The organism is Granulosicoccus antarcticus IMCC3135, from assembly GCF_002215215.1.
GTDB lineage: Bacteria > Pseudomonadota > Gammaproteobacteria > Granulosicoccales > Granulosicoccaceae > Granulosicoccus > Granulosicoccus antarcticus.
Map to the genome: position 1 here is coordinate 7,532,903 of NZ_CP018632.1, position 115,343 is coordinate 7,648,245.

Below are 115,343 nucleotides of genomic sequence, written 5' to 3' on the forward strand. Positions count from 1 at the left end.
TTCGGGCACCTCATGGACACCAAAGGTGTCATCTGGATGCCGCTCGGTAGGCCGCTTGGCCGGCGTTGAACGAACATTTGCTGCGGGTTGTGACTGTTTCACATTCACGCTCGGGACATCGACAGGCGTGGCGCCACTGGACGTCGACCTCAGGTTTACAGGTGGAATGGGTTGTTTCGCCGGGATATTCGCCGGACGTTGTTCGTGCTCAGCACTGATGCTGGAGGCTGACCCGTTCATCGGGTGATTGAAATGACCATCTGGCTGATCGTTCGATGCACTGCTTGTGTCAGCAGAGAGGGAGGGATCAAAGCCTGGGGGGTCACCAATAGTCATCAGTTACAACAATGACAATCTGTTGTAACTGGAAATACCCGCCGCTCTTGTCTAAGCAGCGGGGGTAGACAACCTGTCGATATCCAGAGTGAATCTGGAATCCGGTTAGAAATCTTCGCGCAGGTCTTTATCATAAATGACCGGTTCTACAGGCGTCGGAGCAGGCGAAGATTCATTGAGGATCTCTTCACCAACCAGACCTTCCGCGATTTCCCGTAGTGCAATAACAGTGGGCTTGTCGTTGTCATCAGGCACCATGGGTTCTGCTCCCATGGAGATATTACGGGCGCGCTTGGAGGCGATCAGAACAAGATCAAAACGGTTCCTGACTCGTGCCAAGCTGTCTTCTACGGTAACTCTGGCCATGAATGGCTATTCCTGCAGTTCGCTGAACATTCTAGTCTAGAGCTTTATGTACGCAAACGCCAGACCATGGATCAATGGAATGTGCAACTCTTGGGGTTTCAGGTAATAAAATGCCCTGTTTTTCCCAAAACCACAAGTCTTGTGCCTGTAATGCAACTGTAAAATACTGTCACTCGTGCGTCAAACTGGTAATCAGACCTGCATGTAGATGGGCTTGTCGTGATTTGAGCACACGATGACTGGTGACAACCGACTTGAGTTCCATCAGTGCTTCGTCGAAATCATCGTTGATGATCAGGTAGTCGGCGTGGTGGTATTGCTGCATCTCCAGCACCGCCTCAGCGGTTCGTCGTTCAATCACATCATCAGAATCCTGACCTCTACCACGTAACCGTTCTATCAGCGTTGCGCGCGAAGGTGGCAGGATGAAAATGGAGATCACTTCGGAAAATTTCTGCCGCACCTGGGCCGCCCCCTGCCAGTCGATCTCCAGAATGACATCCTGTCCTGCCGTCAGGGCATCGTTTACGGCCCCCATGCTAGTGCCGTAATAGTTACCGAACACCTCGGCATACTCGAGGAAATGATCCGAGTCGATCATCTCTTCGAAGGTTTCGCGACTGACAAAGTGATAATCCTCACCATCCACTTCCGCAGGGCGCTGTGCCCGAGTCGTGTGGGATACCGCGACAGTCAGATCTTTCAACTCGCCAATGGCACGCCTGACCAGGCTGGTCTTGCCGGCACCAGAAGGCGCGGAGACGATGAACATTTCTGTCTGATTCGTTTTCATGAGGGTCTTGTCCGAGAGCTATCACGCTTACTATAGCGGTAGAACAACCGATGAGGACACTCCGATGGTAATGACTGAATCCACCCTGTGGAACTCCTGAGCCCGCTCATCTCAGTTCTGCTGCCAGTTCGGCAATGGCATGAGTCAACTCTGAGCGCCATTCAGAGCATTCTGGAGCAAACTCATACCGCTTTCGAATTACTGCTGATCGGCCACGATGACGTGGCTCAACTGGCCGACAAACTACCAGCCGATCCTCGTATTCGACTGCTGGCGCGCCAGCAACCCGGCATCGTCGGGGCTCTGAATACCGGTTTGAAACTGGCACAAGGCCAGTACTTTGCCCGCATGGATGATGATGATATTTCCCATCCGACACGCCTGGCCACGCAACTGGCCTATCTGCAGGGCGAGTCCGGCACTCAACTGTGCGGAGCCGGGATACGCTTCATTGATTCAAATGCCCGAAGCGAGACCATCGCCTCTGGCAATCAACGTTATGCCCAGTGGCTGAACTCTTTGCAGCATGATCAGGAAATTCGCGCATCCTGCTATATAGAGTGTCCGCTGCCACACCCCACCTTCATGGCACACCGGGATGTCTGGCAGCAGCTTGGTGGTTATCGTGATTTCGATGGACCCGAAGACTACGATCTGATTCTGCGCGCCATGCTGCTGGGCATCAGACTCGGCAAGCCCCCCGGCATTTTGCTTGATTGGCGAGAGCACCCTGATCGACTCACCCACAATGATCAACGCTACCGACGGGAAGCCTTCACTCATTGCCGCGCCTGGGCGGCCACTCAACCGCAAAGCGGACTCGGCCTGGCTGAAGGACGATCGGTTTGGCTGTGTGGCTCAGGCCGCAATGCCCGTCACTGGTACGATGCCTTGACGCAATACGGCACGACAGTCAATGGATTTGTCGACATCAGTCGGCACGGCCCGCACCGTTCAAAACGTGGCAAACCGGTGATCAGCTATGAGCAACTGCCTGAACAACGAGGTGAAGCACTGGTGATCTGCGCCCTATCCCAACCAGGCGCTCGTACCGCCTTTGTCCAGTACTGTCATGATCAGCAATGGCAAGACTTGCACGACTACATACTTGGCGCCTGATCATCCAGGCACCGACTCTCAGAACAGATTGGTCAACGCCACACCCAGACCTAGCCGCTGTTGGTAGTGGTTGTAGTCGATCAGAGAGTCACCGTAACCATTGAAATACTGAACAAAGCCGCGGAATTTGGCAAACAGGGGAAAGGTCCAGCCGATTTTAACGGCGCCTTTGCCGGTGTCGGTATTGCCACGCACGTTGATAGCATATTCATTCTTGCTGTCGCGCCAGGACAAACCTATCTCGCCATGACCCATGAAATCGAGAATATCCGGATTATCATCGCCCTCGGCATCTTCCGGGTTCTCTTTGGCATCTTCAGGTATTCGGTACCAGGGACGAATACTGGCAACAAAGCGGCCGCGCTCGTAAATCAGAGTTGTGTACACACGGTTCCAACTGCGCGACAGGCCTTGTACCTGACCATTGGATTGATGCTCCAGCCCCAGCACCAACGCTGTATTGCCACCAAAGGGGCCCCATAGCAGGGGCACCATATAAAAGATTTCTGGTGCGTAATTGGTTTCGCGAAAAGGGCTCGACAGATCACTGGAGTACAACTGCCACCAGGCTTCCAGTGTGATAGCCAGTGACAAGGCATCATCCTTGAGCAGCATATCTTTCTCATTCAGCTGGCTCTTCAGACTGATCTGAAACTTCACCTCTACCGGCAGCAGACCTTCACGCAGCGGTACATCGTTCTGACTGTATACCTGCTCGTTGATGTTGCTGGAATAACTCATCGGCAGAATGAAATTATGCTTGTGAGCTGTCAATACGTAAGGGTTGAAGGCTGAAGCGCGCTCTTCCTTGACCCGCTCGGTTACCGCACCGATTCCTTGCCCGGTTTTCGGCACCGGCTCTGCGGTGTCACTGTCTTCTGCCTGTCTTTCGGCAATGCTCATGCTGTCGCGAATGGACTTGCGCTCACTGAGGCTTAACGCCTTGGATTCACCGGCATCTGGCAGGTCCCGGCGCTGGTCCTGCACATCTGGAATGCTCGCGCAGCCACCCAGCAACAAAGTGAGCAGGGCAATAACGAGGAGATGGCGATGGACTGGGGGCATGTGGTGGTTCACTGAAAACTTCTGGTAAAAACAAGGACGCAGCAGGTTACCGTGAATTGCCTGTTATATGCACACCTGACAAAAACGAATGGTTGCCTCGTTTACAATGCAGCGCACCTCACACCTTTCAAATGCGAGCTGACTCTTCATCATATTCATGCCTTTTCCCTCTGCATATAATCAGCCAGCCACCGCCCTCATTCGGCATATCATCGGTATCGCGCTGGCGCTCAGTCTGTTCCTGATACTGCTGTTGCTTGTCACGCAGGTTCCGGCCATATCAGAATGGGACAGCAGGCTCAGCCAGTGGTCACAGCAATTGCGCGGCCCTGCCATCGACCGGATCATGCTCTCAGTGACTCTGATGGGCGACACCTTGCCGGCAACCTTGCTTGTCGGCGTGGTCGTCATCAGCCTGCTCTGGGTTCGACGCTGGTGGCTCGGCGTACACCTTGCCTGCGTCGGACTCAGCACGGCACTGAGCGTGTCGATCATCAAGACATTGATCGGGCGAGTTCGCCCTGTTATCGTTGATGGTGGCCTGCATTCATTCAGCTTCCCCAGTGGTCACGCGACCACAGCGGCATTGGTTACCGGCCTGTTGGCTTTATTGCTGGCCTACCGTCAGACTGCTACCACCCGGTATGTCATCTATGCGGTAGCGACACTGATGGCCTGTCTGATTGCCTATTCCAGAGTTCATCTACTCGCCCACTGGCCCACTGATGTGATTGCAGGTCTGGCGCTCGGCTACGCGCTGGTCATGGCATTTGGCTGGCAGCTGCATGTCGGCCCCGAACTGAACTATCGTTATCAGTGGCCGTTGCTCGGAACAAGTGCGCTACTCATGCTGATCTACGTTGCACTGAATTTCAGCGCCCAGGCGCAGCGTTATGGCCTTGGTTGAAGTCTTCGTCCTGCGACACTAGCTCAGCGCCTGAGCAGAATGACGTCGAGTCAGCGTCCACATCGAGACAATGCCAACAAACGGCCCGATCGATAGCAGACAGAACAGAGCGGGCCATCCCAACCAGGCAGCCACCAGCGGCGTAAGCTGCACGGTCACAATCGTCAATGCAAAGCCCAGGGCCGTCTGCAAAGACATCAGACTGCCAGTCAGCTCGGGCAGGGAATAGTCAGCAATCAATGCCGAGAACTGGGCCGAGTCCGGAATGATGCTCAACCCCCAGATCAGAAATACCGCAGCGACCAGCAAAGGAGGGCCACCGAACACGGCTGCGGCCAATAAGGCCGATGCGCCACTGGCGGCCATGGCGAGTATCGTCAACTCTGCCTTGCCCAGTCGATCGGCGACGCGACCTGCGAACGGACATAAAAGTGCACCGACGCCGATAGCGAGAAAGGCGGTCAGTTTTGACCATTCCATCGCCTGTTCAGGATCCATCTGCATGGCATAGGATGCCGCAGCCGCAGGAGCCACCCACGCCCAGAAGGCATATAGCTCCCACACATGACCAAGGTAGCCCAGAAAAGCCCGACGCATGCGGATATCGGTCCAGGCGATGCTGAACACACCGGGGTTTATACGCCCCTGAACCGCATGATAGGGACCCAGCTTCGTCTGCATGACCAGGACGGCGGCCAGCAATGACATACCTGAGGCCACCAGCGTGGTCTGTTGCCAGTCAGAACCGCCCAGCCAGGACAGTAGATGCGGTGTTGCGGAACCCAGCGTCAAACCGCCGACCAGCAGCCCGACCAACCAGCCTCGATCCTGCTTGCCCCAACCCACCATGATCTTCATGCCAACCGGATAAACACCGGCCAGACAGAAGCCAATGAAAACCCTGAGGGCAACACTGAGGTAACTTCCCGGTGGGATCAGTACAACCAGGGCATTGGCCACGGCGGCCATCACCGCAGCACAGGCAAAGACTCGGCGCGGATCATAACGATCGGCAATACCGAGCATGGCAACAAACAGCGCGCCAAAAACAAATCCTGCCGACACGCCAGATACCAGCATGGCCGATCTGAAGGCACTGACTACTACATCGCCCTGCTGATCTGCCAGTGTGGCCGATGAAATGAACCACAGAGTCATCGCGGCAATCTCTGCCAGCACCAGCAAAGTAATCGAACGTGCTTTCATGTAAGCGTTACGCCTTTAAACAACTCCACCAAGGAGCCAAAAAGCGCCTCCTCACCACCCAATCCCCGCAAATACAAACACTTACCGGGGTCAGACCCTCTGCGTCATGCAGCCCCTTAAACGGCCCTTTCTACGTATGAAAAGACCTGTTTAAGAGGCTATATGCCTTCTTTTGATGGCGTAATTTCTATAAGTTCAATCACTTACAGGGGTCCGACCCGGGGGTTCCGGGGGTTACTTGCGCTTGCGGTTGGCGATGTGGATTGCACGGCCATCGGCGCTGAGGGCTGCTTCGTGCATGGCCTCGGACAACGTTGGATGTGCATGGATGGTATGAGCAATATCTTCCACCGTGGCTTCGAATTCCATCGCCAGTACTGATTGGGCCAGCAGCTCTGATGCGCTAGGTCCGATCAGGTGGGCACCCAGAATGCGGTCATTGCTTACATCACGAATGATCTTGACCAATCCGGTGGTATCGCCTTTGGCTTTCGCCCGGCCACTGGCTGCAAATGGAAAGCTGCCGACCTGGTAGTCAATACCTTCGCTTTTCACCTGCTCTTCTGTCTTGCCAACCCAAGCCACTTCCGGGTGGGTGTAGATAACGTTTGGCATGACGTCGTAGTTCACTGATGACTGCTCGCCAGCGATACGCTCTGCAACCATGACACCTTCTTCCGAGCCTTTGTGCGCCAGCATTGGCCCACGTACCACGTCACCGATGGCGTAGACGTGCGGCACATTGGTTTCGCAATACTCATTGACATGGAACAGGCCACGCTCGTCTTGCTGCACGTCGGCCTCTGAGGCACAAACGTTGTCAGTGAAGGCACGTCGTCCAACTGCCACGATCAACTTGTCGAAAGTCTTTTCGTGCTCGCCTTCAGCGTCCTGGTAGCTAACGACAACCTTGCCTTTCTTGACCTTGCTGCCCATAACCCGAGTGCTGAGCAAAATTTCCAGGCCCTGCTTTTCGAAAGCACGTTTGGCTTCGCGAGCTACAGCACTATCAACCATCGGCAGGAATGTATCTTGCGCTTCGAGCAGTACCACTTCGGTACCCATACGACGCCAGACACTACCCAGCTCAAGGCCAATGACGCCAGCACCAATGACACAGACGCTACCCGGAACAGATTCCCAGTCCAGCGCACCGGCTGAATCGACAACGATATCGCCTTCCAGCGGTGTGGCAGACAATGCAATGGGAACAGAACCGGTCGCAATGATCACGTTACCGGCGTCCACAACGGATTCTGATCCGTCCTGGGCTGTTATCTTGACTTTTCTGTCAGCCAGTAACTGACCTTCGCCTTGCAACCAATCAATGCCATTCGATTTGAATAGCATGGCAATACCGCCAGTCAGCTCAGAAACGATCTTGTCCTTGCGGCTGATCATCTTGGGAACGTCAACGGATACCTTGCCGACATTAATGCCGAGGTCCGCAAAATTGTTGCACGCGTTTTCGTAAAGTTCGGTGCTTTCCAGCAATGCTTTCGATGGAATGCAACCAACATTCAGACAGGTTCCACCCAAAGCCGGCTTATCCTGCTTGTTGATCCATTTTTCGACGCACGCCGTCTTCAGCCCCAATTGTGCTGCGCGGATGGCAGCTACATAACCGGCGGGGCCACCACCAATTACAACTACGTCATAGACATCGGCCATGGTGAATCCTGTTGTTGCTTGAAGAAACAGACTGCTTAGTATATCGCGGACAGTCCATCTCTGACTTTAATACGAGAACTTGTGTTGGTTCGAATAAAGACGAACACTTTTACTCCGTCAAGCAGAGAAACTAGTAGTGATAAGCCCCGAGTTCGCTCCAAATGCCCTTGATAGTGGAGTAATACCGTCGCCCCTGTTCACGTAACGCATCCGCACCGAAATGCACACAGGAGACCTGGCCACAAGGATATTGGGGCGGAGTCAGATCATCATTATTGATGATTCCGGAATAACTGATGTAACTCCTGACAGAACGATGCGCCGCATCCACCTTTTGCTTGCTCGAGCTGAACACCGAGAACCGGCCTCGCTCATCATCACCCTTGCTCTGTGTTGCCACCATGAATGGAATAGCGGCACTGTCACCGCGAGCAGAACTACCACGCGAATCCTGCCGAGCTTCCCGGCGTAATCGCTTGCTCAGCTTCAGCAGATTATCTGCATAGGTACGCGCACAATCCGGGTTGTTGGAATCTGCACCACCCTGGTGCCAGAGAATGCCGCGCAACACACCGCCGGTCTCGCGCAGTGTCATGTTAAGACGTGTCAGCGCCCGATCAGCAAGCAAGGTCCCGCCCAGGAACTTGTCACTGGACTTCGACGCATTCCAGGCAAGATTGCCATTGGCATTGGCACAGAAGCCCGTCGCCCCCCACGCTGCAGGCACCAGATAGATTTCTGCGGTTGTCATGCGCAGCGCCTGCTTGGCGAAGGTCAAACCCAGCCCGACAAAGGTAGCCCCCTTGCCGTTCACCTCGATGTAACGCGGCTCATGCAAGGCGTCTTCTGCAATGACAAGCTTTGGCTCGCGCACATTGGTGCTTTCATTCGTGAACGAACTATCACTGGAGAAGATGTTGTCATTGTTCGGCTGTACGTTCAGCTGGCGTATTCGTTCCACCCTCTCATCCCTGCCACCCTGGTAACTCTCGCGACTATCAACTTCGCTATAGCCCTCCATATTGCTCTGACCAATCAGCAGATAAACGTCAGGGGCAGGAGTCGGGGTTATATCGATGGTTAATGGCGTGGTGGTTTTTGACACACCATCGTCAGCAACGATCTGAAAATAACGCTCATGAATCAGCAACGGCGCAACCGTTACATCCAGAGTCAGGGATAACACAGAACCGGATTCACTGGGTGCCAGCGTCTCCTTGGAGAACGTGTGGTGCATGCCGAGCATGTCCCTGTTGGATGACACCAGCGACAGTGTTACTGCACGCTTTTGAGTGCCTCGACTCAGAGTGATGCCGACCGACACGCCCTTTGCATCACCTTCAATGAGTGTCACTCTATTGCGGTTTGAATAAAGCGTCAATTTCCCATCGTCAGTGCCACCACCCGTCGTGCCACCACCCGTCGTGCCACCACCCGTCGTGCCACCACCCGTCGTGCCACCACCCGTCGTGCCACCACCCGTCGTATCACCACCGCTTACAGGCTCGCCCTGGCTGGTGGTGCCGTTCTTACCGGACAGAACAACCATCATGGCGGGACCTTCATTGCCAGAACGATCAAGGGCGCTGACACGGTAGGTGTAGCTTTGTCCCGGCGCCAGGGAAGGCTCGTAAAGACTACGGGCATCTTTTATTCCCAGAAATTCGCCATCACGAAATACCCGATAACCGACCACGATGACGTTATCAGTTGCTTTGTTCCAGAGCACCTCTCCAGCAGTTGGGGAGTAACGGACGGCGCGAAGACTACCGGGTGAGCTGGGTGGCTCATCATCTGCCACTGCAATCCCCGGCAAACAGAACCAGGAGACTAGTGAGACGAGTAATAACAGTGTCTTGAACATGATCTACCTAACTCCATCGCGCGGCTTTGGACATCGCGACATACGCAGGCAGGCCTGTGGCGCACAAATTCACCCATTGGTGGATGGCGTTTGCTCCTTCAGACAACACCCAGCATACGACTCTGACTCGAGTAACCAGCAAACTAGCCGGTCTCAGATGACGAATGATTCGCGCGCTGCCTATTTGTGACGGTCTGATTGGAAATCGGCAACGCTAACGTTTTGGTAAGCAAAAAATTAGCCTAACGCACATCACATTGCAAGCACCCAAATAGCTAGTGGGTATTCACAGAGAGGCAGAGCAAGGGGGAGTCGAGGCTACAGCTTGTAGCCGACGGTACTTCGCATTCACAACGCTCCAGGCCTTGAAGCCTGGAGCGTTGGAGCAGTACAAGTAATGTATATCTGTACAGTCTTACAGATCGAAAACGATGCGGGCAGGATCTTCAACCAATTCCTTGATGGTCTTGAGAAAGCCAACAGCGCCCTTGCCATCCACGATGCGATGATCGTAGCTCAGAGCCACATACATCATCGGACGGATAACAACTTCACCGTTGATGGCAACAGGTCGATCCTGTGTTGCATGCATACCCAGAATCGCACTCTGTGGTGGGTTGAGGATAGGCGTGGACAGCAATGAGCCAAATACACCACCGTTGGAAACCGTGAAAGTACCACCGGTCATTTCATCCAGAGACAGCTTTCCATCACGGGCTTTTTCAGCATACAGACCAATGGTCTTCTCAACATCAGCCAATGACATGTGCTCGGTATTGCGCAATACCGGTACCACCAGACCACGCTCAGACGAAACAGCTACACCGATATCGCAATAACCGTGATAAACCACTTCATCACCATCGATCGAAGCATTGATATCCGGATAGCGCTTCAGAGCTTCTGTTGAGGCTTTCAGGAAGATTGACATGAAACCCAGCTTGACGCCATGCGACTTCTCGAACCGATCCTTGTACTGATTACGCAACGCAATAAACGCACTCATGTCTATTTCGTTGAACGTTGTCAGCATCGCTGTGTTCTGACTGGCAGACAACAGACGCTCGGCGATTCTTGCTCGCAGTCGAGACATAGGCACACGCTTTTCAACGCGTTCGCCATCAGCCACGATAGGCAGAGCCGTTGTCGAAGCTGCTGCAGGTTTGGCCGCCGGTGCAGCTGCTGCAGGCTTGGCCTTGGCCAACTCTGCTACATGTTGCTCGACATCGCCTTTTGTCAGGCGACCGTTCTTGCCAGAACCTTTGACATCAGAAGCTTGCAAGCCAGCAGCCGTCAGCGCCTTGCGTACAGCAGGACTGGTTTGACCAGCGCCGCCAGCCTCACTTTCAGTTGCTGGCGCTTCAGCCGCTTCATCAGGCTTTGAGGCCGCCGGAGCAGCGCCTCCGGCCGGAGCCGCTTCAATGGAGCCGATTAACTGATGCGCTGACACGGTTGTGCCCTCGCCTTCGATAATCTTGCCAAGCACACCATCTTCGGAGGCAGGCACTTCCATGACGACCTTGTCGGTTTCGATATCGACAAGTACTTCGTCGCGGCGAACCGGATCGCCCTCCTTCTTATGCCACGTCACGATCAACGCGTCTGCGATTGACTCAGGCAATGTTGGCACTTTGATTTCGGAAGTCATGGGCGACGGTCCTTTCTCATCGGGTTGTATTAGGTTAAGTGTAGATTAATGGGACTGACTGTTGGGGATCAACCCCAAACCTTCTTCAACCAGTCGCTTCTGTTCGATCAGATGCTGACTCATATAACCACTGGCTGGAGAGGCTGATGGTGCTCGACCGGCAAATTCGACTTCACTGACGGACTTGGGCAAGACCCGTTCTATACGATGTCGATTCGAACGCCAGGCACCCTGGTTGCGTGGCTCTTCCTGACACCAGACAAAGGATTTGGCCTTCGGGTACTGCTTGATGACGCTTTTCATTTCGTCATACGGGAAAGGATATAGCTGTTCCAGTCGGACCAGAGCAACATTTGACATCTCATTCTCGCGACGCTTTTCCAATAGATCGTAGTACACCTTGCCGCTGCAGAAGACCAGACGATCCACGGCCTTCGCATCCAACTCATCGATTTCTGGAATAACAGGCTGAAAACTTCCTTCTGCCAGATCTTCCAGTGTCGATGTCGCCAGACGATGACGCAGAAGACTCTTTGGTGTCATGACGATCAGCGGACGACGCATATCGCGGATCATCTGACGACGCAGCATGTGATAAGCCTGCGCTGGTGTGCTCGGAACAACGACCTGCATATTATCTTCAGCACACATCTGCAGAAAACGTTCCAGACGAGCTGAAGAATGCTCAGGTCCTTGCCCTTCGTAACCATGTGGCAACAGCAGCGTCAGTCCGCACAACCGTCCCCACTTGGTTTCACCAGAGCTGATGAACTGATCGATAAGCACCTGAGCACCGTTGGCGAAATCACCAAACTGCGCCTCCCAGATGACCAGTGTGTTTGGATCGGCAGTGGCATAACCGTATTCAAAGCCCAGTACGGCCTCTTCCGAGAGCACTGAGTCGATGACCAGGAAGTTGGCCTTGTCAGTTATTTCACGTAGCGGTACATAAGCACCCAGAGTGGCCTGGTTGTGTAACACCGCATGTCGATGCGCAAACGTGCCACGTCCGCAATCCTGTCCGGAGAGACGTACGGAGTAACCTTCATCGAGCAAGGTTGCATAGGCCATGGTCTCGCCGTAGCCCCAATCCAGTGGCAGTGCACCGGCTGTCATCTTGCGACGATCTTCAACGATCTTCTTGACCCGTGAGTGCAGTACAAGACCGTCAGGCAGTGTTGTCAAGCTGGTCGCCAGGGCCTGCAATTTAGCCAATGGCACTTTGGATTCGTAATCCATCTTCCAGTCCGTACCACCGAACCTTGACCAGTCAACTGCCGTCTCCGGAGCTTCATCGAGACCTTCCATTACGCCCGGAGCTACATTCTTGCCATCGTCAAGCGCCTGTCGATAATCCTCGACCATGCGATCGGCATCAGAAGAAGTAACGACACCGGCTTCTGCCAGATGTTCTGCGTACAGAGCACGTGTTGTGGCAAGAGCTTTGATGGATTTGTACATGATGGGCTGAGTCACCGAAGGCTCATCCGTCTCATTGTGGCCATGCCTGCGGTAACAGACCATATCGATAACCACATCCTTGCTGAACGCCATACGGAAATCAAATGCCAGCTGAGTGACGAAGAAAACCGCTTCCGGATCATCACCGTTGACATGGAAAATTGGCGCATTGATCATCTTCGCCACATCGGTGGCATACAAAGTAGAGCGCGCATCAGCAACGTTACTGGTAGTAAAGCCGATCTGGTTGTTGATGATGATATGCACGGTGCCCTTGGTCGAGAAGCCGCGCGAATCCGCCATGTTGAAAGTTTCCATCACCACGCCCTGTCCAGCGAAGGCGGCATCACCATGGATCGCAATAGGAATGACCTGCTCGCCATTCTTGTCGCCGTAGCGATCCTGACGTGAGCGTACCGAACCTTCCACAACCGGAGAGACGATTTCCAGGTGCGATGGATTGAATGCCAGCGACAAGTGCATATGGCCATGCGGTGTCTTGATATCAGAGCTGAAGCCCTGATGATATTTCACATCACCCGATGACAGACTTTCCTTGCGCTTGCCTTCAAATTCCTGAAACAGATCAGCCGGGTTCTTACCCAGAATATTGACCAGAACGTTCAGACGGCCACGATGCGCCATGCCGATGACCATGTCCTTGACGCCAGCAGAGCCTGCCCGTCGCAACAACTCACTCATCACCACTATCAGGCTTTCACCGCCTTCCAGTGAGAAACGTTTCTGCCCGACATAGCGCGAACCCAGATGCCGCTCCATGCTCTCGGCAGCCGTGACACGTTGCAGGATCCATTCTCTGGTTTCCGGGTTCAGTGCCGGCGAGGAGGCGACGCTTTCGATCCGATGCGTCAGCCAGTCTTTCTGAGGGGTGTAATCGATGTACATGAACTCATAACCGATCGCACCGCAATAACACTTTTCCAGGTGGGCAATGATGTCGCGCAGTGGCGCCTGATCGATACCTTCCAGCGATGGAGTCTTGAAGACCGTATCAAGATCAGACTCGGACAGACCGTTCTCGTGCAAGCGTACTTCGCGCACCTTGGCCGGCACAAATTGCTTCAGTGGATCCGTCTTGGCAAGCTGGTGGCCCCGCACACGGTAGGCATTGATGAGCTGCGTGACATAAATCTGTTTGAGCTCTGCCGCACCACCAGCAGCATTGGCGGTACCACTGGCACTGCCACGCGCTGCCGAGTTACCCGTCAACTGCCTGAATTGCTCACGCACTTCTGAGTGCGCTACTTCCCGAGCATTTTCCGCCACCATGGGTAACTTGGCGAAGAAATCACGCCAGGTTTCATCCACCGAGTTGGGATCGCTAAGATATTGTTCGTACTGATGCTCTAACCAGGGGGAGTTAGCTCCGCCGAGCATGGAATTATCCCACTGCTCCTGCATGGAAAGACTGGCTTCGAGAGATTTGGATGGTGCGCTCATGAAATGCGTCCTGACCGTGACGTGACAGGTTTGTCCGTCAACATAAGTGTTGGCAGTGTGGTCGAATGGCGAGCGGAACGCCAACCCTGGGGGCGTGTTAGCGTATTTATCCGCATGAACTGATGTAATAAATTTCCTGTTCGGATGTCATTAACAGCATCGGCTAGGCGGGCAAATGAGCCGCAATGTTATCAATAACAATTTTTGTAAATTCATCGGTGTTGAGTTTACCGCCCAAATCACGTGTGCTGTGGCCATTTTCGATACATCCCAGCAGACTTAATCGTAGGGCGTGCCCCAGATCGTATCGATTGACGTGATCCAGGAGCATCCCGAACGCCAACAATACAGCGGCAGGGTTTGCCAGATTTTTACCCGCAATGTCCGGAGCCGTTCCCCCGGCAGGATCAAACATGGCGATATCAACGTCGTTATTGTCGTCAAACGAATAGTTGCCACTGGCGCCGGTACCCAGGCTACCGACCAGACCTGATGCCATATCCGAGAGGAAATCCCCGTACTCGTTGAGTACCAGCACGACTTCGTAAGAGGAAGGATCAAGAATGATCTTGGCCAGTAACGCATCAAACAGCTCGACGTTATGTTGTACATCCTCATACTGCTCGTGGACTTTCGTCACCACCGATTCGAACAGGCCATCTGTAACCCTTTGAATCGTGTGTTTCGATGAGCTGGTCACCGAGTAGTGGCTGTCGCCGTAAGTCATTCCCTTGCTACGAGCCAGTTCGAAGGCAAACTTGGCCGCCTGCTCACAGGGTTTGCGTTCCACCATGCGCAGTGAGACGGCTGCATCCTTGCCAATCAGCTGGCCCGGATCATCATAGGTACCGCCGGTAGCGATACGCACGATGTGAAGATTGACGTCTTCCTTGAAATTGGTATGAATGCCCTTGATGGAAATGGCAGGGCGGTAGATGACACTGAAATCACAACGACGCCGAATCAAGGCATTCGGGCTGACCTTGTTGGTAACTGTCGGATATTTGACGGCCAACTTCGTCCGCCGCATCGACTCTTCAGCCTCATCGATGACTGCATCTCCGCGAGCTTCACGATTGGCCAACGACCAGTCAATCTGCTGAAATTGGAAATCAACGGGTAAAGCATCAGCAACAGCGTGTATCGACTCCGCCAACTCAGGACCGATTCCATCGCCAAGCAGCTCTGTTATCTGGATGGGGCCCGTGTCAGTCTTCTTCATCATCTTCACTACCATCCTCTACATAGATATCCGGGTCTTCATCAGCGTTGAATCTGGCCGGATTCGCCCAGTATTGGGAATTGAGCCAATCTGGCGACTGCTTGTATTCGCTCAGACAATACTCAAATAAACGTACCGATCGCTGATCGGCCAAGTGCAACTTGCGGAATCCGAAAGCGAAAAACGCTGTGTCTGCAGGTTCCTCTGATTCGATGCTAACCACAAGTCTTGCAGGAAAACGGCGTACGGCCTTGCCCAACTCGACCGCCAGCTCATCTTCCTTGAGTTGAGTGCCGTTATCATCCAACTGCAGAAGAGCGACCGCAGCACCTTCCAATGTGGCCTCTTCGGCGGCGTCCAGAGCTGCATGACAGTCTGTCAATGTTTCAAAATGAATGACCGGCGGGGCATCTTCCGATAAAGTTTTCAGCACCTGCCCTACTTGCCCAGTGCCACCAATGATGGTGACAGAGGCGGGTCCCGAGGACAGCAGGTGTTGCACGAGTTGATGTTGAAAATTACTCGTCGATCCTTCAATGGCACTCACGGCATACTCCGAAAACGGTTGTTCATCGGTGAGAGATCAGACATATATCAATCGTGCGTGGCTGCAAAGGCCGCTGCTTGCTCAACAGTTGCTTCTGTCTGATGTTGTGCTTTCCACTCACTATAAGACATGCCGTAAACACGTTCGCGTGCATCCTCGTATTCAAGGGTAATGTCCTGCTCTGCTGCGGCCGCTACATAATATTTGGATAGGCAATTACGGCAAAAACCAGCCAGATTCATGAGATCGATATTCTGGACATCGGTGCGTTGCTGTAAATGCGCAACCAGAGTCCGAAAAGCAGCAGCTTCCAGCTCAACCTGCTTCTGCTCATCCAGTGATTTAATGGTCGTCATTCGTAATGCATCCTCTTGAGTCCGAGTCTAGTATAAAGGTGATAGTGATGACTGCAATCAAAGCATTGAAACCATGACGGGAAATCCCCTACTCGATCTGCTCGTTCTGGCCCTGCCTGCGGCTCTGGCTGCACTGTGGTGGACCGGATCTGGCGCGCACGAACGAGCCGTCGAGCACGCTCGACAAGCTTGCCAGAACCGGCAGCTGCAATTTCTTGATCAAACGGTGGCGCTGGTGCGCATGCGTCCGGCCAGATCCCCGACCGGTAGCAGCTGTCTGAAACGGGAATTTCGCTTCGAATTCACCGGTGAAGGCGAGTTCCGTGACGAGGGAAACATCACCATGCTCGGCCACAATCTGAGCAATGTCTACTTCCCCTATATGAGAGATGAGGCCGGCAACCGCATCTACACGCATTGAACGCTCTCGATTACGCTAAAATGAAGAATAATTTCACCCAACCCAGGTAACCGAATGTCTGACTGTCCTTGCGGCTCCACCCGCGCATTCTCAGAGTGCTGTGAGCCCATCATCAACGGCGATGTAAAAGCTGATCGCGCCGAAGCCCTGATCCGTGCCCGCTATACGGCTCACACCACTGGCGCCATGGATTTCATCCTGGCTACCCATCACCCCTCTACGCGCTCTGATATCGACGAAACTGCCACCGCCCGATGGGCACGTGAATCGCAGTGGCTCGGACTCGAGATTTTGTCAGTCGAAGGCGGCGAAGCCACCGACACCAGTGCCCGAATCGAATTCATTGCTCGCTACAGAGATGCAGCGCGCCGCCGCCACACACATCATGAACGCGGTGTTTTTGAAAAATATCACGGTCAATGGTACTTTCGAGATGCCGAAGTACCCGATGTGAACCAATTCAGGCGTAATGCCCCTAAACAGGGCAGGAATGAAGTTTGCGCTTGCGGCAGCGGTAAAAAATACAAGAAGTGCTGCTCAACAGCATAAAACACCAATAACACTGAGGGTCCAGCATGGAAAAGCCGTGGTTACAATCATATCCACCAGGCGTACCGGAAGATATCGATACCCATGCTTACGCCTCAGTGGTGGATATATTTACTGAGTCAACCCAGCGATTCGCCGAACGACCGGCGTTTCAGAATATGGGCAAGAGCATCACCTACCAGGAGCTGGATCAGCTGACACAGCAGTTCGCCTCCTGGTGCCAGCACGAGGCCGGATTGCAGAAGGGCGACCGCATCGCCATCATGATGCCCAATCTTCTGCAATACCCGGTCATCGTGTTTGGTGCATTGCGTGCCGGACTCGTGGTCGTCAATACCAACCCTTTGTATACCGAGCGCGAGCTGGAGCACCAGTTGAAGGACTCCGGCGCCAAGGCCATTGTGGTGGTTGAAGCGTTTGCTCACACTCTGGCTGAGGTCATTGACAAGACGGAGGTAAAAACCGTCGTCCTCACCCGTTTTGGAGACATGCTGGGCTTTCCCAAGTCGTTATTGGTGAATTTCGTCATCAAGTATGTCAAGAAGATGGTGCCGCCCTTCTCCCTGCCCGGCGCCCACCATATGAAGGACGTTCTGGCCAAAGGCGCCAGCCTGCCGCCGGCTGTTGCCGAGCTAGAGCAGGATGACCTGGCCTTTCTGCAGTACACCGGTGGTACCACAGGCGTTGCCAAGGGTGCCATGCTGACGCACCGGAACATGGTGTGCAACATTCAGCAAGCCTGGACCTGGATCAATGCCATCAAACAGAAGGAAGGTCACGAGGTCATTATCACAGCCTTGCCGCTGTACCATATCTTCGCACTGACAGCCAATTGCCTCACTTACATGAAGATGGGCGCCCTGAACTTGCTCATCACCAATCCACGCGATATGCCTGGCTTTGTCAAAGAGCTTGGCAAACATCCATTCACGGCCATTACGGGTGTCAATACGCTCTTCAATGCCCTGATGAATACTCCGGGCTTTGACAAGATCGACTTCTCGCATCTCAAACTCACCCTCGGTGGCGGCATGGCCGTACAGAAGTCCGTTGCCGATCGCTGGAAGGAAATAACCGGCATCACACTGATTGAGGCCTATGGCCTGACTGAAACCAGTCCGGCTGCCTGCATCAACCCGATGGACCTGGAAGAATACAACGACTCCATCGGCCTGCCCTTGTCATCCACCGAAGCCTCGATTCGCGACACTGACAACAAGGAAGTACCCATGGGAGAAACCGGGGAGCTGTGCATTCGTGGCCCGCAGGTCATGAAAGGCTACTGGCAGAGACCTAAAGAAACCGCCGAGGCAGTTGATAGCGAAGGTTGGCTACATACCGGTGATGTTGCGATCATGAATGAAAAAGGTTTTTTCAAGATCGTCGACCGACTGAAAGACATGATTCTGGTCTCCGGCTTCAACGTCTATCCCAACGAGATCGAAGCGGTACTTTCCGCACATCCCGGCATTCTGGAAGTGGGCGCTATCGGCATCCCGGACGAACACTCCGGCGAAATAGTCAAAGTCGTTATCGTCAGAAAGGATCCTGCCCTTACAGAAGCTGACATCAAGGCTTACTGCAAAGAAGAGCTGACTGGCTACAAACGTCCCAAAGTCATCCAGTTCGTTGATGATCTGCCCAAGACCAATGTGGGCAAGATTCTACGGCGAGAACTGCGAGAGCTGTAAACCGGCACTGACACACTGAGGGTTCAGCGAAGCCCTCAGTGCTTGGATTCTGGAGTTAATTGTTTCACGAACCCTTAGTCAGGGTGGCGCACAACGTCCATTGCCGCCCCTGGCTTGCTCAGAATGTCAGCCGAATAGACACGTCTATCGCGCTGATCACGCATCTCGTAAAAACGCGTCAGTGTTTCGGTGACCACCGGAAAAGCCAGCTCGTCCCAGGGAATTTCTGACTCATCGAAAAGGCCCACTTCGAGGGTCTCTTCATTGGCCTCCGCAAATCCATCACGCAGACGCCCGTAGAACATCAGATACACCTGGCTGATGCGCGGCAGATTGTAGACAGCAAACAGGCGCAGATCATCGCATTGTGCCGTGGCCTCTTCATAAGCTTCACGCGCCGCCCCTTCCAGGGTGCTCTCCTCGTTTTCCATAAAACCTGCCGGCAGAGTCCAGTAGCCCAGCTGCGGCTCGATCGCCCGTTTGCACAACAGCACTTTGCCACGCCATTCCAGCAAGCAACCGACGACATTTTTCGGATTCTCGTAATGGATATGATCGCAGCCCGTGCAAACCTTGCGCTGACGGTTATCACCTTCGGGTATCTGTAGTACTACCGGTTGCCCGCAGAGCATGCAAAATCCATCACTCATGGGAATCACTGTCCGATGCGAACATCTCCCGGGCAGCCTCTGGCATGGGGGTCGACTTACCGGCCTTGATGTCCACCCACACTACTTTGGAGCTTGCGCGCGTGTACAGCACATCCCCCACAGCCAGCGTGTAGGTGCTGATAAAAGAGCTTCGGCCTGGCGAATGAGCCCCCATTCGAATCGTCACATGCGCGGGGTAGACAACCGGCTTGAGGTATTCGGCATGGTTGTCGACAATCAGAATGCTCTTGTCCTTACTACTCAGCGAGCCAAAGCCGCTCTGTTCGTACCACTCAAGCCGCGTCTGTTCGAAGTAGCGAAAGTAGACAGTATTGTTGACATGACCCAGGGCATCCATATCACCCCAGCGTATCGGGAAATCACACTGGTAAAGCAGCTTGCCTTCAGGCAATACAGAGGGACGTTCAGAAGCGCTGACAGACATGAAAGACCCGATTGATCTGATGGTCGTGCAGTTTACTGGAAATAAGACGTCCGAATCAGTGCTGAGCGCCACCCAACAGTGGGAAGTGGCCATCGAGCGTGGATATCTGCTGCTCACTGCCTGTCACATCCGGCACATTGCATAAGGCCAGAGCATATTCGAACGGCATCGGCCTACCCAGCAAGAATCCCTGCGCCTCATCGCAACCTTCAAGGTGCAGATAGTCAAATTGCTCGGCAGATTCCACTCCTTCTGCCGAGGCCACCATACCCATGCTGTGACCCAGGGCAAGAATGGCTTTCACGGTGACTCCATCTTCATTATCGGCCAACAACTGACTGACGAAGGCGCGTCCAATCTTGATCTTGTCAAACGGAAATCGCTTCAGGCTACTGAGACTGGAAAAACCGGTTCCAAAATCATCCATGGAAATACGCACACCCAGTGCTCTGATCTCCACCAGCATGCCCATAACAGCATCGGTATCCTCGATCAGCACCCCTGCATTGACTTCAAGCTCCAACCGATCCGCCGGCAGGCCTGAACGTTTGATGATGGCCCCAATTGTTGCGGGCAAATTCGGATCACGGAATTGTATGGAAGACAGATTGACGGCAATCTTGCGCCCGCCGCCCCACGCAAGCGCATCGGCGCAGGCCTGTTCCAATACCCACTCTCCCAGTCCGAAAATCATACCGGTCTCCTCGGCCAGCGGTATGAATTCGGTCGGCGATATATAGCCTCGCTCGGCATGCCGCCAGCGCAGTAATGCCTCAAAACCCAGGATTTTCTGATCCTGAATAGTGAACAAGGGCTGATAATGCAGCGCCAGTGCCCTTGTCTTGATCGCCGTACGTAAATCTTGCTCCATCAACAGGAAATCCTGCAAACCGGATGCATTTGCCAGACCCAAGTCTATTGTCGAGACTTCTGATCCTGCAACGGGACTTGCACTGAAAGGATTTATTGATCGCATGCAGAAGTTGTCGCCAGATGCCTGCCACGCCTTGACCGCAATCCAGAACAAAGTCCTTGCAGATTTCCGGAATTCTTCACTGGCACGCAGATTCTGCAAGCAACAGCTTCAGCCGGACCAAGCCTCACCTCCCAGCCTCACGTCCCGGTGTCATACCCCAGCTTCAAAGCCAATCACCACGCAACTCCCGCAAGCGCACTTCCAGAGCATCCAGCGTCACACTGTCTGCCGGCATCGGCTTACCGACTATCAGGCCGATACGGGCAAATATTCTACGTGGCAGTTTGAAGAAGGCAGGGCCGCCCTTGCGACTGAACAGACTGCCCCATAAACCCTGCAGCGCGATGGGCACAACGGGCACCGGCTGCGCCTCAAGCACACGCAGAATGCCGGGCCGCAGCGGACTCATCTGCCCGTTCTGGGTAATCTGCCCTTCCGGAAAAATGCACAGCAGCTCGCCTTGCTCCAGAGCCGCTTTCATACGCTCGAAGGCCTGCTCATAGAGCGCCTCGTCCTCACTTCGCCCGGCAATCGGTATTGCCTTGGCGGTGCGAAAGATGAAATTCAGAACCGGAATATTATAAATTTTGTAATACATCACGAAGCGCACCGGACGCTTTATACACCCACCCAGTAGCAGCGCATCCACGAAACTCACATGATTGGCCACCACGATAGCCGCACCGCTTTGCGGTATGAGATGCATGTCCTGCTTGCGTACCCGGTACAAGGTGTGGATCAACAGCCAGATCAGAAAGCGCATGAAAAACTCAGGCACCTGCCGGAATATATACAGCGCCACCACCGCATTCAGAACAGCCACCAGCAGAAACAGCTGAGCGATGGACGCCCCCATGGCCAGCACGGCCAACGCCAGCAAAGCCGACAGGACCATGAACAAGGCATTCAGGATGTTATTGCAGGCAATGGCTCTGGACAGACGATCAGGGGCGCTGGTTTTTTGAATCAAGGCATACAGAGGCACGATATAGAAGCCGCCAAACAGGCCGATCAGAAAGATATCCAGCAACACTCGCCAGGCTCCTGCGGCACCGATAAAACCCATCACGGCGAGTCCCGATCCCAAAGGCGCTGCGGGTGTGGCCCACACCAGGTCCAGACCAAACAGCGTAAGACCCATTGCGCCAAAAGGCACCAGACCGATCTCGACGCGCTCACTCGACATGCGCTCACATAGAATCGAGCCCATGGCAATACCAACGGAAAAAGTCCCCAGCAGCAGAGTAAAGACATCCACGCTACCACCCAGCACATCACGGGCATAGACCGGAAACTGGGCCAGATAGACAGCGCCCAGGAACCAGAACCAGGAAATGGCCAGAATCGACTGGAAAATGATTCTATGCTCGCTGGTGCTTCTAACCAGATTAACCGTCTCGGTCAATGGGTTGAAGCGAATGCGCAATGAGGGCGCACTAGCTGGTGCCGATGGAATTTTTCGACTGACAAAGTAGCCTGCAATGGCCACCAGCATCAAGACAATAGAGACGGGCACCACGCTACCTGTCGCTGATTTGGCAATCAACTGGGTACCGGCGATGGTGCCGAACAGAATCGCAAGAAAAGTACCCAGCTCAACCAGACCGTTGCCGCCGGTAAGCTCCGACTCGGATAGATGCTGAGGCAGGATGCCATACTTGACGGGCCCGAAAAAGGCGGACTGGGTCCCCATCAGAAACAGCACGGCCAGAAGCAGTGGCATACTGTTCAGAGTCAGCGCCACCACGCCGCAGGACATGATGCCGATTTCAGACAGTTTCGCGTAGCGGATCAATGTCGACTTTTCATACTTGTCGGCAACCTGACCAAACAGAGCCGAAAATAGAAAAAACGGCAGAATGAACAAACCTGCCGCCAGGTTGATCAGCAGACTGTCATCGCCGGAACTCGAATTGATCGAGGCAAACGCTATCAGCGCAACCAGTGCATTCTTGTAGACATTGTCATTGAAGGCGCCCAGTAGCTGGGTGACGAAATAGGGCGCAAACCGTCGTTGCCTCAGCAGCCTGAACTGACTAACCGGCGGTGTCGGTTCGGGGGTGTCCTGACTCATGTGTGCTCACGCTACAGACAGCTCGACATGAGCCATGACAGCCTACCGCAGAGTCAAGAAGCATGCCATCACCCGGGCAGCAAGTACCCGGGCTCCGTACTATTTGTGGTGCTATCTGTTATGCGGTTTCTGCCGGTGCAACTTCGGAGGCCTGCCAACCCTTTTCACCTTCGGAGGCAACGAATGCAACCAGCTGCCCTTCACTCAATGAACGATAACCTTCACCTTCGATAACTCGATAGTGAACGAAAATATCTTCACCTGACGGGCCAATGATAAATCCATAGCCTTTGGCGTTGTCAAACCACTTGACCGTTCCCGTTTGTCGTTCAGACATAACAACTCTCCTGATAGTTACAACGGCCCTGCAAGCCTTGCAGGGCGCTCTGTCAGGATTAAATTAGCATGCACACAGAGGCACATAGGGTAGCGGACAAGCCTTGCTACCCTTGTTCACATTCCTGCACTACAAAAGTTCACTGCAATGCCTTGCTGACAAGCTCAAAAACGTCTGGAGACAGGGGGCCACTATCCCTTATCCGAACCAGCTCCTGACGCATCAGGTCCCGTGCCGGACCGGCAAGCCTTTTCCAGTGCCCCAGTGGCGATACCAGCCGCGCGGCAACCTGCGGATTACGTGAATCCAGCGCAATAACCTGATCGGCCAGAAATCGATAGCCCTGACCATTGGCCGCATGAAAACCACCCGGGTTATTCAGGGCAAAACTTGCTACAAGCGAGCGCAGACGATTGGGATTTCCTGCTTCAAAGTCGGCATGTTGCAGCAACGCAGCCACATCTTCCACGATACTGGATCGACGCGATGTCGCCTGCACGGCAAACCACTTATCCATCACCAGGCGATTACCGATAGCTTTTGCATGAAAGTCATCCAGACAATCCTGACGAGCGGCACTGTCCCCATGACACAGTGCCGCCAATGCAGCAATGCGATCAGTCATGTTGTCAGCCGCCGCATACTGAGCTGCAGCCAGCGGCCCCCAGAGAGACTCCGGCAACCATGTCAATAATGCAAGTGCGGTGTTCGCAAGTTTTCTACCACTCATGGCGGCCGGATCAAGCAAGGCAACACCCGCCTGACGAGTCTCGGTGACCAACACGCAAAGCGCTTCGGCATGCTTCTCAGCCAGAGCCGTGGACACCATGGCATGGGCGGCAATCAATGCCTGATAATCCACTTGCTCAAGCGAACCTTCCAGCGTATCAATAGTGGGCAGGCTCAGCGCTTCGGCCTTGAAGGCCATGTCCAGTGAGTCATCTGCCAGAATCAGACCCCAGGCCTGCCCCAGAGACGCCAGCGTGTCAGCATTAATCCGACCCTCTTGCAGCACGCCCAGTATCAGACGCGTTGCCAATCGCTGACCCGCCTCCCAGCGGTTGAAAGTATCCGGATCGTTCGCCATCAGAAAGGCCAGCGTCTCGTCAGTCACATCGTGGACCAGCTTCACCGGTGCGCTGAAGCCACGCAGCAGCGAGACAACCGGTGCGGCATCAACGCCTTCGAAGGTGAACGTCTGGCTCGCCTCGGTCAGATCCAGCAATACCCCTCTTTGCGCATCGGTTTGCGAACTGTCCACCGCCGCTGCCAGCGCTCTGCCATTGCTCAGGGACAAGCTGTTCCCTTGTTGATCCAGCAACCCCATGACCACCGGAATGTGCAGCGGCAGCTTGTCACTCTGACCGGGTGTGTCCGGACAGGATTGCGACAAGGTCAGATGAAAACGGGCGTTCTGTGAATCGTATTCTTCACTGACACGCACCTCGGGAGTTCCGGCCGTACTGTACCAGCGACGAAACTGCGTCAGATCGACATCGGCAACCGTCTGCATGGCATCGACGAAAGCATCGCAGGTGGTCGCCGTACCATCATGGCGCTCAACGTAGACATCCATTGCCTGTCGCCATTTGACCGGTCCCAGCAAGGTATGCAGCATGCGAATCACTTCCGCGCCTTTCTCATACACCGTCAAGGTATAGAAGTTGTTGATCTCGATATAGCTGTCCGGTCTGATCGGATGCGCCATGGGTCCGCTGTCTTCAGCAAACTGACGTGCTCGTAGCAAGCGCACATCCTCAATGCGCTTGACGGTGGCGGAGTGCCGGTCACTGGAAAAGCTCTGATCACGAAAAACAGTCAGACCTTCCTTGAGACTCAGCTGGAACCAGTCGCGACAGGTAATGCGGTTGCCGGTCCAGTTATGAAAATACTCATGAGCAATAACCGCCTCAACGCCCATGTAATCGGTATCCGTAGCGCTTTGCGCATCGGCCAGCACGAAGCGGGAGTTGAATACATTCAATCCCTTGTTCTCCATGGCTCCCATGTTGAAGTCATCCACGGCCACGATCATGAAGCAATCAAGATCATACTCAAGACCATAAACCTCTTCATCCCAGCGCATGGAGGCCTTCAGCGAGCTCATGGCAAAATCACAACGATCGATGTTATGCGCCTCTACATAGATCTGCAGCAGCACCTTGCGTCCCGAGGCGGTGGTGAAGTGATCTTCGATATGAGCCAGATCGCCGGCCACCAGTGCAAACAGATAACTGGGCTTGGGATGCGGATCATGCCATTGCACCCGGTGCCGTCCACCCTCAAGCACCTCGTGCGATACCCGGTTGCCATTGGCCAGCATGACGGGACAGGTAGCCACATCAGCAGTAATGGTTACGTCAAAAACCGACAGGACATCTGGGCGATCCAGATAGTAGGTAATCTTGCGAAAACCTTCAGCTTCACACTGCGTACAGAAGTTACCACTGGAACGGTAGAGACCTTCCAGAGCCGTATTGGATTCCGGGTTGATGCAGGTGACAATGACCAGCACACAATGCTCAGGTAACTGGGCGATATGCAACTCGGTTGCGCTCAGCTGATAGTCCTCCGGAGCCAGCTTCACGCCATCCAGGCTTACCGAACGTAACTCGCAATCAGAGCCCTGCAAGGTCAGCCCGGGACCCGGCCCGTTCGATTCTTGTCCGGCCGCCGGATTGCGCGAGAGCGTCAGCTCACTGGTCACCAGTGTGGCGGTGGGGTCCAGCTCGAACTGCAAGCTCACATGATCAATCAGCCAATCGGTCGGTTGATAGTCAAGGCGATTGATGGTTACCGGGTTACGAGTGTCCACTGGGATTCCTGTCTATTGATATCGTCAGATTGTGAATCAGTCGCAACTTGTCCAGATCACAGCGAGACGGATTACTCCCTCGCTGCAAGCCGGGCTCAAGACTGCCCTGAACTTTTCCGCAAACTACAGGAAGCCTACACCAACCTTGTGACACATGACGCAGTCCGATGTACCTGGCAGGGACCTTCTGCTTCTTCCTGCAAACCTTCATCGGTGACTCAGCCGCGTTTTGCAACCATCCGGCTGCTCGTACTGCTGGCCTGTCTGGTGGTGGTTGGCTTTACCGCTCTGCACCAGCGAGTCTATAGTCGCAACTGGAATCAGACGCTGGAAGCCGTGGTCTACCCCATCAACGGTGATGATCATCTGGCCACCAACAGTTATATCCAGAATCTGAATTCGGATGACTTCGCCATCATCAACCGCTGGGGCGAGCGTGAAGCCGAGCGCTATGCACTCGCCTTACCGACCCCGTTCAAAGTAACTCTCGGCGAACAGATTTCCAACTTGCCACCCACCTTTCCCGACAAGGCCAACGCGGTGAAAGTGCTGATATGGGGTCTGCGGTTTCGTTTATGGGCATGGCGTAATACGCCCGACGATGGCGGTCTGACTCGTGTGCGCATGTTTGTGGTCTATCAAACCGGGGAGGACAACAAGGCCTTGCAGCATTCGCTGGGTATGCAGAAAGGTCTGATGGGGCTGGTCTTTGCCTACAGCCTGCACAAGCAGACAGCGCAGAACAACATCATCATTGCCCATGAGCTGCTACACACCGTGGGGGCTACGGACAAATACAACGCCTATGGTGGTCCGCTCATGGGCATCGGTTACGCCAACTCGAATCGAATCCCTTTGTACCCCCAGCGTAATGCTGAAATCATGGCAGGCAGAATTCCGACATCCTCCAGCAGCTCCTACATGGCAGAGAGTTTGCGCAGTGTCGTCATCAATACTTACACTGCCAGCGAGATTAACTGGATAGACTAAGCCGGCCTGTCTCTGAGCCGAACGCCGCCGCACCCATCATGAACGAGATACTCAGCTGGCTATCCGAGCACTCGCTATTATTGAGTGTGATCGCGACGGCTTCAGTCATCATGATGGCCGTCTCCCTGATAGCGGCCCCCTGGATCGTGTCCCGCCTGCCCAGTAATTACCTGCAGGCACGGCTCGACAGACGCCCAGAGCGTAACCTCTGGCACACGCTGAAAATGCTCAGCAGAGCCCTATTGGGGTTCGTCATCGTGTTACTCGGTCTGATCATGCTGATCACCCCGGGACCGGGCTTTATCATGCTGCTACTGGGAGTGTCGATTGCCGAGTTTCCCGGCAAGAACCGCCTGCTTGTATACCTCGCAACACGCCCCAACGTTCTTTCATCCCTGAACTGGATGCGCAAGAGACACGACAAGCCACCGTTCATTCATCCGCACGATTTTGACTGACTCCCCATTCAATCCAACTGGGTAGTGGTCACCAGCCTCATCGCCGACTACAATTTGCCTCATGTTGTGTAACTCTTGTTTATATCGTGATGAGCGTGCGCGCGCAGGCAGCTTTCTGCCAGCGCTGCTTAGCTGTGCTTTATTGCTTCTGCCGGCCTCATTGCTACCCGGTGTCGCCCATGCCGAGTCATCACGCACGCTGGAAGACGTAGAACAGCAGATACACGATACAACGGCCCGCCTGAAAGCACTGAGCGATGAAATAGCCAGTAGCAAGGCACTCAAATCCGAGCTGCAAAAAGCACTGGAAGCGGCCCAGTCCCAAGTGGGCGAACGTGAAGAACGATTGCAGGGACTGGACAAGGAGATCGCGCGCTTTGACGATAAGCTGAACTCCCTGAACACCATGATCGGGGAGGCCCGAGAAGGTGTACAGGCACGCCAGCTACAACTGTCACAGGCACTTCGCAATGCCCAGCTAATCGGCCAACAGACAGCATTGAAGATCGTTCTGCAAAATGATGACCCGGCGCTGGCCGATCGATTATCGATCTACACCGAACATGTTCTTTCGGCACAAAACGCAGCCATTCGTGAGCAGGTCAGCGTGCTGAATACCATCAGCGATGCACATGCGAACGCCTTGAAAGACCGTAACTGGCTGAATTATATAAAGAAAAAAGCATCACAACAACGCGAAAACTACGCCAGCACAGCGACCTCGAAACAAACCACGCTGGGTGAGGTGGAAGCGGGCCTGGACCAGAAAACACGTAGCGTGGCTCAGCTCAAAGCGGATCAGGCACGCCTGCAAGGCCTTATGGATGAGCTGGAAACGCTGCAAAGCACACAATCAGGCTACTTCATAGACGGTAAGGGTAAATACCCAGCACCAGTTGCCGGCGAGTTGTTCGCCCGCTTTGGCGACATCAAGTCTGTCGGCAAGCTGCGCTGGAGCGGACTGTTCATCAAGGCCAGCCAGGGTAAAGCTGTGCATGCCGTGGCCGATGGAGAGGTCATCTACAGCGATTTCCTGCAAGGCTTCGGCATGCTCGTCATCATCGATCATGGTGATGGGTACACCAGTCTGTATGGCGGTAACAGGAAAGTGGCAGCCACTATCGGACAATGGGTAGAGTCAGGTGCAACTATTGCAACTGTTGGTGATTCAGGTGGTCAGAACGTCAGCGGCGTGTATTTTGAAATTCGCCACAACGCCAAGGCAGTTAACCCTGAAGAGTGGTTGAGTGCTGATTTTCAGGTGGCAATAAGCCAGTAAGTGATCGATTCCGGCCCAGAACCCGTTAAACTCGAAGCCGGCACGATGAAGATTCAGAACGTGCACATCCTGAGATGTGTCTATGTCGGACAGCAAATCGACTCGGTTTCGTCAGGCGCAAGAAATGTAAATCCGGAGTAGAACTTCAATGAAGGCAAAAAAAAGCTCGATTTCACTGGTACTGCTAGGAGCAGTCATCGGTGGGTCATTGACGCTCGGCCAGCATGTCATGGGGGCTCGAAGCGCCAATGAATTGCCACTCGAGCAAATGCGCACTTTTACCGATGTCTTCACTCGCATCAAGAACGATTACGTCGAGGAAGTCTCCGACGAAGAGCTGCTTGAATATGCCATTCGCGGCATGCTCAACGGACTCGACCCTCATTCAGCCTACCTGAACACCGAAGAATTCAACGAACTACGCATCGGCACAACGGGCGAATTCGGTGGATTGGGCATAGAAGTCGGAATGGAAGATGGCTTTGTCAAAGTCGTCTCACCCATCGATGACACACCCGCTGCACGAGCCGGCATTCTCTCCGGCGATCTCATCATTCGACTCGACGAAACGCCGGTCAAAGGCTTGTCACTCAATGATGCAGTGAAGCTTATGCGCGGCAAGCCGGGCAGCACACTCACCCTGACGATCATTCGCGAAGGCGCTGACAAGCCCCTGAGCATCGATGTTGAACGAGACATCATCAAGGTAACCAGCGTGCGCAATCGCATCCTGGATCCATCCTATGGCTACCTGCGAATTTCCAACTTCCAGACCAAGACTACCGCTGACCTGCTCAAAGCCGTCAAGGCAATGAAAGAGGAATCCGGTGGTTCACTCAAGGGCCTGGTACTGGATCTTCGCAACAACCCGGGCGGTGTATTGTCAGGCGCGGTCGGTGTGTCTGATGCGTTCCTCAATGAAGGCATGATTGTCTACACTGATGGTCGTGAAGACGATTCCAAACTACGTTACGACGCCACTGAAGGTGACGTGCTGGACGGCGCCCCTCTGGTTGTTCTGGTCAACGGCGGTTCCGCATCAGCTTCCGAAATCGTCGCCGGTGCCATGCAGGATCATGGACGAGCCATCATTCTGGGCAGCAAGACGTTCGGCAAGGGATCGGTTCAGACCATTCAGGACTTGCCTGCCGGTGGTGCCGTCAAGCTGACAACATCACGTTACTACACGCCTAATGGTCGTTCCATTCAATCACTGGGTATCGAACCGGACATCGCCACCAGGCCAGGTTCCTGGACACGTCCGGAAGGTTCAGGCTTTGATCCTCTGACAGAATCCAGCCTGCCAGGTGCTCTGAGCAACACCACAATCATTAAAGCTGAAGAGGCCGACGAGGCCGCCAAGGTCGATGACCCGGTTGTGGAAGGCGAAGGTGAAGAGGAAAAAGAAGACAACCTGGTCTATGATGACTATCAGCTGTTCGAAGCACTGAACCTGCTGAAAGGCCTGACTATCCTGAGCAAGAAATCCAGCTGATTTCTGATACGGGAGCTACCTGGAATCATTGACTCCAGGTAACTCCCGTTAGTCACAAGCTGCCACACAGTCGCTGTGACATGGCAATACTGACGACCCCGATTACTAGCCCCATCCAATCAAAGATGCATCGACCTGGCGGTCTCTGCATCTTTTTGCGTTTCTGATGGTACGAATGTACTGTCAGGGCAGCAACATCAAATCCACAACCGGAGTAACGCATGGGCTGTCAGTACTCTACCCACACCGAACATGGCGCTGATTCGTTCACAGTCGCCATGCCACGTCTGACCGTTGGTCGAGGCACCCTGACGGAAGTCGGCGAACGAGCAATCGCTCTGGGCATGTCTCGAGTGGCTTTGTTTACTGATCCCGGCCTGGAGCAGGGAGTGCTGGTGGCAACCGTCAGCGACTCACTCAAACAGGCAGGTATTGATGTTGGTCTCTTCTCTGACATCCGGGTAGAGCCCGATGATGCCTCAGTCGAACGCGGCGTCGCCTTCTTGAAGAACAGCCAGTTTGACGGTGTCATCTCCGTTGGCGGCGGCTCGGTGATCGACACCGCCAAGGCTGCCATGGTCGTACACTGCCACGGTGGCCAGGTGCTGGACTACTTTGCACCACCCGTCGGTCAGGGCAAAGCCATCCTCGGCCCGCTCTTGCCCCATATTGCCTGCCCCACCACCTCCGGCACCGGCTCGGAATGCACCTCGATTTCAGTGCTGCGCATCAATGCACTGAATTGCAAGTTTGTTTTCGCCAGCCCCTGGATGCTGCCACAAGTGGCCATCGTGGACCCGCAATGCTGCGATAGCCTGCCTGCCAATGTGATTGCCTCCACCGGTTTTGATCTGTGCTGTCATGCACTCGAATGCTTTACCGCTCGCGCCTATACCGAGCACACCAAAGTCGCCTCGCCCCAAGCCCGCCAATACATACAAGGGGCCAACCCTTTCAGCGACATGGCAGCGCGTGAAGCACTGAACATCGTCGGTAAATACCTGGAACGAGGCGTCAATGATGCCAGCGATCAGGAGGCCCGTGACCAACTGATGTGGGGAGCAACGCTGGCAGGTATCGCCTTCGGAAATGCCGGCACCCATTTGCCGCATGCCATGTCCTACGGCGTCACGCAACTGATGGACGACATAACCACTGAGGGCTACAACGTGGCCTCACCGTTTGTACCGCACGGCATCAGCGTCATCGTCAATGCACCTTCGATCTTCCTCTACACGGCAGCCGCCACGCCTCTGCGCCACCTGGAAGGAGCCGCCTGCCTGCTGGCAGATGCCCGTGGGGCAACACCTGATGAGGCCGGCGAGGTACTTTCCAAGCGACTCATCTCCCTGATGAACGCCACTCATATGCCCAACGGTCTGCGCGGTATCGGCTTCGATGAGTCTCATATCACCGCATTAGCTGGCTCCTCGATACGCCAGGGTCGCGCCATTGCCAATGCACCGCGCGAATCCAATCTTGTCGACATGGAGAATATGTACCGCAACGCACTGAGCTACTGGTAGCCAACATGCGAGCCTCACTTTCAACCATGCATCACCTTTCCATCTGCAAGGGTCTGGCCTTGAACTTCAAGGCTGTCTTTATTGCGGCTCGCAAACCTGTCAGGTAAACCTCTCTAATGCTGGCCTTTATTGCGCGTAGAATTCTGCAGTCCATTTTCGTGATGCTGGCTGTCAGTCTGATCGCCTTCTCCCTGTTCCGCTTTGTGGGCGACCCGGTTGCCCAGATGGTGGGACAGGAAACCTCACTGGAAGATCAGGCCCGTATCCGCACCTCGCTGGGGCTGGATGATCCGATCACCACACAGTTTGCAAGCTTTGCCAAAAAACTGGTGACCGGTGATTTCGGCTTTTCCTATCGCACGCGCCAACCTATCAGCGAAATGATACTCGAACGCCTGCCTGCCACACTGGAGCTGGGTATCGTCTCCTTACTCATCTCTCTGGTGGTCGGCATACCGGCGGGCATCTATACCGCCTTGCATCGAGGTGGGCTCCTTGCCAATTCCATCCTGATCACCACTCTGATCGGAGTCTCGATACCCACCTTTGTCATTGGCATCTTTCTGATATTCATCTTCGGTGTCCAGTTAGGCTGGCTACCTACTTTCGGGCGAGGCGATGTGGTGGCACTGGGTTGGTGGAAGACAAATTTTCTGACCCTCGATGGTCTGCGCTCCTTGTTATTGCCGGCGATTACGCTGGGTGTCTATCAACTCACTCTGACCATGCGACTAGTACGTTCAGAGATGCAGGATGTCATGCAAAGCGATTTCATCAAATTTGCCACCGCTCGCGGCATCAACCGACGCTCCATACATTTCAATCATGCCTTGCGTAATACCATGGTGCCGGTCATCACCATTATCGGCCTGCAGTTTGGTGGCATCATTGCCTTTTCCATCGTGACCGAATCCGTCTTCCAATGGCCGGGGCTCGGCTTGCTGTTTCTGGACTCCATCCGCTACGTCGACATACCCGTCATGTCGGTCTATCTTGTTCTGATTGCACTGATGTTCGTGATCATCAATCTCATTGTCGACCTGCTCTACGTCCTCATTGATCCACGCGTGCGTAGCCGGAGTGCCGCAACATGATCGCCAGGCTACGTCGTTACGCCATCGAAAACGAGCTGCTGTATCTGTTTCTGCACAGCCGCCTTGCCCAGCTAGCGGCCCTCATGGCCATCCTCATGATCGGTGGGGCCATACTTGCCAATTTCATTGCACCGACCGACCCCTACGATCTGACCAGCTATGATTTACTGGATTCCCTGCTTCCACCCAGCTGGTCCGAAGGTGGCGATTCACGTTTTATCATCGGCACTGATGATCAGGGTCGTGACCTGCTATCAGCCATCCTCTACGGCACTCGCCTGTCACTGATCGTCGGCTTGCTATCCATCAGCTTTGCCTGTGTTCTGGGTGTCTCGGTCGGTCTTATGGCCGGTTATCTGGGTGGACGCTTTGATGCCATCGTCATGCGAATTGCCGATGTGCAGCTCAGTCTGCCAGCCATTCTCACCGCCCTGCTGATCGATGGTATTGCCCGCGGAATTCTGCCCCAGCAACGCCATGACGATCTGATGATCGTGGTGCTGACCCTGGCAATCGGTCTGTCCTTGTGGGTCAACTTTGCACGCACCGCTCGAGCCTCTACCTTTGTCGAAAAAAACAAGGAATACGTGCAGGCTACCGAGATCATGGGTATGCATCCGCTGCGTATCATGCTCGTCCAGATTCTGCCCAATATCATGGGGCCGATCATGGTTATCCTGACTGTCGATCTGGCAGTGGCCATTCTGCTTGAAGCTACGCTGTCATTTCTGGGTGTCGGTGTACCGGCGAATCAGCCATCACTGGGAACGCTGATTCGTATCGGTACCGAGTATCTTTTTTCAGGCGAATGGTGGATCGTTGCCTTTCCCAGCCTCACTCTGATCGTGCTGATCGTATCGGTCAACATACTGGGTGATTTTCTGCGCGACGCGCTTAATCCGAAGTTGCGCTAATGTCAAAACTACTGGAAGTACAAGGTCTCACGGTAGGTATACCTAGCCGTTTCGGAGAATTCACGGCCATCGAGAATGTGAATCTCAGCGTCGCCGCCGGAGAAATTCACGGTATCGTCGGTGAGTCCGGTGCGGGCAAATCAACCATTGGCTCAGCCATTATCGGCTTGCTTGAAAGCCCTGCCAGAATTCGTGCAGGCACCATTCACTTGCAGGGAGATTCGCTGACTAGCCTGAATGATGAGGAATACCATCGCTTGCGCGGTAATCGCATCAGCATGATATTCCAGGATCCCCAGACATCACTCAATCCGCTGCTACGCATCGCTGACCAGCTGATCGAGACCATTCAGCAGCATCGCAAAATCAACGATGACGAAGCTCGCCTGATGGCGATAGAACTGCTGACGGAAACCGGGATAGAGAATGCCGAAGCACGGCTGGACGACTATCCGCATCAATTCTCTGGCGGCATGCGCCAGCGAGTGGTCATTGCATTGGCCCTGTGTACGGACCCGGAACTGATCATTGCCGATGAGCCCACCACGGCATTGGATGTCTCGGTACAAAAACAGATTCTCAAACTGATTCGCAACCTGGCAGAACAACGCAAGGTCGGCATCATTCTGATCACGCACGATATTGGTGTCGTTGCTGAAATCACGGATAATGTCACGGTACTGCGTTACGGTCACGTGGTTGAATCTGGCCCGACAGCCAGAGTTCTGGGCACACCTCAGGAAGCCTATACACAAGCTCTGATGGCGGCTGTTCCGAGGCTCGACAAACGACTGGAGCGCTTTCGCAATATCGTCAAGGACGACAAACGTATTGACGGTGAAAGCCAGTGGTCTATTGCCGGTGCCAGCGCCGAACAGGCATCCATCTGGTTATTGGGCAGCACCAAGGTTGCAAAAAGAGTCCCTGCAATCCAGCTAAGAAAGACAGCATTACCAGACAACGCCCTGTTGCGCGTCGATGAGCTGGATGTCACCTTTGGCAAATCTGGCAGCTGGTTTTCAAAGAAGCCAGGCTTCAAGGCCTTGTCTGAGGTGTCCTTGCATCTGCACCGCGGTGAGGTATTGGGAATCGTGGGAGAGAGTGGCAGCGGAAAGTCCACTCTGGCCAAAGCCATTGTCGGCCTGGTCCCTACCGCTGGCGGCAGCATGCAGTTCAACGGCGAAGCCTTGCCCGATGGACTCAGGCGTCCGCGTTCACATCCGGCCCGGCGTCAGATCCAGATGATTTTTCAGGACCCCTATTCGTCTCTGAACAATCGCAGGACGGTGGAAGCTATCCTGACTGAGCCACTATTGTTCTACAAGCTGGCCAAAAAAGGCCCCGAGGCCCGCAAACTGGTTGCCTCGGTGCTGGAGCTGGTCGAGATGCCACAAAGAGCCATGCTCAAATACCCGCATCAATTCTCAGGCGGACAACGCCAGCGTATCGCGGTTGCACGAGCACTCATGGCGCGACCTGAGTTTCTGATCTGTGATGAGCCTACCTCGGCACTGGATGTCTCCATCCAGGCGCAGATCCTGAACCTGCTGAAAGACTTGCAGAGTAATTTTGGACTGACCATTCTGTTCATCAGCCATAACCTGGCCGTGGTGCGACAGATGGCAGATCGTGTCGTGGTGCTACGCCGTGGACAAATCGTTGAAACCGCTCACAGCGAAACCTTCTTCGAATCACCCACGGCCGACTACAGTCGGCAATTGCTGCGTGAGACACCGTCGCTGGCATTGCTGGGGGAACCTGATTGAACCCTCATCCATCGCAACCTACTTGGCAGAGCTGACCCGAAAAACATGCCCATCCGGATGGCGCAGATGCATTTCGCGCACATTCCAGGGCATGTCGGTCGGTGACCAGGTAATCTCGATATGCTGCACAAGACACTGACGATACACCTCGTCCACATCGTCAACCCATAGCGTCATCCAGACCCCTTTATCAGAGATAGAGTCGCCTCCGGGCCCAAAGGTTGTCGACGCACTGCCGCGCCCCCGGCCCCCTTGTGCATCGTGACACAGGAAGATCTGGCACTCTCCAGAACGGATACCTCCAAAGGAGACCGGCTCGCCCCACTCCCATGCCTTCGCCCAACCCAGCTTTTCAAACCATTCGAACGATTGATCCATATCGGATACGTTGAGTATCGGAGTTAACGATTTGACCTGCATTAAACCAGTCCTCAAGCCAGAAAGCATCTGACGACAACAAGGCTCTCCATTGAAACGTTTATCATCACCTTTCGACAACTAGCCAAAAGTCAGTATGAGCCTTCAACTTGTCATTTTCGATATGGACGGCACTCTGGTACAGAGTGAAGACTGTGCATCGCAGGCGCTTATCGATACCATTCCCGCACTCACAGCCTCCGTCAGCGAACTCACCGCCCGTTACCGCGGTATGCGACTGGCTGAAATATTCGCCGATATCGAACGAATGCAGCCAGGAGCCATTCCCGACCAATACCTGGAGACCTACCGGGAACGCGAAGATCTGCTCGCCCAATCCATGATCAAGGTCAGTGAAGGTGCCGATGCCATGCTCTCACGCCTCGACAAACCCAAATGCATCGCATCCAATGCTCCCAGAGAGAAAACACTGCGCTCACTTGCCAGCTGTGGTCTGGCCCATCATTTCACCGAAGGCGTGTTCAGTGCCAATGATTTACAAGCCTGGAAACCGGATCCGAGTTTGTTTCTGCATGCCGCCCAGCACTATCAGGTAGCGCCTGCAAACTGTATTGTCATTGAGGACAGCGCAGTCGGTTTGCAAGCTGCACGGGCGGCAGGTATGCCCGCTATTTTCTATGATCCTTTCGACCTGTATGACGGCAGCCATGACACGCCCAGAATTTCATCTCTACTGCAATTGCTGGACAGACTCTGATTCAGAGCACAGGCTTGCTGCATTGACATCCTCCTCTCCCTGAAGAAAGAGGATTCCCACTAAGGAGCGCAATGTCCTGCGCCGAGACGGAGAATATTTCGAGCCGCGTTAACGTCACGATCATGCTGAACACCACATTCAACACATTGCCAGTCTCTTACCGAAAGAGCTCTTATTCCCTGCGGTCCGCACAGGCCTCCGCATTCGGAGCACGCTCGCGTGGTATAGGCTTCATTGATTTCTCGGTAGACAATACCGGCCTGCTGGCTCTTGTAGTCGAGCATTGTCTTGAAGCTGGCCCAGCTTGCGTCAAGCGCAGACTTGGCCATCGTGGTTTTTGTCAGCTTCGAGCTACTGACATCTCCCACGTAGATCTCGCCGCATCGATTGACCAGATGGCGGCTGAATTTATGCAGGGCATCTGCTCTGCGATTCCTGATTTTTGCGTGAATCGCCCGGGCGCGCCGCTTGCGTCTTGCCCGCTGGGCCTTGGCAAGCTTGCCCTCCAGGTGGCGATACCAACGTCCCTCCAGCACGGTGCCATCGCTGCAGGTGGCAACCGTTTTCAGACCAAGATCGATACCTATACTGTCTTGCCCCTTGGGACACGTGCGATCAACCGAGACACAGATGCAAAAATACCATCGACCGCGAGCATCCTCAGTGAAACAACCTGCCCTGAACCTGTAATTGGCAAGACCGAAGCTGTCCCATACCTTGAAGTGAGAACCTGCAAAGAAGACCTGCCCGTGCTTCCAGTGAGCTGCCCGAGCCTTGAAGGGCACCCATCCCAACGAACGTTTATCGCCAAAACTCTTGCGCCACCTCAGCTTGCGACGCTTTGCCGAGAAGCGTTTGCTGGCGTAGTGTTCGGCCGTTTCCTGAATCGTACTGCTGCCAATGTGCTCGAACTGCTTCGAGGCACCAGCCGTGTAAGCAGAGAAGTCAAATCCGGACATCCACCGACCACGCTCCCGAATCATACGATCAGACAGGTCGTTGCAGTAGTTCCATACCTGATTGACTTCAGTCGCCATGCCGCGCAGAAGCGGCGCGTGGCGATCTTTTACCCTGACTTTGAGAACCTTGATGCATGTTGATTTCACAGCTCGATTGTATAACCGTTCCGCCCCCATTCACTCAGAAGGGTCAACACGCACTGGCAATATATACAGCATTCCAATTCCTCCCCGCCCTGAACGACGGGGTATCCTTGGAATTGAAGGGATGAATCGATAAACTCGGGTAATGGCTGGATTCCCGAGTATGTACAGTCATTGATAACGTGCGATGACAGCAAAGTGACGTTCCTGTGACACCAACCCTATGCCACCCCCTTTGCAAGCAAGAATCATTTGCCTGAAGAGGGGTGACCCTTGGTCGAAGACTCCTATAAGGAATCGCGAGTATCTTTCTGCACAGAGGTCAGGACATCTCTCCACAGTGACCACGGCTGCTGGAAGCTTTCAAGCTCAATGCCACCTTGCAAGAGCGTGATCTGGGCCGTTTGCGTATCACCGCTTTCAGCGTTCAGACGCAAAGAGCTGCCATCGTCCGCTGTTATTTGAATCTCGCCACTGGTGAAGCTCCAGGCAGGAACGTCCGGATAGGGTACAGAGGGTCGAACCTCGATGAAGTCGAAAGAGCCATCAAGCGTGATATTCACAAATAGCTTTTCGCGTGTAAGCACCTCAACCGTGTGTTGCTCAGTCAGTGAAGAACTCAATTGGAAGCTGCCATCGAGTTCGGCTATGAACACATCATCCGTTCGATCAAGCCATCGGTAGAAGGTATCTGTACTGGCGTTGCCCACTTCCAGGAACGTTGATTCATTTTTGAACGAGTAATTGACGCCCTGATTAGTCCAACGATCGATACGAATGGTTGAGGGATCGATATTCGAATCACTGATGCTGCCGAACTTACCTGAAGCCACTATTGTGTCGCCGCTGACAAAATCCCCATTGTAAGAGCTGAACATCAGGTCACGATAATAGCCACCAACATTGTTTTCCCGCGAACTCAGTGTGCCACTGCGTACGACTGTATCGTCGAGACAGTCATTCCAGGTAAAGGTCCTGGTTGTATCTCCAAAATCATAAACGGTATCCAGATTCTGCAGCACACCACCGTTGTCACAAGCGTACTGAAAAAGGACAGCCGATTCGCCTTCATTCAACGTTGCAGGTGGCACTTCAATCTCTGTTGAGGGATGAGATTCCATAAAGGCCTGCGGTATGCCTGGAAGCGTATCGCCGTATACTTTCCCTGTATAGACTGAGAAGGCCTGTGAGAGAAGCTCCACATGGTTGTCTCTATTGATCAAGCCTTCTGAAGGCTCAATGACAGGCTGTTCGCTTGATGACACTTCGATGCCAGGGAAGCGGGCACCGGTGGTGTGATTGATCACCAGATAGCTCCCGGGCCCTACCTCGCAGGAGTTGCCGCCACTGCAAACAGATTCACCGCCATTGGCAGTCTGTACCTGATACCAGCCATCATCTGGCCAGCTGATGGTGTTGCCGGACACTTGAATACTATCGCTGCTCTGGCCATCGTTACTATCACCATCGCCGCTCTGAGCCTCATTGCTCTGTGCATTTCCAACCTGCACATCCGCGTAGCGAATACCAGTCGTATGATTGATGACCAGATAACTGCCCGGCTCGACACTGCAAGAGCTTCCACCATTACACAGCGTGGTTTCCCCATCCGCTGTCTGTACCTGGTACCAACCATCGTCTGGCCAGGAAATCTCAGCACCGTTAACACTGGGATCAGCATAGGCCAGGGAGCTCGCCAATCCGATCGAGACCAACGCAAGACCAACCAGTTGCTTGTATTCCGGGGCTCTCGGGGCAAGCGAATTCATGCCCCTATCACTGCGCGGGTAGTCACCGCTGATCTGTGTGCTGACGTGAACGTGCATGTTATGCCGCATAAATATCTTAACTCCTCTTTTTGAAGACGTATGGCTTTCATACTTGACTCAGGATGCAATCCCTGCTCAGACGTCTACTAGAAGAGCTCAGATAATATGTCAGAAATAACCTCTGACCTGAAGCAGCATTGGCAAATGTATAGCCTACCCAGGACTTGATGGCTGGCATCCTGCCAATTTTCTGAATTTCACCTGTTAACTACGGCTTCCGGATACGTTCTGCACTGAACCGACAATTAAAGGTTAAAACATAACAGAACGACTAGTTTCAATGCACGTTAGCGCTCGGTAATATCAGCCACAATGCCCACACCTGCAAGTAACCCCCTTGCTTTACCAAGGCAACTCCTCCCCGTCATAAGCCACAAATTTACCTGTATCAGACGCCTTGAACTGTGACAACAGATCGACCAGACAGCTTGCCGTGTACTGCGATGTAAACAGCTTCCCATCCGGCACATTGCCCTGGAACGGTGCTGACAATTCGGTATTAGTCGTGCCCGGGTGCAGTGCTGTGACACAGACCTTGGGCAGGCGACGACGCCACTCAATGCTGATGTTCTTGATAGCCATGTTCAGCGCAGCCTTCGAGCATCTGTAACTGTGCCAACCACCCAGCCCGTTATCCTCGATGCTACCGACTTTGGCGGACACGGTTGTGAACTGAGCTGATTCATCATGCTTCAAGGCACGTTCAAAATGCTTTGCGATCAACAAGGTGGGCAAGGCGTTGAGCTGCATGTTCTTCATGAAAAATTCAGGGTTCAGTTGCTTCAAGGACTTCTCAGGCATTTGTGCAGCATCCCCCTTGGCATCAATGTGTAGCATGCCGACCGCATTGATCAACCAGTTAACTTTATCGAACGACTGAGAGAACGTTTGAATGCTCTGTTCGGAACACACATCCACCTGCGACCACTGTATGCCATCGCCTGACAACTCATCAGCAGGAGGCTGGGTATTCCACGTAGCGAATACGCTAGCCGATGGATAGCGCAGTCTGATCTGCTTGAGAATTGCGGCGCCGATACCACCACTTCCGCCAAATACAATTATGTTCAAATTGACTCCGCTGGTTTGCAAGTTAGACCGATAGAGCCAAGACAAAATTCGCTCTGTACGGCATTCATTCTTTAACAAGGAGCATAAACCACACATGGCATGCAGCTTGTAACTTGCAACAAACTCTCACGATCCCTTAGCAAGACCGAGTCTTGTCTCACTATTTGAGCAGTCTGGATATAACTTGAAACACTGACGGATATAAAACGGCGCTTCAGTCTGCCGTGTTCTAACCCTTGCGTCCAGCCACTAATTCTGCGGGTTTGCCCCCTATTGACATGGGTCAATCATCGATATTGAAGAATGTGTTTTCATGAATGAGAATCTGAGCAAACACGGTAACCGGGAGCTACATCATGGATAAACTGGACGACAAGAATGGAGAATCAGCCGTCGCGACCCCTGCGAGGAAAAGCAGAACTCGAAAGAAAGTAACAACTGCCACGGATAATTCAGTTAACGCCATCGAAACTTCACCGAGCCTGACTGACTCAAAAGCAGACTCAAAAACCAATGCAAAGGCCGACGCAAAGGCTGCCAGCGCCAAGCACGCGGCGATGCTGACCCATGAGCTTGCACAGAAGCGACATGACCCAGACTACATCAGGCATGCTTTTGAAACAGGTGAGTACCCCTACCAGACAAAAATGGCGAAGGGCTTGTACGAAAAACGCAAAGCTGAGCTGCAGGTAGAACTGCTGAAAGTTCAAAAATGGGTAAAGGACACTAACCAGCGCATTGTCATTCTGTTCGAAGGGCGCGATGCGGCCGGCAAGGGTGGAACCATCAAACGGTTCAATGAGCATCTCAACCCCAGAAGTGCACGTGTCGTGGCGCTGGAAAAACCGACTGACGCCGAAAGAGCTCAATGGTACTTCCAACGCTACATCCAGCATTTACCAACAGCGGGTGAAATCGTGTTCTTCGACCGCTCCTGGTACAACAGAGCCGGCGTCGAGCGGGTCATGGGATTCTGCGAACCCAACGAATATATGGAATTCATGCGCCAATGTCCGGATCTGGAACGCATGCTGGTTCGTTCCGGTATTCGTCTCTACAAATACTGGTTTTCAGTTACACAGGAAGAGCAAAAGGCACGGTTCGAATCACGCAAGTCTGACCCTTTGAAACAGTGGAAACTATCGCCAATCGATATCGAGTCTCTCGACAAATGGGATGATTACACCGAAGCCAAAGAGGCCATGTTTTTCTATACCGATACGGCAGATGCCCCCTGGACCATCATCAAGTCCAATGATAAAAAGCGTGCACGGTTGAATACGATGCGTCATTTTCTGGCAGACATCCCCTATCCTGACAAATCCAGGAAGGTCTTACAGGGACCTGATCCACTAATCGTTGGCGCAGGCTCTCACGCCATCGGCAATAGTCAGCATATTTTTGGAAACAGCCTCCACCCGGATCTTCGTCGCAAAGAGTCAGCGCCAGAGTAGAGGCAAACAATCAAGGAAGCGGGTACAGATGTACCCGCCAAGCTCATCAGTATCTGGACTTATTGCTCCAATTCAGCAGTCTGCGCGACAAAAACTTCTCGAACGCAGGCTTCCAATCTGACAAATCTGCGATAACCTCCAAGCATGGATAAATCTAAACGCCTCAAAGCGACAGCGTTGTGCACGTTGCTGGTTCTGACAAGTGGATGCGCAACCATATCCACCTTGAACCAGCCACTGCGCGAGCGAAAGCCTCTGGTCATGAGCGGTCTGCGGCTCGACCTTGCTTCATTGCGTGACGATCCGGTTGTGACAGACAGATTTGGTGTCCCCGCTCCCAGCTACCCATTACTGGATTTACCTTTCAGTACGGGTCTGGACATTTTGCTCATCGGGTATACCGCACCCGTTGCGCTGTACTATCGCTATCGATAGTGACTCAGGGCACATTCCTGCCTTGTTCCGAGCATGCTCCAAGGCATCGCATGCCGGTATTAATACTGAAACAATTGTTATAGTCTGAGCAAATAGACTCTCCTGTTTCCCCATATACTGGTTCTCTGATCATGCAATTCGGTGCTCTACTGGAATTGTGAACTAGCAGAGGACACTTCATGAGGATGTCAATTGTATCCATACCCGTTCGACTGACCATTGCACTATTAATCAGTGCGCTGCTTGCTGCAGGCTGTTCCAGCTCCAGCGACTCCCAAACACCCATTATCTCTGATATTTTCGAGACCGATGACACCGATGCGACCGGGAACGATGGAACGAGCACGGGTGAGGGTGAACTGGACGATGATTCTACAGATGGAACGACTCAACCTCCAGCAGCTCCAGGTACACCGATAACACCTGACGACAATCCAGTAGTTACGGATCCTCTGGTGCAAAACTCTACACGTGTAGACTTTGATATCACCGTGCCTGCCTATGCATCCGATGCTCTCCAGGTTCGTGTTATCTGGGGTGATAGAGATATGACGGCACAGTGGGTCGGTGATGAGATCTGGTCCGCCTCTGATGAATTTCCAACGAATACAGAAAACCGTCTGACAGTTACCTTCTATGATCAGAATGGTGAAATCACGTTAGGCAGTTTCGAGGCGGACTTCACAACCGGAACCAACGCCTCAGAGTCTTTTCAGATCAACGCAGATCAATTCGACACCGATCAGTGGGACAATGACAATGATGGTGTCAGCAATATCGACGAGTTGGTCGCAGGGACCTATACTTCAGGCGCTCCACGAGTTTTACTATTCAGTGAAACTCGCGACTTCCGCCACAGCTCAATTGAAGATGCAGTGCTTGCACTTCAAGAACTGGGCAGCTCCGCTGACATTGAAACGGATCTTGCAGCAGATTCAGCAGGCCTTTTTACCGAGACCAACCTTGCCAACTACGATGCCGTTGTCTGGGTCCTGACATCGGGCGATGTGCTCGACGCTGACGAACAGACAGCCTTTGAAAATTACATTCGCTCTGGCGGTGGTTTTGCAGGCATTCATGCAGCCAGCGATACCGAGTATGACTGGCCGTGGTACGGCGCACTGGTTGGTGCCTATTTCGAACGTCATCCTTTGGTGCAATCAGCTAGCCAGAACGTTGAAGACGGATCGCATCCATCAACTGCCCACCTAGGCTCGACATGGACACGTACCGACGAATGGTATGACTACCGTAGCAATCCACGAGCCCAGGTGAATGTGCTGCTCACTCTCGATGAAGACTCCTACTCAGGAGGCGAGATGGGTGATGATCATCCCAGCGCCTGGTACCACGACTATGATGGTGGCCGGTCCTGGTACACCGGCGGTGGTCACACCGATACCAGCTACTCAGAGCCGGATTTTCGTGCCCATTTACTGGGTGGCCTTCGCTATGCCGCAGGTGTGGCAGATTAATAATCTGCCACTGTCGACATCACTACCGACGATCGCGCAACAGTCGTAGTGCATTGGCTACCACCAATAGTGTTGCCCCTACATCAGCAACAATAGCGCCCCACAGCGATGCGATACCAAACAATGTGAGAAGCATGAACACCACCTTGATACCCACCGAGAACACAATATTCTGACGAATGACAGTCAGTGTGCGTTTTGCATGAGATACCAACCATGGCACGCGGACAAGCTCATCACTCATCAATGCAATATCAGCAGTCTCTATGGCAGCATCCGAGCCAATGGCCCCCATTGCGATACCAAAATTGGCACGAGCCATCGCCGGCGCATCGTTGACCCCGTCTCCGATCATGGCCACCACCGTATGCCGGGCAGCCAGTGCCTCCACCTCGGCTACCTTGTCTTCAGGCAATAGCCCTGCTCGTACCGTGTCGATTCCAACCTGCCGGGCAACCAGATCGGCGGCCGCAGCGTTGTCGCCAGTGAGCATGACGATTTCTTTTACACCAAGTGCATGCAGCTGCGCAATAACGGCACGAGCCTCAGGGCGAACGGTATCGCTCAAGCCTAATAAGCCGCGCACACCGTTGGCATCAGACAGTGCCACGACGGTGCGACCGTTAGCCTCAAGCTGCGCGACCTGGGCCGCGATAGCGCCATCGGGATCAATGTCCTGATCGTTGGCGGATTCGCGGATGAAGCGCCAGGATCCCAGCCTCAGCTCTCGCTCTCCCAGCCGACCGGTCAGTCCCTTGCCCGCCGTGGTGACGACATCCTGCGCAGCCGCGGGATCAAGACCTTGTTCGGTGGCCGCTCGCGCAATAGCGGCGGCTAGTGGATGTGAACTGCGCCGTTCGATGGCGGCCGCTTCGGCCAACAGAACGTTTGCCTCTTTTGCATTCAGCGGTACGATGTCACTGACCTGCGGTGTACCAAACGTCAGTGTACCGGTCTTGTCGAGTGCCAACGCATCGAGTCTGGCTGGCAACTCAATGTAGCCACCACCCTTGACGAGCACTCCGGCACGGGCGGCTGAGGCCAGTGCTGCAACAATCGATACCGGCGTGGAGATCACCAATGCACACGGGCAGGCGATCACCAATAAGACAAGTGCGTTGTAGATCCATGGCTGCCAGGCAGCCCCGAACAACAAGGGTGGCACCAGTGCTATCAACAAGGCCAGGATCATCACCGCAGGCGTATAACGTGCAGCAAAGCGTTCCACCCACTGCTCGACAGGCGCACGCCGCTCATGTGCATCGCCGATGGTGCGAATGATTCGTGCCAGCACCGTATCGTCGGCCGGACGACTGGATACCACTGTCAGTGTACCTTCGCCGTTGATCGTGCCGGCAAACACCTCATCACCGACCTCTTTAAGTACCGGTAGACTCTCACCGGTAATGGGTGCCTGATCAACCGAACCTGCACCCTCGCTGACCGTACCATCCAATGCCACACGATCGCCAGCACGCACGACGAATCGGGTACCAACCTCAGCCTCCGTGGCAGGGATTTCCACCTCAGTGCCATCTTCACGCAGTGCCTGGATGCTTGCCGGTGTCAGATCAAGCAAAGCCTCTACTGCACGACGTGCCCGCCCCACACTCCAACGTTCAAGCAACAGCGACAAGGCAAACAGGAATGCAACTGTAGCCGCCTCGAACCATTCTCCCAATACCATGGCTCCCACTACCGCGACGACCATCAACAGATTCATATCAGGTCGCAGCGTTTTGAGCGCGTACCAGGCTTTTGGTGCAACGTAGCGTGTGCCCGCGACAGTGGCGCCGACCCAGGCAAGAATTTCTAACATCGGCGGACCCGCTTCACCGTGACCGCCAAGCAGCGTGGCAAACGACCAGGGCCCATCGATACCGATCAGATGTATGACGATCCCAAGCAACAACAGGGCGCCGCTGACGAACGTGGCGTACAAGGGTCCGCGATCCACCGCAGGAGCGGCTGCGGTGCCCTGCCCCTCATCTGACGTCGCACTCATGCCGGTGGCTGCAACTGCTGAAATAATGTCCTTGTCCGAGGCTTCAGATGAAGACACAAGCACGCTCATTCGACCGTTGATGGCATCGAAGGCAAGCCCCTCATCGCCACCCACCAAGGGCCCTACAGCACGGCGCAGAATGCGCACCTCCTCGATACAATCAAGGCCACTCACCGCAAATCGACGGCTGGTTGAAACAGTACTCTCCAGCGCAGCCTGGTGTGACTCGAGTTTAGTCAGTTCGGCCGAATGCCCGCAACACGAACTCGCCCCCTGGTCGCTGTTGCTGTTCGTCTGCTCCATCTGATTTCTCCGGTTAAGACTGGTATACCCCTATCCTAATGTCTCTAGCCACTAGAGCTTCAAGGGGTATTGGAGAAATATTTCACGATGGACACGATTGATCAGGTGCGCAGTAGGGTCAGTACCATGCGCGCTGTCCTAATTTGTCACGTTAAAAAGTGATGAACTCCATTTTAGTGATGCGCTGATGCCCTCTGTACAGAAAGTATAACGCGGCGCAAGCGACCAGCCCTGTAACCCCCCAGACAAACTCAACAGGGATTCTAGCCAGAATAAACAGGGCGATATAAAACCCGAGCAGCAGCAAATTCCGATGAAACGAATTTGTTTTTTCTTCCAGATTGCTGCTGTAACTGCTAATCAAACCCAAACTGAGCGCGCTACCTACGAAAGCTGCAACAACAACGGATCCTGTATTTTCTGGTAAATCAATGCTGAGCAGACTGGCCAAGGGTGACAGGGCGAGGCCAGCTAGCGTATAGATACCAGCGATACTCAGGAACCGTATCAACAAGGCCGACGATAACTCCGCACGACTGTGGATTGCTCCAGACAACCAGGCTCTTGGCGCGACACTCATAGAGCGCCCTATATTTTGCACGGGAAAGGACAAAATCCATATACTCCAAACGATGGAGAACATCTGTAAGGGCGGCTCGTAGAAGTGAAAAAAAACCAAGAAGAACAGGATTCCACCACTCGCAGCTCTCAAATGCGAGAACCAACTCACACCGTATAGACCACCCGAATGCCATCGTTTATTTTCGATATTATTTCCGTAGTCCTGACGTAAACTCCGCCGCTCAATGTTGACGGGTTTGATAAGGAGCGAATGCAAAATTGCCAACCCTGGCAACAACGCCAAAACCGACACAGGATAAAGGTAGATCGAGTTCAACAGGTTCGCTATCCCTTCTCTACCAACATCAGGAATTTTGTTCATTCCTAAAATGACTGCAAAGACAACCACTAAGACAAGCAGCAAGTTTCGAGTCAGCAAGGTGAGGACACTGGCAATAACAACAATCGCCATAAGCAAGCCAACGATGCTGAAGAGATCATGATTGACTAACGCAATTGCGGCTATAAACAACCCGGTAGCTAACAACACCATCAAATAAAATTTCGTGATCCGACTAGCAAATCGCGGAACACCATGGCTACCTGCAAACTGGTGAAGGTCCTGGCACCAAACCCCGAGCCATGTCCCCTGAATAAAAGCCAGAGCAAAAAGATATTCAGGATGCGTTAGTTTGAAAAAGCGACAGGCGAAGATACCGCAGACGCTACAAATGAGAAAAATAATGATTCCCGATGTGCTGCGCGGCATCAAAGATTGAAATAGCCTCTTCATTGGGTAAGCTCTAAAAACAGATCTTCCAGGCTACCCGGAGCTCGTGCGTAGCTATTCCTTTCCAACTCATCTTCGGGCAACAGAACCCAAAGCTGGCCGTCTTTTTTTAACAGCACCTCGCCACCGAGGGGAACCTCACCTTGCTCCACTACGCGTAAGCGCTCTTTAAGCTCATCTATCTTTGTGTGACACAATATCTGGCCATGATGCAATATGGCCACGTGAGAGCACATGCGCTCGATATCACTTGTGATGTGGCTAGATAGCAGGATGGTCTGGTTGGTATCGCTGTTTAGTTCAACCAGGGTACTTAAAAAACTCCGACGTGCGGCTGGATCAAGACTAGCAACCGGCTCATCAAGAATCAACAAATCCGGGCGATGACCCAATGCCATCAACAACGCTACTTTCTGTTTTTGACCAACCGACAAAGTAGCAATCGAAGCCTCACCTACATCCCAACGATCTTTGAGTTCATCAATGTAGGCATTGTCCCAATTGGAATAAAAACTTCCAACCAACCCCAGACAGCGATCCACAGTCGCTTCCGGGAAATAATCCAGGTTTTGCGATACATAGCCCAACCGTTCGCGAACAGGATTCGGACAATCCCAGGCGGTTACGCCCATCAATTCCGCGCTACCTTCAGTGGATTTCATTAAACCCAAGGCCACTCGGATCAAAGTGGTTTTACCACTCCCGTTGCGCCCCAACAGTCCGTTAATACTCCCTGAATCAAGATGCAAGGTTGCCCCCTTCAGTATCTCGACTCTTTCTTTTTTAGTGCCATATCCGGCGTGCACATTCGTCAGATCAAGTGGGTATGTCATACGTCTTCTCCCTTCCATTGGATTGCTACAAGTGCCAAGAGCTGGTCTCGGCTCATGCCCAGTGCGCGTGCACTCTCAGCAAGTTCAGTAGCTTTGGGTTTTAGTAGATCTGTTGGGCTCTGGGTGTTTTGACTCACTAACATGCCAACACCTGGTCGCCGCACTACCACCTCATCCCGCTCCAGAATCGAATAGGCTTTGGAGACGGTCATGGGATTAACACCTAGGTCACTGGCCATACTCCGCACCGACGGCAAACTAGCCCCAGCAGTCAGACCGCCGGAGGCAATCTGACTACGAACCTGGTCGACAATCTGTTGATAGATGGGGATACCTGACGAGGGTTGAAGTGAAAACAAGTGGATCGTTCTCAGTTAGGTGTATTCACTGTATCATTACACATAATACACATGATGATAAACCTTTTGATCGATAACTATTTTCTCGTCGAATACCGCCAACCCTGAACCTATTGCAGCACTCGGAACACCCTACAAATGCGGGAGTGCACTGATACGAGTGCGCCAACGGTACCTGCCAAACTGTTGGACGCGACGACCACCGGCAATTTCGACTGGTAACCGAAGTAACCATACGAGTGCGCTATATCTTTTTCCAGAGCGTACATCGTGTCGCTTGATTGTTCAGCATTCACGTATTCGGACAGTGCAAGCGGTACACGACCTCTCCAGTAATCATCCGGCGCGGGCAGCTGACTGTTCTCAAGTGGCCGTCGAGAAATACAGAAATCAGCATGATCCTTTACTTCCCATAGGCATGGCGAGGGGCGACTGTAGCGTCGGAAGGCTCCACCTCCCGGTAACTACACTAAATCAGTTGCAATCAAAACCTGACGCACAGCTCAGCTGGAAACCATCTGACCAGTTCAGAATAATCGGCGCACCCGGTTCGCCGTCGATGGCAACGAGGAAGGTTTCTAGCTCACCAGTATCGGGCGACAGGGTCAAACCGCTGCCATCTTCAGCCGTCACACGCACGCTGCCAGTTTGCCACTGAGCCGGATATTCACCACCTTCACCCACGACAGAATCTTCTGGGTCCATATAGGCTAAATCAACCACGACATCGATAGGCTCGCCAGATGACCAAGAGGCTGTTACGGTAAAAGTAACTGTTGCAGCCGCACCCGGACCTCCAGCCAGCAGGTCGGAATCAGGTAAATCGCTCTGAACCTGACTTCTGCGATACGAAGTGTAATCGTCGATTTTCGTCGTCTCACCATCGTCGACCATGAGCAGACTAGCGCCAGTCCATCCCGTTATCACGACTGGACCATTTTGCTCGGGACTACTATCAGAGTATTCACCATCGAGTAGCAGCGAATCTCCATCGGCATAAGAGACTGAGAAGTTCTCGAACGTTGAGACATCAGTGCCTCGAACAAAGCGGACCGCCTTGTATGCAGATCCCTCATAGGCAGCATCACCTATCGAGCAGGCACTGTCTGCCACCAACTGATCAACATAAGGACCACCTACCGAATCATCATGGTAGGCCCGCGCCACCAGCGTGCCACCGCTGTCGCAGGAAAAAGTATATTCAGAGTTCGAACCATCTTCGTTGACAACCGTACTGGATACGAAGGTAAGACCATTTCCACTCGATGCACCATCGGCTATCACCTCGGCGATAAGTGTCTCGACTGAACCGAAGACGGGCACCAGACTCTCTGATGCTGCATTCAGTGTGTCGTCGTTAGCGACCTTGACGATTTCGCGTAATAATAGCTCGACATTTGCAGCGGAGATAACGGGGGCAGTACTACCGTCACCAGATCCGTCTGTGGTGTCGGGTGAGTCAGAGCTGCTGCAACCAGCAAGAAGTGCAATCAATGCACCGGTACAAAAGCGGGTGTAAATCATGATGGAGTTTCCTGGAAATACTTTTAGGCGACGAGTTCACGTCCGATGCGAGGACGCCCTGCGACGGATCAGCTACTGTCATTGATCAGTAGTTGCATTATTGTAAGCAAAAACAGACTGATGATGGAGCGATCCATAGCGTAAAAATACCCGATAACGTTTACGTTTCCATGTATACCCGCGGCATTCATCCCTTCAATTCCAAGGATACCCCGTCGTTCAGGGCGGGGAGGAATTGAAATGCCGTATAAATTGCCAGTAGTTATTGGCCCTTCTTGGTGAATGAGGGCGGAACGGTTATACAATCGGGCTGTGAAATCAACATGCATCAAGGTTCTCAAAGTCAGGGTGAAAGATCGCCACGCGCCGCTTTTGCGCAGCATGGCGACTGAAGTCAATCAGGTATGGAACTACTGCAACGAGCTGTCTGATCGTATGATTCGGGAGCGTGGTCGGTGGATGTCCGGATTTGACTTCTCTGCTTACACGGTGGGTGCGTCGAAGCAGTTCGAGCACATTGGCAGCAGTACGATTCAGGAAACGGCCGAACACTACGCCAGCAAACGCTTCTCGGCAAAGCGTCGCAAGCTGAGGTGGCGCAAGAGTTTTGGCGATAAACGCTCGTTGGGGTGGGTGCCCTTCAAGGCTCGGGCAGCTCACTGGAAGCACGGGCAGGTCTTCTTTGCAGGTTCTCACTTCAAGGTATGGGACAGCTTCGGTCTTGCCAGTTACAGGTTCAGGGCAGGTTGTTTCACTGAGGATGCTCGCGGTCGATGGTATTTTTGCATCTGTGTCTCGGTTGATCGCACGTGTCCCAAGGGGCAAGATAGTATTGGTATCGATCTTGGTCTGAAAACCGTTGCCACCTGCAGCGATGGCACTGTGCTGGAGGGACGTTGGTATCGCCACCTGGAAGGCAAGCTTGCCAAGGCCCAACGGGCAAGACGCAAGCGACGCGCCCGGGCGATTCACGCAAAAATCAGGAATCGCAGAGCAGATGCCCTGCATAAATTCAGCCGCCATCTGGTCAATCGATGCGGCGAGATCTACGTGGGAGATGTCAGTAGCTCGAAGCTGACAAAAACCACGATGGCCAAGTCTGTGCTTGACGCAAGCTGGGCCAGCTTCAAGACAATGCTCGACTACAAGAGCCAGCAGGCCGGTATTGTCTACCGAGAAATCAATGAAGCCTATACCACGCGAGCGTGCTCCGAATGTGGAAGCCTGTGCGGGCCGCAGGGAATAAGAGCTCTTTCGGTAAGAGACTGGCAATGTGTTGAATGTGGTGTTCAGCATGATCGTGACGTTAACGCGGCTCGAAATATTCTCCGTCTCGGCGCAGGACATTGCGCTCCTTAGTGGGAATCCTCTTTCTTTAGGGAGAGGAGGATGTCAAAAATTAGTCAATAAGCTGTCGCTTATTCGTAACTTTACGACCTTCCAATAAGCAGGCATGCCCAATTGCAGCAAGCAGTTTCCGGCTCCGGTTCACTCCGAACTCTGCATCCCTGCATCCCTGCATCCCTGCATCCCTGCATCCCTGCATCCAATCATTCTTGCCAGAACCGCTTGCTCCCTTCGCGTAAAACCTCATAACGAGAAATACCAATATCCATCAGTAGCTCCGGGCTATTGGCAAGCTCTTGCAACTCACGTCGTTGCTTGATTCGCTCTCCCCAGACAAGACTGGTGTCGAGCAGCCGACGGAACATGCTGCTCCGGCGCTTTTCATTAACCGTGCCCACCTTCGAACGCTGAAACTTCGAGGCGTGCACCAACTGTCCGGATATCAATACACGACTCATCGTTCAGCCCTCGCACGATTCAGCGTTTCCAGGTTACAGCTGGCTGAAATACCGTTTCGGCTACGATCCGCCGCGGCTAATACATCGGCTTCGTTCTGACAGCCTGCCTCTGCTGTCCAGCCCGCTGTTTGACTGAATGCGGATTCGGGGATTGCACCCATCAGCAACCAGATGGCGATGGCGGCAGCTAACGCTGCCAAAGCCAGCGATCCTTTGCCTAAAGGCTCTCGATTTATGAGTGTTTGCATGACTTGTCTCTCAGTTGTTGGTGAGAGATCATCATGGGATCTTGCAATACATCATTCAAACGAATAATATTAAAGCATTACATCAATATTGGTGAAGTATTGTATGCAAGACAATCTGGACATGGAACTGCTGCAGACTCTGGTCGCCATCGCAGACACAGGAAGCTTTGCGGCGGCCTCCAAGCTGGTGCATCGCACACAATCTGCCATCAGCATGCAAATGAAACGCCTGGAGGAGATTGTCGGGCAACCTCTGTTTCAAAAAGAAGGCCGTCGTTCCGTACTGACGCTACATGGGCAGAACCTGCTGCTCTATGCCAGACGTATCCTCACCCTGCAACAGGAGGCGCTTGCCAGTTTCCGCAGCCCTGAAATCCAGGGTGAAGTTCGTTTCGGTGTCTGCGACGATTATGTGGAAGGTCTTTTACCACCGATATTGGCAAGCTTCGCCGCACAGTATCCCCGAGTTCATATTCGCCTGGATTCGGAATCCAGCAAAGAGTTGATCAGTGCCACCGTTGAGGGGCAGCTCGATTTTTCGCTGGTCAATGCGATCAGCAGTCAGCTGGAATTTGAAACACTGACCAGCGAGCCACTGGTCTGGGTGATGTCCCGTCATCATTCGACAGAAGAGGGGCAGCCATTGACACTAGCGTTCGAGAATAGTTGTCTTTGGGGGATCTGGGCAAAGAAGGCCCTGGACGATCAGAAAATACATTATCGAGTGGGATACTCGACACGTAACCATAATGGCACGATTGCGATGGTAGAGGCCGGACTTGCAATATCAGTGTTATCCAGAAGCACCGTACCGCCTCAATTGCGAATTCTGACTGAAGCCGATGGATTTCCGGTCCTGCCGCTCTCAGAGATCGGCTTGATCGTCGGCCCCAAGGGCTTGTCACCGGCCAGTCAGAAACTGGCCGATGCCGTTCGTCAGAACCTGAGCGCAAGATCAATAGCGGCCTGAGTATGATCAATTGGCTGGATTGATAAACCTTGCCAGCAAAGCCACACCTATTGCCAGAGCCGCAAGCATGGACATTGCGATGGCAAGTGTTGTCAGGTGGGCAACGAACCCAACCAGAACCGGACCCAGCAGCATTCCACCATATCCTAACGTTGCCACTGCTGCGATTGCAGTCCCTGACGGGGTGTCCGGATCACGCGCAGCACGCGAGAAAACCAGAGGCATGACAACGGCATAGCCAACGCCCACCACCGCAAAACCGGTCAAGGCCATGGGTACAGCATTTGCCGTCACCACCATGATAATGCCCAGAGCCGCCACTATGCCGCTGGCGCGGACCACGACAACAGGACCGAGCCGAGTTATCAGCGTATCGCCTGCCAGTCGCGTAGCAACCATCGTCGTACTGAAAACCGCATACCCCAAAGCCGCCGCACTCTCAGTCGCAGCGGTTGCATCACGTAAAAACACAGCACTCCAGTCCGCCATTGCACCCTCGCCAATGGATACACCGAAGGCGATCAAGCCAACAAGAAGCAATGTGCCTCGTGGTATTGCAAACATCTTTACCTTGCCGGGCTGCTCCTGCTTCCGTACCCCCTCCGGTCGGTGAGCATCGGCAATGACAAGCAGTGCCAGAGTCGGAACTGCAAACAACACGGCAGCAACAGGCAGATGTGTCGCCGGGCTTAGGCTCATGTGAGTAGCCAGCACACCCAGTCCTGCACCTACGCCAGCCCCAAGACTGAACAATGCGTGAAAGACGCTCATCACGGGTCTGCCAAGTTTTTCCTCAACTCTGGCTCCCCAGCCGTTCATCCCCACATCCATTGCACCGTGCAAAGCGCCAAACACGAACAGTGCCAATGCCAGCATGAAAGGTCCCTGAGCGAACCCAAGCAATGCCAGCACGGGTCCGTATAGAACCGCCGTTACAAAAGTCACTCGGCGAGCTCCAAGTCGGTCAGAGAACAGACCCGCCAAGGGAAACGCAATGATTGCACCTGCCGCAAGCACCAGTAACAACAGCCCGAGCTCTGCAGCATCAAGCGAGAATTGCCCCTTGAACGCCGGCACACGCGAAGCCCAGGTGCCAAACAAGGCACCGTTGAATGCAAATGCCGCAGCGACCGCTCGCCAGCTCGGATCGCTGAACACACTCGTAGTGGCTCCGCCATCCAGCCTGGGTGCCTGTGCTGTATTGATATCACTCATGGAGCACCTCCACGCTTGCTTTGCGAATAGCCGCAAGCAGATCGGCGTCTGCCTCTGCATCCGTGATCAATTGATCCATTTCCTCGATTGCCAGAACCCGATGACGGGCGCGACGTGCAAGCTTTGCTGAACCGGTGACGACAACGACATGACTGGAAACCAGAGCCATTGCACGCTTGATACTCGCCTCCTCGGCGTCATCAGCACTCAGACCGAATGAGGGATGCATGCCACAAGCTCCAAGCAGGCAGAGATCGGCTGCGCAATCACTGACCATGCGTACGGCCTGGGCTCCTGTCGCAATGCCTCCGCTTGCACACAGCGTCCCGCCAATCAGATAGACGGAAGCCCCACGCGCCTGTACCGCAAGAGCGATCGCGGGTGCAGGCGTGATCACCAGTCCGCGAAAATTTGTGCTGATCTGACAGGCAACCGCATGAAGCATCGTGCCGCCGTCAAGAAAAACAGTCGAACTATCATCTATCAAACTGGCAGCCCTGGCGGCCAGCTGTTCGATTCCCGGTTCAACCTCTTGTCGTCGGAGTTCAAACGACTTGACGGGCTGCGACACCGGCACAGCCCCACCACGAACACGCCGCGCAGAACCATTACGTTCGAGTTCAATCAGATCACGCCTGATAGTGTCAGGGGAAACATTCAGCTCTTTGGCAAGAACAGCCGCAACGAGGCGCTCGCCGCTATGGATACGGGCAAGCAGAAGCTCCTGCCTGACATCCGGGTTGTTCAGTTCGATGGAGGACATGACGCATAACATTGCACAAAGTTGCAACAGTATGCACAAATACGCACAATCGTGCACCTCATTTTGATTCAACAAGCTTCAGCAACCCGCCTGGGCATTGAACAACCCTGGGTACAGATGTTCATCCCGATGTTGTTCGGCTTGATGCTGTTCAGCATAGTCCAGGTGTACGGGCGCAGGAAGAGCGATGACTTCAGAGGACTCGCAATCAGCCGGACAGAGATAGAACGCAAGAACGCAGGTGTGGTGCCTGCTATCATCATCGGCACGGTATTGTTCATACTCAGCTTCACCAAAGCATTCAGACAACTGGACACCATCTTTGATATTCCGACAGCTGTACTCGGCCTCTTCCAGAGTCTGGCGTCCTGCCTCTGCTCATCCCCTATGTTCTGATGATCCTGCTCCTCGTCTTTTTCTCCTCATGGGTAACCTTGTTGCCTGATCTGGTTTTTGGGCCAATACGATGACTGATACACATACAAATCCGCCACTGCTTGGATACGCCGACCGCCTGTCGGCCAAACAAGGTGACACGGTTGCATTCAAGGTTTCCTCAAAAACTGGCACACCGTTCAATGCCCGACTGGTTCGCTCCATCAGTGCTGACCCGAACCCGGCAGGCCAGGGTATTGTCGAAGAAGATGCTTCTCACTATTTTGAATCACAGTCATTTCCGTCGGTTGAACGTCTATTCAACTCCGGCTCTTATGCCATTGCTCAGACAGAGCTGAATGCAGCTCCAGGCGCCTCATTAACATTCTCGGCGACCATTTTCCCTACCCGTCATTCTGATTGCGTGCAAAGCATCATTACGGTGGGCTCGTTTGATTTGTACCTGAATACTGCAGGCCAACTCTGCCTGTCTGCAGAGGGTCAAAGCGTTTCAACATCAATGGCTCTGGAATTACGCAACTGGTATCAGGTCAGCGCGCAGATTGTGAACGGGGTCGTCACCCTCGAACAGCGACAACTAGGCAGAACACAATCTGCCACTGTGGAAGCACGTGGTGAGATCAATCCGCAGATTGCCTTGTCCGGCACCCCACTCATCGCAGCACGGCTTGTCGATGGTTTAGCCATCCAACACTTCAACGGTAAAATCGAAGCACCGTCAATCCAGGAAAATGGTGAAATTATTGCTGCCTGGGACTTCAGCCAAGGCATATCGACAACCATTGGTTCTGCTACCAAAGGCCCTGACCTGACGCTTGTCAATTTTCCCGCCCGCGCCGTAACGGGTGCGAACTGGGACGCCTCGGAAATGAACTGGACACACAAACCCGAGCACTATGCCGCCATACATTTCCACGACGATGATATATACGACTTCGAGTGGGACACCGACTTTACCTTTATCGTGCCTTCCGGGATGCCATCGGGTGCCTACGTCATGCGCCTTGAGAGCGAAGGACATGAGGACGCCATCCCGTTCTTTATCTGCATGGCATCTGGGCAACGCACCGCCGATCTGTGTGTTCTGGTGTCAACGTTCACCTACGCTATCTACGGCAATCACGCTCGACCCGACTATGCCCCCTCCTGGCAAGAGCGCTTGAGCGAATGGAATGCCTATCCCTACAATCCGGCAGAATTCCCGCAGTATGGCCTGTCAACCTACAACTATCACTCTGATGGATCGGGTATCTGTCATGCCTCCCACCATCGTCCCTTGTTCAATCTTCGCCCCGGCTATGTGACTTTTGGCGCCGCAAGCTGCTCTGGATTACGACACTTTCAGGCAGACAGCCATTTGCTCAGTTGGCTGCATGCCAAGGGTATTGAATACGACCTGGTCACCGATTACGAATTGCACAACGAGGGCGTGGCCGCCATCAGCGGTTACAAAGCGGTGACCACCGGCTCGCACCCCGAATATCACACCAACGAGACCCTCGACGCCTTGCGCGACTATCGCGATAACGGTGGCAATCTGATGTACCTGGGAGGTAATGGGTTCTACTGGCGCATTGCCGTGCATGCCGAAAATGACAGCGTGCTCGAAATAAGACGAGCCGAAGATGGCATCAGGGCCTGGGCGGCCGAACCGGGCGAGTATTACAACGCTTTTGATGGTACCTATGGTGGACTGTGGCGCCGTAACGGACGTCCTCCTCAAGATCTGGTCGGTATCGGTTTTGCCGCACAAGGCGAATTCTTTGGCGACCCCTTCCTGCGTATCAGCCATGAAGCGAAGTACGACTGGGTATTCGAAGGCATCGAAGAGGACATCATCGGCGACTTCGGGTTCTCCGGTAACGGGGCGGCAGGCTTCGAGCTGGATCATATCGACCATCGACTCGGCACTCCCTATACCACCGTAGTGCTGGCCCGCTCGGTCACTCGCGAAAACGGATTCATGCTGGTCCCCGAAGAGCAACTGACCCACCTGACCAACCTGACCGGAGGCACGGAGAAAGAGGCCATGCACGCGGACATGATCTGGACAGACTACCCGGGCGGTGGCTCAGTCTTTACCACCGGTTCCATTACCTTCTGCGGTAGTTTGCCGTGGAATGATTTTGACAACAATGTGTCGACGTTGCTGTTTAACGTCATGCAAAAACACCTGGCATAAAATCGAGTGCGCACAATGAAGTAGGCCCACCTCGGGAACGCACTTCGTTGTGCCGCTTGCGATCAAAAGAGGCAGACACAACATTGGCCAAAGTGAATTGCTGAACCGCGAGTCAAGGCCCAGGTAACAACTTAAATCCCGGCTTGGGCACACCGCTCGTAGAGACTCAGCAACTCAGCCTCCGGGCTCAACTGACAAACTTCTTCATCGGCACGTCGGTACCAATAGGCCGCATTACTCTGATCACCTTCTACCCTATGCAGGTAGGCATGTATCAGACTGGAGAATGAATCTGAATGGGCCTGCACGATTTCGTGTGAAGCTTCCCATTGACCGTCGCGGGCCAGATCGAGTGCCTTGAGGTGTTCTGCAAACATGCTTTACTCCTTACTATCTTGAATACTCTATCTTAATCTGCTCTTGCTACCGACAACAGCCAGGCAACGACTTCTTGATACGTAAAAAGAAGTACATGCCTGGCTCTGCCAGTCAATCGGGGCTATCTGAAAACTGGACTACTTGCCCAAAAAGCCTTTGAGCATATCCAGTGGGTCGTTGCCGCCAGTTACTGATTCCAGCAGATTGCCACCTGAGCTGAACTTGTCCATCAGTGAAGGTACAGCTTGTGACAGTGTTTCTGCTGCGGCACCGGCATCAACGCCGAGCTTGGAAGCCAACTCACCGATCTTGTCAGCACCCAGTGCATTGGTGATCTGATCAGCGGATATGGGTGCATTTTCACCATCGCCCAACCATGAAGTCAGCTGATCGCCCAGACCGCCTTCTTTGAGTTTGTCTGTAATACCAGCCAGATCAAGTCCGTTGCCATCAGTCAGACCGGACAGTGCATCCATGATGCCGCCCATGTCGCCCATCTTGTCACCCAAGAGCTCCTGACCCATTTTCAAAAAATCCATTCCAGTCTCCTTATTTTATGTTGGAAGTTATTTCAGCAAAGTATGCACAGCCTACGTCGCACGGCATTACACTACTCAAATGCCTACTACAGCCCGCACAGGATACACAAAGACTGATAGAGCCGGAGCGATAGCCGTTGCTGCAGGCGCTGCCATCTGGGGACTATTCTGGCTCCCATTGCGTTATTTGAGCGATCTCGGTGTCAGTGGACTCTGGGCCGTCTCACTGGTCATGAGTACGGCTGCAGTGCCTTCCCTGCTGCTTATGTGGCAACAAAAAGAGAGCCGCGACCTGCTGCGCAAAGACACTTGGTTAACAAGTGTGGCATTGGCCGCTGCCACCGTTCTGTACTTCACAGGCATCCTGTATTCCGACGTTATTCGGGTAATTTTCCTGTTCTATCTTCTGCCGTTATGGACCACGCTATCGGCGCGCCTGATCTATGGCGAACCCATTACCCGGGCCAAGCTTCTGGTTATTGCCACCGCATTGTGCGGGCTCTGGTTATTGCTCGGTGGTGGCACAGCCTTACCACTGCCCAAAAACGTCGGCGACTGGTGCGGTATCGCTGCCGGACTCTGCTGGGGTGTCAGCCTGTCATTACTGCGTGGGCGAGCTGAGACGCGCCCCTTTGCGGTCACATCATCGACACTAATATGTGCCCTGATATTGTCTGCCACTCTGGCCAGCCTTCTCTATCTGATCAATGCAGATTCAGTCGAGCCAGCGGCACAAGTCATCACAATCGATTGGCAGGGCACTCTGGGGCTGGCGGGTATCTTTGGTGCCCTGATTCTGTTTCCGGCCATGCTGGGTCAGATCTGGGGGGCAAGGCGTATTCCGGCACCCACAGCAGCACTGCTGACCATGACTGAAATCCTTGTAGCCACGGTGTCAGCCGGATTGATTATCGGCACCGATCTACCACCCATCGCCTGGCTGGGTGGCGCCATCATTGTATTGGCGGTCTGTATCGATTTGCTGGCTCACCACAAGCAGAGCTGAATAGATACCACTTGTATTCAGCAGAATACGAGGTTATTTGAAGTTCACCGTTTATGATTAATTCAGCTCCAGAACGACTCTTGTCTTCATCTCGCCAAACTAAACATTACGGGACAGACAAGCCGATGTTGTTTAGCCTCAGGTACCGGCATCATTAAACGCATTCAACCATAATCATCCTTCTACAATCAGTTCTGATTATGTTATGAAACTCGCCCCCAACTTCTGCATGATCCTTGCCTTGCTCCTTGGAAGTGCCGGTATCTCCTGGGGTGCTGATTTTGAGGCTGGCTCAACTGCCTATAATAATGGTGATTACGCAACCGCACTCATTGAATGGGAACCGCTTGCTGAACGAGGCGATGCCGTTGCCCAGAATAATCTTGGCGTAATGTACGAGCTTGGCGAAGGTATTTCACAGAATATCAAAACAGCCATGATGTGGTACAGACTGGCAGCCGAACAAGGCCATGTTGATGCCCAGTACAATCTGGGCATCGTGTACTTCAAGGATGAACAAGGCACAACACAGGACAATAAGTCAGCCGTAAAGTGGTTCACCCTGGCAGCCGAACAAGGGCATGCCGATGCTCAGAACTATCTGGGTGTGATGTACGAACGTGCACCAGGTATCCCGCATGACGAAAAAACAGCCGTGAAGTGGCTCACCCTGGCGGCCGAGCAAGGCGTTGTCGGTGCTCAGTACAATCTGGGGCTGATGTACTTCAAGGGCGATCAAGGCATTGCGCAGAACGACAAAACGGCCATTAAGTGGTTCACACTGGCAGCCGAGCAAGGAGACACAGATGCACAGAACTATCTAGGCGTGATGTATAAGCGTGGTCAAGGCATCCCGCAGGATTCTGAAACGGCGGTGAAGTGGTTCACCCTGGCAGCCGAAGATGGGAATGCTGATGCTCAGTACAATCTGGGCGCGATGTACGAACGTGGATCAGGTATCTCGCAGAGCAATAAAACAGCCGTGGAGTGGTTCACCCTGGCAGCCAAACAAAAACAGGCCACTGCTCAGTACTATCTGGGCATGATGTATGAGCGTGGACTAGGCATCCCGCAAAACGAAAAAACTGCCGTGGAATGGTACAAACTGGCGGCAAAACAAGGGGAAGTCGGAGCCCAGTTCAATTTGGGTGTCATGTACTTATCAGGTCAGGGGATACAAAAAGATCCTGTCCATGCACATATGTGGGCAAATATTGCAGTCAACAACGGAGATGATGACGGCATTGCCTTACGAGATGAGGCTGAAGATATTTTGTCTCCATCCCAGATAGAAAAAGCCCAGGAACTTGCCCGTGAATGTATCAGCAAGCAATACCAAGACTGTTGAGTAATCAGGATGACGTCATCACCTACGCTCTACCAGCGACTCGGCGAAGAGCCTGGCCTTCAGGCCATCGCCGAAAGTCTATACGGATGGATGGAGCGACTGCCCGAAGCTGCACATATTCACGCTCTGCACCAGATGCAAATCGATGAAACCCGCACGCGTCTGGTGGCTTTTCTTAGCCGATTCTTTGACGGGCCAGACCGGTATCGAGCGCATTACGGCGAGCCCAGGATGCGACAACGTCACATGAAAATCCCGATTGGCCCCGCCGAGCGGGATGCCTGGATGCTGTGCATGCACAAATCCCTGCAAGAGAATATTGCCGACGACGAGCTGCGCACCGCAGTCGAGGCAAAACTCGCCGCCTTTGCCGAACACATGCGAAACCGCGACTAGCTTTGATCGCCTGCGCGATCACGATTTCGTAACTAGTCAGAACAATCTACATACCCAACCCGAAGTGCTCGGAAACCATCCCCGCCCGGGCATAGGCTTTGGGCGTGGCGACAGGCACAACGCGCCCTATGAAATAGTGTTCTTCGGTCTTGGCAAGATCGACCCGTGCTTCAAATTCCAGAGCGGGAAACAGCAGACTCTGGTGCACGGCGGCAGGCATGGACATCAGCCCAAAGCGCAGACGTTGAATGGTGATCTTTGCACCCTTCTCAGAAGCGATATTCAGATCAGGGTCTTCCAGAAGACCTGCAACCAGTGCCGCCTCTGTTCCACCAATCTGGACCTTGCTCTGTTTACCAGGTGTCCGCCAGATATTGACAGCCCCGGTTGGTTGCAAGGGGCCGCGCATGGGGATCATGTCGATCAGTGTCTTGCCACCTGCCCCAAGGATTGGCAGGCCTTCCAGTGCGTAGCCCATGGACACGGTGGCTTCGCCCGCGCCGCTTCGCAACTGACGGCCTTTTTCATCGGCCTGAGCGACCTGCATCAGATGCAACTGCGGTTTTTGCGCATGTTTCATGTCAAAGCCTGCCATGTCGATTAATTCATTGGCAAGCTCCAGCGCTTGATCAGCCACCTTACTGCCCAACGTCAAGACAGGCTGTCCATCAGCATCACGGCTTTCCTCCAAACCATCCCAGTCCAGGAACTCATCATCGGCCTTGAGTTCGTGCAGGATATTGGTGGACCAGACGGCACCGGATGCTGCGAAGTATTCAGCCTCGCCGCGCTCAGATATCAGGGCCCGGCCAAACTGAGTTTCCACATCTCGCATTTCTCCCAGATCAAGGCGTTTAGTCAGAGCGTCAATGCCCTTAGCTCTTTCTTCAAAACGCGGGGCTGTGCATTGGACAACCATACCGCTTTCAGGCATGTCAGGTATTTCACTTTCAAATTCAATGTCATCAAATATCAGTGTCATGTCAATACTCCTTAGCAGGTGCCGCGTGTCCAGTGGAAGGTTCGGCTCCGATCAGGGTCAGTCGGCTCGCCGCTAGTGAACTTCTCGTTATAGGTATTTGCGGTGACACCAGAATCAGAAGTACCGGAGGCCCGCAAATAGGCCCATTCCACGTTGGATCCCTCCACCATGCGATTGGCTTTTTTCCACGCTGTGCGGATTGGGTAGTGCGTGAAAAAACCTGACATCAATGCGTGGGCTACTCCCCCGTACCATGCGAACCAGAACCCGCGTTGATCACGCCCACCGCCAGAGTAGGAATTGGTGTGAAACCCACACATATAATGCAAGCCTTCGAATGCCGGTATCCAGTCCCAGACACGATTATTGCTGTCATGTTTGAGAACCTGACAGGCATGACTGGCCCAGACTTCCAGATCGCCTGCCCCAAAGGCCACACTGTCGGAGGTACTGACAGATCCATCCCACACTGAAAATCGGCCCGGAGAACCGTGTGAAGACATCATCAGACAATCAACATTGTCGGTTTTTTCGTCGTAATTGGTTGTAACAACAAAGTCCTTTTCCTTGACGTTGCTGTCACCGTGATCTTCGGTCCAGTCGAAACCCGGAATCAGATCAAAGGTGGATGCAAAGCTTTGCGCTTCGATTCGGCGGCCAACAAGACCATCCTTTATCCACCACGAGCCCATTCGTCTTGCCATGGTATTTTCTCCTCAAAAAGGGCGCGATGAAATACGATTCGCGCGGTCAACGGCGTGTCAGGAATGGCGTGATCTCTGACTAGTTCACGTTCGAACGGTGTAATACCGACCAAGAACGTTGAGCTGAAAAATGCCGATGTTTGATTATTCAAATCACGTAATAGCTTTTATCTATCTGGCTCGTATTTTTATCTCTCAGTGAGATCAGCCATGACTTATCACAGCCCTAGAGTAAGGCTCTGCGCATCAGAAACACAACTTGACTTATGGCTAGCATCATTCGGGAATAGCCGCATGGTTACGATGCCCCAAGTTTCGAAACCTGGGACCAGTAACTCACATGCCTGTGTCTTTACTCTCAATCCAGAACGTACACCACCGGTTTGGTATCAATAGAACTGAGTAAAACCGGTACACCACTCACGGTGCTGTATTGCTTCAGGCCCAGATCGTCGATGACGTACAGACGCTGATCCTGGGCGATGACATCCAGGCAATCCACACCTTGCAGTACATTGGCGATTTCAGGTTTCGCAGGATTACTCAGATCAAAGGTTTTCAAACCAGCCACGCCATCACACACATACAACTCTGACCCCTCGACAGATAGACCCGCAGGCGCTTGCATGGAAACGGTTTCGACAAGTTGAGGCTGCGTGACATCGCTGATATCCACCACATTCATCTGATTATCAATATCGCCACCGGTCTGCAAACTGGTATCGCGCTTCAAGGTGACATAGGCATAACCATCCTTGGCCACGACAGGATCCACGGTGCGGGCATGGGTAAAATCACCGACGTACTGTGGCGATGCCGGATCGGTATTGTCCAGAATATGCAGTCCGCTGGCAGCACCCACCAATAGGTAGTTTTCATACGGAAACAATGTCTGGATATCCCACTGCACTTGCACCTGCGTATAGGGTGCGGGTGCTTCGGGTGCTGTGATATCGAAGAGCTGTACGCTACTGCCCGAGATGGCATACAGATAATCGCCACTGATGGTCATGCGAGCTGTTGACCCGCCGATGCCGGTAACCGCACCATCAAAGCTGCCACTTGAGCTATCCGAGTTACAGCCCGCCAGACTCAGCACACTGGCGGACAACACGGTCAGGACTAACGGCGAAAGTTTATCAATACGCATCAGTTGTCCCTCAGACGGTAGCCAACGATCACACCACGCTGCCTGTCAACTGTTTGAAACCGGAAGCTGATGTTATAAGGAATGCTCTGGAATTCATCATAAGGAAAGATGTCCTCTTGACGACTGATCAGCTGCACATTGGCCGGATCATTCAAATCGAGCGTTATCAGATCCACAAAGCTGTCGGCATACAGATAGTTATCCCGAATGGCCAGCTCGGTATTACCGGGAATGTTGATGAAACCCACATTGAGCGGTGCTTCAGGATTACCGTTATCGATGACATGAATGCCCTTGTTGCGCTCATTCAGAAAGATATAGTCGCCATACAGATAAACCCGACCCAACTGATCCGGTGCCCGCGCTGACTCCAACCGCACAGCCTCACGCAGTTCTGCATAACTCATGTAGATGGGGGTCGCAGGCTTCTTGTATTCTTCACATTCACCGTTTACATCGAAGGCTGCACACTCGCCATAGCTGTCACGCAGGGGCGAGGTCCCTGCCGCTAGCAAACCAGACAAGCTGACCAGTCCGGCCAATGCCCATCGAGAGGTGCGTTGTCGGGCATAGACGAACAGCCCCAGACGCCATGCCAGCAGTTCTGCCATCAATGCACCCAGCACGATGGCCATGACATCGGCAGTGTCCGGCGTACCGAGAGCGCCTTCAAATAGAAACAGACAGCCGACAACAGTCAATCTGAGCCACAGACGCGTACTGAGGGTGGCAGGCAGTAGTGCATGTAACAGCAACACCGTGGCAAAGGCATGGGTCAGCGATGGCACACTTTGCCCCAGCAAACCGTGCGCTATCAGCGGCGTATCGTGCGGCATCCAGACAGAGAGCCACTCCAGCATGGGCGGCAATGCATGCTGTCGATATAAACCGTAGTACAGTACCCCTGCCAGCAGTACGGCAATGGACAAAGCCACGGCGCTGATGCGCCTGAGACAAGCTGGGTCAGCAGAATAGTTTAGTCGTGTGAGATCTTTCAATAGTGCTCTCCATGGCAGAACGATCCGGTATTGGCAAACAACTAGAGGACGGCACATGCTACACCGCACAAGGACTTGGCGTCATGGCAGGATTACCCTGACAGGTGTTTCTCTGTTAATGGGCCTGCTGAGCGCACCCGCCTTACAGGCAGAAATGATCGGACTTGTGGATGCACAGGCCTTTGATGCCGCCCAGTTCCGCAGGGTCACGCTAGAAACCTCGGTGCGGGCCAATACGGACGGGACCAGAACCGGTTTTCGAGTCACCCCGCCACGCATTGCAGGCAAGGTAACGCTGTTCGTCGAGGGCATTGTCGTCAACGGAGAGCAAGACAATCTGGCCATCAATGGCGAGCCGGACTATTCCGGCCTCGGCCTGGGAGGCGGGGCGTATTACACCGGCGTGCCGGACTGGCACTCGATGACGGTGACACTGCAGCTGGCCCTGCATACCGAGGAGACAGAGGTTGATAACAATCTGTCGGTCTCAGGCCGCGAGGCAACCGTTGAAACCCGACTCCAGAGCCAGTCCCTGAGTGTGCTGCTCAGCCCTCGAACAGCCTTGCAGGACAATGGACTGAACGGTTATCTGGAACTGGGCTTGAACCGCACTCGCACCGAACAGAAGCTGATGATCGATTCCACCAGGGATCCGCTACTGTCCGACAATGACACCCGTGTCAGACCCTTTGTAGAGGCGGGCCTGGTCTTGCCAGCGAAAATCTTTCGATTCTTTGCCGTACTCGGCTATGAGGAACAACTCTCATTGTCACTGGGTGCCCGCTTGCAAATAGGCCGGACACCCAGTACGCCGCAATAGCTAAACGCCAGGAGCCTGCGCAGTAGAAATTCTCGCGGCCAATAAATTTCTGTCGCGCAGACTCCTGGCCACTACCTTAGCCGTCAAATCCTTCAACGATCATGAAATCAGATTCGGCAAAGGCATTACGCAGCTTTTTCGCCGCCTGATACTCAGGGCTGTTGTAGGCGGCCATCGCGGTGTCAAAATCCTTGAACTCAACGATGACATTACGAGCCCGGTTCAGTCCTTCCAGCTGTTCACAGCGCCCACCACGCACTACAAAACGGGCACCGAACTTCTCATAGACGGGAGCACCCGCCGCAAGATATTCCGGATACTGTTCTTCGTTGGTGACGGTAACGCGTGCAACCCAATAAGCCTTTGGCATGGTGTGAGCCCTGATCGATGAATGAATGAAAGTGAAAAGTAATGGTGGAAATACGCACAGGCAAGTCTAGTCGCGCAATAAAACCCATGTGAGTTAACACTAAAACCGTACCTGTCACGAAACCATAACTCACACGAAGGATTCCTGTCACATTCGATCGACATGATGCAAGTCTGGTCATCACTCGGTCTATTCACTCATGCGTACGCCCTATGAGCGCGCACTTGCAAGTCTTTCCCGCCGTGAGTTTCTGAATGTTGCCTGGAAGCTGGGCACAGCGGCGGCACTACTGCCACTGAGCAGCCAACGCCTCTGGGCTAGCCCGGTTTTCGACAGCTACCCATTCACACTCGGTGTCGCCTCAGGTGACCCGCTGCCCGATGGCATCGTCTTGTGGACCCGTCTGGCACCCAAGCCTCTGGAAGGCGGTGGCCTACCGAACCTTGCCATCGATGTGCAGTGGGAGATCGGTTTTGACGAACAGATGCATACGCTGGCACAAACCGGTACAGCGACCGCCTACGCCGAACTGGGCCATGCCGTGCATGTCGACATCGCAGGACTTGAGTCAGCCCGGGATTACTGGTACCGCTTTGTGGTCGGCGGCATACAAAGCCCTATCGGCAAGACACGCACAGCCCCAGAGCGCTATGCCCCGGTCGATCAGATAAAGATAGGGGTCTGTGGCTGCAATCACTATGAACAGGGCTACTTTACGGCCTACCGCCACATGGCCAATGAGAACTTCGATGTCATCTTCCACACCGGCGACTATATCTACGAGTACGCCCCCTACGATGGCCTGAGCTCACGGGTTCGCAAACATCTGGGTGAAGAGACGTTCTCGCTGAACAACTACCGGAACCGCTACGCCCAATACAAGCTGGATCCGGATCTGCAGGCCGTGCATGCATCGGCACCCTTTGTTGCCACCTGGGATGATCACGAGATAGACAACGACTGGGCTGCTGAATTCAGCGAAACCAACACCCCACCGGAAATCTTCAAACTGCGCCGTGCGGCAGCCTTTCAGGCTTATTACGAAGCCATGCCACTGAGACGGACCGCCTTCCCCAGCGCCGGACATCTGCAACTGTATCGGCAGTTGCATTTCGGTGATCTGATGTCGGTCAATGTGCTGGATACACGCCAGTATCGCTCCCGACAGGCCTGCCGTGAACACTCTGCCAGCTCTTGCCTTGAATATTCGGATGCCGATCGTTCGATGCTGGGAGGCACGCAGGAGCAGTGGCTCAAATCGAATCTGTCAGACAGCGTCGCCCACTGGAATGTGCTGGCACAGCAGGTTCCCATGTTTGGTCGCGAAGCCACGCCGGGCAATACCAATAACCCGCATGTGATGGATAAATGGTCCGGCTACCCCGCGGCTCGCGAACGCCTGGTGAACGACATAAGCGCTGCCAATCTGAAAAACGTGGTGGTGCTATCGGGAGATATCCACAGTCATTGGGCCGCCGATGTACCCGCCGACATGTCCCATCCTGATGGTCCATCGGTCGCGGTGGAACTGACAACCACCTCTATCAGCTCCGGCGGCGATGGCAGCGAGATTGCCGGCTACTGGCCCGACATCCAGCCCTCGCATCCGCATGTCCATCATCACAGTAATCGTCGCGGCTATCTGAGCTGCCAGATCAGCCCTGATCGCTGGCAAAGCGACTTCATGGTCATGGATACCGTCACCAGCCCTGATGGCCAAGCCAGTCCTGGCGCCCGAATGGTTGTCGAACGCAACAACCCCACCGTTATTGATACCTGATGAAAACTTCAATGAAAAAGCTGTGCAGCCGAGTCATCGACTCACTGGGCATCGCGGTATTCGCCTGTGTGGCGCTCACTCTTGCTCTGCCCGGCATCATGCCCGCCCAGGTTCGTGCCATGGTGGCCGTACCCTCAGACTCTGCCATGGCCAGCATCGATTACGCCAACTGCTTGTGGCATACCGCCCGTAACCAGGGTTTCTACAGCTTGCAACACGCCGTAGCAACCGGCACCGGCACAGAGGCCAACCGGCAGCTGTGGATACAACTGGTCGACTCCATCGAGCCTTCTGTCTGTGGCTCTCAGGATATCGACATCTCCGATCTGATACGGGCACTGGAAGACACCACCGGCGCAGCCGACCAATACTTCATGGCCATGCGCCAGTACTGAGCTCAAGCCTTCTCGCTATTGCTGAAAGACCCGAATATAATCAATCTGAAAGCGCGCCGGAAAGACGGTCGTGCTGTCGGCGGGCCCCGGATAATTGCCGCCGACAGCCAGATTCGCGATCAGGTACATCTGCTCGTCAGAGACCTGCTCACCCTCAACTCGTCCTGTCTCCACATCATCCACATACCAGACGATAAGGTTGGGCTCCCAGTCCACCCGATAGGTATGAAACGAGCTTGAAAAGTCGCTTATCTGTGCCTTCATTTCAACGGACACCCGATCGGTATTGAAGCCGTCACCATCCGGATCACTCTGATAATGGTAAGCATGATTGGCAGTTGTCAGCCGATCACCAATGGCTTCGATGATGTCGATTTCCGGATCTTCAGGCTGGTCCTGTTTGTAGTAGGCATTGAGCAACCAGAAGGCACTCCATAATCCCTTGCCTGCCGGCATGCGAGCACGTGCTTCCACCCGGCCATACTTGAAGCGAAACGAGTTGTAGCTGGTGATGATGCCCGACAGATACGGTTGTCGATTGAGCGCAAAGCTGTTGTCAGCCGTATTCAGCACTCGTGTTGTCTGATCGATGGTCGTGCCATCGGCATCCAGCGCAACTACCTTGAACTTGCGATCAACACCGGGCACCAGGTCGTCGATGAACAGTGAACGACCATCGGTGTTACTGACGAATACACCATTGTCAAAGATGTCATAACGACGTGCACCACGTACCGCATTCCAGCCAATATCGGCGGTAGACTCAGAATAGATGCTGCTGCGAATCACCAATCGATCATCCAGACTAGCCGCAGGACTGGTCCCATCACCGGTATTGAGGGTTGTGTTCTGCTCGATGATTTTCTCATCACAGTTGTCGAACGCCACTACCCGGTATTCATAATCTTGCCCTTCCACCAGGCCTGACTCGTAGAGACTTTTGTAGTCAGCACCTGTCAGAGAACGATAAAGTGTGCCGTTGCGATAGATCTCATAACGGGCGGCACGATTCGGTGACTGCCACTGCAGCTCTGCAACACGTGGTGCGTAGATTTTTGATGTCAGTCCAAGGCTGAATGCCTGCGGCGCGCTTCCGGGCAGGGGCCGGTCAGCAGTATTAACGGTTAATTGTGCAGTAACCAGTGCATTGCCATTGCCGTCTTTTGCTACCACCTCATAGGCATAGTCGATGCCGTCGCGAAGATTGCGCTCCAGCCAGGAGCCACCACGGGCCGTGCCTTGCAACTCACCATCGCGGTAGATTTCATAACTCGCCGCGTTTTCAGGTGAGCGCCACAACAGTTCCACGGTGTTCGCAGAATAGATCGAGCGGGTCAGATATAGAAGTGTGCGATCAAAGGGGGCCTTGATAGCCTCGATGGAGAGCACGCCATCGGAGACCTTGAATGGCTCATAGCCAAACTGCCCGTCATTGACGTAATACTGGTTCTCATTGTTGATGATGACGCCCGGGCCCCACAGAAACTCTGTGTCCCAGCGTCCACGATCCAACCCACCGCCATCGAAATTCTCTTCGAACACCAGACGATAAGGCGCATCCGTATCAGGGGCCTGGCAGGTGTCAGCGGCGACATGAAAGGAGCTTAGTGCCGTAACAGCCAGGAGAAGATGTGCTTTTGACATAAGAGCGCTTGGTGCAATTTCGAATTACATCCAGTCTATAACGCGCTTCGCATTCAGTTCTAGGGTAGCAATACCGGACGGTCCCGCTCAAACTGTGAGCGGGACCGTGTCCGCGTCTAATTCCGCGATCGGATCCGGGCCTGGCTTTGGACTAGTTGATATTGACCCAACGCAACAGGAAGAAATCATCACTACGCTGTGTCAGTGTGATGTTGTCCTTTGAAGCCCAGATCAGCGGCTGTACATATAGAGGAATATAGGCGGTCTCGTCCTGCATGATCTGGTTGATCTCATCCACCATGCCCTGACGCTTTTCCTCATCCAGCTCTACCTGAACCAGCGGCAACAACTCATCGATACGAGCGCTGGAATAACCACCGAAGTTCCAGCTTCCCAGCTTCTTCTCTTCGTTAGGCGTGGAGGCCAGGAAGCGAATAGGATGCTCGGCATCGAATGTACCCGGTGACCAGCCCAGCAGATACATGTCGAATTTATGCTCACGCAACTCAGGCCAGTAGTTACGTACCGGCATACTGGTCAGCTTTGCATTCAGACCGACCTTGGCCATCATGGAAGCGGCAGCCTTGCAGATAGACTCATCATTGATATAACGATCATTGGTACATTGCAACCCGAAGCTGAAACCGTCCGGATAACCCGCTTCTGCCAGCAGTGCCTTGGCCGCAGCCGGATCATAGGGCAGTCGCTCGCTCAAACTCTCCGAGTAGCCACTCATTTCTGCAGATACCAGCTGTGAAGCGGCCTGTGCATTTCCACGCATGATCTTGGCAATCAGCGTTTCCACATTGATGGACTGATAAGCCGCCTTGCGAACACGCGGATCCTGGAACGGGTTCTTGCCTTCCACATCATCGGAAAATGTCAAAGCATCGCCGTCATGCTTGAAGCCGAACATGATGATGCGCGCCTCGATGCCTTCATGCACCGTAAAGCCCTTGCGCTCCTTCATACGTGGAACGTCCTGCAAAGGAATGGGGGAGATGAAATCAATCTCACCCGACAACAGCGCCGCCATGCCCGTGGCGCTCTGACCGATCGGTGTGAAGACCGCCTCGGTAATATTGGACTCCAGCTTATCCCACCAGTTGGCGAACGGCTCAAGCTCGGTGCGTACACCCGGATCACGGTTGGTCACCACGAATGCCCCGGTACCGTTCTCGTTACGAGTGGCAAAATTCTCTGCCTCCTTGGACGGACGCTCAGCGCCTTTCTCCTCTGCCCAGCCACGATCCATGATCATAAAATTGGCAATAGAGCCTGGAAACAGCGGATTGGGCTCATGGGTCAGAAAATCGATGGTGAAGTCATCCACCACCCGCACTTCGCTGACCGGTGCAAACCACGAGCGTGCATCCGACTCTTCTGATGAGGCTCGTTCATAAGAGAACAAGACATCGTCAGCCGTGAACTCGGCACCATCATGAAATGTGACGCCTTCACGCAATTTGAAGCGCCAGCCGCCCTCATCCAGCTTCTCCCAGCTGGTGGCCAGAGCCGGCTCCACCTGCATCAGCTTGTCACGTCGCACCAGTCCTTCGTAGACGTTATTCAAAAAGCCCAGCACCGGAGCTGTATTGCTGGCATGCGGATCCAGTGTTTGCGGATCCGTGGTACCGGCCCAATGGAAGGTTTCGGCCTGTGCCGCCATAGGCAGCATTAACGCCAGAGCTGCGCTCAAGGCCAGCGATCGCCTGATCGATGGCAAGAATTCTTCTAACATCAAGTATCTCCTCATGGGTGCTGTTTTGTTTTTCAGGGGGGCGGGCAATCCGGTCTACTTCAGAATGGCGCGTTCAAGAAAATCGAGACGATCCTGACCCCAGAACAGTTCACCATCCAGACTGTAGGTGGGCGATCCAAACACATCCTTCGCGTGTGCATCGGCTGTGACATCGGTCAGCTTTTGTCGCATGGCATCGTTGTCAGCGGCAGCCAGCAGAGCAGCTCCATCAATACCGCACTCATTGGCAATGGCAATCAGCGTGTCTGTATCAGCGATATTCTTCTCATCACGCCATACGGCCACCAGGAAGGCATCGCTCAGCGTTGCTGCTTGCTCAGGCGTTGCGGCATAAACCATGCAGGCCGCCAGAGTCTGATCGGCAGGGAAAAAAGCGGGGGTCAGGTTAATTGGCACATTCAGATGCTCGGACCAGCGCTTCAGCTCATCCATGCGCAGACGTTGACGGGAAGGATGCCGCTTGGCTGGTGGTACGCCGCCCATATTGGCAAACGTCGAACCGACATCGATAGGCAGGTAATTGACCGTGACACCCGTGCGCTGCTTGAGACTATTAAAAGAGTTCAGCGCCAGGTAACTCCAGGGAGATATCAGGAAATGATAGTAATCGACAGTCTTGCTCAAGGTTAATTCCTCAAATGTGTGTGTGAAACAACAATGTCGGCTCTGCTTTCCTGCGCAAAAGCCACCACAGACGTTATCGGCAGTATAACCATTGCGGTGTCGCAATCACGACACCCTAGACCACAATCGGGGCTCTGAGGCTGTGTCGCACGCGATCAGTACCCGTACAATGCACGACTAATCTGGCGCTCGACAACTCATGTTCCTCGTACTCAAACAAACCTGGGCTCTTATGCTCGGTGTCCTGCTATTGATGCTCGGCAACGGCCTGCAAGGCACGCTGCTCGGCGTCCGTGGTTCCTTGGAACATATCGATTCCGGCACGATGGGTTTCATCATGGCCGGTTATTTTGTCGGCTTTCTGGGTGGCTCGAAATTAACCCCTATCATGCTGCAACGCGTTGGCCATGTACGGGTATTTGCCGCATTGGGCTCTCTGGTATCGGCAGCTTTCATTCTCTATGCAGCCGTGGTCGATCCGATTGCCTGGTGGCTACTGCGCGTACTCGTGGGTTTCTGCTTCTCCGGCATTTACGTGGTGGCAGAAAGCTGGCTTAACCACTCCGCCTCCAACAGCTCTCGTGGTCAGGCGCTCTCGCTCTACCTGATCGTGCAGATGGCCGGCATGGTGCTGGGTCAGCTGCTGCTCAATGTTGCAGACCCCGGCGGTTACAACCTGTTCGTTCTCATTACGGTGCTGGTCTCGATCTCCTTCGCCCCCATGCTGCTCTCATCCTCCTCCAGCGCACCACTGCAAACAGCAGCCCGGCCCATGCCGCTCAAGGAACTGATCAGAACCTCACCTCTGGCCTGCGTCGGCATACTGCTGCTTGGCGGTGTCTACTCGGTGCTCTACGCCATGTCGCCGGTCTACGCCACCGAGCGTGGTCTGAGCATTGCGCAGACCTCCTATTTCATCACCGCCATTTTTCTGGGCGCCATGGTCTTCCAGTTCCCAATCGGCTGGCTCTCGGACCGGATCGATCGACGTATCCTGATCATTGGTGTCACAGCCGTTGGCGCAGCCTCATCCCTGTTCGGTTTGTACGTAGGTGAAAACTTCATCATCCTGCTGGTCATCGCCGTGCTGCTCGGTGGTGCCGCCAATCCCACCTATTCACTCTTGGTGGCCTATGCCAATGACTACCTGGAACAGGATCAGATGGCAGCCGCGGCAGGTGGACTGCTGTTCATCAACGGCTTTGGTGCCATGACAGGGCCCATCCTGGTGGGTTATGCGATGACCAATCTGGGCATCGAATGGTATTTCATCACCTTGTTCCTGCTCTTGAGCTGTATCAGCCTCTACGGCATCTACCGAATCAGTCAGCGTGCTCACCTGATTACCGACGAGTCTGCGCCTTACCTGCCACTGTCTGCACGAAGCAGTGGCCTGGCAACCTCCTTTGCTCTGGAGGCCGCTGAAGAATCGCACCTGGAAGAGCTGGAAGATTCTGAAGAGGTGTTCGAATCCCGCCTGTATGACAACGAGGTGCTGGAGCGAATGGACGAGGGCACTGACAATACCGGGACCGATCAGCCCAAGACTTGAGGTATCCGCTGCCTGGGACGAACCAACTCCCGATACAGGGTGAAGAGTCCCATGGCTATAACGATGGATGAGCCCAGGATGGTGTAGGCATCGGGCACTTCCCCGTAGAACAGGTAGCCCAGGAAAATACTCCACAGCAGATTGGTATAGCGGTACGGAACCACGTAGGCAATGTCACCGGTGCGCATGGACAGCACAATGAACTGATAGCCTACGAATAGAAATACCGACGCCAGCGCCAGCACCTGTAAGTGCCTGGCGTTCAGCGGCACCCAGTCGCCGCTTATCCAGACACTAGCCAGTCCGAACACGGTGATCAGCAAGGCGGTTGCAGCAGTTACCAATAATGAGGGTAATGAGGCTGGCAAGGCACGTGTCGACAGATCACGCGAGGCTGCGAAAACAACCGAGACCACCACCCACAAAGAGGCCGGGGCAAAGCCGCCAGTGCCGGGGCGAATGATGATCAGCACGCCTATGAAGCCGATCACGATAGCTGACCAGCGACGCCAGCCAACCACCTCACGAAAGACCAGCGCCGCCCCCAGCGTGACAGCCAGCGGCAGGGCTTGCAATATGGCGGACACACTGGCGAACGGCAATTGCACCAGTGCCATCAGAAAGCAGTAGGCGGCGGCCAGCTCCATGGAGGCACGAAACCCCACCATGGGAATCAGCGCCTCTTTCCAGCGTGACAGCAAACCTCGCTGCCACAGCACCAGAACAATCAGGATACTGACCATCAGCCCTCGAACCCCCAGTATCTGAGAGATCGACAAGTCATCGCCGAGTGACTTTACCAGCGCATCATTGATGGCAAAGCCTGCCATGGAAGACACCATGTACAGGCTGGCCCTTAGATTGGGAGACATCCGGACACATCATAAAAAGGAGAGAACTGACCTTTTTACTCTACTGTGACGGACTTTGCGAGGTTTCTGGGTTGATCCACATCGGTGCCTTTGATCAGCGCCACGTGATACGAGAGCAATTGCAGAGGAATGGTGTAGATAATCGGTGCAATCAGCGGATCACAATGCGGCACTTCCAGCACGGTCATGGTCTTGTCACTAGCAAAGTGTGCATCCTTGTCGGCGAAGACATACATCAAACCGCCGCGCGCCCGAACCTCTTCCACATTCGACTTCAGCTTCTCGACCAGCTCGTTGTTGGGTGCAACCACGATGACCGGCATGTCCGCATCAATCAATGCCAGAGGGCCGTGCTTCAATTCACCTGCAGCGTAGGCCTCAGCGTGAATATAGGAGATTTCCTTGAGCTTCAAAGCTCCTTCCATGGCAATCGGGTACTGATCCCCTCGACCCAGAAACAGGCTGTGATGCTTGTCAGCAAAATCTTCCGCCAGGCGCGAAATCGCCTCATCCATGCCCAGCACCTGATCGATCTTGGCTGGCAGACTCTGCAGAGCCGAAACGATCTGTTGTTCCTTCTCCGCGCTCATGCCCTTGTGGTGACCCACCGCCGCTGCCAGCATGAGTAGCGCCGACAGTTGTACGGTGAATGCCTTGGTAGAAGCAACACCAATCTCTGCCCCGGCTTTCATCAGATAGGTCATATCCGATTCACGCGTCAGCGATGAGCCCGCCACGTTGCAAATAGTCAGACTGGTCATATAGCCCTGACGCTGGGCCAGACGCAAAGCTGCCAGCGTATCTGCCGTCTCGCCGGACTGAGAGATAGTAACCAGCAAACTGTTCGGCCGGACATGCGAGTTGCGATACCGGTACTCGGATGCAATCTCGACATTGCAAGATACGCCTGCAAAATCCTCAAACCAGTAACGAGCTGTCATACCCGCGTGATAACTGGTACCACAAGCAATAATCTGTACATGCTCGACATCCTTGAGCAAGGTGGCCGCATTTTCGCCAAAGGCGGCATCCAGCACCTTGCCACCAGCCAATCGATCTTCCAGCGTGCGCTGAATGGCAACGGGCTGCTCGTAAATCTCCTTTTGCATGTAATGACGATACTGACCTTTATCACCGGCATCATTGGTCAGCGTCGATTCCTCAACCGGACGCTCAACCGCATTGCCCTCGACATCCACAATCTCAACGCTGTCGCGAGTGATCTTGGCGACATCACCCTCTTCCAGAAAGGCAAAGCGACGCGTGACAGGCAACAAGGCGAGCTGATCGGAGGCGATGAAATGCTCACCCACACCGTAGCCGATAACCAGAGGACTTCCGGAGCGCGCCACAATCAGTTGTTCAGGTTGTGTGCGATCCATGACAACAGTGCCGTAGGCACCTTCCAGCTGAGGTACAGCCTTCTGCACAGCGGCGAACAGACTGTCAGCTGATTTCAGCTCATGATCCACCAGATGCGCAATAACTTCTGTATCGGTATCGGAGGTGAAGGTATAACCCAGCGCCTTGAGCTTGACTCGCAGCGCTGCGTGATTTTCGATAATGCCGTTGTGAACAACGGCAATTCTGTCATTGGATACATGCGGATGTGCATTGGTCTCGTTGGGCTCCCCGTGAGTCGCCCAACGCGTGTGCGCAATGCCGGTGCCGCCGGGCATACCGAATTCTTCTACGGCATCCACCAGCTGCTTGACCTTGCCCACTCGGCGCAAACGATTAAGCGTGTCACCCTCGCTTATCGTTGCGATGCCCGCCGAGTCGTAGCCTCTGTACTCAAGGCTTTGCAGGCCCATCAATAGAATATTCGAGATGTCCCGCTGAGCAACTGCCCCTACGATTCCGCACATATTGTCGTCCTGATATTTATCTGATTACCGGCGCAAAGGCCGGTTTGATTTGCTATTTCTTGGCTGGCCGAGACCAGTTGTCGATGTCTGTTTGCTGAGGCCGTGTCAACGACAGGCGATTAGCCGGCACGTTGCGCGTAATTGTGGAGCCGGCACCGATAGTGACACCTTCACTGATAGCAACAGGTGCTACCAATGCACTGTTAGAGCCAATGAATGCGTTATCGCCAATAACTGTCTGGTGCTTGTTAGCGCCATCGTAGTTACAGGTAATGGTGCCAGCGCCAACATTGACACTCTTGCCCAGTATTGCGTCTCCCACATAACTCAAGTGATTGATTTTGCTGCCTTCACCCACCTGAGTATTCTTGGTTTCCACAAAGTTTCCGATACGGACTCCGCTGTCGGTTTTAGTCCCCGGACGCAAGCGCGCAAAGGGGCCAATCACCGCGTGGCTTCCCACATCAGCATTTTCCAGGACGCAGTTTGCCCGTATTTCAGTGCCATCGGCAATCTTACTGCCCGAAATCAGGCAGTTTTGACCAATTTTCACATTATTGCCGATCACGCAGTCACCTTCGAACACGCAATTGACGTCAATCAGGATGTCGGTTCCAGTGCTCACCGTGCCGCGAATATCGATACGCGAGGGATCCGCCAGCGTCACACCACTGTCCATCAGCTGCTCGGCCAGATGCCGTTGATGAATGCGCTCAAGCCTTGCCAGCTGGCTGCGACTGTTGACACCATCGGTCTCCCAGCCATCCTGTGGATGCACGGTCTTGATACTCAGACCATCCTTGACGGCCAGCTCATGAATGTCCGTCAGGTAGTACTCCCCCTGGGCATTCTCATTGGAGATACGGCTGAGCAGATCACGCAGACTGCCACCCTTGATGGCCACAACGCCCGCATTGACTTCAGAAATACTCAGTTGATCAGCCGTGGCATCCTTTTGCTCGACAACCCCAACCACCGCGCCGCCTTCGCGCAGAATGCGGCCGTAGCCGGTAGGGTCTTCCATCATCAGTGTCAGTAAGCCGATGTTGTTGTCATCACAGACATCCAGCAGTGCCTGATAGGTGGATGCGCGAGTCAGCGGCACATCACCATAGGTAATCAGCACGGTATCGTTGTCGCCGATACCCTCCAGACCTTCACGCACGGCATGACCCGTACCCAGCTGCTCGCTCTGCAAAGCCCATTGCACCGGCTGCTTGATGGTCTCTTTCACCTGATCGGCACCATGGCCAATCACCACCGTGATGCTGGCAGGATTCAATTCCAGGCCAGTATCGATCACATGACCCAGCAAGGGTTTACCGGCCAGGCAATGTAATACTTTGGGCATCGCGGATTTCATACGAGTGCCCTTGCCCGCAGCAAGCACGATCAAACGAGTGGTCATCTGTCATTCCTGAAATTTAGAAAGTTCGACATTATCCCACGTCATATCGGGTGTCGGCTTATCAGTGTTGAGACAACACAGATGACCTATGCAGACAGAATCACTAAAATCAGACGACCCTCACAGAACGATGGCACTTCAACCCCTTTTCGGACTCAGCAATCAACTTGGCAATACGACCAGCCTCGAATAGCCGTCAAGCATGGATAGCGCTTTGCTGATGGTTTCGCTCAAATTGTCCTTCACGATATAGCCGGCAATATTCTTCTCATAGGCCGCGGTAATATCCTTGGGCGCATCGGATGTGGTCAGTACGAAAACAACCAGCTTTTTCAGTAGAGGGTCGGCACGTAGTTTCTCGAGCAGTTCCAGCCCACCCATTTTCGGCATGCTCAAATCCAGCAACAAGACATAACGCGGCAGCGGTGCATCCGGATCAAGCGCCCCATTCAGGATTTCCAATGCCTCGATACCGTTGTTGGCACTACTCATTGGATTCGCGATGCCAAGCTTTTTCATGGCACGCTTGATGGCCATGATGCATATTTCATCATCGTCGACCACCAGGAAATGCACGGGCTTGTATGGGTCTGCAACACTAATCATGAAGCTTCTCTCCAGGAGACATCTTTGTCTTCGTCGCTTGTTTTATCGGCAGGCAGTCCATTTAATGGTGGATTTGCCAGTTCGGAATTCGCGAACGGTATCCGCGGGCCATCTTCGAGCTGAGCAGCCTGCTTGCCAGCACCGCCCGGTTTACGCTGCAAAATACTCTGCACTGGCCAATCAAATGCAAAGGTTGCACCACGGGCCGCATCCGGATCTGACTCCACCTGCACCTTTCCACCGTAACGGGTTACCAACTTGAGTATCAAAGCCAGACCAAGCCCGCTACCTTCCACTTCATCCTTTGACTTCAAGGTGTTGAACAACTCGAAGATCTGCGCTTGAAAACAAGGCTCGATACCCGCACCGTCATCCTGCACCGACAGATTCATACGCTCGCCGGACAACTGCACCCGAACTTCAATCTTGCCATGGTCTTTATCGTGATGTTTTATCGCATTGGTTAGTAAATTGAGTACAACCTGTCTTAGCGGTGTTGCGTATGTAGTCACGCCAGGCATGTCGCCAACCATCTGAATCGAGAAACAGCCTTCGGGATCAATCAACTCAGCCAGCTCGCTCACCATGGCGGACAGGTCCAGCATCTCAAGGCTCTCTTTGACCTGTCCGGCGCGCGAGTAATCCAGCAAATCACTCTGCAGAGCCGACAATCGCTGAGCACGCTGCAAGATCTTATGCAGATTCTCCAGACAATCCTCCGGCAGATCTTCACCATCTTCGATGGTCCACTGAGCCAGGCTTTCAATGACCCGCAACGGCGAGCGAAGATCATGCGCGGCGGCATAGACAAATTGCTCCATCTCGGCACTGGTCTCACGCAACCTGCAAGCATTGTCCTTGAACACTTCCAGTGAACTGGCCATCTTGCCAATCTCATCATTTCCCTCGATAGCAACCACTCGCTGCGTATCGCCACCAGCGATGTCCAGAACGGCTGACGTCAGTTTTGTCATTCGACGTCCAATCTGGCGCTCCACCACCTGATAACTGACCCACACAATGATCACGGTTATCAACAGACTGGCAATCAGCAATAGCGTCAATGTCTGACTCAGGGCATCACTGAAGGCCCGCGACGAAGCATCGATATCAGAGTTTGCCGCGATTACCAGCTTGTCAACATTCAATGAAACACTTTTGACGACAGCACTTTGATTGGCCAGCAAAGTATCCAGAGACGACTCGACACTCTGAAGCTCGTCGAGCTGGGCGATAAGCCCCTCCTTTCCCTGTATAAGATCGTGCAACTGGCGCAACACCAGCGCCAGTTGGCGACGGAACGGGTCGTTCTCTAGAGAGGCTAGAATCTGTGCCACGTTACGCAGCCTGAACTGCAGATCCGCAGCCCCCTCTGCCGACACGCTGGAACCGACCTGAAATGACATCTGTTCAGCCAGATCGATCACAGCCATGACTCGAAACGACAGTTCCGACAGGCTTTTCTGTGCAACCACCTGCGCCTTGATCGAATCTCGGACTGTTACTGACAGGGGCTCTGGATTATCGAGTGCTTCGCTCAACACGAAGGCCGCCTCGATCACTCGGGGTTCAATACGATATTCGAACTGGGTGCGTAGATCGACCAGCATCTGCCGTTGCTCACGCAACCTCGTGTGCCCTCCAATCAGCTTGGCCCGCAATGGCACACTGTCCGTCAGTAATTGATCAAGAACACTCAGGCCGGCACCAATAGTGCTCAATGGCGAGTTGGGCTCCGGCGTCGAGGCCGTCACGCCTTGATTGACTCGACTCCGCAGACTTTGAAGCAACAGCTGAATACGGTTATCAAGCCTGGTCAGTACCGCTACAGATTCAGTTTGACGAAGCCGCTCCTTGAGCTCCAGCACGCTCGCCAGCTCGCTCTGCAGCTCATGAGCAGTCACCAGCGATGGCACAGCCCGCTGGATGGCATTTTCCTGCGAGTTCACCAGATAACTGAGCTGGTAGCCACCTAACGCACCGGCCAGGGCCAGTGCCAGCAGAATGCACAGGAAGACCAGACGCAATCGAAACACGATCTGGCCTGACATGGACATCAGTTGGCTTAACTTTAGCATTCCAAGACTATCGGCCGAATTGCATAAAAGTTGCAGCTCACACTGGTTACTACCAACTTGTTATCGTCGGAGTTATCTCCTGTTGAACACTCTCACCCCATTCGATCGCCGTCGGCGCCAATTATTACAAGGCGGAACGGGCGGCCTGCTTAGCTGGTGCCTGCCGCAATCGGTACTGGCTGACAGCGCCGATGAGTTACACACCCTGGTTGCCAAGCAGGCACGCAAGCTGGCAGGCGAGCAACAGGTCAAGTTGCGGATGCTGATACCGGCCGGCAGCGGTGAGAACCTCATTCCGGTCATTGCAGCCTTTCGAAAAGCCAGCGGGATTGAAGTGGAGATCATTGAGTCGCCGGTAGACGACATCAATACACAGCTCACTCTGGACAGCATGAGTGGCGATGGCACTTACGATCTGGCCCTGCCAGCCACCTTCGGACTGCCGGATCTGGCCTCATCAGGCGCCATCCTGCCGCTTGATGACTTTGCCGCGCGCTACGAGCCAGCTGACTTTCGCAAGGATGTATTGTTCAGCACCGGCGACAGCTTTGATGGTGAACTATATGGCTTTCAGGCCGATGGCGACGCCTACCTGATGTTCTACCACAAGGGCTTGCTGAACGACCCGGACGAGCAGAAGCGTTACGAGGACCAGTTTGGCGAAGCACTCGCCATTCCCGACACTTGGGAGACACTGGACCAGCAAATGGCCTGGTTTCATCGACCCGACAAGGGTCTGTATGGCGGTGTGTTATTCCGAAATCCGGGCTATCTGGCCTGGGAATGGTGGGTTCGATTCCATGCCAAGGGTTACTGGCCGCTATCAGCGACACTTGAGCCACAGATCGATTGCGATGCCGGCGTCGAAGCGCTGGAAGCGATGATCCGGGCAACCAGTCATCAGGTGCCCGAATCCCGCTCGCTCGGACTGGTCGACAACTGGAAACGATTCAGTCGTGGCGATGTGTATTGCAACATCGGCTGGGGCGGTTCGCAGAAGTATTTCAACAGTAGCAAGTCTGCCATGCAAGGTCGACTGGAGTACGGCCCGACGCCCGGAGGCCTGGTTGACGATGAACTGCTGCTAACCCCTTATTTCAACTGGGGCTGGAATTATGTGGTGACCGCCAACAGCCAGCAGGCAGAACTGGCCTACCTGTTTGCGCTGTACGCCTCCTCACCGCATATGTCGACGCTGGCGGTACGCCAGGTTGGCGGCTTCTTCGATCCCATTCGACCGACGCACTACGATGATGAGGAGATTCAGAAAGCATATTCGAAGCCTTTTCTCGACGTACACAGACAAAGTCTGGAATCGGCCATACCGGACTTGTATTTGGCGAATCAGGGGCAGTATTACCAGACCCTGGGCAACTGGCTGGATCGTGCCATGGCCGGACAGGTAGAGCCTGCAGAAGCGCTGGCTAATGTTTCACAGCATTGGCAGCTTATTAACCGGCAATCAGACATGGAACTGCAGCGTGAACGCTGGCTGGAATTGCGTGAAAAGTACCCGGAGAACGTACGACGACGTTTACGTGACCTGAGTTAGCCCGCCACCGCGCTTGATCATGTAGCGCGCTCATTCGTCCAGGCCTTGTAAATACTGGTCGTTTTCTACCAGATTGGAAGAATAAGCTTTCCAATCTGGTAAATCTATTGCTCAATCTGTTCGTTAGTGCGATTTACTCTGCCATTGCTGCGCCTCAAAATGAGTCGTTCAATGAATTGGAGTAAACGACAGTGCCCGCAACAAAACACACACATATCTCGCTGCTTGGAGTGCCGGTAGAAGAAGGCGCCGGGCGTCGAGGCTGCACCATGGGCCCTGCCTCTTTTCGTACCGCTGGCATTATTGAAGAGTTGCAGGAACTGGGTATAGAGGTGAATGATCTGGGTGATCTCACCCCAGAAAAAGCCACCGATGCCAAGAGCTCTCACAGCCACCTGAAAAATCTGCCAGAGGTCGCTGGCTGGACCCGCAGCCTCTATCAGCGTGCCTACGAGCTGGCGAACGAGAATACCGTTCCCGTCTATCTGGGCGGGGACCACAGCCTGTCTCTGGGTTCGGTTGCCGGCACGGCAAAAGCTGCACAAGAGGCTGGTCGACCGCTCTTCGTACTCTGGCTTGACGCACATGCCGACTTCAACACCTTTGCCACCACCGAGAGTGGCAATCTGCACGGCACGCCGCTGGCGTTCGCCTGTGGTCAGCCTGGCTTTGAATCCCTGCTGGGCGAGTCGCTGAGCACCTGCGTCGATCCGCGCAATGTCTGCATCTTCGGCCTGCGTTCGGTGGACAAGCGCGAACGGGAACTGGTGGTCAGCCAGGGCGTTGAGGTGTGTGACATGCGCGCCATTGATGAGAACGGCGTGAGCACACTGATAAGCGCCTTCCTCAAACGCGTCGAGGCGGCTAATGGCTTGCTGCATGTCAGCCTTGATGTGGATTTTATCGAGCCTGAGATTGCACCTGCGGTCGGCACCACAGTGCCCGGTGGAGCGACTTTTCGCGAAGCCCATCTGGTGATGGAAATGCTGCACGACAGTGGTTTGCTCAGCTCTCTGGATCTGGTCGAACTCAACCCTTTTCTTGATGATCGTGGCCGCACGGCGCGATTAATGGTCGATCTGACCGCGAGTCTGTTCGGACGTCGCGTCATGGACCGCAAAACCTGGAGTTTCTGAGCATGTCACCTACACCTTCCGCACTCGCCTTCGTCCCGTTTGTCAGCGTCGACAACATGATGAAGATCGTCCACAGCATTGGTCTGAACGAAGTACTCAAAGAAATGGTCGGTTATATCGAGCATGACTTTCGTCGCTGGGAACTGTTCGACAAGACACCGCGTGTCGCCTCGCATTCCAAGGAAGGCGTGATTGAACTGATGCCGACCAGCGATGGTGAGGTCTATGGCTTCAAATACGTGAACGGTCATCCCAAGAACATGAGCGAAGGCTTTCAGACCGTCACCGCTTTCGGCGTACTGGCCAGAGTGGATAACGGCTATCCCGTGCTGTTTTCGGAAATGACGATTCTCACCGCTTTGCGCACCGCTGCTACATCGGCAATGGCCGCCAAATACCTTGCGCCCAAAGGCGCACGTACCATGGCCATGATCGGTAACGGTGCCCAGTGCGAATTTCAGGCACTGGCCTTCCAGGCGGTACTGGGTATCGACACCGTCCAGATTTATGACATCGATCCACAGGCCACTGAGAAAGCGGCACGCAATCTTGCCGACTCAGGCTTGAAGGTCATCAAATGCAGCACACCGCATGAAGCGATTGAAGGTGCCGAGATAATCACCACCTGCACTGCGGACAAACAGTACGCCACTATCCTGACCGATAATATGGTCGGCCCGGGTGTGCATATCAACGCCATCGGTGGAGATTGCCCCGGCAAAACCGAACTGCATCGCGACATACTGCTGCGCTCTGACATCTTCGTTGAATACCCGGAACAGACTCGCATCGAAGGTGAAATACAGCAACTCGCCGACGATCATCAGGTAACCGAATTGTGGGAAGTTGTCAGCGGTACTGCAAAAGGCCGTAGCAGCGAAGGACAGATCACCCTGTTCGACAGCGTCGGCTTTGCCATTGAAGACTTCTCGGCCTTGCGCTATGTGCGTGACCAGTTGAGCCGGACCGGTTTTTTCACCGAGCTTGATATGGTGGCCGATCCTGATGACCCACGTGATTTGCACGGCATGTTGCGACGGGCGCAGTAATTAGTGGTCGCCGAATCTGTACCCGCAGATTCGGCGTTCAAAGTATCAGGGCCAAGTGGCAGTGCCGTCCGGAAGGGGCGCTCGCAGAATTGCTTGGAAGATCCGCCGATCGAATGGTCAGCAACAACGCGGAATTTGCAATTGCTCGACAGGCAGCATTGGGCACAATCCAGACGATCTATCATAAATTCCCGTTGATTGACGTTTCGAGCATCATTGATAGTCCCTCGGCCATTAGCTGCCCTTCCACACCGTGATGCGACTATCAAATTCTGTTACACACTACCTTCTCGCTCTACAACTAGAATTCGAGCTATTCCAACTGGATGTGCTACATGCTCATCGCCGGCTTCAGCATGGAAAATATCACCTACCCGAAGACGACTAAGGGTCTGTGCAAATATTAATATTCAAATTATAAGAATATCTGCTACGCTCAGCACATGAGCAGAGAAGAATTGTCGCGCAAGCGTCTCGTAGATAAAATTGGTTTGAAATATTCGCAAATCCTTCCCTCACTCGACGAACGAGGCCGGCGCGAATGGGCTGCCACCGAGGCGATGGCATTGGGTCACGGCGGCATCACGATCGTTCACGAAGCAAGTGCCCTATCGATGCCTACTATACGTAGCGGCATCGCCGAGCTGATGGAGCGCAACGGCGGCGCGATTGAGTCTCCGCGTCGAGTTCGTCGTCCGGGTGCCGGACGCCCCTCGAAACTTGCCGAAGACCCCGAACTGCTCGGTGCTCTGGAGTCGCTTGTGGAGCCGGGCACACGCGGCGATCCACAGTCGCCGCTGCGTTGGACGACCAAGAGCGTGCGGGTGCTCGCAAACGAGCTTGGCGCGGCAGGGCATTCAGTGAGTTTCCGGAGCGTGTCGACGCTGCTCAAACAGTTGGGCTACTCTTTGCAAGGCAACGCAAAAACGATCGAAGGAGCTCAGCATCCAGACCGTAACGCGCAATTTCTATATATCGCCAAACAGAGCAAGCGACACATAAAGGCTGCACAGCCTGCGCTGTCGGTAGACACGAAAAAGAAGGAGCTTGTCGGAGCCTTCAAGAACGGCGGCCAAGAATATCGCCCCAAAGGTGAGCCGGAGAAGGTCAAGACCCACGATTTCAAGGGTGAGCTTGGCAGGGTGGCTCCGTACGGCGTTTACGACATCGCGGACAACGACGCCTGGGTGAACGTCGGGATCAGTGCGGACACGGCCGAGTTTGCGGTGCAAAGCATCCGCCGCTGGTGGCAGACATCCGGCAAGGCACGTTACGGATCGGCGCGCGAGATTTTTATCACCGCCGACTGCGGGGGCAGTAACGGTTACCGCAGCCGGCTCTGGAAGCTTGAACTTCAGGGGCTCAGTGACGAGCTGGGTCGATCAATCAGCGTCAGCCACTTTCCGCCGGGCACGAGCAAATGGAATCGAATCGAGCACCGACTCTTCAGCTTTATCACCATGAACTGGCGCGGCAAGCCGTTGTACGATTATCGCACGGTAATCGAGCTGATCGGAGCGACGAAGACAGAACAAGGACTAGAAGTACGCTGTGAGCTTGACACAAACACCTACGAGAAAGGGCGCAAGGTAACGGACGAAGAAATGGAGTCAATCAACCTGCACCCCCACAAATTCCATGGCGAGTGGAACTACACGATAAAACCACGGGAATAATGCAACTCTGTGTAATTGAATAGTTATTTATGCACAGGCCCTTAGCCGACTTAACGTAGCGAAAGTTACCCACTCTATTTGCCCTCCTGCACCGCCGGCCAATCCCTCTATCAATCGTGAGGATTGACGCTCTCTTCTGGATAAGCTGTGGACAACTCAGCGCCCTGAAACGGGGTAGGTACAAACAGCGCTTGCTCATCACTGGGAAGTGCTGCGCGCTGACGCATGCGCCAGATGGCGAAGGTAACGAATGAGGCATGGCAGCTGGCCAGCCAGATAAAAAAGCCCGGCGGCCCGAAGAAGGAAATGGCCGCACCCGACACGATAGGGCCGATAACCGAACCTGCCCCCAGGATCAATACCAGGCTACTACTGGCCCCGACCATCTGTTCAGGCTTCAGATAACTGTTGGTATAAGCCAGTGACAGCGTATGGATGGATAACACCACTCCGCCCGTCAAGATGATCAGCACAATCGAATAGAGTGAGCCTATGGCGCTGATGCCAGTCGCTGCCAGGCAGGCCGCAACGGCCAGAGCAGCGACGATCGCCATGATGATACGTCTATCAAAACGATCGGACAATTTTCCGATAGGCCATTGCAAGACCGCAGCCCCAATCGTCAGCAACGCCATGAACAAAGCAGTATCAGGCACCGAGAATCCGGCACTACGCGCGTAGACCGCCCCCATACCGAACACCGTACCGTTGGCCAGCCCGGCGATAAACATGCCGAACACACCCAATGGCGAAGCACTGACCAGCTCTTTCATTGAAATGGGGGTGCCCGACTCGATATCAGGCAATGGCGTGGAGCGTAACAACAAGGGCACCACCGCCAATGAGATGAGGATAGAGACCAGCATGTACAGCGTGGCCTCTTCACTGCTGGCCAGAGTCAGTAGCATCTGACTGGCCGCCACACCGCCAAAGGAGACCGCCATATACAGGGCCAGTATCTGGCCGCGTGTCTCTTCGGGGGCACGATCGTTCAACCAGCTCTCGGCAACCACCAGAATACCGGCGTAACAAAAGCCGGTCACACAGCGAATAACCCACCAGCTCAGCTCATCGACAAACAGGGCATGCAGCAGTATGGAGACAGAAGCAATGGCTGACATGGCGGCAAACACACGCACATGACCCACCAGACGAACCGCACTAGGCGTCCACAGCGAACCTGCCAGCAGGCCGACAAAAAAGCCTGACATGATCAGCCCGATGGAAGCCGGTGCAAACCCTTCAGCCTCTGCCCGTATACCTAAAAGACTGCCCTGCAAGCCGTTAGCCACCATGAGCAGGCCGATACCGAACAACAGGGTCCACACCGCACGCAGAGTAAACAGCAGCGTCGGTTCTGAGGGGCGAGAGTTTGGCATGAGCGGAAGGGTGGGTCGGGAGGTGTTAGGGATCGTGGTCAGCCTGCTTGTGCTGCGCACCGGTGGAGCCGTCGGTAATTGTACCCAATAGCCTTGATATCAAACATTCTCTGATGGCGACAGGCTAGCGTTCTGATAATCTGAAAAAGCTACGTCAATACAGGATGGAAATAATGAATAAGTGCCTATTGCTCTTTATTGCGTTACCTCTGGCTAATTCTGTCGCCATTGCGGAACCTGTGGTGACGGGTAATATCATCAGCTGGCCTGACGATGGATACTATCAGGTACAGAATGCCAGCAACTACCAAAGCATCTGTGAAGCAGGCGCAAACTGCGAAGTTGAAGATGGCGAATATATCGTCATCAATCACACCACTGGTCAACGTTTTGAAGGCATTCAAGTGCCAAAGCTGCCCGGTAATGAAAAAGGTTTTCAGATAGTTGGCACCACCCTTGTCTTTCCCGTGGACCAGTGGTTTCAGGTTCAAAACGCATCGACCTACGAATCATTATGCAATGGCCTGAGTGAATGCCAGCTTGAGCCGGGCACTTATAACGTCATCAATCACAGTAACGGCACACGTTATGAGGCGGTAGAAGTTGGCGAGCAAACTCCGCCTACCACAGGTACAGCGCCCACCGTGAATGGCAATACCATCAGCTGGGCTGACGATGGTTGGTACCAGGTACAAGGCACTGAGAATTATCAGTCGGTTTGCGAAGGCGGACGCTCCTGTGAAGTGGCTGATGGCAACTACCGGGTGATTAACCTGACCACAGGTGTCCGCTACGAGAACATTGAAGTGGCAGGTGGCGACACACCGCCCATAACGCCGCCTGTAAATCCAGGTGAAGTGCCCGAAGGCACCTACCCTGCACAGTTGAGCCTTGCCGATGCAAACGCTCAGGTGCCGGATGAGTCGGGCAGCCCGCTACCTGAGGGTGCGATTCTGGTGGGTGATGTCAATGGCGACGGGCTGGAAGACCTGTCTGTCTTTCTGCCGGGATTGGAGGCATTCAATAACACCGCAGTTATTCTGTTTGCCGATGCGCAAGGCAGCTACCCTGACCTGCCCCTGGACACCAGCCCCGATGCCGAGCTTGACGTCACGCTGACTCACGGCTTTCTGATTGAAGACGTGGGCATGCCTGTGCTGGGCATGGGTGATGTCAATAATGACGGCTTTGATGATTTGCGCGTCAGAGGCAGCGGCTTTTTCACATTCGCCCGAACCAGCTTGCTGGCAGGTGCATCCAGCTTCCCGGCACGTTTGAATACCGACAGCTTGCCAGAGGCGCAAATTCTGGTGCGCCTTCCCAACCTGGGTTCTTTCTCCACCGCAGGCGATATCAATGGTGACGGAATAATGGATCTGCTGATTACCGCACCCAGCGAGGTGAGTGGTGGCTTCATCTACGGCAAGACGGACCTGGACTTTGAGGTTGAAGAGGTTTCTGAACTAAGCGACATCGCAGTATTTCCTGGATGCGGCCCAGCTTATTCCTGCTCCATGAGCCCGATTGGTGATTTTGACAATGACGGCTATGATGATATGTATATCTCCCGCTTTGGTTCAGGCAACTGCGGATTTGCCAGCTATACAGCCGTTATCTACGGTAGCAGTGAGGGCATAGTCAAACGCAATAGATTCACGGACGCCCCTGCCAGTGATGTAACACGCATTGTTGGCCAGAACAGCGGCAATTGCTTTCCGGCAGCTGTTGCACGTTTTGTTGCCAGCGGCGATGTGGACGGGGATGGTGCGATGGATATTATTCTGAGCGGACCCGGCAATACTACTGACATTCACTATCTGATATTTGGTATGACTGACAAACGCCGACCCTATGTGTCAGTGGATGAACTTGATGGTCAGCGCGGCGTTGTCATATCAGGAGAGCTGGAGCCGACACTGGCTGACATCAACGATGATGGTTTTGATGATGTAATTCTTGACGTTAACAACGCCTACACAGGCTACAGTCGCGATATAACGTCGATTGACAGCCCCGTCGTCCGCCGTCTGCCAACACAGTTCCTCATCAACTTACCGTCCGTTGAATCAAGCGCTGCTGATCGATATCAGATCAGCATTAATGATGTCTTTGCTGGTGAGTTTGATATAGCACTGGATAGTGCCACGGTAGACGATGCGACTGATGGCGAAGAAGCTGTGGTGGAAGTGACGGTATTATCGAATAATGACGAAGTGCTGAGTACGACACGCCGCCTGGTGCCTGCCTTCGAGAAGATCGAAAACCTGACAGCGGCTTTAATTGCGCCACGACTGGTGGAACTGACGTTTAATGGGACAGTGAGGCCACCCTTTTATCTTACCTACCTTGTTTGGCGTGACGGAGTGCCGGTGGGGCGTGCTGGTGCGGGGGCTTTTACTTATATAGATAGCGATTTAGAGCTGGGTACTACTTATACTTATTTTGTTACGCCGGATTATTTGATGGATAAGTCGTTGGATGCGGAGCAGTTGAAGACGTTTCCGTTGGTTCAGCGGCAGAGTGGGAGCGTTGTTGTTGAAACTGGTGGAGTGTAGCTGAAGGGGCTGATATTGAAATGGCAAGTTGCTTTCAATATCAGACTCTTTACTATTGCGTACATACACGAGTCATCCATACTGGGCTTGTAATGCCTGAACCGAGCTGGATTCGGTGGCCTGGCGTGAAGTGATATTGAATAGGGACCACAGTTGATATGCGGTGCATAACTGAATCCACCGAATACTTGTTAGGTTTACCATAGAAATTATTATGAATATTGAATTCGATAGAGTAAAAATAGTAAAAACTGGACTAATAGAGTTTTGCTCATGCATGGAAAGATCAAGTGAAAATGAATTAATAATTCAGTATGCAGTAATTGCAATTCATAACGCATTGCAAGGAGCAGTTACAGTTGCTCTGAGGGAGGCTGATATTTCAGACACGTGGAAGAATTCGCATGCGAAAAAATGGGAAAATGTTGAGTTGCCTAAGCAGCTAGCCACCGGAGGTATGTACCAACCTGATAAATTCCCTCAGCTCAATGTATTCATGGATCTATATGACAAATATTTTAATGATAAATGTAATTCTATTGATAGAGAGCGCATAGAAAATCTAAATAAACATAGAAACGAGTTTATTCATTTTAATACTGATTATCTCTCAATTGAAAAACAATGGATAATCGATTCGTGTAGAGAAGGTATAGAGGCAATTAGCCATATTGTAAAAGAAGAAAAACAATTATTTGGAAATGAATATAATTTCTTTCAAGAAATTTTGAAAGAGGCGAAACAAAAAGTATGAGAGAAAAAGAGAAATATGTTTTAAACTACCTGTGTTTAATTTGACAAAAAGCGATTATCTATAGACTATTTGATTTGTGCGTATTTGGGGCTTTTGTTATTTTCAGTCTAATGTTCGTTGCGGGTAATGGATAGTGTGAGAGGTGATTAATATATCGTGGCGTTCAAAAAAGGTAAACCTAACAGAGCGATGAACGCCGTCACTTGCGGCCAGCACGCAACCATGAGTACCTCAGAACGCGCGCTGGCCGCAAGCGCGGGTTATCGCGGCTGTTAGGTTTTACTTACAAAGAATTAGTTGACGCTAAATTAGATTAGATTTCTAACACCCGCTTTAGGATGGCATGTAAATATTATGGATGAAATTGTTAAGCGAAAATTGCTGCTCGCAAAAGAGTTCTATAAAAATGGCTCTAGAAACGCAGATTATGAAGACGCCGTTAGCAAAATGGTGGCTGTTCACAATCTCCATATTGCAGTAGAAATTACGCTTAGAACGATAATCTTAGAGTTTGAGGTTCGCCGTGAGAAACAACTGAACATTGATTTTGAGTCAATGATGGGAGAAATAGATAATCACGGTGAACTAAAAAAACAGCAGAAGAGATTGCCATATAGGCAAGACATGCGGAATTTGAACTCCTTCAGGAATCTAATACAGCACCAAGCAATCGAGCCCGATGGGACTGCAATGAATGATTGGCGCGTTCTGACAAGTAGATTTCTAAAGCAAGCCTATGCAGATTACTTTGAAATAGACTTTGAGGAATTGAGCAAGATAAGCTTTATTGAAAATCCTGTAATTCGTAAACATTTAGTTGTCGCGAAAAAACACTTTGAATTTACCAACTATGAATCTGCCGCAGGGTATGCAGCATCAGCTTTCGATCTTGCTTCACACACCATATTTGACAAACTGGAAGGAGTAAGCAGACCACAAGAAACAAGGTTTTCGTTTGACGAATTTGGTTTGAGTTCCAAGTATGCTGGATCCGAAAATGAGCCCTTACTGAAAGAGATCGAAAAACAGCATGATCGGTTAATGATTGTAGAACGATTCCTAGCAGCCAGCGCCGCTGGGATAGAGCCCAATGATTATGAGAACTTCAAACTGAGAGCGCCGCATGTCGCACATACAGGTGATGGCAGGACACATATTGGCCCTTGGAATAAACCAGGAACACTTGATGAGCGTATGTGTGCGAATTGGGTAATAGATTTTTCTACTAAAGCTATTCTGCGGTGGCAACAATTGGGCTATGAGTTAAAGATATGGGATCGGCTTGGCGACCCTACATCGCATTTGGATGATCAAATTGAAAACATGTGCGTGGAGTCGTTACTGCGCGACAATATTTGTCAAGATACACCACCTTCAAATAACAAGAGTTGACAGGCGCGTTGAAGATGTAAAACCTAACTAGACAATGAACCTGACAGTTGCAATTGATCGGCAACCTGGCTACGCCAGAATGCAGTTCAATTGCAACTGCAGGTTATTGTTGATGTTCGGTGTGGCAGCGAACTTTTGCACGTAACCCGTCTTTTACGTATTGGCGTAGGAATTTTCGCCCATTTGACAGTCTCATTTAGAAGCAGTATGGTATGCGTAACGTATCGCGTAAATACATCTGATGATCAGAAGCTTCAAAGACAAGAAGACTGCGCGGTTTTTTGAAGGTGAGGATGTAAAGGACTTTCGTAGCTTTGTTGACCAATTGGCAAGAAGATTGACCTACCTGAACGAGGTCGAAGAATTACTGGATTTACGAGAGCTTAGGAGCAATCGAATCGAGGCACTTGTCGGTAAGCGGAAAGGGCAATACAGCATTCGAATAAACAAGCAATGGCGTCTTTGTTTTCGGTGGGGACCAGATGGCCCTGAGGATGTCGAAGTTGTTGATTATCATTAAGGAATTGTTAAAAGAGAATTAAAAGATGAATCGTCGAAATGGCATGCGTCCAGTACACCCTGGAGAAATTCTCCGAGAGGAGATGGAAGAATTGGAAATGTCTGCTCGTGCAATGGCAGAAGCACTCAATGTACCTGCCAACAGAGTAAGTGCAATCCTGAATGGAACTCGCGGTATCACTGCTGATACTGCGCTGAGGTTATCCCGCTACCTGGGTACGACACCCGAGGTATGGATGAATCTACAGAAAAGCTATGAACTGAGAGCCGCTGAGATAGAGGCGGGAAAGGACATAGAAAAACAAATAAAGCCACGCCCCAGAGCTGCATGACGTAGGTGCCTGTTGAGCACTGGCAGGTATCTATGGAAAAAGCCAAACCGAATCGGGTAAGGGCTGGTGTTTAGCCAGCCCTCCCCACAACACCCTGCATGCGGGTCCGCACAGGGCGTTTCATACTGAATGGTGAAGTGAGATCCACCCTTGGCGTAATGAGAACAAACCTTCAGCTTTCAAGTAGGCGTTAGATAACGCCTGTTGAATGCCCGGGGTCTTGGAACTACGGCAAGGTCCTTTACTCGTGCGACCGCACGCAACCGCTGTCTGTATCTTAACTCCCAGCTTTAACAGTTTTCCTATTTTGGTACGAGGTAAACGCCACTGCCGCCAGTAGGCCATTCGTAAACGGCGTCGTATCCAATGATCGAGTTCGACACACTGGTTATAGCAGTTGGCAATGCCAAAATAGTTTACCCAGCCACGTAAGTACTGGCTGAGCCTGAATATCTGGTAGCGCATGGATACACCCCAGTTGCGGTTCGTTAAACGTCGTACCTCACGTTTGAAATTGTGCAAGGACGACGCGTGCCATTGAATTCTGCCAGACCCGAAAGTGAAACCCAGGAACTGACAATCTTTGGCTTTAACGACACGGCTTTTAGTTGTATTCACAACCAGTTTCAAACGGTTTTGCAAGAATTGGCTGATGCTGTGTAGCACCCGTTCGCCAGCACGCTGACTACTGACTAAAATAGTAAAGTCGTCCGCGTAGCGAGAAAATTGATGGCCGCGTCTTTCCAGCTCCTTGTCTAAAGGGTCAAGCATGATATTCGACAATAACGGCGAAAGTGGGCCGCCCTGAGGTACACCGTCTCGACTCTCTTGATAAAGCTGGTTATCGATAACCCCAGCTCTCAGGTAACGTTTGATCAATCGTAGCACACGCTTGTCTCGAATCTTTCTGCCGAGAAGTGACATGAGCAGATCCTGATTTACCCGATCAAAGAACTTGGACAAATCCACATCCACAGCAATGCGACGTCCCGCCTTGATGATGGAGTGAACCTGCTTAACCGCTTGTTTTGCACTACGCCTTGGTCTGAATCCAAAACTACTCTCAGAGAAGTCTGGATCAAACACTGGCGTTAGTATCTGGGCAATAGCTTGCTGGATAATCCGATCTAAAACGCACGGAATACCTAGCGGGCGCTTACTGCCATCAGGCTTGTCGATCTCAACCCGTCGGACTGGAGAGGGCTGGTAACGACCTGTTTCCAGTTCGTTGACAACACGTTTCCAGTGCCCCGCACTTGCCCAGTCAGGAAACTCATCAATGGACATGCCATCGACACCTGCAGCTCCCTTATTGGCTCGAACACGGTTCCAAGCTCTGCGTAGATTATCAGAGTCCAGAATGCGTTCAAGTAGATCGTCACCAAAGGCTGGCTTCGTGACAAGACGCTGAGTCACGCCATCACCGGACGGTGTTCGTGTGCTCAAGTCTGTCAAGGCTCCTCCTTTATTCATTATGTTCGGGCCTTCACCGTGTCTCACCCATTACGGTGAGCGTTTGGCTACTATGCCGTCTGCTGACTTCTGTCTGATCACCAGTGCGGTTGCCCGCATCGGCGCTATCGGTGTTCATCGATTCGCTCTCTTTGGCTGATGGAGTCCAAAGAGCCAAGGCTTGGTCATCCAGCGCCTCACTGGAAAAAGGCCGATCGCACGTCAAACAGATCTCCCCAGATAAGAACATGAACTTTCCCTGCACAACTGCATCATTTACGGTGGCCATCAGATCACCTGGCTTCGTCATCTTGTGCTGACTCGCCTTCTGCCTACGCCTCATATGATGTTCTTGTTCATCAGCTCACAGGTTTGCTAGCGGCTTCCTTCAGACCGTTCCTCACGGATTGGCCCTTGCCATTCGCTAGTAGTTATCATCTAATGGCTCCATAGCTGGAATCACTAGATGGTGATCTTCCTACAGAGGACTTTCACCTCATTAGTTCATGCCCATGCTGGGCGTACACAAAGCAATGATACTGAAACTTGACCCTGCCACGCCTGCGCTACCGCTTCGTCGTGTCAGCCTCAAGTTCAGCATATTGCGGCTGTTAGTCGTCTCTTGAACATTCTTGCAAGACTTTAAGTATTCCCACGTGAACTCGATGAAGGGATTCTTACTAGGATCCATAAAACGAAACCAAAATCTGGCCAGCAGTAGAAACTTGAATACCGCCTATTGGTTATGTACACTGTACGTATGAAAGAATTAGAATTCGAATGGGATCCTAAAAAGGCAAAAGCAAACGAGAAAAAGCACGGCGTCTCATTTGAAGACGCAAGGACTGCTTTTTACGATGAAACAGCGATTGTTTTTCATGATCCAGATCATTCAGAGGATGAAGACAGGTTCATTTTGCTTGGGCTGAGCATTCGTGCTGGAGTGCTCGTTGTATGTCATTGTCTGAGGGAAAGCGATTCAGTTGTTCGTATCATCTCAGCAAGACAAACAGACAAGCAAGAGGAAAAAAACTATTGGGAGATGCGCAAATGAGAGACCACTACGATTTCACGAAAATGAAAGGACGGAAGAACCCTTATACAAAATTATTAAAACAACCCGTGACGATGCGTTTGGACAAGGACACAGTAGCTTACTTCAAGGCCTTATCTGAGCAGATGGGAATTCCTTACCAAAGCCTGATTAATTTGTATCTGAGGGATTGTGCAATGAATCAAAGAACCCTTGAAATGAAATGGATAGGTGGCGATAAGAAATAGCTCAAGAGCGTCACAAATGTCATCGACTAACGATACGCTAAACCTGTAGCTTGACACGAACACGGAGCCTGACTGCGCCAGAACCCGCATTCGTATAAAGCTCAGGTTAGCGCTGGTGTTAGGTTTACTTGGACACACCTATACGTTTGTGTGTGTTCTCGATCAATTTTGATGCGAATACTTCCGAAGATAACTGCACAATTGTGAACATCAGTTAAAGGCATTCGTTTTTTAAGCCAACCTGGTAATTACTTGTAAAATTGGATTCTTAACTCACAGAGCTAAAGTCGTTCGATGACAACAGGCAATAATTTCTATGTTGGTTTGTTAACCGTTGTGGTTTTGTTGTTCGGTCGAGTTGCGCAGGCAGCTGATTTCTCAGAAGCTGAGGAGCAAGTTGTAAGTTGTTATACCGATTGGCAAAAAAACATATCTGCATTGAGTAGTTTGGAATTACAAACTAGCGAAAGTTTAGTGAATAAAAAAATATTGGCATATGATTGCTATTTACCTGCATTCTATGAGATCAGGGAAAATCATTGGGAATTAAAAAAATGTTGGAAATTATATGATAAGAGCTTTATGCATAAGTGTGAAACTTATAATGACGGGTACAAGTATTTGATAAAGATGTTCAAAAATCATGCCCAATACTATAATTGTAGTGGCGATGTTCCAGAACAATATGCATGTATTTTGTATTCAAAAAACTATTTGTATTTTAAGGGATCCCGTTGTACAGAGGATTGCTCTGGCCATAATGCTGGCTATGACTGGGCAAAGGAGAACTCCATAGACACTGAAGATGAATGCGAGAGTCAATCACTTTCATTTCTCAAAGGTAACTACTCAGCCCACCGATGCACGAAAGTACTAGACAGTCGCTCAGTATCGTCTTATAACTCACATCATGCCAACTCCCATCGATCTCAGCACACTCACCTCAGCGCAGAAAGACGCGTTGATTATGTTGCTGTTGGAGAAGGTCGATGCACTCACCCAACAGGTTCAAGAGTTGCAAGCTCAGCTTAAACTGAACAGCCGCAACAGCAGTAAGCCACCCTCAAGTGACGGCTACGGCAAGCCTAAACCGAAAAGTACCCGTGCCAAGAGCGGTAAGCGTTCTGGAGGGCAACCGGGTCATCCCGGCAAGACGTTGAAGATGACAGCTCATCCGGATCACATCGTGGATCATGCACTGGAAGCCTGCTCCAGCTGCGGACTGGATTTGAGCACAGTACCCGTACTCGGCTTCGAGGCGCGCCAGGTATTCGATATCCCGCCGATCAAGATCGAGGCGACTGAGCATCGTGCACAGATCAAGGCATGCCCGTGTTGCCGGAGCCGCAGCAAGGCCGTCTTTCCAAAACACGTCAACCAGTCAGTGCAATACGGCACCGAGGTTCAGGGTGTAGTGATCTATCTGAGTCAGTATCAGATGCTGCCCTATGCACGACTCAAAGAGGCGATGGCGGACCTGTTCCAGATTCATCTTAGCGAAGGAACTGTGAATAATATTCTGACCCGTGCCTACCATCATCTGGCGCAATTCGATTCCTGGGTCAAAGACATGGTCATTGACAGCAAGGTGGCCCACTTTGACGAAAGCGGTCTGCGCGTGGGCAAGCAGCTGCAGTGGCTGCATGTGGCCGCCACCGAGCACGCGACCTATTACCGTCGGCACGTCAAACGTGGGCATGAGGCGATGATGGAGATGGGCATACTTGACGGATTCAAGGGATACGCGGTACATGACTGCTGGGCCAGCTATTTCCGCTTCGCCATCCTTCATGTGCTGTGTGGTGCCCACTTTCTGCGTGAGCTGATCCATGCTCATGAGCAGCATCAACAGAGCTGGGCCGAGAAGTTGATCACCTGCCTGCTGGATGCCAAGAAAGAGGCCGATGAGGCCCGGGCCAAGGGAGTCTTAATGCTCGATGAGTCTCGCATCAACCACTACGATCGACGCTACAGTCGGATACTGCGCGAGGGGCGCGCCGAACTGCCGGTGGTGCCAATATCAACGACAAAGAAGCGGGGGCGAGCCAAACAACATAAGGTGAAGAACCTGCATGATCGACTATTCAGATACAAGGCTGAAACGCTGGCGTTTCTCTATGATCTGACGCTGCCATTTGATAATAATTTGGCCGAGCGTGATGTGAGAATGATCAAGGCCAAACTAAAGATATCGGGCTGCTTTCGCTCCGAGCAAGGCGCTGACATCTTTTGCCGGATTCGTGGCTATATTTCTACAGCGAAAAAACAGGGTCGCAATGTACTTGATTCCCTGCGTGAAAGCTTCCAAGGTCAGGCCTTCAATCCAGCTATCGCATCAGTGGGCTGAGTAGATAATTGGACTCCCCCACCTCCTCTAGGAAGTGGGTTAATGTAATCGTTCCGACACAATTCACATTAATGGAGTCCAGCATGAAGAATACTATTGTTGGTGTTGATTTGGCAAAAGATGTTATTCAAGTGTGTGTTTACGCGAGCAAGAAAGTGCAATCGAACACCGAAATGACACACCACGAATTTCTTGAATGGCTATTTACGAGCTCCAGCACGACGGTAGTATTTGAAGCTTGCGGCACATCAAATTACTGGAAACAGAAGGCCACGGAGGCTGGCCATGCTGCACATTTGATATCAGCAGATCTGGTATCCAAGATCAGACAGAACCAGAAAACAGATAAGAATGATGCATTGGCGATTGTCCAGGCATCCATGTTGCCGGACATAAGTTTCATCAAGGGAAAGACTATTGAGCAACAGCAGTTGCAAACCATTTTGCGCTTAAGGGAGTTATCTGTGAAACAAAAGACCGCTTCTGGCAATCAGCTAAAAGCACTATTATTAGAGTTTAATATTCGTGTTAGCGCGAGAAATGGTGGATTGGGAGGGGTAATAGAATCTGTGCTTGAAGATGCGGAGAATGAATTCTCGGCAGCTTTTAGAGAGGCGTTGCATACCGCCTGGCAACACCACCTGAGCATCATCAAATCCATAGCTATATACGATGGGTGCCTGGAGGAATTAGTTGAGCAGCATGAAGATTGCAAGCGGCTGCTCAAGCTGGAAGGGGTGGGAGTAATCAATGCCGTGAACCTGTATATAGCACTGGGCTGCGCGGACCTGGGTTCGTTTTGCAAAGGTAAGGATGCCTCGGCATGCATCGGATTGACTCCGATACAGCACACATCGGGAGGCAAGGTAAAGCTCGGCTCAATCGGCAGGTATGTGAAAAACAGCTTGTTGCGGAGCCAGCTTATTACCGGAGCGATGGCAGTCGTTGCACAGGTGTGCAAAAGAACAGCGGTCACCAGTAAAGAGGTGTGGATACAGCAGCTGGTCGCGCGACGAGGCAAGAAAATCGCGGCGGTTGCTCTGGCCAACAAAAACGTGAGGACGGCATTTGCCATGCTCACACAAGGTACCGAATATAAGGCGGATCCTGTCGCCGTCTAAAAAGCGTTCCAACGATGAAGATGCAAAAACGAAGATAAAAATCAGCGTGTTAACTCAGTTAGTAACGAAGAGCCTTGAGCTCGTTGAGTAGAATTGAAAACACGTCCCGCGTAAATATCACAGAGCCTGAGTTCGCTACTCAATCGAGAGCTCGTACATAAGTACGCATCTATTTCTTCATTTATGCAATTTTGTTGTTGACACAGGGGGAGTCCACATAAGTTACTCTCAAAGGTTGTAAGATATACGTTCAGGAGAATAGCTATTAGATTATTACTACGAGTAGATTATTAGATAATATGACAATAAAACAGTTATTAAGTCTATCCACAGATCAATTACAGGAAGAATACGTGCTTACATTGGGTGGTGCAGTGTATTACTTCTCGCTCGCTGAGTGGATGGCTGCGAATTGCTGTGAAATCATGCAAAATGGCTATGTTAGAGATGTTTGTACTAAATCGAAAAAAATTACAGCATGGAACATTGCAGAAAAACTGGTGTCTTTGTCGGGGAAATTGTCAAAATCTGACGAACAGCATTGTTTAGTCACTGCCGCAGCAGAATTTCAAATTCTTGTAAGCGACGCAAGAAATCCACTGTTACACGCTTATCCCGCAGCAGTCGATGATATTGCTGTTCTTCATAATCCAAAAGATCAACAAACGTTTTCACTTTCTGCGTTGGAAGATATCGCTACTCGCTCATTCAATTGTGAGAACGTACTAAATCATGCATATTATAATTATCTAATTCCAAAGTTTTCCAATGGTGGTTGAAGGTCTGCTACAGCTGCAGTTGTGCGTTTTTAGCAGGATACAAGAAACGTAAACCTAACGAAACGCTGAAGCTGTCAATGGACCCGTCATCGGAACCTGGGCTCCGCCCAGAACCCAATGCCGCCTCCATTGCACCTTAGCGCCGTTGTTATGTCCGGCAAGGATACCTTGCGATATGGCCAAAACATTTCAAAAAGCCAATGAGAGCGGTAAATGAGTCCAACAGTATTTCGTGAGAAAGGGTATCGATTCTTTTTCTTTTCTAGAGAAGAGGTTAGAATGCATGTACACGTGATTTCTGGTGATGGAGAAGCTAAATACTGGCTAGAACCCCAGATTGAATTGAGCAAGAATAGTAAGTATTCGAGCAAACAACTAAATGAAATCAAAGCTTTGGTAGAGGAACACGAAAATGAACTCATCGCAGCTTGGCAAAAGCACTTCGGAAATTGAAGTAACAAATATATCCGGGCATGGTATATGGCTCTATGTACGCGGCACGGAGCATTTCCTTCCGTATGATCAGTACCCTTGGTTCAAAGAAAAAACCGTAAGTCAAATTGCAAATGTTGAAGAACCAAACCCAGGTCACTATTACTGGCCAGATCTGGACGTTGATTTGTCTGAGGCAATATTACTAAATCCGGATAAGTTTCCGCTACAAGCAAAAGGCACATAAAACGGCATCGCTGCTTTCGTTGGAAATAAGAAAGGCCGGAGGATGTGGAAGTTGCCGATTACCATTAACAGATATTAAAAGAGAATAGAGGATGAGGTATCGTAACGGCATGCGTCCGGTGCATCCCGGAGAAATTCTCAAAGAGGAGATGGAAGAATTGGAAATGTCAGCGTGTGCGTTGGCAGAGACCATCAATGTCCTATCCAATCGAGTAAGCGCTATCGTCAATGGAACACGAGGAACCACAGCCGGTGCAGTGTTGCCATAGTCCAGGTGCCTTGGAATAACTCCAGAGGATGGATGAACTTGCTAAAATCTATGAACTCAGATCGGTAGAGATCGAGGCAGGCAAAGAAATAAAAAACAGATAAAACCACGACCAAAAGTGGCCTGATGCCAACGTCTGAAATCGTGCTAAAGCAATAGCTTCATATGGCATCACATAACATTACGTAGAACCCGACAATGTGACAAAGCCCTCCTGTCGCTTTGGTCGGTCTTTGTCAATTGCGGGTTAACGCTGGTGTTCGGTCTACAAAGGGGAATTTTATAGACGTTTGAGTTACATCATTTTGTCAGGATCAATAAAAGGAAGGTAATTTGAGGGATTGCCGTGTCTGACTAGAGCTATACCTGATCCTCGGTCTTGAAAAAACACATGACCTGCCTTACAATAATAAAAATTGTAAGGAATGTCGAGATGGCTGAAGCTGCGATTACCAGTAAAGGACAAATTACCATACCCGCCGAAATCAGAAAGAAAATGAATCTTGGACCGCAAGACAAGGTCATTTTTACTTTGCTACCCAATGGAACTACAGTGATGCGAGCGAAAAATCGGTCGGTGACTTCATTGGCAGGTACGATTGTTACCAATAAAAAGAAAGTTGCAATCAAAGATATGAAGATGAACTGAAATGCCGGCTATCGATACAAATGTACTGGTACGCTACCTAATAGCCGATGACAGGAAGCAGTTTGAAACGGCTAAACAATTTATTGAGGAAGCTATCACAAACGAAGCTTTGTTCATTCCAGTATCTGTCTCCGTTGAACTGGAATGGGTTCTTAGATCGCTTTACGAAGTTAAAAAAGCGATGATCATCACTACGTTTAATCGCTTACTGGAAGCACGAGAAATAGAGTTTCAGGAAGAATCTGCAATTGAAATTGCGCTTAGCCTTTATGCCGATAACAATGCCGATTTCGCTGATTGTCTACATATCGCTAGCGCCCAAACACAAGGTCGTGTTCCGTTAGTGACGCTTGATCGAAAAGCCTCAAGAATAGAAGGCGCGAAACTATTAGTATGAAATTGGTAGTTTTCAATATGTACTTTGTACTTTGCGCTTTGTTGAGATGCAGCAGTTCCCGGCGAGTTGACAAACCTCGCCAGATCAACGTTGTAGCGGACCTTGGCTACTAGCTTTTCGTAATCTGCCGACTACGCTTTTCACATCTGTTTGTTGATGATGTTGAGTTGTAGCCCATGGCAGCCCCGTTTGCTCGTTTCCGCCCGGACGTTTCAATGCCCGGTTTGTTGACCACTGTTCGCACCGCCTTTGACAAAGTCAATGATAAGCGCAGGCAGGCCAGTGTCCAGTATTCGATGTCCGATTCGCTGATGGCTGGACTGGCGATCTTTTCACTCAAGTACCCCTCCTTATTGATGTTCGATCAGCATGCCCGTTCCAGCGAGCCTGTCTCGAACCACAATCTGCGCACCTTGTTCGGGTTGAGCCAAGTCCCTTGTGATTCTCAGATGCGCGCGATTCTCGATCCGGTCAATCCGAGCGAGTTGCGAGGCGCCTTTCGTGCCATTCACAGTGGCCTGCAGCGCAGCAACTCGCTCAAGGACTTCCAGTTGTTCAACGGCAAACTGTTGCTCTCGATAGACGGCACAGGCACTTTCTCATCCACTCGCATCAGCTGCAAGCACTGTTGCGTTAAAAAGCCCAAACGCAACCAGAAGTCTGATGAAGGATCAGAGTTCTACCATCAGATGCTCGGTGCCGTGATCGTTCATCCCGAACGCAGCACGGTGCTGCCACTGGATTTCGAGCCTATCACTCGTGCCGATGGTTCGAACAAGAATGACTGCGAACGCAATGCGGGTAAGCGCCTGATTGCCAGTCTTGCCGCTCAGTACCCCAAGCGTGGTTTCATTGTGATCGAAGACGCACTGGCTGCTAACGGGCCGCACTTAAAGACATTGATCGAACACCGGATGGACTTTATCATCGTTGCCAAACCCGGCTCTAACGCAGCACTTTTCGAGACGCTGGATCAGCGCATGAAGCAAGGGGAGTTGCAGGCGTGGGAAACAGTGGATGAGAAGACGGGCCTACTTCGTGGTTATCGCATCTGCGAGCAAGTTCCCTTGAACAACACTCACGCTGAGCTGCTGGTCAATTGTCTGGAGTACTACGAGATTGATCGACAGGGCAAGGAGCATAACTGGCAGTGGATCAGCAGCCTGCAGATCACCCCTGAGAACGCCGAGCAGATCATGCGCGCCGGACGCGCGCGATGGAAGATCGAGAATGAGACATTCAACGCAGCCAAGAACCAGGGCTATCACATGGGGCATTCCTACGGCCACGGAAAGCAGTACCTCTCCAGTGTGCTCGGTGGATTGATGTTCCTGGCTTTTCTGATCGATCAGGTCCAGGAGAGCTTCTGCCGGGTTTTCGGCGAAATCCGCATACATCACAAATCACGCCGGAACCTGTGGGAACGCCTGCGCGCCGCCTTTACCACCGTCAAAGCCTCCGAATGGGAGGGGTTCATGCGTTTTTGGCATAAGCCAGGCGACTTTGCCTTCGAGATACCTTCTGATCGGCCAACATAGGTCGGCTCATCTTACTGCCCACACTCCACACACCAACTTTAGGCCTACCGCACGTTCCTCCACATCTGATCACTCATGCCAATTCGCGGTAGGCCCATCGATGTCTGCAATAAATTGGTAACCAGCTTTACATTACAATACAACTATGGTACTTGTTCGCTGGGAATTGCTGGTTGAGATGCCAACCTCACACGGAAAAACGACTCGATATTTTTATGCAAGAGTTGTTTGAGTAATATAGAGCATCAGGTTTACTGCACTGACCGAATCGGGTAAGGGTTGGTGTTTAGCCAGCCCTCCCCACAACACCCTGCATGCGGGTCCGCACAGGGCGTTTCATACTGAATGGTGAAGTGATATCCACCCTTGGCGTAGTGAGAACAAGCCTTCAGCTTTCAGATAGGCGTTAGATAACGCTTGTTGAATGCCCGGGGTCTTGGAACTACGACAAGGTCCTTTACTCGTACGTCCGCACGCAACTGCTGTTTATATCTGCACTCCCAGCTTTAGCAGTTTTCCTATTTTGGTGCGAGGCAAACGCCACTGCCGCCAGTAGGCCATTCGCAAACGGCGTCGAATCCAATGATCGAGTTGATTATTCAGACGAGCCTAAGGGTCTGTGCAAATATTAATATTCAAATTATAAGAATATCTGCTACGCTCAGCACATGAGCAGAGAAGAATTGTCGCGCAAGCGTCTCGTAGATAAAATTGGTTTGAAATATTCGCAAATCCTTCCCTCACTCGACGAACGAGGCCGGCGCGAATGGGCTGCCACCGAGGCGATGGCATTGGGTCACGGCGGCATCACGATCGTTCACGAAGCAAGTGCCCTATCGATGCCTACTATACGTAGCGGCATCGCCGAGCTGATGGAGCGCAACGGCGGCGCGATTGAGTCTCCGCGTCGAGTTCGTCGTCCGGGTGCCGGACGCCCCTCGAAACTTGCCGAAGACCCCGAACTGCTCGGTGCTCTGGAGTCGCTTGTGGAGCCGGGCACACGCGGCGATCCACAGTCGCCGCTGCGTTGGACGACCAAGAGCGTGCGGGTGCTCGCAAACGAGCTTGGCGCGGCAGGGCATTCAGTGAGTTTCCGGAGCGTGTCGACGCTGCTCAAACAGTTGGGCTACTCTTTGCAAGGCAACGCAAAAACGATCGAAGGAGCTCAGCATCCAGACCGCAACGCGCAATTTCTATATATCGCCAAACAGAGCAAGCGACACATAAAGGCTGCACAGCCTGCGCTGTCGGTAGACACGAAAAAGAAGGAGCTTGTCGGAGCCTTCAAGAACAGCGGCCAAGAATATCGCCCCAAAGGTGAGCCGGAGAAGGTCAAGACCCACGATTTCAAGGGTGAGCTTGGCAGGGTGGCTCCGTACGGCGTTTACGACATCGCGGACAACGACGCCTGGGTGAACGTCGGGATCAGTGCGGACACGGCCGAGTTTGCGGTGCAAAGCATCCGCCGCTGGTGGCAGACATCCGGCAAGGCACGTTACGGATCGGCGCGCGAGATTTTTATCACCGCCGACTGCGGGGGCAGTAACGGTTACCGCAGCCGGCTCTGGAAGCTTGAACTTCAGGGGCTCAGTGACGAGCTGGGTCGATCAATCAGCGTCAGCCACTTTCCGCCGGGCACGAGCAAATGGAATCGAATCGAGCACCGACTCTTCAGCTTTATCACCATGAACTGGCGCGGCAAGCCGTTGTACGATTATCGCACGGTAATCGAGCTGATCGGAGCGACGAAGACAGAACAAGGACTAGAAGTACGCTGTGAGCTTGACACAAACACCTACGAGAAAGGGCGCAAGGTAACGGACGAAGAAATGGAGTCAATCAACCTGCACCCCCACAAATTCCATGGCGAGTGGAACTACACGATAAAACCACGGGAATAATGCAACTCTGTGTAATTGAATAGTTATTTATGCACAGGCCCTAAAACAACTTACTGACAAGACGTTGACGCCTTGGCATATTATATTTGCCCGAAATAACACTGCAGAACAGAAACACTAGTCTAAAGAGCAGCAATACGACACCCCACGCCGAAGAGATTGACAGTTACCCTGAACTCCTCTGTCGCGCGAGTCTTTCCTCGATACAGATCAGGTACTGCTCCGGACGAAACCCGTGGGGTTAGAAAACATGTCCTCTCGAATGTTTTATACCGTGGACGTCAAAGATATACACGCCCTTGCTGCCGACTTTGCAACGTAAGGAGCTCAGCGAGTCAATGTCATTCACCTGCACCATACGCTTGTTCCAACCGCCGCACTCTTTGATTCACTTGTTGTTCGCCTAGGGGGAACGGAGGCTGCGGGGCTTGAGCTTTGTCAACGTATGTGGCGCGTGCACACAGAACATAATCATTGGCGCGACATTGCCCAACACGTGACAATCGATCCCGTCGGCACAATCTGGCTCTGTCGTCCATGGTAGTTGCCTCCAGCAAGCGCCTCAGGCTTCAATGGTAATGCGAGCGTTGGACCGTTCATGATCGAGATGATCGGGAATTTCGACGTTGGACACGAACGACCCACGGTAAAACAACACGTATCCACGCTCGCCACGGTAAGCGCAATACAGCAAGCATTCGGACTCGATCCGAATGCATTCGCTTTTCACAATGAGCTTAACCACGAGAAATCATGTCCGGGCCATACGATAGACCGCCGCCTGACAACAAGCCAATGCGCACAAATTGCAGGCGCGAAATAGGCTACTTCTGAAGTCTTGCTGAATCAAGAAGAGACCAATTCGGATATCAACGAAATCACTCTGGGCGCGGCAAAGCCTGAATTCGTAGAGGATGTTCTTCCACCCATTACGCAAGAAAATGAGTCCACGATCGCGATGGCATCAGAACCCGACGTAGGCATGATAAGCCAATCCCGTGAGCATCAGTCCAGGATGTCATTTGTACTGTTTCTTTCACATCAACAGATTAAATGTGTTTTAGACAAAGCACCGAAATAATGGAGCGATCAGCACTTTACCCGGAGTCGGGGAAATACACCTTCAATTTGGCTGAATGCTCATAAAATATCCTGACAACCATGAACATGCCAACCCCACCCCGTACACTTGTATACGACGCTCAATACCCGCGCATAGTTGCCGGGGAGCTAGTGCATTATAAAACAACCCTGCTCATCACTTCTGTTCAGGGTTCCAGGTTAGTTTGTTACCGATCCTCTGATTCGCGTGACACAGACTCAATCAACTGATAGGAAGGAATGGCCGTGTAGAAAGACGCGACGCCAGTCCTGATTTGACGGTCCGATCTGACGCCGCATCCCCAACCGTGTTTTCACACAGCCAAGTGAAGTATCGCACTTCATTAGGTTTCAATCCAGAGCTACCCGGCAGGGATTGCCGATGGACGACCTGGACACTGCACGGCGCTACCACTGCGCTCGTTGCCACCAACCGGTCATTATCTGCCGCCACTGTGATCGAGGCAATATCTACTGCTTCGATGGATGCGCCCAGGCTGCAAATAAAGAACGCTGCAAACGAAACGCAAAACGCTACCGACGCAGTCCTAAAGGCAGGCGTAGCACTGCCGCCCGTCAACGTCGTAACCGGTTGCGTAAAGCAATGCTTGAATCGGATCTCGAGTCGAGCAAACAACCCCCGCTCACGCTAAAGCCACCTGACTCAGAACCGAGTGCAACACCCTGCGATTCACCCATAGTAACGCACCGGGGTTCCGTCGAGGAGTCCGGCAGTGCTCCACTGATATCCAGGCCAACACAGTCTCGTTTTGTTTACTGCAACGGGTGTCAACGTGCCTGCAATGAGGCTATGAGAATCGATTTCCTGCGAACAACACGACATCACTCTCGACATCGGAATTACAAAGGGACACCACCATGACGATTCATGCTGAGTTGCATAGCCAGATTCTACGGCTTCACTTTGTCGAGCACTGGGGTGTCAATACCATCGCCCGCCAGCTGCATATTCATCACAGCGTGGTTGAACGTGTACTGAGCCAGGTTGGTGTGCCACAATCTGAGCGAACCGAGTCACGATCGATACGCGATCCCTACAACGACTTCATCGTAGCCACGCTGGACAAGTTCCCCGATCTGACCGCTACTCGCCTATATGTGATGGCATGTAATCGCGGGTATAACGGGTGTTCCAGTCACTTTCGTGCTCGCGTGGCGGAGCTGCGTCCCCGGAAAAATCCGGAGGCCTTCCAGCGTCTCAAGACTTTTCCAGGAGAACAAATGCAATGTGACTGGGGCTCATTCGGTCATCTGCAAATCGGCCGGGCCAAGCGTCCGTTGATGGCCTTTGTGATGGTGCTTTCCTGGAGCCGCATGATCTTCGTACGCTTCTATCTTAACGCACGCATGGAGAGTTTTCTGCGGGGACATGTTGCTGCCTTCGAGCATCTCGGCGTTGCTCGAGTTGTATTGTACGACAACCTGAAATCGGCTGTCATTCAACGCCACGGTGATGCGATCACATTCAATCCCGAACTGCTAAAACTCTCGGCACACTATCGTTTCGAACCGCGCCCCTGCGCACCGTACAGGGGGAATGAGAAGGGCCGAGTTGAAAGAGGAGTTCGTTTTATACGCGAGAATTTCTTTGCGGCCCGTGACTTCCGTGATCTGGATGATCTGAATAGACAGGCCGACCAATGGTGCACTGAGCACAGTACCCAACGCCCTTGCCAGGCGGATACATCAATCACGGTCGGTGAAGCGTTTGAAAAGGAGAAGGAGCACCTGATTGCATTACCGGACAATCCGTATCCAGCCGATGATCGGGTCAGTGTGTCCATCGGAAAAACACCGTACGCACGCTACGATCTCAACGATTATAGCTTGCCACACACTCATGTGCGTCGCGTGCTGACAGTACTTGCCTCGATGGGCACGGTGCGAATCACTGATGGTGCCAAGGTGATTGCCAGCCATGTTCGCAGTTATGGTAAAGGCGAACAGATTGAAGATCCTGCGCATCTGCAGGCACTCGTTAACTACAAGCGTCGGGGGCGTGCACACCGCGGCCAGGATCGGCTTTCGCAGTCTGCACCGAGCAGTACTGCACTACTGACACAAGGCGCCAAGCGTGGCTACCGGCCTAGCCAGGTGGTTGCCCAGCTACTGAACCTGCTGGACAGCTACGGGGCACAGGAGCTTGAACACGCCATTGCAGAGGCATTGAGACAACAGGTTCCACATCCCAATGCTGTGCGCATTGTGCTTGAACGACGGCGTGATGAGCACAACCGTCCACCACCACTGATCGTACCCTTGCCAGCTAACGCACGCGCTAATCACATTGTCGTGCGCCCGGGCTCATTGGATTGCTATGACCAGTTGAGCGACAACGACAACGACAACGACAACGACAACGACAACGACAACGACAATAGCGTGCCGGGAGAGACAGATGACGACTCCATTAAATAGTGAATTACAACAACGCGCCCTGGCCTTGAAACTTCATGGCCTTCTAGCACATTGGGATGAACTCTCAAAGGATCAGATTGCCTGGATCCCCTCTTTGCTGCAGTGGGAAGAGGTAGAACGAACACAGCGCGGCCTTGAACGACGTCTAAGCAGCGCTCACATTGGGCGCTTCAAGCCACTGGCAGACTTCGACTGGCAATGGCCTGAACAATGCGACAAAGGCGCCATCTCGGAGCTGATGAATCTGGAGTTTATTCACGAGACAAGCAATATCATACTGATCGGTTCAAATGGCTTGGGCAAATCCACTGTGGCTCAAAACATCACGCATGAAGCGGTGATGCAAGGTCATACCGCGTTGTATGTCAATGCTGCCGAAATGCTTGGAGATCTGGCATCACAGGATGGTGATAACGCGTTGCGACGCCGGCTCAGATATTACGCTCACCCCTCATTGCTGGTCATTGATGAGTTGGGCTATCTGTCCTATGGCGATCGACATGCGGATCTTCTATTTGAGATCGTCAACCGTCGCTACGAGAAGAAGCCGATCATTGTTACTACCAACAAACCGTTTAGCGAATGGGCATCCATGTTCCCCAACAACGGCAGTGTGGTCTCCATTGTTGATCGACTGGTGCATCATTCAGAAATACTGGTGATCAAGGGTGAATCGTATCGAGTCCATGAGGCCAAAAAAAGAGCAGCTTCAAAGAAAGGGACCCGAGCCAAAGTGACAAGAACGCCCAAACCAAAAGGCAAAGACTCATGAACTCACGTTGTGTTGATGTGGCCTTCTACTGGACGCCAGAGGAAGCTGCCGCCATTGTTGATTATCTTGACCGTTTGCGCGATACGGTTTGGGAGCTCTACAGCGAGGACATCATAGAGTGCCGCACGCCGGAGCTTGATGAGCAATGTGATCCACGCCAGCGGCATCTTTGTTTTGACGATGAAATAGACCGAATGGCAGGGGATGATAAACAGGAATCGACCTCATGTAACCAGTCCGGTAGAACCTCACAAGAGCCGGGTGTGATGAACGACAAAACCAAACTATGGGACGCACTGCCATCAATCGACGCTCTGTCCTCACTGAGTGACGAGGATATCGGTGAAATGCATAATTTGCTCCGTGCGCTATTGCACGCCTGCGAAGAACTCTACAAGGATCCGATAAGGCGCATGGGCGAACAAAGACATCAAGAACTTCACCCCCCGTGGAAGCGTGGCCTGTCCCGATCGTCAATGCCCAACTGGGACGACGAGGACTTCTAACAAAGACATGCTTTTCTAGCATCTGGATCCTGCGGGGTCCAGTGTCAGGCAGTCTCATTTATTGAAAAACTCTCCGGCAAATAGCCGCGCTTTTGATCCAGCAAAGACAACACTAAACGACTGGGCTCAATTATTCGTTCACGGCCTGGCTGTCGTCGGCGTGATATTCGTATATATCCAATACGAACAGAATTCAACTGATACTCGTGTCGAACGAACGTTGCTCTACGTGAGCGAATTCAGAGACCAAGACACCGGTGTTGGCTTGGCGCAGAGAGATATTAACGATATATTGTGGAAAAACGAGAACAACATCAGTCAAGTAGCCGCAATTCCAGAAGACGATACGCGCAAAGCTGAAATACACCAGAAAATGGTATTTCAATGGATTGACAGCTCCGCAGACAGCAAATCCCCTTTAGCGAATAGTTTGAACGAAATGGTCAGTTTTATGGAGAGCCTGTGGGTCTGTGTAGAGGAATCACTTTGTGACGAGAGCGCTGCTGCAAGATTTTTCTCACAATATGCTGCACGCTTCGAGAGAAACTTTGCCCCGTACATACAGAACAGAATGCTCTATGCCCCTCCATACGCACATGGATTGAAAGGCATAGCAGCACTTGATTCTGATCAGTGAATAACATTCAACCCGCACAATAACGATAAACCCATCAGTCGCAGCCAGTAGGCAACTTGAGAGATCACATGAAACCTTCTGAACTAGAGATGCAGGCTGGCGGATGTGTTTGCAAAAAAGTTCGCTACAGCCTCATCGGTTCTCCCCTACGAGTAACCATCTGCCATTGCACCTGGTGTCAGCGACGCACAGGCTCTGCGTTCGGTGTTGAACTGGTTTTTCATGAAGATCAGGTTCTATTTCACCCCGATACCTTATCGGTCTATCGGCACATATCAGATGAGTCTGGTCGATGGCTCGACCAACATTTCTGCAATAACTGCGGATCCAGTATCGGCCTTACCCTGGAATCCGTTCCATCCATACAGTCCATTTCTGTAGGCACGCTTGATAAACAGAACTGGTCTGAGCTCACCAATTTAGAACGACGACATGTATTTGTTCGCTCAGCTCGTCAGTGGTCGGATATCCCCGGAGATGTGGAGCAATATGAAGAACATTTTAGAAATTGACCCGGCACAATAGTGATGCAACTTTTGATTCTCACTGCGCAAACATCGTTTGCACCAGAGACGACTGCATTGATGACTTCAATTAACTGAGACCTTATTGTCTCAATCCCGCTGCCATACATCTCGCCTAACAGCCCTGCCACCGATCTACCCGCCTCTACAAAGGCACAATTTCTCGTCTTGACAGTCACATTATGTATGGACATAATGATTTCCTCCATCATCCATGCAGGCAGATTTCGATGCGCCTAGTTAATACGACTCTCGCCACTATGGACGGAGACCAGCCCTACGGGCTCATCGAGAACGGCACCGTGGTGATTGATAAGGCAACAATCGCCTGGGTGGGTCCCGAAGCGGATCTGCCAGCCGAGTTTGCAGACCACGAACAGCAGGATTGTGGTGGACGGTTGTTGACTCCAGCCTTCATTGATTGCCACACACATATCGTTCACGGCGGCCACCGTGCTATCGAGTTCGAGATGCGTCTGGAAGGTGCCAGCTACGAAGAGGTAGCACGCGCCGGTGGTGGCATAGTCTCCACCGTGAAGGCCACACGCGCTGCCAGCGTTGACGACCTGCTCGCATCCGCCCTACCGCGAGTTGATGCACTGCTGGCAGAAGGCGTCTCTCTGATAGAGGTTAAGTCCGGCTATGGTCTGGATCGAGAAACAGAGCTGGCCATGCTGCGTGCCGCACGCGCTATCGAAACGGTCAGACCCGTTCGCATCCGCACCACTTTTCTGGGCGCTCACGCAGCACCTCAGGAATACAAAGGGCGAGATGATGCCTACCTGGAAGAGGTCTGCCTGCCAACTCTGGAAGCTGCCCACGCTGCCGGTCTGGTCGATGCGGTGGATGGCTTCTGTGAAGGTATCGCCTTTACCCCCGAACAGATCTCTCGAGTATTCGACAAGGCGCAGGAACTGGGCTTACCTGTCAAATTACATGCCGAACAGTTATCGAATATCGGTGGTACAAAGCTGGCTGCTCGTTATGGTGCTCTCTCTGCTGACCATGTCGAGTACGCCAACGAAGAGGATGTCCAAGCCCTGGCCGATGCAGGAACCGTAGCCGTCTTGCTGCCTGGTGCCTTCTACACATTGCGTGAAACTCAACTACCTCCCATTTCAGCTTTCCGCAAACACCACGTACCCATGGCGCTTGCCACCGATAGCAATCCCGGAACCTCACCCATGACCTCTTTGCTGCTGGTCATGAATATGGCCTGCACCCTGTTTCGCATGACACCCGCCGAGACACTTGCCGGTGTGACCTGCAACGCGGCCATGGCTCTGAGTATGCAGGATACGGGCATGATTCGATCCGGCTTGCGTGCAGACCTGGCCCTGTGGAATGTGGAGCACCCTGCCGAGCTTGCCTATCGGGTCGGCACGAATCTGCTGCATCAACGCATATTCAATGGCAACACCTGAAGTCTGTTTCAGGCCGCATTCGCCACCTGCCCTCAAAGTTGAGAGCTGCAGATACGCCGCTTGAAAATAGGCAGAATGTACGGCATGCCAATGAAATGATCAGGACTACCAAGCTCACATCTCATTAGTCGATAGTTGTTACATCACGCTCAACCAGTCCGCTGACTCAGCCACACTGGTAACCAGAAACAATGAGCAAACAAACAACTCCGTGGAGATGACATGACTATTTCAGATATTGAAAATGACACGTCCAATACAATCGCTTCAGAGAATAATGAATTGCGCCATGGCGATCACGCCAGCGACATCCGCGGCAGTGAGGATCAGGCCGACAATGGCCAGACAGCACCCAGGCATGGCCCCGATACCATCGCTGCTGCCAATAAAGAAATGAGGCAGGACATTCGTTCCGATGAGATTCGGGATGACGAGGAATATCTGGGTGAGCCTCTGGCAGACAAAAGCGATGTGACAGCACCGATGCACGATGCTGACAATCCGATCAATGATGCCAGCAAGGTGCCAGGCGTAGACCCCGACAAGATCGAAGCCATGCGTGATGAAAGCCGGCATGCCATTGATCTCAGTCAAGGCCGTTTGCGGGATGTGAATCTGACACAGGGGCGATCAATCATAGAAGCTCAGTTCGATGATCGAGGACCGGCAACCCATCTTGAGCCTGACGCTGAACAATAGAGTTCTCTGTAGTGTGTGCCGGGGTATAGCCAGTGCATAACTTCTATTGGCCTCATCCCGCATCGAGCCTCACGGACCTGTCTAACCTGTCTTTACAGCTGGTTTAAGTCCACAATGGTTCTTCATGTATAACTTTGAAGAGTCAACACGATGCCATTAGCTTTGCTCATTCTAGTGACCGCCATATTGACAGGCTGTGGCACCTACAAAGGCAATGAAACATGGAGACGCAGCACCTGCACTCAAATTGTTGATGTCGACGAGCGGGCCCGATGCGAACAGGAAGCCACCCGCCCAGAGAGCGAGTACAAGCAGGATGTGAAGGAAGCTCTGGATAATTGAGACATCATCCGGGACATCATGGCATGAGCGAATGTCCTTGAAGCGGGCTACGGACGTTGGTGATTCGGGCAGACATCCATTGTCTACTAGATACAACTGGAGAGAATTTTGAGCAAACAAGAAGTCCTGATCACCACCAGCATCCCTGCGCGTAATCGCATGTATCACGCCAATGAGATAGTGTATAACGTGTCTTTCTACGTATCGACTATCTGAACGCATTGGATAAAAACTCACACATCAAATTCCCGGTTGTAGACGCACCACGACTGCGGCTTGATGAGATCACAGACAAAGATGTCAAAGCCATACACAAACTATTTACCTTGCCAGAAGTTCTCGAGTATCACGATCTGGAATGCCTCACAGATAGGGAACAAGCAGCCGATATAGTGCATGAATTTCGAGCACGCTTCGATGAACGCACCGGTATCCGCTGGGCAATACGACTGAAAAAAGACTCACGCCTCATCGGCACCGTCGGGTTCAAATCCTGGGATCGGGAAATGAGAAGCACTGAGCTGGGCTATGATTTGCTGCCCGAGTATTGGGGCAACGGCTATGCAACCGAGGCAATCAATGCGATCCTGAAAAGCACCATTTTCAATGAATTGCCCTGGGGAGCGTTGCACCGCATTCAGGCAGAAACAATCCCTGGCAACTCCAGATCCGAGTCTGTCCTGCGCAAACTGGGGTTCAAGGAAGAAGGGCTACGTCGGGATGCAGGATATTGGAAAGGCCGATACCACGACCTCAGATGTTTCGGACTATTAATCAAAAACGCTTAGCCCCATGAACACCATCGGAATACTCGCATACGGTTCTTTGATTGAAGACCCGGGCATAGAGTTGCAACCGCTGATATCCGGTCGTGTCAACGATGTAGAAACCCCCTTTAATATCGAG

General features: G+C 52.8%; 110 protein-coding genes (2 of these 110 running past the window's edge). 60 read left to right on the top strand and 50 right to left on the bottom strand.

What is annotated here, in order from left to right; translation table 11 throughout:
- The 3 genes from IMCC3135_RS32705 to gmk all read right to left on the bottom strand — a co-directional run.
- On the bottom strand, positions 1–336 hold the beginning of the coding sequence (locus IMCC3135_RS32705) for a RelA/SpoT family protein (RefSeq protein WP_236994704.1). It extends 2,172 nt beyond the left edge of the window; 336 of the gene's 2,508 nt are visible here — the first part of the coding sequence; it begins with the start codon at positions 334–336; the stop codon falls past the left edge of the window.
- Between the two features lie 105 nt (positions 337–441).
- The gene (gene rpoZ / locus IMCC3135_RS32710; RefSeq protein WP_088921417.1) at positions 442–702 is read right to left on the bottom strand and encodes a DNA-directed RNA polymerase subunit omega; all 261 of its coding nucleotides are present in this window, start codon (positions 700–702) and stop codon (positions 442–444) included.
- A 169-nt stretch (positions 703–871) separates the two neighbouring features.
- Positions 872–1,495, bottom strand: a complete 624-nt coding sequence (gene gmk / locus IMCC3135_RS32715) for a guanylate kinase (RefSeq protein WP_236994705.1) — start codon at positions 1,493–1,495, stop codon at positions 872–874.
- A gap of 87 nt (positions 1,496–1,582) precedes the next feature.
- On the opposite strand from gmk, the gene IMCC3135_RS32720 reads away from it, so the two are divergent.
- Complete coding sequence (locus IMCC3135_RS32720; RefSeq protein WP_157736498.1) at positions 1,583–2,614, top strand: glycosyltransferase family 2 protein; 1,032 nt, start codon at positions 1,583–1,585, stop codon at positions 2,612–2,614.
- A gap of 18 nt (positions 2,615–2,632) precedes the next feature.
- On the opposite strand, the gene IMCC3135_RS32725 is transcribed toward IMCC3135_RS32720, so the two are convergent.
- Complete coding sequence (locus IMCC3135_RS32725) at positions 2,633–3,679, bottom strand: phospholipase A (RefSeq protein WP_088921420.1); 1,047 nt, start codon at positions 3,677–3,679, stop codon at positions 2,633–2,635.
- Between the two features lie 157 nt (positions 3,680–3,836).
- Between IMCC3135_RS32725 and IMCC3135_RS32730 the strand changes: the two genes are divergently transcribed.
- Positions 3,837–4,586 (top strand): phosphatase PAP2 family protein, encoded by a 750-nt coding sequence (locus tag IMCC3135_RS32730; protein ID WP_088921421.1) that lies wholly within the window; start codon positions 3,837–3,839, stop codon positions 4,584–4,586.
- A gap of 18 nt (positions 4,587–4,604) precedes the next feature.
- Here IMCC3135_RS32730 and IMCC3135_RS32735 read toward each other — a convergent pair whose 3' ends face one another.
- From IMCC3135_RS32735 to IMCC3135_RS32770, 8 genes are all read right to left on the bottom strand, one after another.
- On the bottom strand, positions 4,605–5,792 hold the full coding sequence (locus IMCC3135_RS32735) for an MFS transporter (RefSeq protein WP_205737823.1): 1,188 nt from the start codon (positions 5,790–5,792) through the stop codon (positions 4,605–4,607).
- Positions 5,793–6,026: 234 nt separating this feature from the next.
- A complete protein-coding gene (gene lpdA, locus IMCC3135_RS32740; protein WP_088921422.1) occupies positions 6,027–7,463 on the bottom strand; it encodes a dihydrolipoyl dehydrogenase in 1,437 nt (478 codons plus the stop codon).
- Positions 7,464–7,593: 130 nt separating this feature from the next.
- Positions 7,594–9,327, bottom strand: coding sequence for a sialate O-acetylesterase (locus IMCC3135_RS32745; RefSeq protein ID WP_088921423.1), 1,734 nt, complete (start codon positions 9,325–9,327; stop codon positions 7,594–7,596).
- Positions 9,328–9,742: 415 nt separating this feature from the next.
- Positions 9,743–10,975: a 2-oxoglutarate dehydrogenase complex dihydrolipoyllysine-residue succinyltransferase gene (odhB, locus tag IMCC3135_RS32750; protein WP_088921424.1), complete on the bottom strand. Its 1,233-nt coding sequence runs from the start codon at positions 10,973–10,975 to the stop codon at positions 9,743–9,745.
- 45 nt (positions 10,976–11,020) lie between these two features.
- Entirely contained in the window at positions 11,021–13,897 is a 2,877-nt protein-coding gene (locus tag IMCC3135_RS32755; RefSeq protein WP_205737824.1) for a 2-oxoglutarate dehydrogenase E1 component, read from the bottom strand.
- Positions 13,898–14,060: 163 nt separating this feature from the next.
- Complete coding sequence (locus IMCC3135_RS32760) at positions 14,061–15,122, bottom strand: isocitrate/isopropylmalate family dehydrogenase (RefSeq protein WP_205737825.1); 1,062 nt, start codon at positions 15,120–15,122, stop codon at positions 14,061–14,063.
- Positions 15,106–15,666 (bottom strand): DUF6231 family protein, encoded by a 561-nt coding sequence (locus IMCC3135_RS32765; protein WP_157736499.1) that lies wholly within the window; start codon positions 15,664–15,666, stop codon positions 15,106–15,108. Before IMCC3135_RS32765 ends, IMCC3135_RS32760 begins: the two co-directional genes overlap by 17 nt.
- A gap of 47 nt (positions 15,667–15,713) precedes the next feature.
- Positions 15,714–16,004 (bottom strand): DUF1244 domain-containing protein, encoded by a 291-nt coding sequence (locus IMCC3135_RS32770; protein WP_088922206.1) that lies wholly within the window; start codon positions 16,002–16,004, stop codon positions 15,714–15,716.
- 91 nt (positions 16,005–16,095) lie between these two features.
- Here IMCC3135_RS32770 and IMCC3135_RS32775 point away from each other — a divergent pair, with 91 nt between their 5' ends.
- From IMCC3135_RS32775 to IMCC3135_RS32785, 3 genes are read left to right on the top strand one after another with little or no spacing between them, the layout of a single operon-like run.
- Positions 16,096–16,443, top strand: coding sequence for a DUF3301 domain-containing protein (locus IMCC3135_RS32775; RefSeq protein ID WP_088921427.1), 348 nt, complete (start codon positions 16,096–16,098; stop codon positions 16,441–16,443).
- A gap of 54 nt (positions 16,444–16,497) precedes the next feature.
- On the top strand, positions 16,498–16,992 hold the full coding sequence (locus IMCC3135_RS32780) for a YchJ family protein (protein WP_088921428.1): 495 nt from the start codon (positions 16,498–16,500) through the stop codon (positions 16,990–16,992).
- Positions 16,993–17,018: 26 nt separating this feature from the next.
- Positions 17,019–18,683, top strand: coding sequence for an AMP-binding protein (locus IMCC3135_RS32785; protein WP_088921429.1), 1,665 nt, complete (start codon positions 17,019–17,021; stop codon positions 18,681–18,683).
- Between the two features lie 74 nt (positions 18,684–18,757).
- Here the strand turns inward: IMCC3135_RS32785 and IMCC3135_RS32790 are convergent, their stop codons facing one another.
- From IMCC3135_RS32790 to pepN, 6 genes are all read right to left on the bottom strand, one after another.
- Positions 18,758–19,333: an NUDIX hydrolase gene (locus IMCC3135_RS32790; protein ID WP_088921430.1), complete on the bottom strand. Its 576-nt coding sequence runs from the start codon at positions 19,331–19,333 to the stop codon at positions 18,758–18,760.
- Positions 19,326–19,778, bottom strand: a complete 453-nt coding sequence (locus tag IMCC3135_RS32795) for an acyl-CoA thioesterase (RefSeq protein ID WP_088921431.1) — start codon at positions 19,776–19,778, stop codon at positions 19,326–19,328. Before IMCC3135_RS32795 ends, IMCC3135_RS32790 begins: the two co-directional genes overlap by 8 nt.
- A 55-nt stretch (positions 19,779–19,833) precedes the next feature.
- On the bottom strand, positions 19,834–20,754 hold the full coding sequence (locus IMCC3135_RS32800; RefSeq protein ID WP_157736500.1) for a putative bifunctional diguanylate cyclase/phosphodiesterase: 921 nt from the start codon (positions 20,752–20,754) through the stop codon (positions 19,834–19,836).
- Positions 20,755–20,917: 163 nt separating this feature from the next.
- Positions 20,918–22,828 (bottom strand): MFS transporter, encoded by a 1,911-nt coding sequence (locus IMCC3135_RS32805; RefSeq protein WP_088921433.1) that lies wholly within the window; start codon positions 22,826–22,828, stop codon positions 20,918–20,920.
- A gap of 118 nt (positions 22,829–22,946) precedes the next feature.
- A complete protein-coding gene (locus tag IMCC3135_RS32810) occupies positions 22,947–23,165 on the bottom strand; it encodes a cold-shock protein (protein WP_088921434.1) in 219 nt (72 codons plus the stop codon).
- A 139-nt stretch (positions 23,166–23,304) separates the two neighbouring features.
- The gene (gene pepN, locus IMCC3135_RS32815; RefSeq protein ID WP_236994706.1) at positions 23,305–25,980 is read right to left on the bottom strand and encodes an aminopeptidase N; all 2,676 of its coding nucleotides are present in this window, start codon (positions 25,978–25,980) and stop codon (positions 23,305–23,307) included.
- A 213-nt stretch (positions 25,981–26,193) separates the two neighbouring features.
- On the opposite strand from pepN, the gene IMCC3135_RS32820 reads away from it, so the two are divergent.
- The 8 genes from IMCC3135_RS32820 to IMCC3135_RS32855 all read left to right on the top strand — a co-directional run bounded on the left by IMCC3135_RS32820 (position 26,194) and on the right by IMCC3135_RS32855 (position 35,502).
- On the top strand, positions 26,194–26,970 hold the full coding sequence (locus IMCC3135_RS32820; RefSeq protein WP_088921436.1) for a hypothetical protein: 777 nt from the start codon (positions 26,194–26,196) through the stop codon (positions 26,968–26,970).
- Between the two features lie 38 nt (positions 26,971–27,008).
- Positions 27,009–27,428: a PGPGW domain-containing protein gene (locus IMCC3135_RS32825; protein ID WP_088921437.1), complete on the top strand. Its 420-nt coding sequence runs from the start codon at positions 27,009–27,011 to the stop codon at positions 27,426–27,428.
- A gap of 61 nt (positions 27,429–27,489) precedes the next feature.
- Complete coding sequence (locus tag IMCC3135_RS32830; RefSeq protein ID WP_088921438.1) at positions 27,490–28,707, top strand: murein hydrolase activator EnvC family protein; 1,218 nt, start codon at positions 27,490–27,492, stop codon at positions 28,705–28,707.
- A gap of 148 nt (positions 28,708–28,855) precedes the next feature.
- Positions 28,856–30,202: a S41 family peptidase gene (locus IMCC3135_RS32835; RefSeq protein ID WP_088921439.1), complete on the top strand. Its 1,347-nt coding sequence runs from the start codon at positions 28,856–28,858 to the stop codon at positions 30,200–30,202.
- 221 nt (positions 30,203–30,423) lie between these two features.
- A complete protein-coding gene (locus tag IMCC3135_RS32840) occupies positions 30,424–31,728 on the top strand; it encodes a hydroxyacid-oxoacid transhydrogenase (protein WP_088921440.1) in 1,305 nt (434 codons plus the stop codon).
- A gap of 116 nt (positions 31,729–31,844) precedes the next feature.
- Entirely contained in the window at positions 31,845–32,822 is a 978-nt protein-coding gene (locus IMCC3135_RS32845; RefSeq protein ID WP_088921441.1) for an ABC transporter permease, read from the top strand.
- The gene (locus IMCC3135_RS32850; protein ID WP_088921442.1) at positions 32,819–33,736 is read left to right on the top strand and encodes an ABC transporter permease; all 918 of its coding nucleotides are present in this window, start codon (positions 32,819–32,821) and stop codon (positions 33,734–33,736) included. The genes IMCC3135_RS32845 and IMCC3135_RS32850 overlap by 4 nt, the downstream gene beginning before the upstream one ends.
- On the top strand, positions 33,736–35,502 hold the full coding sequence (locus IMCC3135_RS32855) for a dipeptide ABC transporter ATP-binding protein (protein ID WP_088921443.1): 1,767 nt from the start codon (positions 33,736–33,738) through the stop codon (positions 35,500–35,502). The genes IMCC3135_RS32850 and IMCC3135_RS32855 overlap by 1 nt, the downstream gene beginning before the upstream one ends.
- Before the next feature lie 18 nt (positions 35,503–35,520).
- Here the strand turns inward: IMCC3135_RS32855 and IMCC3135_RS32860 are convergent, their stop codons facing one another.
- Positions 35,521–35,922 carry a bleomycin resistance family protein gene (locus IMCC3135_RS32860; RefSeq protein WP_088922207.1) on the bottom strand — a complete coding sequence of 134 codons (402 nt, stop codon included), beginning with the start codon at positions 35,920–35,922 and terminating at the stop codon, positions 35,521–35,523.
- Positions 35,923–36,016: 94 nt separating this feature from the next.
- On the opposite strand from IMCC3135_RS32860, the gene IMCC3135_RS32865 reads away from it, so the two are divergent.
- Positions 36,017–36,637 (top strand): HAD-IA family hydrolase, encoded by a 621-nt coding sequence (locus IMCC3135_RS32865; RefSeq protein WP_088921444.1) that lies wholly within the window; start codon positions 36,017–36,019, stop codon positions 36,635–36,637.
- 59 nt (positions 36,638–36,696) lie between these two features.
- Here IMCC3135_RS32865 and IMCC3135_RS32870 read toward each other — a convergent pair whose 3' ends face one another.
- From IMCC3135_RS32870 to IMCC3135_RS32880, 3 genes are all read right to left on the bottom strand, one after another.
- Positions 36,697–37,743: an RNA-guided endonuclease InsQ/TnpB family protein gene (locus IMCC3135_RS32870; RefSeq protein WP_236994707.1), complete on the bottom strand. Its 1,047-nt coding sequence runs from the start codon at positions 37,741–37,743 to the stop codon at positions 36,697–36,699.
- Between the two features lie 284 nt (positions 37,744–38,027).
- A complete protein-coding gene (locus IMCC3135_RS32875) occupies positions 38,028–39,509 on the bottom strand; it encodes a hypothetical protein (RefSeq protein WP_157736501.1) in 1,482 nt (493 codons plus the stop codon).
- A gap of 402 nt (positions 39,510–39,911) precedes the next feature.
- Positions 39,912–40,640 (bottom strand): SDR family oxidoreductase, encoded by a 729-nt coding sequence (locus tag IMCC3135_RS32880; RefSeq protein WP_088921447.1) that lies wholly within the window; start codon positions 40,638–40,640, stop codon positions 39,912–39,914.
- A gap of 356 nt (positions 40,641–40,996) precedes the next feature.
- On the opposite strand from IMCC3135_RS32880, the gene ppk2 reads away from it, so the two are divergent.
- From ppk2 to IMCC3135_RS32895, 3 genes are all read left to right on the top strand, one after another.
- Positions 40,997–42,094: a polyphosphate kinase 2 gene (gene ppk2 / locus IMCC3135_RS32885; protein ID WP_088921448.1), complete on the top strand. Its 1,098-nt coding sequence runs from the start codon at positions 40,997–40,999 to the stop codon at positions 42,092–42,094.
- A gap of 144 nt (positions 42,095–42,238) precedes the next feature.
- Positions 42,239–42,529 carry a YceK/YidQ family lipoprotein gene (locus tag IMCC3135_RS32890; RefSeq protein ID WP_088921449.1) on the top strand — a complete coding sequence of 97 codons (291 nt, stop codon included), beginning with the start codon at positions 42,239–42,241 and terminating at the stop codon, positions 42,527–42,529.
- Positions 42,530–42,708: 179 nt separating this feature from the next.
- Positions 42,709–44,004: a ThuA domain-containing protein gene (locus tag IMCC3135_RS32895; protein ID WP_205737826.1), complete on the top strand. Its 1,296-nt coding sequence runs from the start codon at positions 42,709–42,711 to the stop codon at positions 44,002–44,004.
- Between the two features lie 22 nt (positions 44,005–44,026).
- Here the strand turns inward: IMCC3135_RS32895 and IMCC3135_RS32900 are convergent, their stop codons facing one another.
- The 5 genes from IMCC3135_RS32900 to IMCC3135_RS32920 all read right to left on the bottom strand — a co-directional run bounded on the left by IMCC3135_RS32900 (position 44,027) and on the right by IMCC3135_RS32920 (position 50,379).
- Positions 44,027–46,312 carry a heavy metal translocating P-type ATPase gene (locus IMCC3135_RS32900; RefSeq protein ID WP_088921450.1) on the bottom strand — a complete coding sequence of 762 codons (2,286 nt, stop codon included), beginning with the start codon at positions 46,310–46,312 and terminating at the stop codon, positions 44,027–44,029.
- Positions 46,313–46,463: 151 nt separating this feature from the next.
- On the bottom strand, positions 46,464–47,666 hold the full coding sequence (locus tag IMCC3135_RS32905; RefSeq protein ID WP_088921451.1) for a hypothetical protein: 1,203 nt from the start codon (positions 47,664–47,666) through the stop codon (positions 46,464–46,466).
- On the bottom strand, positions 47,663–48,496 hold the full coding sequence (locus tag IMCC3135_RS32910; protein ID WP_157736502.1) for an ABC transporter ATP-binding protein: 834 nt from the start codon (positions 48,494–48,496) through the stop codon (positions 47,663–47,665). The genes IMCC3135_RS32905 and IMCC3135_RS32910 overlap by 4 nt, the downstream gene beginning before the upstream one ends.
- Positions 48,493–48,855 carry a GntR family transcriptional regulator gene (locus IMCC3135_RS32915; RefSeq protein WP_088921453.1) on the bottom strand — a complete coding sequence of 121 codons (363 nt, stop codon included), beginning with the start codon at positions 48,853–48,855 and terminating at the stop codon, positions 48,493–48,495. Before IMCC3135_RS32915 ends, IMCC3135_RS32910 begins: the two co-directional genes overlap by 4 nt.
- A gap of 474 nt (positions 48,856–49,329) precedes the next feature.
- Positions 49,330–50,379: a hypothetical protein gene (locus IMCC3135_RS32920; protein ID WP_088921454.1), complete on the bottom strand. Its 1,050-nt coding sequence runs from the start codon at positions 50,377–50,379 to the stop codon at positions 49,330–49,332.
- Positions 50,380–50,691: 312 nt separating this feature from the next.
- Between IMCC3135_RS32920 and IMCC3135_RS32925 the strand changes: the two genes are divergently transcribed.
- The gene (locus IMCC3135_RS32925) at positions 50,692–51,738 is read left to right on the top strand and encodes an RNA-guided endonuclease InsQ/TnpB family protein (protein WP_236994708.1); all 1,047 of its coding nucleotides are present in this window, start codon (positions 50,692–50,694) and stop codon (positions 51,736–51,738) included.
- A gap of 191 nt (positions 51,739–51,929) precedes the next feature.
- On the opposite strand, the gene IMCC3135_RS32930 is transcribed toward IMCC3135_RS32925, so the two are convergent.
- Both IMCC3135_RS32930 and IMCC3135_RS32935 read right to left on the bottom strand, forming a co-directional pair.
- Positions 51,930–52,184 carry a DUF1127 domain-containing protein gene (locus tag IMCC3135_RS32930; RefSeq protein ID WP_088921456.1) on the bottom strand — a complete coding sequence of 85 codons (255 nt, stop codon included), beginning with the start codon at positions 52,182–52,184 and terminating at the stop codon, positions 51,930–51,932.
- Complete coding sequence (locus IMCC3135_RS32935; protein WP_088921457.1) at positions 52,181–52,432, bottom strand: hypothetical protein; 252 nt, start codon at positions 52,430–52,432, stop codon at positions 52,181–52,183. The genes IMCC3135_RS32930 and IMCC3135_RS32935 overlap by 4 nt, the downstream gene beginning before the upstream one ends.
- A 103-nt stretch (positions 52,433–52,535) precedes the next feature.
- Between IMCC3135_RS32935 and IMCC3135_RS32940 the strand changes: the two genes are divergently transcribed.
- On the top strand, positions 52,536–53,402 hold the full coding sequence (locus IMCC3135_RS32940; RefSeq protein ID WP_088921458.1) for a LysR substrate-binding domain-containing protein: 867 nt from the start codon (positions 52,536–52,538) through the stop codon (positions 53,400–53,402).
- A 6-nt stretch (positions 53,403–53,408) separates the two neighbouring features.
- On the opposite strand, the gene IMCC3135_RS32945 is transcribed toward IMCC3135_RS32940, so the two are convergent.
- Together IMCC3135_RS32945 and IMCC3135_RS32950 are read right to left on the bottom strand one after the other, a co-directional pair.
- Positions 53,409–54,617 (bottom strand): MFS transporter, encoded by a 1,209-nt coding sequence (locus tag IMCC3135_RS32945; RefSeq protein WP_088921459.1) that lies wholly within the window; start codon positions 54,615–54,617, stop codon positions 53,409–53,411.
- Entirely contained in the window at positions 54,610–55,380 is a 771-nt protein-coding gene (locus IMCC3135_RS32950; protein ID WP_169727560.1) for a DeoR/GlpR family DNA-binding transcription regulator, read from the bottom strand. The genes IMCC3135_RS32945 and IMCC3135_RS32950 overlap by 8 nt, the downstream gene beginning before the upstream one ends.
- Positions 55,381–55,431: 51 nt before the next feature.
- Between IMCC3135_RS32950 and IMCC3135_RS34890 the strand changes: the two genes are divergently transcribed.
- Both IMCC3135_RS34890 and IMCC3135_RS32960 read left to right on the top strand, forming a co-directional pair.
- The gene (locus IMCC3135_RS34890) at positions 55,432–55,776 is read left to right on the top strand and encodes a hypothetical protein (RefSeq protein ID WP_205737827.1); all 345 of its coding nucleotides are present in this window, start codon (positions 55,432–55,434) and stop codon (positions 55,774–55,776) included.
- 70 nt (positions 55,777–55,846) lie between these two features.
- Positions 55,847–57,958, top strand: a complete 2,112-nt coding sequence (locus IMCC3135_RS32960) for a N,N-dimethylformamidase beta subunit family domain-containing protein (protein WP_088921461.1) — start codon at positions 55,847–55,849, stop codon at positions 57,956–57,958.
- 131 nt (positions 57,959–58,089) lie between these two features.
- On the opposite strand, the gene IMCC3135_RS32965 is transcribed toward IMCC3135_RS32960, so the two are convergent.
- A complete protein-coding gene (locus IMCC3135_RS32965) occupies positions 58,090–58,335 on the bottom strand; it encodes a hypothetical protein (protein WP_088921462.1) in 246 nt (81 codons plus the stop codon).
- 138 nt (positions 58,336–58,473) lie between these two features.
- The gene (locus IMCC3135_RS32970; RefSeq protein ID WP_088921463.1) at positions 58,474–58,875 is read right to left on the bottom strand and encodes a YidB family protein; all 402 of its coding nucleotides are present in this window, start codon (positions 58,873–58,875) and stop codon (positions 58,474–58,476) included.
- 79 nt (positions 58,876–58,954) lie between these two features.
- Here IMCC3135_RS32970 and IMCC3135_RS32975 point away from each other — a divergent pair, with 79 nt between their 5' ends.
- From IMCC3135_RS32975 to IMCC3135_RS32985, 3 genes are all read left to right on the top strand, one after another.
- Positions 58,955–59,881, top strand: a complete 927-nt coding sequence (locus tag IMCC3135_RS32975; protein WP_088921464.1) for a DMT family transporter — start codon at positions 58,955–58,957, stop codon at positions 59,879–59,881.
- Positions 59,882–60,086: 205 nt separating this feature from the next.
- Positions 60,087–61,229, top strand: a complete 1,143-nt coding sequence (locus IMCC3135_RS32980) for an SEL1-like repeat protein (protein ID WP_088921465.1) — start codon at positions 60,087–60,089, stop codon at positions 61,227–61,229.
- Positions 61,230–61,238: 9 nt separating this feature from the next.
- Positions 61,239–61,625 (top strand): globin domain-containing protein, encoded by a 387-nt coding sequence (locus tag IMCC3135_RS32985; RefSeq protein WP_088921466.1) that lies wholly within the window; start codon positions 61,239–61,241, stop codon positions 61,623–61,625.
- Positions 61,626–61,671: 46 nt separating this feature from the next.
- Here IMCC3135_RS32985 and IMCC3135_RS32990 read toward each other — a convergent pair whose 3' ends face one another.
- The 4 genes from IMCC3135_RS32990 to IMCC3135_RS33005 all read right to left on the bottom strand — a co-directional run bounded on the left by IMCC3135_RS32990 (position 61,672) and on the right by IMCC3135_RS33005 (position 65,459).
- Complete coding sequence (locus IMCC3135_RS32990; RefSeq protein ID WP_088921467.1) at positions 61,672–62,607, bottom strand: hypothetical protein; 936 nt, start codon at positions 62,605–62,607, stop codon at positions 61,672–61,674.
- 11 nt (positions 62,608–62,618) lie between these two features.
- Positions 62,619–63,311, bottom strand: coding sequence for a DUF6345 domain-containing protein (locus tag IMCC3135_RS32995; RefSeq protein WP_157736503.1), 693 nt, complete (start codon positions 63,309–63,311; stop codon positions 62,619–62,621).
- A gap of 358 nt (positions 63,312–63,669) precedes the next feature.
- On the bottom strand, positions 63,670–64,461 hold the full coding sequence (locus tag IMCC3135_RS33000) for an LVIVD repeat-containing protein (RefSeq protein WP_088921469.1): 792 nt from the start codon (positions 64,459–64,461) through the stop codon (positions 63,670–63,672).
- Complete coding sequence (locus IMCC3135_RS33005; RefSeq protein WP_157736504.1) at positions 64,461–65,459, bottom strand: LVIVD repeat-containing protein; 999 nt, start codon at positions 65,457–65,459, stop codon at positions 64,461–64,463. The genes IMCC3135_RS33000 and IMCC3135_RS33005 overlap by 1 nt, the downstream gene beginning before the upstream one ends.
- A gap of 55 nt (positions 65,460–65,514) precedes the next feature.
- On the opposite strand from IMCC3135_RS33005, the gene IMCC3135_RS33010 reads away from it, so the two are divergent.
- Positions 65,515–66,279, top strand: coding sequence for a hypothetical protein (locus tag IMCC3135_RS33010; RefSeq protein ID WP_157736505.1), 765 nt, complete (start codon positions 65,515–65,517; stop codon positions 66,277–66,279).
- Between the two features lie 76 nt (positions 66,280–66,355).
- On the opposite strand, the gene IMCC3135_RS33015 is transcribed toward IMCC3135_RS33010, so the two are convergent.
- Positions 66,356–66,649, bottom strand: coding sequence for a DUF1330 domain-containing protein (locus IMCC3135_RS33015; protein WP_088921472.1), 294 nt, complete (start codon positions 66,647–66,649; stop codon positions 66,356–66,358).
- A gap of 199 nt (positions 66,650–66,848) precedes the next feature.
- Between IMCC3135_RS33015 and IMCC3135_RS33020 the strand changes: the two genes are divergently transcribed.
- Complete coding sequence (locus tag IMCC3135_RS33020; protein ID WP_088921473.1) at positions 66,849–68,429, top strand: alkaline phosphatase D family protein; 1,581 nt, start codon at positions 66,849–66,851, stop codon at positions 68,427–68,429.
- Between the two features lie 11 nt (positions 68,430–68,440).
- On the top strand, positions 68,441–68,824 hold the full coding sequence (locus IMCC3135_RS33025; protein ID WP_157736506.1) for a hypothetical protein: 384 nt from the start codon (positions 68,441–68,443) through the stop codon (positions 68,822–68,824).
- A gap of 15 nt (positions 68,825–68,839) precedes the next feature.
- Here the strand turns inward: IMCC3135_RS33025 and IMCC3135_RS33030 are convergent, their stop codons facing one another.
- The 3 genes from IMCC3135_RS33030 to IMCC3135_RS33040 form a co-directional block, all read right to left on the bottom strand.
- A complete protein-coding gene (locus IMCC3135_RS33030; protein WP_088921475.1) occupies positions 68,840–70,468 on the bottom strand; it encodes a family 16 glycosylhydrolase in 1,629 nt (542 codons plus the stop codon).
- A gap of 151 nt (positions 70,469–70,619) precedes the next feature.
- On the bottom strand, positions 70,620–72,209 hold the full coding sequence (locus IMCC3135_RS33035) for an ABC transporter substrate-binding protein (RefSeq protein WP_088921476.1): 1,590 nt from the start codon (positions 72,207–72,209) through the stop codon (positions 70,620–70,622).
- A 54-nt stretch (positions 72,210–72,263) separates the two neighbouring features.
- Positions 72,264–72,854 carry a 2-hydroxychromene-2-carboxylate isomerase gene (locus IMCC3135_RS33040; protein WP_157736507.1) on the bottom strand — a complete coding sequence of 197 codons (591 nt, stop codon included), beginning with the start codon at positions 72,852–72,854 and terminating at the stop codon, positions 72,264–72,266.
- Between the two features lie 199 nt (positions 72,855–73,053).
- On the opposite strand from IMCC3135_RS33040, the gene IMCC3135_RS33045 reads away from it, so the two are divergent.
- On the top strand, positions 73,054–74,406 hold the full coding sequence (locus IMCC3135_RS33045; protein WP_088921478.1) for an MFS transporter: 1,353 nt from the start codon (positions 73,054–73,056) through the stop codon (positions 74,404–74,406).
- Here IMCC3135_RS33045 and IMCC3135_RS33050 read toward each other — a convergent pair.
- The 5 genes from IMCC3135_RS33050 to IMCC3135_RS33070 form a co-directional block, all read right to left on the bottom strand.
- On the bottom strand, positions 74,391–75,278 hold the full coding sequence (locus IMCC3135_RS33050; protein ID WP_088921479.1) for a DMT family transporter: 888 nt from the start codon (positions 75,276–75,278) through the stop codon (positions 74,391–74,393). The genes IMCC3135_RS33045 and IMCC3135_RS33050 overlap by 16 nt on opposite strands.
- Positions 75,279–75,313: 35 nt before the next feature.
- A complete protein-coding gene (gene glmS / locus IMCC3135_RS33055; protein ID WP_088921480.1) occupies positions 75,314–77,146 on the bottom strand; it encodes a glutamine--fructose-6-phosphate transaminase (isomerizing) in 1,833 nt (610 codons plus the stop codon).
- 52 nt (positions 77,147–77,198) lie between these two features.
- Entirely contained in the window at positions 77,199–78,554 is a 1,356-nt protein-coding gene (gene glmU, locus IMCC3135_RS33060) for a bifunctional UDP-N-acetylglucosamine diphosphorylase/glucosamine-1-phosphate N-acetyltransferase GlmU (RefSeq protein ID WP_088921481.1), read from the bottom strand.
- 162 nt (positions 78,555–78,716) lie between these two features.
- Positions 78,717–79,160, bottom strand: coding sequence for a response regulator (locus IMCC3135_RS33065; RefSeq protein ID WP_088921482.1), 444 nt, complete (start codon positions 79,158–79,160; stop codon positions 78,717–78,719).
- Positions 79,157–81,238 carry a sensor histidine kinase gene (locus tag IMCC3135_RS33070; RefSeq protein ID WP_088921483.1) on the bottom strand — a complete coding sequence of 694 codons (2,082 nt, stop codon included), beginning with the start codon at positions 81,236–81,238 and terminating at the stop codon, positions 79,157–79,159. The genes IMCC3135_RS33065 and IMCC3135_RS33070 overlap by 4 nt, the downstream gene beginning before the upstream one ends.
- Positions 81,239–81,320: 82 nt before the next feature.
- On the opposite strand from IMCC3135_RS33070, the gene IMCC3135_RS33075 reads away from it, so the two are divergent.
- The 4 genes from IMCC3135_RS33075 to IMCC3135_RS33095 all read left to right on the top strand — a co-directional run bounded on the left by IMCC3135_RS33075 (position 81,321) and on the right by IMCC3135_RS33095 (position 86,651).
- Positions 81,321–82,790, top strand: a complete 1,470-nt coding sequence (locus IMCC3135_RS33075; RefSeq protein ID WP_205737828.1) for an extracellular solute-binding protein — start codon at positions 81,321–81,323, stop codon at positions 82,788–82,790.
- A 191-nt stretch (positions 82,791–82,981) separates the two neighbouring features.
- Positions 82,982–83,926 (top strand): arginase, encoded by a 945-nt coding sequence (gene rocF, locus IMCC3135_RS33080; RefSeq protein WP_088921484.1) that lies wholly within the window; start codon positions 82,982–82,984, stop codon positions 83,924–83,926.
- A 2-nt stretch (positions 83,927–83,928) separates the two neighbouring features.
- Positions 83,929–84,975: an ornithine cyclodeaminase gene (locus IMCC3135_RS33085; protein WP_088921485.1), complete on the top strand. Its 1,047-nt coding sequence runs from the start codon at positions 83,929–83,931 to the stop codon at positions 84,973–84,975.
- A 443-nt stretch (positions 84,976–85,418) separates the two neighbouring features.
- The gene (locus tag IMCC3135_RS33095) at positions 85,419–86,651 is read left to right on the top strand and encodes an ISAzo13 family transposase (protein WP_088921486.1); all 1,233 of its coding nucleotides are present in this window, start codon (positions 85,419–85,421) and stop codon (positions 86,649–86,651) included.
- A gap of 110 nt (positions 86,652–86,761) precedes the next feature.
- Here IMCC3135_RS33095 and IMCC3135_RS33100 read toward each other — a convergent pair whose 3' ends face one another.
- Positions 86,762–88,030, bottom strand: coding sequence for an MFS transporter (locus IMCC3135_RS33100; RefSeq protein WP_088921487.1), 1,269 nt, complete (start codon positions 88,028–88,030; stop codon positions 86,762–86,764).
- Positions 88,031–88,203: 173 nt separating this feature from the next.
- Between IMCC3135_RS33100 and IMCC3135_RS33105 the strand changes: the two genes are divergently transcribed.
- From IMCC3135_RS33105 to IMCC3135_RS33125, 5 genes are all read left to right on the top strand, one after another.
- Positions 88,204–90,585: an FG-GAP repeat protein gene (locus tag IMCC3135_RS33105; RefSeq protein WP_169727561.1), complete on the top strand. Its 2,382-nt coding sequence runs from the start codon at positions 88,204–88,206 to the stop codon at positions 90,583–90,585.
- Positions 90,586–90,799: 214 nt separating this feature from the next.
- The gene (locus IMCC3135_RS33110) at positions 90,800–91,339 is read left to right on the top strand and encodes a hypothetical protein (RefSeq protein WP_088921489.1); all 540 of its coding nucleotides are present in this window, start codon (positions 90,800–90,802) and stop codon (positions 91,337–91,339) included.
- 354 nt (positions 91,340–91,693) lie between these two features.
- A complete protein-coding gene (locus IMCC3135_RS33115) occupies positions 91,694–92,731 on the top strand; it encodes a hypothetical protein (protein WP_088921490.1) in 1,038 nt (345 codons plus the stop codon).
- 241 nt (positions 92,732–92,972) lie between these two features.
- Entirely contained in the window at positions 92,973–93,251 is a 279-nt protein-coding gene (locus tag IMCC3135_RS33120) for a type II toxin-antitoxin system RelE/ParE family toxin (protein WP_088921491.1), read from the top strand.
- A 25-nt stretch (positions 93,252–93,276) separates the two neighbouring features.
- On the top strand, positions 93,277–93,582 hold the full coding sequence (locus tag IMCC3135_RS33125) for a HigA family addiction module antitoxin (protein ID WP_088921492.1): 306 nt from the start codon (positions 93,277–93,279) through the stop codon (positions 93,580–93,582).
- A 120-nt stretch (positions 93,583–93,702) separates the two neighbouring features.
- On the opposite strand, the gene ltrA is transcribed toward IMCC3135_RS33125, so the two are convergent.
- Positions 93,703–95,055: a group II intron reverse transcriptase/maturase gene (gene ltrA / locus IMCC3135_RS33130; protein WP_088915895.1), complete on the bottom strand. Its 1,353-nt coding sequence runs from the start codon at positions 95,053–95,055 to the stop codon at positions 93,703–93,705.
- Positions 95,056–95,068: 13 nt separating this feature from the next.
- Positions 95,069–95,284: a hypothetical protein gene (locus tag IMCC3135_RS34895; RefSeq protein ID WP_205737829.1), complete on the bottom strand. Its 216-nt coding sequence runs from the start codon at positions 95,282–95,284 to the stop codon at positions 95,069–95,071.
- Between the two features lie 510 nt (positions 95,285–95,794).
- Here IMCC3135_RS34895 and IMCC3135_RS33140 point away from each other — a divergent pair.
- From IMCC3135_RS33140 to IMCC3135_RS33185, 12 genes are all read left to right on the top strand, one after another.
- Positions 95,795–96,088 (top strand): BrnT family toxin, encoded by a 294-nt coding sequence (locus IMCC3135_RS33140; RefSeq protein ID WP_088921493.1) that lies wholly within the window; start codon positions 95,795–95,797, stop codon positions 96,086–96,088.
- The gene (locus IMCC3135_RS33145) at positions 96,085–96,315 is read left to right on the top strand and encodes a BrnA antitoxin family protein (RefSeq protein WP_088921494.1); all 231 of its coding nucleotides are present in this window, start codon (positions 96,085–96,087) and stop codon (positions 96,313–96,315) included. The genes IMCC3135_RS33140 and IMCC3135_RS33145 overlap by 4 nt, the downstream gene beginning before the upstream one ends.
- Before the next feature lie 294 nt (positions 96,316–96,609).
- Positions 96,610–97,347 carry a hypothetical protein gene (locus IMCC3135_RS34435; protein ID WP_157736508.1) on the top strand — a complete coding sequence of 246 codons (738 nt, stop codon included), beginning with the start codon at positions 96,610–96,612 and terminating at the stop codon, positions 97,345–97,347.
- Positions 97,283–98,662, top strand: coding sequence for an IS66 family transposase (tnpC, locus tag IMCC3135_RS33150; protein WP_157736509.1), 1,380 nt, complete (start codon positions 97,283–97,285; stop codon positions 98,660–98,662). The genes IMCC3135_RS34435 and tnpC overlap by 65 nt, the downstream gene beginning before the upstream one ends.
- 83 nt (positions 98,663–98,745) lie before the next feature.
- Positions 98,746–99,783: an IS110 family RNA-guided transposase gene (locus tag IMCC3135_RS33155; protein ID WP_088921977.1), complete on the top strand. Its 1,038-nt coding sequence runs from the start codon at positions 98,746–98,748 to the stop codon at positions 99,781–99,783.
- 299 nt (positions 99,784–100,082) lie between these two features.
- On the top strand, positions 100,083–100,562 hold the full coding sequence (locus tag IMCC3135_RS34440) for a hypothetical protein (protein WP_157736510.1): 480 nt from the start codon (positions 100,083–100,085) through the stop codon (positions 100,560–100,562).
- A gap of 213 nt (positions 100,563–100,775) precedes the next feature.
- Positions 100,776–101,015, top strand: coding sequence for a DUF4160 domain-containing protein (locus IMCC3135_RS33160; RefSeq protein ID WP_088921496.1), 240 nt, complete (start codon positions 100,776–100,778; stop codon positions 101,013–101,015).
- Positions 100,975–101,241, top strand: a complete 267-nt coding sequence (locus IMCC3135_RS33165; RefSeq protein WP_088921497.1) for a DUF2442 domain-containing protein — start codon at positions 100,975–100,977, stop codon at positions 101,239–101,241. Before IMCC3135_RS33160 ends, IMCC3135_RS33165 begins: the two co-directional genes overlap by 41 nt.
- 91 nt (positions 101,242–101,332) lie before the next feature.
- A complete protein-coding gene (locus tag IMCC3135_RS34900) occupies positions 101,333–101,509 on the top strand; it encodes a hypothetical protein (protein ID WP_205737830.1) in 177 nt (58 codons plus the stop codon).
- A 432-nt stretch (positions 101,510–101,941) separates the two neighbouring features.
- Positions 101,942–102,157, top strand: a complete 216-nt coding sequence (locus IMCC3135_RS33175; RefSeq protein WP_088922210.1) for an AbrB/MazE/SpoVT family DNA-binding domain-containing protein — start codon at positions 101,942–101,944, stop codon at positions 102,155–102,157.
- Position 102,158: 1 nt separating this feature from the next.
- A complete protein-coding gene (locus IMCC3135_RS33180; RefSeq protein WP_088921498.1) occupies positions 102,159–102,554 on the top strand; it encodes a PIN domain-containing protein in 396 nt (131 codons plus the stop codon).
- Positions 102,555–102,730: 176 nt separating this feature from the next.
- Positions 102,731–104,092, top strand: coding sequence for a transposase (locus tag IMCC3135_RS33185; protein WP_088917405.1), 1,362 nt, complete (start codon positions 102,731–102,733; stop codon positions 104,090–104,092).
- Between the two features lie 486 nt (positions 104,093–104,578).
- Here the strand turns inward: IMCC3135_RS33185 and IMCC3135_RS35165 are convergent, their stop codons facing one another.
- Positions 104,579–104,695 carry a group II intron maturase-specific domain-containing protein gene (locus tag IMCC3135_RS35165; RefSeq protein ID WP_257790433.1) on the bottom strand — a complete coding sequence of 39 codons (117 nt, stop codon included), beginning with the start codon at positions 104,693–104,695 and terminating at the stop codon, positions 104,579–104,581.
- 65 nt (positions 104,696–104,760) lie between these two features.
- Between IMCC3135_RS35165 and IMCC3135_RS33195 the strand changes: the two genes are divergently transcribed.
- From IMCC3135_RS33195 to IMCC3135_RS33255, 11 genes are all read left to right on the top strand, one after another.
- Positions 104,761–105,993 carry an ISAzo13 family transposase gene (locus IMCC3135_RS33195; protein WP_088917300.1) on the top strand — a complete coding sequence of 411 codons (1,233 nt, stop codon included), beginning with the start codon at positions 104,761–104,763 and terminating at the stop codon, positions 105,991–105,993.
- A 1,980-nt stretch (positions 105,994–107,973) separates the two neighbouring features.
- Positions 107,974–109,533 carry an IS21 family transposase gene (gene istA, locus IMCC3135_RS33210; RefSeq protein WP_088918997.1) on the top strand — a complete coding sequence of 520 codons (1,560 nt, stop codon included), beginning with the start codon at positions 107,974–107,976 and terminating at the stop codon, positions 109,531–109,533.
- Positions 109,514–110,305 carry an IS21-like element helper ATPase IstB gene (istB, locus tag IMCC3135_RS33215; protein ID WP_088917074.1) on the top strand — a complete coding sequence of 264 codons (792 nt, stop codon included), beginning with the start codon at positions 109,514–109,516 and terminating at the stop codon, positions 110,303–110,305. The genes istA and istB overlap by 20 nt, the downstream gene beginning before the upstream one ends.
- Complete coding sequence (locus IMCC3135_RS33220; RefSeq protein WP_088917073.1) at positions 110,302–110,811, top strand: hypothetical protein; 510 nt, start codon at positions 110,302–110,304, stop codon at positions 110,809–110,811. Before istB ends, IMCC3135_RS33220 begins: the two co-directional genes overlap by 4 nt.
- A 61-nt stretch (positions 110,812–110,872) precedes the next feature.
- Positions 110,873–111,448, top strand: coding sequence for a hypothetical protein (locus tag IMCC3135_RS33225; protein WP_088921501.1), 576 nt, complete (start codon positions 110,873–110,875; stop codon positions 111,446–111,448).
- A 68-nt stretch (positions 111,449–111,516) separates the two neighbouring features.
- Positions 111,517–111,960 (top strand): GFA family protein, encoded by a 444-nt coding sequence (locus IMCC3135_RS33230; RefSeq protein ID WP_088921502.1) that lies wholly within the window; start codon positions 111,517–111,519, stop codon positions 111,958–111,960.
- Positions 111,961–112,202: 242 nt separating this feature from the next.
- Entirely contained in the window at positions 112,203–113,396 is a 1,194-nt protein-coding gene (hutI, locus tag IMCC3135_RS33235) for an imidazolonepropionase (protein WP_088921503.1), read from the top strand.
- Positions 113,397–113,618: 222 nt separating this feature from the next.
- The gene (locus IMCC3135_RS33240) at positions 113,619–114,095 is read left to right on the top strand and encodes a hypothetical protein (protein WP_088921504.1); all 477 of its coding nucleotides are present in this window, start codon (positions 113,619–113,621) and stop codon (positions 114,093–114,095) included.
- A gap of 150 nt (positions 114,096–114,245) precedes the next feature.
- Positions 114,246–114,437: a hypothetical protein gene (locus IMCC3135_RS33245; RefSeq protein WP_088921505.1), complete on the top strand. Its 192-nt coding sequence runs from the start codon at positions 114,246–114,248 to the stop codon at positions 114,435–114,437.
- A gap of 221 nt (positions 114,438–114,658) precedes the next feature.
- The gene (locus IMCC3135_RS33250; protein WP_236994710.1) at positions 114,659–115,225 is read left to right on the top strand and encodes a GNAT family N-acetyltransferase; all 567 of its coding nucleotides are present in this window, start codon (positions 114,659–114,661) and stop codon (positions 115,223–115,225) included.
- A gap of 4 nt (positions 115,226–115,229) precedes the next feature.
- On the top strand, positions 115,230–115,343 hold the beginning of the coding sequence (locus IMCC3135_RS33255; protein WP_088921506.1) for a hypothetical protein. The gene runs 501 nt beyond the window's last position; only the first 114 of its 615 coding nucleotides appear in the window; it begins with the start codon at positions 115,230–115,232; its stop codon lies beyond the right edge, outside the window.

What these genes read in the sequence shown, in the direction of transcription:
- IMCC3135_RS33175 (WP_088922210.1), top strand. Translation starts at nt 101,942, where the DNA reads ATGGCTGAAGCTGCGATTACCAGTAAAGGACAAATTACCATACCCGCC.
- hutI (WP_088921503.1), top strand. Translation starts at nt 112,203, where the DNA reads ATGCGCCTAGTTAATACGACTCTCGCCACTATGGACGGAGACCAGCCC.
- IMCC3135_RS32840 (WP_088921440.1), top strand. Translation starts at nt 30,424, where the DNA reads ATGGGCTGTCAGTACTCTACCCACACCGAACATGGCGCTGATTCGTTC.
- IMCC3135_RS33220 (WP_088917073.1), top strand. Translation starts at nt 110,302, where the DNA reads ATGAACTCACGTTGTGTTGATGTGGCCTTCTACTGGACGCCAGAGGAA.
- IMCC3135_RS32890 (WP_088921449.1), top strand. Translation starts at nt 42,239, where the DNA reads ATGGATAAATCTAAACGCCTCAAAGCGACAGCGTTGTGCACGTTGCTG.
- IMCC3135_RS32910 (WP_157736502.1), bottom strand. Translation starts at nt 48,496, where the DNA reads ATGACATACCCACTTGATCTGACGAATGTGCACGCCGGATATGGCACT.
- IMCC3135_RS32960 (WP_088921461.1), top strand. Translation starts at nt 55,847, where the DNA reads ATGACTGATACACATACAAATCCGCCACTGCTTGGATACGCCGACCGC.
- IMCC3135_RS33025 (WP_157736506.1), top strand. Translation starts at nt 68,441, where the DNA reads ATGAAAAAGCTGTGCAGCCGAGTCATCGACTCACTGGGCATCGCGGTA.
- IMCC3135_RS32850 (WP_088921442.1), top strand. Translation starts at nt 32,819, where the DNA reads ATGATCGCCAGGCTACGTCGTTACGCCATCGAAAACGAGCTGCTGTAT.
- IMCC3135_RS33065 (WP_088921482.1), bottom strand. Translation starts at nt 79,160, where the DNA reads ATGATTAGTGTTGCAGACCCATACAAGCCCGTGCATTTCCTGGTGGTC.
- IMCC3135_RS32865 (WP_088921444.1), top strand. Translation starts at nt 36,017, where the DNA reads ATGAGCCTTCAACTTGTCATTTTCGATATGGACGGCACTCTGGTACAG.
- IMCC3135_RS34895 (WP_205737829.1), bottom strand. Translation starts at nt 95,284, where the DNA reads ATGTTCTTATCTGGGGAGATCTGTTTGACGTGCGATCGGCCTTTTTCC.
- IMCC3135_RS32830 (WP_088921438.1), top strand. Translation starts at nt 27,490, where the DNA reads ATGTTGTGTAACTCTTGTTTATATCGTGATGAGCGTGCGCGCGCAGGC.
- odhB (WP_088921424.1), bottom strand. Translation starts at nt 10,975, where the DNA reads ATGACTTCCGAAATCAAAGTGCCAACATTGCCTGAGTCAATCGCAGAC.
- IMCC3135_RS32995 (WP_157736503.1), bottom strand. Translation starts at nt 63,311, where the DNA reads ATGGCAAGACGAATGGGCTCGTGGTGGATAAAGGATGGTCTTGTTGGC.
- IMCC3135_RS32725 (WP_088921420.1), bottom strand. Translation starts at nt 3,679, where the DNA reads ATGCCCCCAGTCCATCGCCATCTCCTCGTTATTGCCCTGCTCACTTTG.
- IMCC3135_RS32905 (WP_088921451.1), bottom strand. Translation starts at nt 47,666, where the DNA reads ATGAAGAGGCTATTTCAATCTTTGATGCCGCGCAGCACATCGGGAATC.
- IMCC3135_RS32755 (WP_205737824.1), bottom strand. Translation starts at nt 13,897, where the DNA reads ATGAGCGCACCATCCAAATCTCTCGAAGCCAGTCTTTCCATGCAGGAG.
- IMCC3135_RS32895 (WP_205737826.1), top strand. Translation starts at nt 42,709, where the DNA reads ATGAGGATGTCAATTGTATCCATACCCGTTCGACTGACCATTGCACTA.
- IMCC3135_RS32930 (WP_088921456.1), bottom strand. Translation starts at nt 52,184, where the DNA reads ATGAGTCGTGTATTGATATCCGGACAGTTGGTGCACGCCTCGAAGTTT.
- IMCC3135_RS32775 (WP_088921427.1), top strand. Translation starts at nt 16,096, where the DNA reads ATGACGGGAAATCCCCTACTCGATCTGCTCGTTCTGGCCCTGCCTGCG.
- istA (WP_088918997.1), top strand. Translation starts at nt 107,974, where the DNA reads ATGACGATTCATGCTGAGTTGCATAGCCAGATTCTACGGCTTCACTTT.
- IMCC3135_RS32940 (WP_088921458.1), top strand. Translation starts at nt 52,536, where the DNA reads ATGCAAGACAATCTGGACATGGAACTGCTGCAGACTCTGGTCGCCATC.
- IMCC3135_RS33180 (WP_088921498.1), top strand. Translation starts at nt 102,159, where the DNA reads ATGCCGGCTATCGATACAAATGTACTGGTACGCTACCTAATAGCCGAT.
- IMCC3135_RS32760 (WP_205737825.1), bottom strand. Translation starts at nt 15,122, where the DNA reads ATGATGAAGAAGACTGACACGGGCCCCATCCAGATAACAGAGCTGCTT.
- glmS (WP_088921480.1), bottom strand. Translation starts at nt 77,146, where the DNA reads ATGTGCGGAATCGTAGGGGCAGTTGCTCAGCGGGACATCTCGAATATT.
- IMCC3135_RS33125 (WP_088921492.1), top strand. Translation starts at nt 93,277, where the DNA reads ATGAATCGTCGAAATGGCATGCGTCCAGTACACCCTGGAGAAATTCTC.
- IMCC3135_RS33165 (WP_088921497.1), top strand. Translation starts at nt 100,975, where the DNA reads ATGAACTCATCGCAGCTTGGCAAAAGCACTTCGGAAATTGAAGTAACA.
- IMCC3135_RS32835 (WP_088921439.1), top strand. Translation starts at nt 28,856, where the DNA reads ATGAAGGCAAAAAAAAGCTCGATTTCACTGGTACTGCTAGGAGCAGTC.
- IMCC3135_RS32790 (WP_088921430.1), bottom strand. Translation starts at nt 19,333, where the DNA reads ATGAGTGATGGATTTTGCATGCTCTGCGGGCAACCGGTAGTACTACAG.
- IMCC3135_RS33085 (WP_088921485.1), top strand. Translation starts at nt 83,929, where the DNA reads ATGTCACCTACACCTTCCGCACTCGCCTTCGTCCCGTTTGTCAGCGTC.
- IMCC3135_RS33155 (WP_088921977.1), top strand. Translation starts at nt 98,746, where the DNA reads ATGAAGAATACTATTGTTGGTGTTGATTTGGCAAAAGATGTTATTCAA.
- IMCC3135_RS32745 (WP_088921423.1), bottom strand. Translation starts at nt 9,327, where the DNA reads ATGTTCAAGACACTGTTATTACTCGTCTCACTAGTCTCCTGGTTCTGT.
- IMCC3135_RS32900 (WP_088921450.1), bottom strand. Translation starts at nt 46,312, where the DNA reads ATGGAGCAGACGAACAGCAACAGCGACCAGGGGGCGAGTTCGTGTTGC.
- IMCC3135_RS33095 (WP_088921486.1), top strand. Translation starts at nt 85,419, where the DNA reads ATGAGCAGAGAAGAATTGTCGCGCAAGCGTCTCGTAGATAAAATTGGT.
- lpdA (WP_088921422.1), bottom strand. Translation starts at nt 7,463, where the DNA reads ATGGCCGATGTCTATGACGTAGTTGTAATTGGTGGTGGCCCCGCCGGT.
- IMCC3135_RS33100 (WP_088921487.1), bottom strand. Translation starts at nt 88,030, where the DNA reads ATGCCAAACTCTCGCCCCTCAGAACCGACGCTGCTGTTTACTCTGCGT.
- IMCC3135_RS32965 (WP_088921462.1), bottom strand. Translation starts at nt 58,335, where the DNA reads ATGTTTGCAGAACACCTCAAGGCACTCGATCTGGCCCGCGACGGTCAA.
- IMCC3135_RS33070 (WP_088921483.1), bottom strand. Translation starts at nt 81,238, where the DNA reads ATGCTAAAGTTAAGCCAACTGATGTCCATGTCAGGCCAGATCGTGTTT.
- IMCC3135_RS32970 (WP_088921463.1), bottom strand. Translation starts at nt 58,875, where the DNA reads ATGGATTTTTTGAAAATGGGTCAGGAGCTCTTGGGTGACAAGATGGGC.
- IMCC3135_RS32805 (WP_088921433.1), bottom strand. Translation starts at nt 22,828, where the DNA reads ATGAGTCAGGACACCCCCGAACCGACACCGCCGGTTAGTCAGTTCAGG.
- IMCC3135_RS33105 (WP_169727561.1), top strand. Translation starts at nt 88,204, where the DNA reads ATGAATAAGTGCCTATTGCTCTTTATTGCGTTACCTCTGGCTAATTCT.
- rpoZ (WP_088921417.1), bottom strand. Translation starts at nt 702, where the DNA reads ATGGCCAGAGTTACCGTAGAAGACAGCTTGGCACGAGTCAGGAACCGT.
- IMCC3135_RS33185 (WP_088917405.1), top strand. Translation starts at nt 102,731, where the DNA reads ATGGCAGCCCCGTTTGCTCGTTTCCGCCCGGACGTTTCAATGCCCGGT.
- IMCC3135_RS32795 (WP_088921431.1), bottom strand. Translation starts at nt 19,778, where the DNA reads ATGTCTGTCAGCGCTTCTGAACGTCCCTCTGTATTGCCTGAAGGCAAG.
- IMCC3135_RS32825 (WP_088921437.1), top strand. Translation starts at nt 27,009, where the DNA reads ATGAACGAGATACTCAGCTGGCTATCCGAGCACTCGCTATTATTGAGT.
- IMCC3135_RS32990 (WP_088921467.1), bottom strand. Translation starts at nt 62,607, where the DNA reads ATGACACTGATATTTGATGACATTGAATTTGAAAGTGAAATACCTGAC.
- IMCC3135_RS33110 (WP_088921489.1), top strand. Translation starts at nt 90,800, where the DNA reads ATGAATATTGAATTCGATAGAGTAAAAATAGTAAAAACTGGACTAATA.
- IMCC3135_RS32935 (WP_088921457.1), bottom strand. Translation starts at nt 52,432, where the DNA reads ATGCAAACACTCATAAATCGAGAGCCTTTAGGCAAAGGATCGCTGGCT.
- IMCC3135_RS33160 (WP_088921496.1), top strand. Translation starts at nt 100,776, where the DNA reads ATGAGTCCAACAGTATTTCGTGAGAAAGGGTATCGATTCTTTTTCTTT.
- IMCC3135_RS32845 (WP_088921441.1), top strand. Translation starts at nt 31,845, where the DNA reads ATGCTGGCCTTTATTGCGCGTAGAATTCTGCAGTCCATTTTCGTGATG.
- IMCC3135_RS32855 (WP_088921443.1), top strand. Translation starts at nt 33,736, where the DNA reads ATGTCAAAACTACTGGAAGTACAAGGTCTCACGGTAGGTATACCTAGC.
- IMCC3135_RS34440 (WP_157736510.1), top strand. Translation starts at nt 100,083, where the DNA reads ATGACAATAAAACAGTTATTAAGTCTATCCACAGATCAATTACAGGAA.
- IMCC3135_RS34900 (WP_205737830.1), top strand. Translation starts at nt 101,333, where the DNA reads ATGAGGTATCGTAACGGCATGCGTCCGGTGCATCCCGGAGAAATTCTC.
- IMCC3135_RS33050 (WP_088921479.1), bottom strand. Translation starts at nt 75,278, where the DNA reads ATGTCTCCCAATCTAAGGGCCAGCCTGTACATGGTGTCTTCCATGGCA.
- ppk2 (WP_088921448.1), top strand. Translation starts at nt 40,997, where the DNA reads ATGGATAAACTGGACGACAAGAATGGAGAATCAGCCGTCGCGACCCCT.
- IMCC3135_RS32860 (WP_088922207.1), bottom strand. Translation starts at nt 35,922, where the DNA reads ATGCAGGTCAAATCGTTAACTCCGATACTCAACGTATCCGATATGGAT.
- IMCC3135_RS33140 (WP_088921493.1), top strand. Translation starts at nt 95,795, where the DNA reads ATGAAAGAATTAGAATTCGAATGGGATCCTAAAAAGGCAAAAGCAAAC.
- tnpC (WP_157736509.1), top strand. Translation starts at nt 97,283, where the DNA reads ATGTTGCTGTTGGAGAAGGTCGATGCACTCACCCAACAGGTTCAAGAG.
- IMCC3135_RS33240 (WP_088921504.1), top strand. Translation starts at nt 113,619, where the DNA reads ATGACTATTTCAGATATTGAAAATGACACGTCCAATACAATCGCTTCA.
- IMCC3135_RS33045 (WP_088921478.1), top strand. Translation starts at nt 73,054, where the DNA reads ATGTTCCTCGTACTCAAACAAACCTGGGCTCTTATGCTCGGTGTCCTG.
- IMCC3135_RS33145 (WP_088921494.1), top strand. Translation starts at nt 96,085, where the DNA reads ATGAGAGACCACTACGATTTCACGAAAATGAAAGGACGGAAGAACCCT.
- IMCC3135_RS32810 (WP_088921434.1), bottom strand. Translation starts at nt 23,165, where the DNA reads ATGTCTGAACGACAAACGGGAACGGTCAAGTGGTTTGACAACGCCAAA.
- IMCC3135_RS33010 (WP_157736505.1), top strand. Translation starts at nt 65,515, where the DNA reads ATGCTACACCGCACAAGGACTTGGCGTCATGGCAGGATTACCCTGACA.
- IMCC3135_RS32735 (WP_205737823.1), bottom strand. Translation starts at nt 5,792, where the DNA reads ATGAAAGCACGTTCGATTACTTTGCTGGTGCTGGCAGAGATTGCCGCG.
- gmk (WP_236994705.1), bottom strand. Translation starts at nt 1,495, where the DNA reads ATGAAAACGAATCAGACAGAAATGTTCATCGTCTCCGCGCCTTCTGGT.
- IMCC3135_RS32800 (WP_157736500.1), bottom strand. Translation starts at nt 20,754, where the DNA reads ATGCGATCAATAAATCCTTTCAGTGCAAGTCCCGTTGCAGGATCAGAA.
- glmU (WP_088921481.1), bottom strand. Translation starts at nt 78,554, where the DNA reads ATGACCACTCGTTTGATCGTGCTTGCTGCGGGCAAGGGCACTCGTATG.
- ltrA (WP_088915895.1), bottom strand. Translation starts at nt 95,055, where the DNA reads ATGAATAAAGGAGGAGCCTTGACAGACTTGAGCACACGAACACCGTCC.
- IMCC3135_RS33020 (WP_088921473.1), top strand. Translation starts at nt 66,849, where the DNA reads ATGCGTACGCCCTATGAGCGCGCACTTGCAAGTCTTTCCCGCCGTGAG.
- IMCC3135_RS32780 (WP_088921428.1), top strand. Translation starts at nt 16,498, where the DNA reads ATGTCTGACTGTCCTTGCGGCTCCACCCGCGCATTCTCAGAGTGCTGT.
- IMCC3135_RS33195 (WP_088917300.1), top strand. Translation starts at nt 104,761, where the DNA reads ATGAGCAGAGAAGAATTGTCGCGCAAGCGTCTCGTAGATAAAATTGGT.
- IMCC3135_RS32975 (WP_088921464.1), top strand. Translation starts at nt 58,955, where the DNA reads ATGCCTACTACAGCCCGCACAGGATACACAAAGACTGATAGAGCCGGA.
- IMCC3135_RS33030 (WP_088921475.1), bottom strand. Translation starts at nt 70,468, where the DNA reads ATGTCAAAAGCACATCTTCTCCTGGCTGTTACGGCACTAAGCTCCTTT.
- IMCC3135_RS32730 (WP_088921421.1), top strand. Translation starts at nt 3,837, where the DNA reads ATGCCTTTTCCCTCTGCATATAATCAGCCAGCCACCGCCCTCATTCGG.
- IMCC3135_RS33230 (WP_088921502.1), top strand. Translation starts at nt 111,517, where the DNA reads ATGAAACCTTCTGAACTAGAGATGCAGGCTGGCGGATGTGTTTGCAAA.
- IMCC3135_RS32950 (WP_169727560.1), bottom strand. Translation starts at nt 55,380, where the DNA reads ATGTCCTCCATCGAACTGAACAACCCGGATGTCAGGCAGGAGCTTCTG.
- IMCC3135_RS32875 (WP_157736501.1), bottom strand. Translation starts at nt 39,509, where the DNA reads ATGAATTCGCTTGCCCCGAGAGCCCCGGAATACAAGCAACTGGTTGGT.
- IMCC3135_RS32945 (WP_088921459.1), bottom strand. Translation starts at nt 54,617, where the DNA reads ATGAGTGATATCAATACAGCACAGGCACCCAGGCTGGATGGCGGAGCC.
- IMCC3135_RS33245 (WP_088921505.1), top strand. Translation starts at nt 114,246, where the DNA reads ATGCCATTAGCTTTGCTCATTCTAGTGACCGCCATATTGACAGGCTGT.
- IMCC3135_RS34435 (WP_157736508.1), top strand. Translation starts at nt 96,610, where the DNA reads ATGACAACAGGCAATAATTTCTATGTTGGTTTGTTAACCGTTGTGGTT.
- IMCC3135_RS33035 (WP_088921476.1), bottom strand. Translation starts at nt 72,209, where the DNA reads ATGTTAGAAGAATTCTTGCCATCGATCAGGCGATCGCTGGCCTTGAGC.
- IMCC3135_RS33115 (WP_088921490.1), top strand. Translation starts at nt 91,694, where the DNA reads ATGGATGAAATTGTTAAGCGAAAATTGCTGCTCGCAAAAGAGTTCTAT.
- IMCC3135_RS32785 (WP_088921429.1), top strand. Translation starts at nt 17,019, where the DNA reads ATGGAAAAGCCGTGGTTACAATCATATCCACCAGGCGTACCGGAAGAT.
- IMCC3135_RS33120 (WP_088921491.1), top strand. Translation starts at nt 92,973, where the DNA reads ATGATCAGAAGCTTCAAAGACAAGAAGACTGCGCGGTTTTTTGAAGGT.
- IMCC3135_RS32920 (WP_088921454.1), bottom strand. Translation starts at nt 50,379, where the DNA reads ATGATTTACACCCGCTTTTGTACCGGTGCATTGATTGCACTTCTTGCT.
- IMCC3135_RS33000 (WP_088921469.1), bottom strand. Translation starts at nt 64,461, where the DNA reads ATGCGTATTGATAAACTTTCGCCGTTAGTCCTGACCGTGTTGTCCGCC.
- IMCC3135_RS33015 (WP_088921472.1), bottom strand. Translation starts at nt 66,649, where the DNA reads ATGCCAAAGGCTTATTGGGTTGCACGCGTTACCGTCACCAACGAAGAA.
- IMCC3135_RS32985 (WP_088921466.1), top strand. Translation starts at nt 61,239, where the DNA reads ATGACGTCATCACCTACGCTCTACCAGCGACTCGGCGAAGAGCCTGGC.
- istB (WP_088917074.1), top strand. Translation starts at nt 109,514, where the DNA reads ATGACGACTCCATTAAATAGTGAATTACAACAACGCGCCCTGGCCTTG.
- IMCC3135_RS32980 (WP_088921465.1), top strand. Translation starts at nt 60,087, where the DNA reads ATGAAACTCGCCCCCAACTTCTGCATGATCCTTGCCTTGCTCCTTGGA.